This is a genomic window from Luteibacter sp. 329MFSha (assembly GCF_900111665.1).
In the GTDB taxonomy this organism is placed as follows: Bacteria; Pseudomonadota; Gammaproteobacteria; order Xanthomonadales; family Rhodanobacteraceae; genus Luteibacter.
Genome location: NZ_FOJE01000001.1, coordinates 2,174,791 through 2,287,901, shown reverse-complemented (window position 1 = coordinate 2,287,901; position 113,111 = coordinate 2,174,791). Strand labels below are relative to the sequence as shown.

The window sequence follows — 113,111 nt, the reverse complement described above, 5'->3', positions numbered from 1 at the left end:
CGTCGAGCGGCTTCACGAAACGCATGTTGATCAGCGTGGCGTCGACCTCCGCCGCGATGACGGCCGCCGGGGCGAGCATCGTGCCGAAGGAGAGGATCGCCAGGCCGTGGTGGCCGCGACGACGCACTTCCGCCTTACCGATGGGATACGTGTCGAGCGCGGTGGACAGCTTCGCGCCCGGGCCGGTACCGCGCGGGTAGCGCACGACGGCCGGGCCGTCGTAGTGGAAGCCCGTGCTGAGCATGGTGCGGCATTCGTTCTCGTCGGCCGGCGCCATGATCACCATGTTGGGCAGGCAACGCATGAACGAGAGATCGAAGCTACCGGCATGCGTGGCACCGTCCGGGCCGACGACGCCGGCGCGATCGACCGCGAAGACGACGTCGAGGTTCTGCAGGGCGACGTCGTGGATGGCCTGGTCGTACGCGCGTTGCAGGAACGACGAGTAGATCGCGACCACGGGCTTCGCGCCCTCGACCGCCATGCCCGCGGCGAGCGTCACGGCGTGCTGTTCCGCGATGGCGACGTCGAAATACCGCTGCGGGTATTCCTTCGAGAAGCGGACGAGGCCGGAGCCTTCGCGCATCGCCGGCGTGATGCCGAGCAGGCGTTCGTCGGCGGCCGCCATGTCGCAGAGCCAGTCGCTGAAGATGTCGGTGTACGTCGGCTTGGCCGGCGCGGTCTTCTTCACCAGACCGGCCACGGGGTCGAACGGACCGACGGCGTGGTATTCGATCTGCGCCTTTTCGGCAGGTTCGTAGCCCTTGCCCTTCGTGGTCATCACGTGGAGCAGCTGCGGGCCGGGAAGCGCCTTCACCGTCTCCAGCGCGTTCACCAGCTGGGCCATGTTGTGGCCGTCGATCGGGCCGGTGTAGTGGAAGCCCAGTTCCTCGAACAGCGTGGACGGCACGAACATGCCCTTGGCGTGTTCCTCCCAGCGCTTGAAGAAGCGGCCGAAGAAGGACTCGCGCGGCATCGCCTTCTTGGCGCGTTCGCGCCAGGCGTTGAGCGTGCGGCTGGACATCGCGCGCGCCATCATCTTGGTCATCGCGCCGACGTTTTCGCTGATCGACATCCCGTTGTCGTTGAGGATCACGAGCATGTTCGGCTCGACGTCGCCGCCGTGGTTCAGCGCCTCGAACGCCATGCCCGCGGTCATCGCGCCGTCGCCGATCACGGCCACGACCTTGCGCGGGTCGCCGCGACGCTGCAGCGCGATGGCCATGCCGAGCGCGGCGGAAATCGAGGTCGACGAGTGACCGACGCCGAAGGTGTCGTACTCGCTTTCCTCGCGACGCGGGAACGGCGCGAGGCCGTCCTTCTTCTTGATCGTGGTGATGCGGTCGCGGCGGCCCGTCAGGATCTTGTGCGGGTAGCACTGGTGACCGACGTCCCAGACCAGGCGATCGCGCGGCGTCTCGAAGACGTGGTGCAGGGCGACGGTCAGCTCGACGACGCCCAGGCCCGCGCCGAAATGCCCGCCCGACGACGCCACCGCCTCGATCAGGTACCGGCGCAGTTCATCGGCGATGGCCGGCAGTTCGTCCGTCGGGAAACGGCGGAGGTCCTCCGGCGAGTCGATCTGCGCCAGATAAGGGTAGCGGGAGAGGTCGTTCATCCGCCTATTGTTCGCCTAGCGGGGTGGCGGGGCAAGGGACGGGGCGTGAACGGGGGGGGATGCAATGGAGGAGGGGGATGGGAAGTGGGGGCGCAGTTCCGGCGGACGCTCGAGGGGGCCGGCTGCGTTAGGGAGGCCGTATCGCCCGCCGGGCGCCTCCGGCCCCCTCGAGCGCTCGTCGGATGGCGCCCCCATTTCCCATCCCCCAACTCCCGGAAGCCCTCAACCCGGCCGCCGGTCCCGCGGCAGGTGGCTGACCAGGAACTCCATCTGGTCCGCGAGGATGTTGCGGTTGGAGAGGATCAGGTGCTCGACCCAGCTGGGGCGGTAGGGCACGGCCAGCAGGGGCATGTTCGCTTGCTGCGGGGTGCGGTTGCTCTTGCGCAGGTTGCAGGCCAGGCAGGCGCTGACCACGTTTTCCCACTCGTCGGCGCCCCGCTTGGACAGGGGGACGACGTGGTCGCGGGTCAGTTCGTGGCGCGTGTACTGGTGCCCGCAGTAGAGGCAGATGTGCCGGTCGCGGGCGAAGAGCGCGGTGTTGGTCAGGGCGGGTGCGGGGTCGATCGCGTGCTCGCGGCAGTGCCCCGTGCTGGCGACGATCGGGTGGAGATCGAGGCTGCTGCGCAGGCCGTTGGCCCGGCTGATGCCGCCGCGCACCGTCACGCAGGGGTCGCCCAGGGTCCAGGCCACGACGCCGCGGACATACAGGCAAACGGCGTCCTGCCAGCTGATCCAGTCCAGGATCCGACCCGCCGCGTCCAGGGAAAGCACCCGCGTCGCGTGGAGCGCGGTCACCCTGGGCAGGTCTTCGTGGAGCACTTCCATCGTCATCGGGTCTCGTCCTTCACATATGCGAAAGAGCGTTCCAGCAAGCCGAACTCCGTGCGGACCGGTCGTCCGGTCCAGGCCACAAGGGCCCCTTTGGCCCGAGCATAGCCCATATCCATGACGGAAAAGAATCTCGCAGGTACGCTTCTTGCGGGGCTTTTCCTGTCACCGGCCGCTGCTATAGTGGGGATTCGCATTCGAAGCCCGGCGGGTTTGGAAGGGGGGCCGGGGTGGCTTCCCAGGTCCGGCGGGTCCATGAGGGTTACACAGTGGCAGAAGTGCTTTTCTACGAGCGTCCGGTTCCCCTGAACCGCACCGCCCACCGCGACCTGCGCCTTAAGGCCGTGAACAACATCCGTTTCGCCGCCGCCGCGCACTCCGTGCCGCTGACCGGCGTCGAATTCGCGCCGGCCGCGCGCGACTTCCCGATCCTCTTCGCGGGCAACTCGATCGAAGAGGCCGGCCCGATGGCCCTGCTCGGTCTTCGCCAGGGCGAGAACCTGCTCGTCGGCGACAACGGTTTCTGGGAGACGGGCGTCTACATCCCGGCCTTCGTGCGCCGCTATCCGTTCGTGCTGGCCGAGAAGCCGGCCGGCTCCGAGGGCGACGATTTCACCGTTTTCCTCGACGAGGCCTATGAAGGCTTCAGCAACGAGGAAGGCGAGCGCCTGTTCAACGAGGACGGCACCGATGCGCCGGCCCTGACCAACGCCGTGAACTTCCTCGGCGAGTTCCAGGACCACGTGTCCCGCACGCAGTGGTTCATGGGCAAGCTGCGCGAGCACGACCTGCTCGAGCCGCGCACGGTCACGCTGCAGAAGGAAGGCAAGGGCATCAACCTCAACGGCCTCTTCGTGATCAACGAAGAGAAGCTGCGCGCCCTCGACGAGAAGACCGCCCACGAGTTCCTGCGCGAAGGCGCGTTCGGCTGGATCTACGCGCACCTCGTGTCGCTGGCCAACATCGACCGCATGGCCGCCCGCCTCGACGAGCGCGAGCGCAAGGAAGAGACGACGGTCAAGTCGTAACTTCCGCCGATCCGCCGGAAACGAAAAGGCCGCGAGCGATCGCGGCCTTTTTCGTTGGAGCGACGCCGGTGCTCAGCGCACCGGCTTGGCCATGCGCATCAGGTCGGTGTCGAACCCGTAATTGCGGTACAGGCGCTGCGCGTTCTCGTTGCCCGGCAACACCGCGAGGGTGACGAACTGGCAGCGATGTTCCTTCGCCCAGCTGTACGCATGGTCGAGCAGCACCTTGCCGACGCCCGCGCCCTCGAAGGCCTCCGCCACCGCGATGTCGGAGATGTGGCAGTTGTCGCGATGGGTGAAGAAATCCTTGGTCTTCTGGATGTGCACGAAGCCGACGGCGTCGCCGTCTTCGTTCTCCGCCACGAAGATGTAGCTGTTCGAGGGTTGCTCGTCGAGGTGTTTGACCAGATCGGCCTCGATGCCCTTGAGGCAGTCGGTCCGCGTTCGTCCGTTCGGCAGCGGAAAGTTGATGAAACGAGGGACGAGGCCAAGGATGAAGTCGTCATCGTCGCTTTCGGCGAGACGGATCAGGAACGTCGAGTCGCTCATCGGGTCGGGCACCGTCTCGGTGGGAAGTCGGGGCGAAACCTTTTTCTACACCCTCGGGGTTTCCGGCGGAAGCCCCGAGGACGATTCTCTGCATCGATGCGACGTGCTCAGAGCACCTCGGGCAGGGTCGCGACGCCGGCATCGATCGCCGCCTTGTGCATATGGATGCGGGGCAGGATGCGGGTGAAGTAGAACGTGGCGGTGTCACGCTTGGCCTGGCGGCGCTCGGTGGCGAGGCTGCCACCCTCGGCGGCGAGGACGCTGCGGGCCCAGAAATAGGCCAGCGTCACGTAGCCGGAGAAGTGCAGGTAATCGACCGCGGCGGCGCCCAGTTCCTCCGGGTTGCCCTGCGCCGTCTGCGCGATCGCCTGCGTGAGGTCGCCCCACGTCTTCGCCGCGACGGCCAGCGGGCCGATGAAGGCGCGGACGCTGTCGTTGGCCTGGTTCGCCTGGCAGAACGCCGAGATCTCGCCGAGGAAATGCTTCAGGCCGGCGCCCTGCAGCTGCATGATCTTGCGGCCGAGCAGGTCGAGCGCCTGGATCTGCGTGGTGCCCTCGTAGAGGGTAATGATGCGGGCGTCGCGCACGTACTGCTCCATGCCGTGCTCGGCGATGTAGCCGTGGCCGCCAAAGATCTGCAGCGCTTCCTTGGTGCACTCCTGCGCGGCTTCGGTGAGCAGGCCCTTGGCGATCGGGATGAGGAACGAGAGCAGCTCGTCCGCCGTCCTGCGCGCGCCGGCGTCCGGGTGACGCGCCGCGATGTCGCTCTGCAGGCCGGCGTACACGGCGAGCACCCGGCCGCCCTCGACGAACGCGCGCTGCGTGAGCAGCATGCGGCGGACGTCCGGATGCACGGTGATCGGGTCGGCCGGCTTGTCCGGCGACTTCGCGCCCGAGAGCGCGCGCATCTGCAGGCGCTCGCGGGCGTAGGCGAGGCTGCGCTGGAACGCCCGCTCGGAAACGCCAAGGCCCTGCACGCCGACGCCGAGGCGCGCGGCGTTCATCATGGTGAACATGGCCATCAGGCCCTTGTGCGGCGGCCCGATCAGCCAGCCCTGCGCGTCGTCGAAGTTCATGACGCAGGTGGCCGAGCCCTTGATGCCCATCTTGTGCTCGATGGCGCCGGCGGCGAGCGAGTTGCGCTCGCCCGCGTTGCCGTCGCGGTCCACGCGGAACTTCGGCACCACCAGCATGGAGATGCCGCGGCTGCCGGCCGGTGCGTCGGGCAGGCGTGCGAGCACGAGATGCACGATGTTGTCGGCGAAGTCGTGCTCGCCGGCGGAGATGAAGATCTTGGTGCCGGTGACGCGGTAGCTGCCGTCGTCGTTGGGTTCCGCGCGCGTCTTCAGCAGGCCCAGATCGGAGCCGGCCTGCGGCTCGGTGAGGCACATGGTGCCCGTCCACTGGCCGTCCACGAGGCGCTTGAGGAAGACCTGCTTCTGCCAATCGTCGCCGTGGTGCTCGATCGCGTCGATGGCCCCATGCGACAGCAGCGGATAGATGCCCCAGGCGAGGTTGGCGGAGTCGATCATCTCCTTCGCGAGCACGCCGACCGTGGCCGGCAGGCCCTGGCCGCCCGATGCTTCGCTGGCCGTGAGTCCCGTCCAGCCGCCGTCGGCATACTGGCGATAGGCCTCCCGGAAGCCCTTCGGCGTGGTCACCGAGGCGGTCGCCTTGTCGTAGTGGCAGCCCTCGGCGTCACCGGACGCGTTGAGGGGGGACAGTACCTGCTCGGTGAAACGCGCGGCTTCCTCGATCACGGCATCGATCAACTCGCGGTTGTGCGCTTCGCCGCCATCGAGGCCGGTCAGCACGGCTTCGGCGCCGAGTACGTCGTAGAGCGCGAAGCGCATGTCGTCGAGCGGGGCTTTGTACGTCATGGAATGTCCTGGGCTGGCGCGGATGTGGCGGATCAGGGCGAGCGGTAGGTGTCGGGAATGCCGGGCACCGGCGAGAGCCAGTTCTTGCCCTGCACGGGGAAGGACCGCGATTCCTTCTCTTTCTCCGGCGTGGCGCTGATGCGGCCGTCGATGGCGTAGGGCAGGGCGCCGGAGCTGCCCTTGGCGGCGAGTTCCGCCAGCGCCTTCGACATCTCGGGCGTGGGCAGCAGGTCGATGGTCGCGACGTCAGCCGCGAACGACGGGATGTCCTGGTCGACCCGGGCGTCGAGCAGCACGCCGCCCAGATCGCCGACGCGCAGCGTGCCCTGGAAGGTTTCGAACGACATGCCGCCGTAGCTGTTGTTGCGGATGCGCAGGGTCACGTGCCAGACGCCGCCCGGCTTCGCGGTGACTTCCTGCAGCGAGACGGCTGGCGGGAACACGCTTTTCTTCGGCGGGCCGCACGCGGCCAGCAGGGCGACGCCGGCGATCAGCGCGGCGCGGACGAGGGGGTGTCGGATGATCGGAGTCATTCCCTTAGGCTTCCGGCGTGGTCGAACGGTCGTTCGATGGTAGCGCCGGGCGGACCGCCAGTGCGAGGGACACGTTTGAAACGCGGTTCCCAAGCGGCGGCCGAGCAGGCATCATCGAAGATTGTCCCCTTCGATCACCGGAAACCATGTCCCGACGCATCGCCGCACGACGTTCGCCCATCCACGGAAATGGCGTGTTCGCCACCGCACCGATCAAGGCCGGCGAGGAGATCGTCGAGTACAAGGGCGATCGCATCACCCACGCACAGGCCGACAAGCGCTACGGCGACGGCGGCGAGACGGGGCACACCTTCCTGTTCACGCTCAACGAGAAGTACATCGTCGACGGCAACAGCAACGGCAACACCGCGCGCTGGATCAACCACGGGTGCGAGCCGAACTGCCAGGCGCTGATCGAGGAAGCCGTCGAAGGCAAGCCGTCGAAGCACGATCGCGTGATCATCGAGGCGATCCGCGACATCGCCCCGGGCGAGGAACTCACCTACGACTACGGCATCACGCTGGACATGCCGCACACCGCGCGCCTGAAGAAGATCTGGGCCTGCCTGTGCGGTTCGCCCAATTGCATCGGCACGATGCTGAAGCCGAAGAAGAAGGGCGCGTAAGGTTCGTTCACGTTTGCCCATGGTGTGCCGACGGCGATGCGACGCGACGGTCATCCGTCGGGGTCGATCCTGTGGGGACCTTTCCTCCCCACGGAGATCCCCATGGCAGACAAACGACTCGACGGGCGCCGCATCGCGGTGCTGGCTACCGATGGCTTCGAACAGGTCGAGCTGACCGAACCGAAGCGCCTGCTGGAAGAAGCGGGCGCGACGGTCGACGTGATCGCTCCGGGCGACGCCCAGCGCATCAAGGGTTGGGACGTGAAGGACTGGGGCGAGGACGTTCCGGTGGACGTCCAGCTCGACAAGGCCGACGCCGGCCGCTATGACGCCCTCGTGTTGCCGGGTGGCGTCATCAATCCCGACAACCTTCGTACCGACGAGAAGGCGCTCGCCTTCGTGAAGACCTTCGCGCAGGCGAACAAGCCGGTGGCGGCGATCTGCCATGGGCCTTGGACCCTGATCAATGCCGGGCTCGTCAAGGGCAAGAAGGTCACGTCGTGGCCGTCGCTGAAGCAGGACCTCACCAACGCGGGCGCGAACTGGGAAGACAGCCAGGTGGTCAAGGACGGCAACTTCATCACGAGCCGCAAGCCGGACGACATTCCGGCGTTCACTAACGCGCTGATCGACACGCTGGCGGCGTGATCGCGGCAAGGCCGGGCGGCTTGCGCCGCCCGGATCGCCGATACGATCGGCTCCCACCGTCACCCCAGTTCTCCTCCGCCCGTTTCCAGCCTTGCCTCATGCCGGTGGGAGCCGATCGTATCGGCGATTCCCGCGGCAGCGGGCCCGATCGCCTCAGTCATCCTTCCTCCGTTTCCAGCACGATTGCCTCATGCCGGTGGGAGCCGATCGTATCGGCGATTCCCCGCGGCAGCGGGCCCGATCGCCTCAGTCATCCTTCCTCCGTTTCCAGCACGATTGCCTCATGCCGGTGGGAGCCGATCGTATCGGCGATTCCCGCGGCAGCGGGCCCGATCGCCTCAGTCATCCTTCCTCCGTTTCCAGCACGATTGCCTCATGCCGGTGGGAGCCGATCGTATCGGCGATTCCCGCGGCAGCGGGCCCGATCGCCTCAGTCCTCCTCCACCTTCGGCTTCCACGCCTCGGCCAGCTTCTTCTGCACGCCGGGCGGCACCGTGTCGTAGTGACTGAACGCCATCGCGTAGCGCCCCTGTCCACCCGTCATGGCCTTCAGCTGCGTCGGGTAGTCGACCAGTTCCGCGAGCGGCACGCGCGCCTTGATCAGCGTCTCCCCGCCACGTAGCGAATCGGTGCCCATGATCTGCGCGCGTTTCGACGCCAGGCCGCCGGTGACGTCGCCGACGTGCTGATCGGCGATCGATACCTCCAGGTCGACGATGGGTTCGAGCACCTGCGGCCTCGCGCGCGAAACCGCGTCGAGGAACGCCTTCCTCCCCGCGCTGATGAAGGCCACCTCCTTGGAATCGACCGGATGGTGCTTGCCGTCGTAGACGACCACGCGAACGTCCTGGATCGGGTAGCCGGCGATCGCACCCGCGTCGAGCGCCTGCCGCACGCCTTTCTCGATCGCCGGCATGAACTGCCCGGGAATGACGCCGCCCTTGGTCTCGTCGTCGAAGACGAAGCCCGCGCCGCGCTCCAGCGGCTCCACACGCAGGAACACTTCGCCGAACTGGCCTGCACCGCCGGTCTGCTTCTTGTGCCGGTGATGACCCTCGGCGCCCGCGCCCACCGTCTCGCGGTACGCGATGCGTGGCGTATGCGTGACCACGTCCACGTCGTAACGCGCCTTCATGCGTTCGAGCATCAGCTTCAGGTGCAGGTCGGACAGTCCGCGCACCACGGTCTCGTTCAATTCCTTGTGGTGCTCGACGCGGAAGCAGGGATCCTCTTCCGCGAGCTTGCCCAGTGCCTGCGAGAGTTTCTGTTCCTGCCCCTTGTGCGCCGGCTCCACGGCGAGGCCGTACATCGGCGCCGGATACGCGGCGGGCTCGAGGTGGATGCGTCCTTCGTCGGCGGCATCGTGCAGCACGGCGTCGAAATGGATGTCCTCGATCTTCGCCACGGCGGCGATGTCGCCCGGAAGGGCCTCGTCCACCTCGACGTGTTCTCGTCCCTTCAGCCGGAACAGGTGCGCGACCTTGAACGGCTTGCGGCCGTCGTCGACGAGCAGCTGGGCATCCTTGCGTACCGTGCCCTGCCAGACGCGGAAGACGCCCAGCTTGCCGACGAAAGGATCGTTGACGATCTTGAAGACGTCGGCGACGACGTGGCCGCTTTCGTCGGCGGCGATCGGGAACGGCGCACCCGCGGCGTCGCGGAACGGCGGCGGGTTGGTTTCCTTCGGACAGGGCAGGATGCGCTCGACGAGTTCCAGCAGTTCGTCGACGCCGATGCCGTCGCGCGCGCCGGTGAACACGATGGGCACGAGATGCCCGTCGCGCAGGCAGTGTTCGAGCGCGTCGCGCACTTCCGCCGCGGAGAGCGCCGATTCGCCCGCGTCGAGGTAGTGCTCCATCACCTCGTCGTCGATCTCCACCACCTGGTCGATGATGCGCTGGTGCGCCTCGCCGGGCGACGAGAAATCCGTGTCGCCCGCGGTCTGGAAGAAGGCGTCGCGTACCGCGTGCCCCTTCGACGCGGGCAGGTTGAGCGGAAGGCATTCGCTGCCGAATTCGTCGCGCAGCGCGTCGACGAGTCCGGGAAGATCGACGCCCTCGGCATCGATGCGGTTGACGATGAGGATGCGCGCGAGCCCGCGTTCCTTCGCGTGCGCCATCATGCTGCGCGTGCCGTGCTCGATGCCGTTGGCGGCGTTCACCACGATGGCGACGGTGTCGGCGGCGGCGAGCGCGGCGAGCGCCGGTCCTCGGAAGTCCGCGTAGCCGGGCGTGTCGAGGAGATGGATGCGGTAGCCGTTGCGTTCGATCGAGGCGATGGAGGCGTCGATCGAATGACCGCGCGCCTTTTCCATGGGATCGGTGTCGGAGACGGTGCTGCCGCGCTCGACGCTGCCGACGGCGGTGAGCGCGCCTCCGGCATGGAGCATGGCTTCGAACAGGGTGGTCTTTCCGGCGCCGGCATGGCCGGCGAGAGCGAGACTGCGGATGCGTTCCGTGGATGGCGACACGATGCGACCCTCCTTCAGTGAAGGGGACGCGTGGCGATTGCGGCGTCATGATCGGCGTCGCCCTCTCGCACACCTCCCCGGCGTCGCGATGGCGGGCCGTCACGGTCGTCCGGTGGCCTGGACGGTCATGGCGGTGGTTCGGGCGGGTGCCCGCTCCAAGCCTTCTCCTTCCCGGCGCCGGAATCAAGTGGCGAGGGAATCTTCCGGCACGGGCGGTGTCCGAGGACCCGGGCTTACGCTGTGTTTAGCGGACCGCCGCTATCCTGTCCGACTTCCTCTCGACCGCAACGGGACACACGCACGCGTGCAATACCCCGGCAAGGCGCCACCGCCGTTCGTCGAACCCCACCGGCTGGAGCCGGGGGCGTCGACGCGCGCGCGCGGGCTGGTACCGCTCGACGGCCCGACCGTCGCCGCCCTGCACGCCATCGGCCACCGGCCGCCGCCGCGTCATCACGTGCGCAACGTCCTCGCGATGGCCGCGGCGATCGTGCTGCACGTGCTCATCGTGATGCTGGTGCGCTACGAGATGCAGCCACGCCCGCTGGTGGGGTACGCGCCCCCCGACGACCGCGACGACGTGCTCGAGGTGCGCTTCATCGAGCCGGCGAAACCGCCGCCGGCCGTCGCCGCCGCACCGCCACCGCCCCCGGTCAGCGAGCCGCCCCCGAAGGTCCGTTCGCCGGAGGCCACGCGTCCCGAGCCGCCGCGCCCGAAGAAGGAAGCCGAGACGGCCGACGCCCCGCCGCCGGAAGCGACGCCCGCGCCCCAGGCGCCGGCGGCTCCCGCCCTGTTCGGTCCGGACGGCACGGTCAGGATGCCGACCCAGGGGCCGGGAAGCCCGACGCAGGCCGACTTCGTCGCGCGCAAGCCGACCGGCGACAGCCAGATCATGTCGCACAAAACCACGGTGACCTACAAGGAATCGCGCTTCGAGAAAGACTGGGCGCCGAGCAACGAGAACCTGCTCAACGCGGGGCTGCGCCACGCGGTCGAGGCCACCACGGTCAAGAAGACGATCGACCTGGGCCACGGCACGCGCGTGAACTGCAAGACCGTGTTCTTCGTGCTGCCCGTCGGGTGCGGTGGCGAAGCGCCTTCGAAAGCCGCGAAGAAGGACGGCGACGTCCGGCTCAACATGGCGCCCGCGAATCCCCCGGTGAAGGATCTGCCGGACCAGCCGCCACCGCCGACGGAAGCGCAATGCATCGCCGCGTTCCGCGCGGAGAAGCCGCTGCCCCAGGGCTGCGCGTCGGACATCCCGCTCAAGGCGATGGACGAGGAGAACGCCGAACGGGAGCGCCGCGCGGGCAAGTGAAGGCGCGGCGATTGTGTGGCGGCGCCGCAGCATGGACACTAGCGCCCGATGCCCACGAACCTTCCGGACAGCGACCGCTCGATCGCCGCCAGCTCGCTGCCCATCTCGCCGCGCGAGGCGGCCATGCGCGCGCTCGTCTACCGTCGGCGTCTGCGCCAAAAGCCGCGTGAGAGCCTGCTGCGCATCGCCGGCTGGGTCGGCACGATCCTCGTCCACCTGATGTTCCTGTTCGGGATGATCCTCGGGCCGGCGTACGACCTGTTGCCCCCGCCGCCGGAACCCGAAGACACGGACGCGTTGCAGGTGCGCCTCATCGATAAGCCCCCGCCGCCGGCCCCGCCGGTCCGTGGCACGCCGTCGAAGGCGCCGGTCGCGAAAGCCCGCGCGAACAAGGCGCGCGCGACGGCGAGTCGCGCGTCGCGCGGTTCGCGCGCGGCGGCGGTCGCGTCCGCCGCGAAGCCGCTTCCCGCGATCGCGGTGCCCGCCGCCGAGCCGCCGCAGGTGAAGCCTGACGTGAAGCTGAGCGCCCCGCCGCCGAGCGTGGTGGCCGCCGTCGAGCGCCCGTTGTCGCAGCCGAAGGCGCCTCCGCCGCAGCCCGAACTCGAGAAAGTGCCGGTGCCGGCGCAGGCGCCGCCGGATCTCGCCGTCGACACGCCGAAGCCGCAGGTCGTCCCGCCGCGGTTCCAGCCCGAGCCGGTGCGCAAGGCGGAGGTGGAAGGCACGGCGCCGATGCCACCGCCCGCGTCGCTGGCGCTGCCCGAAACGCCGGCGGCGCAGATGGCGGTGACGCCCGCGCCACCCACCATCACCTCCGAGCGGACCGCGCCGGTGCCGACGACCGCCATGACGCTCGCGACGGTGCCGCGCCCGGAGGTCGAGGAGTCGTCGGCGCCGCCGACGCCCCAGGACACCCCGGTGCCGGACGTCGCCCCGGTGCCCACGGCGCCGAAGCCTGACCTCGCCGCCGACCAACGCCCCGTGCCCGAAAAGATCGCGGTCGAACCGATCCGCGCGCCGGCCGTGGACGCCACGGCCGAGCTCGAGGCCGTGCCGCTGCCGGACGCCACGTCGCGTCCGGTGGTCGCCGCGCCCGAGGCGAGCACGGATCGTCCCGTCATGCAGGCGCCGGCGGTGACGCCGGCGGACGTGCAGCGGCCGCTGGCCGGCGTCGACACGGCGCCGGGCGAACCCGGCCAGGCGCCCGGCGACATCGCCGCCGGACAGACCAGCGACGCGCAGGCGCAGGCCGAGCAGGGCAAGGCCGCCGATGCCTCCTCGACCGCGGCCCGGCAGGGCGAACCGGCGCCGGCCTCCGCCGCGGGCGACGCGGCCGCGAAGGCGTCGGGCTCGAACGCGCCGGGCGCGGCGGCCGACACCGGCAAGCCCGGCGCCGCGAAGGGCGTCGACGAAGGCGAGCGGCTCACCGGCGCCAACGGCACGTCGCAGCGCGACGACGGCGTGCCGGGAGGGCAGGGCGACAAGGCGGGGCAGGTAGGCGCGTACGTCGAACTGAAGCCCCGCGGCAAGCTCGAGCCGCAGTCCGGCAGCCGCGTGAAGATCCACTACGAGAAGACGCGCTTCGACGATGCGTGGACGCCGAAGGGCGAATCGTCCGTCGACACGGCGATCCGGCGTGGCGCCGAAGCGGCGACCGTGCGGCCGACCATCTCGCTGCCTCGCGGCATCCGCATCAACTGCGTCGCCGGTCCGGGCAACGCGGGTGGCGCCATGAAAGCCGTCTCGCTGTTCACCCTCGGCTGCGGCGGCGACCCGCCGCCCAAGCCCGCCAATCCGGACGAACTGGCGAAGAACCAGACGATGGCACCGGCGAAGCCGCTGGCGGAAAACCTGCCGCCGGCGAACAGCGCGACGGTCGCCGCCGCGCCGGTCGTGCTCGACAACACGGCGTTGTGCACCACGGCGCGGATCACCGGCGGTCCGCTCCCCGCGGGCTGCGAGCCGTCGATCAAGATCAACGTGCCGGTGGCGAAGCCCGGCTCCGACTCGTGGGTGCCCGCGAGCGATCAGTTCAAGTAGCGGTGCGGCGGATCTCGGTGCGCGCGACCATGTCGTGCAGCGCGCGACGGCGCGTGTCGAAGAAAGACGGCAGCAGCCAGAGCGCCCATGCCACCAGCGGCGCCCACAGCGCGATGCGCACCGAGGTCAGCGGATAGATCGCCAGCAGCGCGAGCGGTGCCGCGGCGACGACGAGGCGAAGCAGGCCTCGCCGCCAGGTCACGGCGCGTCCGTCCGCGTCGCTCACGCGGATCCGCCACGGTCGCATGCCGAGCGTCTGTCCGCCGCGCACCCACGACCACAGGAAGTAGCCGCCGATGGCGAGACCTTGCAGCGGGCGGTACCACCAGGCGACGATCTGTCCGTGCGCGTCGACCAGCCGGCCGCCGGTCGCGAACTGCGCCACGAGTCCCACGACCATCACGATGGCGACCACGAGCAACAGGTCGTAGACGATGGCGGCAAGGCGGCGCCAGGCCGGCGCGGGCGAAGGAGAAGTGCTCACGAAAGTCCGGCGACGGCAGTGGGACGAACGCGCATTATGCCCGCCGGTCCTGGTGGGAGCGGTCCTGGCCGCGACATCTTTTCGCGAGGAGCGGCAGGACCCTCGGCTCACGGCCCCAACGGCGTCGCGGCCAGGGCCGCTCCCACAACGACGCTTCGCGCCCTAACATCGCAGCATGCCTACGTCATCGTCTTCCTCCGATAACGCGTCGAGCGACGCCCGCCTGATCGAGCGCTTCATCGAGCGCGTCTGGGCCGAGGACGGCCTGGCCGATCGCACGCTCGAGGCCTACCGGCGCGACCTGCAGCAGCTCTCGCGCTGGCTGGAAACGCGGCAGCGCACGCTGGCGACGGCGGGTCGCGACGATCTTTCCGCTTACCACGGCAGCCAGCCGGTATCGGTGCGCAGCATGGCGCGGCGGCAGTCGGCGTTCCGGCGGTTCTATGCGCAACTCGCGCGCGACGAGGGGCATCGTGAGGACCCGACGCTGCTGATGCAGCGCCCGCGGATGCCGCGCGGGCTGCCGAAGGCGCTCGCGGAGCGCGAGATCGAGGCGCTGATCGTCGCGCCGGACATTTCTACGCCGCTCGGCCTGCGCGATCGCGCGATGCTCGAATTGATGTACTCGTCGGGGCTACGGGTTTCGGAACTGGTCGATCTGCCCCTGGCCGGCCTGAACACGCGCCAGGGCGTGCTGCGCGTGACGGGCAAGGGCGGCAAGGATCGCCTGGTGCCCGTCGGCGAGGAGGCGCTGGCGCACGTCGAGGCCTATCTGCGCGACGCCCGCCCCGGGCTGGCGCAGGGCCACGGGCAACCGGTCGCGCTGTTCCTCTCCCGACGCGGCGACGCGATGACGCGGCAGATGTTCTGGACGCTGGTGAAGCGCTACGCGGCGCAGGTGGGCATTCCGGCGAAGCGCGTCAGTCCGCACGTGCTGCGACATTCCTTCGCCACCCACCTGCTCAACCACGGCGCCGACCTGCGCGCCCTGCAGATGCTGCTCGGCCACAGCGCGCTGAGCACGACGCAGATCTACACGCTGGTGGCCAAAGAGGGGCTGAAGCGCCTTCACGCCCAGCACCACCCTCGCGGGTAGGCGGATGCCGCGCTGTGCCACAATCGGGGAACCGAACGGGCCGCTGGCGATCCAAGGCAGTCCCGTGTTCCCCCGGTGTTCGATGGAGTCGTACCGATGATGTTCAAGAAAATCCTGCCCGCGCTCATGGCCGGCGCCTTCGCCATGACGGCTTGCGCGGCCGACGACGACAAGGCCGTGCGCGACGCGGTGGAAGCGCTCGGGCCCGGCATCAAGGTGGACAGCATCGCCCCCGCGCCGATGCCCGGTTTCTACCAGGTGGTGGCGTCCGGCCGCATGGTCTACGTGAGCGCCGACGGGCGCTACATGCTCAACGGCAACCTCATCGACCTGAAGAGCCGCACCGACCTCAGCGCCGCGAGCTGGGCGACGACGCGCAAGGCGGAGCTCGCCAAGGTCCCGGCGTCGCAGCGCCTCGTGTACGCCCCGGCGAATCCCAAGCACACGGTCACCGTGTTTACCGATGTCGACTGCGGGTTCTGCCGCCAGCTGCACGCCCACATCGACGAATTCAACAAGCAGGGCATCGCCGTCGAATACGTGTTCTGGCCGCGCGAAGGGCTGAAGACCACGGCCGGCAACGACACTCCCTCCTATACCAAGGCCGTCTCGGTCTGGTGCAGCGCCGACCGCAAGAACGCGTTCAACGAGGCCATGAAGGGCGCGACCCCGAAGGCCGCCACCTGCGCCAACCCGGTCAAGGACGAGTTCGAGCTCGGCGAGCGCCTGGGCGTGAACGGCACCCCGACCATCGTGACCGAGAACGGCGACGTGGTCGGCGGCTACGTCACCCCGGCCCAGCTCCTGCAGTCCCTGAACGCCCCGGCCGGCACGGCCAAGCGCGGCGGCTGACCGCCGAATGCGGGGGCGCGCCCTGTGGGAGCGGCCCTGGCCGCGACATCTTTCGAGGCGGTGAGCCACAGGGCCCGTTGCCCTTCGCGAAGAGCTGTCGCGCGCAGGGCGCGCTCCCACGGGCCGCCGGCCTTCGACCAGCCTGCCCGATGCTGCCGCGCAACATCATGTAGAATAGGCGTTTTCCCTTAGCGCCTTTTCCCCCCGCATGATCGCACTCGACGGGCAGAGCGCCCTCTCGCCTTTCCGCCTCGAACGACTTAACGCCCACCTGGATGCCCTGCATCACGGGACGCGGGTGCAGGCCGCCTGGTTCACTTACTTCGTCGACGCCGACGCGCAGCCGGAAGGCGACGCGCGCGCGCGTCTGCTCGCCGTGCTCGAAGCGAAGGGCGCCGCGCCGGAAGACGCGACCTTCTGGGTCGTCCCGCGACTCGGCACGATCTCGCCGTGGTCGAGCAAGGCCACCGACATCCTCCACGGCGCGGGCTTCGACGTCCGCCGCGTGGAGCGCGGCACGGCGTGGCGCGTCACCGGCATGCCGGACGCGAACGATCCGTCGTATGCCGCGGTGATGGGCGCCTTCTGCGACCCGATGGTGCAGTCGCCGCTCGCCTCGCTCGACGAGGCGGCCGGTCTGTTCCTCGCCGGCGAACCCGGTCCGCTGGGCCGCGTCGAACTGGGCACCGATCCGCGCGCGGCGCTGTCCGCCGCGAACGCCGAACTCGGGCTGGCGCTCGCGGACGACGAGATCGACTACCTCGCCGATCGCTACGCGGAGATGGGCCGCGCGCCCACCGACGCCGAACTGATGATGTTCGCGCAGGCGAACTCCGAGCATTGCCGCCACAAGGTGTTCAACGCCACGTGGACGCTCGATGGCGCGACGCAGGACGCCTCGCTGTTCGGCATGATCAAGAACACCCACCAGAAGTCGCCGGCGCATACGCTCTCCGCGTATCACGACAACGCCGCGGTGATCGAAGGCTACGACGGCAAGCGCCTGTTCGTGAGCCCGGAAGACGGCGTGTTCCGCACCGTCGCCGAAGCCGCGCCGTACGCGATCAAGGTCGAGACGCACAACCATCCGACGGCCATCGCGCCGTGGCCGGGCGCCGCCACCGGTGCCGGCGGCGAGATCCGCGACGAGGGTGCGACGGGCCGCGGCGGCAAGCCGAAGGCTGGCCTCACCGGCTTCTCCGTCTCGCACCTGCGCATCCCCGGCCTGCCGCGTCCGTGGGAAAAGGACCGCCCGCTGCCGCCGCGCATGGCGTCGGCGTTTGAGATCATGCGTGACGGCCCGCTCGGCGCCGCCGCGTTCAACAACGAATTCGGCCGGCCCGCGCTGGGCGGCTACTTCCGCACGTTCGAGCAGGAGACCGGCGACAAGGGCGTCCGCCGCGGCTACGACAAGCCGATCATGATCGCCGGCGGCCTCGCCGCGATCCGCCCCGACCACGTGCAGAAGCGCAAGGTCCGTCCCGGCGACAAGGTCATCGTGCTCGGCGGCCCGGCCATGCTCATCGGCCTCGGCGGCGGTGCCGCCTCGTCGGTGGCGTCCGGCACCTCCAGCGCGGAACTCGACTTCGCCTCGGTGCAGCGCGACAACGCGGAAATGGAACGCCGTTGCCAGCAGGTGATCGACGCGTGCTGGGCGCGCGGCGACCACAACCCGATCGTCAGCATCCACGACGTGGGTGCGGGTGGCGTGTCCAACGCGATTCCCGAAATCCTCAACGACGCGGGCGTCGGCGGCGTCATCGATCTCTCGAAGCTGCCCTGCGACGACCCGACGCTCTCGCCGATGCAGGTGTGGAGCAACGAGTCGCAGGAGCGCTACGTCCTCGCGATCGGTCCGGAAGACATCGAGCTCTTCGAATCGTTCTGCGCGCGCGAGCGTTGCCCGTTCGCCGTCGTCGGCGACGCCACGGAAGAGGCCCGCCTGATCGTCCGCGACACCCGTCGCGACATCACCGTGATCGACCTGCGCATGGATGTCCTGTTCGGCAAGCCGCCGCGCATGCATCGCGATGCGAAGCGCGTGAAGCCGCGCGTCGATCTGGTCGCCGACCTCACCGGCATCGGCATGGACGAGGCGCTGATGCGCGTGCTTCGCCTGCCCGCGGTCGGCAGCAAGAACTTCCTCATCACCATCGGCGACCGCACGGTCGGCGGCCTCAACGCGCGCGATCCGATGGTCGGCCCGTGGCAGGTGCCCGTCGCGGACGTCGCGGTGACGATGACCGACTTCGAGGGCTACACCGGCGAAGCGATGGCGATGGCCGAGCGTGCGCCCGTGGCGCTGCTGTCCAGTGCCGATGCCGCGCGCATGGCGGTGGGCGAGGCGATCACCAACCTCGCGGCGGCGTCGATCAAGCTCGACGAAGTGCGCCTGTCGGCGAACTGGATGGCCGCCGTGAACCACCCGGGCGAGGACGCCGCGCTCTTCGACGCCGTCAAGGCCGTCGGTCTCGAACTGTGCCCGTCGCTCGACATCGCGATCCCCGTCGGCAAGGACTCCTTGTCCATGCAGACCGTGTGGACCGACGAGAACGGCAAGGCGCAGAAGACCGTGTCGCCGGTGTCGCTCGTCATCACTGGATTCGCGCGCGTCGACGACGTGCGCCGCACACTCACGCCGCAGCTGAAGACCGACCGCGGCGACACCGACCTCTGGCTGATCGACCTCGGCGCGGGCCGCGACCGCCTCGGCGGCTCCGCGCTCACGCAGGTCTTCAACCGCGGCGGCGGCGTGCCGCCGGACCTCGACGACGCCAAGCGCTTGCGCGCGATGTTCGAGCTCATCCAGGAAGCGAACGCGTCGGGCCTGCTCCTCGCCTATCACGACCGCTCGGATGGCGGTGTCATCGTTACGCTCCTGGAGATGGCGTTCGCGGGCCACTGCGGCCTCGAACTGCGCCTGGACGGCTGGGCGGACGCGACGCTGCGCGCCCTGTTCAACGAAGAACTCGGCGCCGTCGTGCAGGTCGCCTCGGCGAATCGCGAAGCGTTCGAAGCGCTGCTGGTGAAGCACAACCTCGCCGGCATGACGCATCACGTCGGTCGTCCGAAGGAGAAGCTCGGCATCAAGCTCCATCTGAACGGCGAAACCGCGTTCAAGTGGAACTGGACCGAACTCTTCCGCGCGTGGAACGAAACGAGCTACGCCATGCAGCGCCTGCGCGACAACCCGCTGAGCGCCGACCAGGAAAACGAGTGGCGCCTCGACGACGCCGATCCGGGCATCACCCCGAAGCTCACGTTCGATCCCGCCGACGACATCGCCGCGCCGTTCATCGCGAGCGGCAAGCGTCCGCGCGTGGCGATCCTGCGCGAGCAGGGCGTCAACGGCCAGGTGGAAATGGCCGCCGCGTTCTCGCGCGCCGGCTTCGACGCGGTCGACATCCACATGACCGATCTCGCCACCGGCCGCCACCACCTGAAGGACTTCATCGGCCTCGCGGCCTGTGGCGGCTTCTCGTACGGCGACGTGCTCGGCGCCGGCCGCGGCTGGGCCACGTCGATCCTCTACAACGACGCGCTGCGCGAGCAGTTCGCGCGCTTCTTCGAGGACGGCAGCAAGTTCGCGCTCGGCGTGTGCAACGGCTGCCAGATGATGTCGGGCCTCAAGGACATCATCCCCGACGCGAAGCACTGGCCGCAGTTCCTGCGCAATCAGTCCGAGCAGTACGAAGCTCGCGTCGCCACGCTCGAGATCCTCGATTCGGGCAGCGTGTTCTTCCGCGGCATGGCGGGTTCGCGCATTCCGGTCGCCGTCGCGCACGGCGAGGGCCGGGTGCATTTCCCGAACGTTTGCAGCCCGTCGAAGAGCCACGCGGCGGCCCGCTTCGTCGACAACCGCGGCAAGCCGACCGAAAGCTACCCGCTGAACCCGAACGGTTCGCCGGGCGGCCTGGCGGCGTTCACGGCGGCCGACGGTCGTGTGACGATCATGATGCCGCATCCGGAACGCGTGTTCCGCAGCGCGCAGCTGAGCTGGCACCCGGAGCAGTGGGGCGAGGATTCGCCGTGGATGCGCATGTTCCGCAACGCCCGCGTCTGGGTGGGCTGATCGCGCCACGCCGATGAACGCCGTCCCCCTCACGAGCATCGTCATCGTCCTCGCCGACAGCGGGGCGCTGACGCGGGAGTGCGTGGAACACGCGCTCGCCAGCGATGTGCCGGTGGAGCTGCTCGTCGTCGACAACGGTTCGACCGACGGCATCCCGGAATCGCTCGACCGGGCCTACGCCGACGACGACCGCGTGCGCGTGATCTACAACCGGGCGAACCTCGGTTTCGGTCCCGCGGTGAATCGCGGTGCCGCGCAGGCGCGCGGTGCGCGGCTGCTCGTGCTCAATCCGGATTGCCTGATCGAACGCGACACGATCCGTCGCATGGCCGCGCACATGGACATCCACACGGGTATCGTCGGCGCGGTCGTGTGCGACAGCCACGGACGCCCCGATCCGGCGTCGCGCCGGCGCGACCCGCTGCTGCGCCGTTCGCTCTCGACCAAGTTCGGCGGTAAGGGCGACGGCGGCATCGACATCCGCGGTCCGATCCCCGATGGCGCGGAAGAGGTCGAGATCGTGTCCGGCGCCATCATGCTGATGCCGCGGCCCGCGTTCGATCGCCTGCATGGCTTCGACGAATCGTTCTTCCTGCACTGCGAGGACATGGACCTCTGCCGCCGCGCGCGCGATGCCGGCTACAAGGTGATCCTCGCCGGCGACGTTCGCGTGCTCCACGGCAAGGGCGGTTCCAGCCGGCATCGTCCGGTGTTCGTCAGCCGGCACAAGCATCGCAGCATGTACCTGTGGTTCCGCCGGCACGATCCGGCGGCGCGCAACGCCTTCGTTCGCGCGGTCGTGTGGCTCGGCATCTGGGCGCATTTCGTGCTGAAGGTGCCCGCGCAGCTGCTGCGGAAGCGCCGGTGAGCGAGGCGTCGCGCGGGAGCGGCGTCGCCACCCTGGGCCTGCTCGCGGTGACGGCCATCTGGGGTTCCACGTTCGTGCTCATCAAGGACGTCGTCGGGCGCATGTCCGTGGCGGATTTCCTGGCGGTGCGCTTCGTCATCGCCGCCGTGGTGATGCTGCTGTGCTTCGCGGTGCCAGTGATGCGCCTCGGCCGCGTCCAGCTCGCGCGGGGCCTCGCGCTCGGCGTGCTCTACGGCGTCGCGCAGTGGCTGCAGACCGAGGGCCTGGCGCGGACGTCGCCGAGCGTCAGCGGCTTCGTCACCGGCATGTATGTGGTGATCACGCCCATCCTGTCGTTGCTGCTTTTCCGCCAGCGCATGCCGTGGACGACCTGGCTCGCCGTGCTGCTGGCGACGGTCGGCCTCGGCGTCCTCGCGCTCAACGGCTTCGAGGTCGACGGCGGCGTGCTGCTGACGCTGGCGTCCGCCGCGCTCTACGCGTTGCACATCGTCGGCCTCGGTCACTGGTCGAAGCCCGGGGATGCGTTCGGGATGTCCGCGATCCAGATGGTCGGCATCGCCGCGGTCTGTTTTGCGATCACGCTGCCGCATGGCGGCCCGGCGCTGCCGCCGGACGCGAAGGCCTGGGTGGCCGTCCTCTACATGGCGCTGGTCGCGGGCGCGGTGGCCATGCTGGTGCAGACCTGGGCGCAGGCGCACATGCCGGCGACACGCGCGGCGATCGTCATGACCACCGAGCCGGTGTTCGCCGCGGGCTTCGCTGTGCTGCTGGGCGTGGACGCGCTCACCGGCCGCATGCTCGGCGGTGGCGCGCTGGTGCTCGCCGCGATGTACATGGTGGAACTCGCGCCGCGCTTCCGCCGGCGCAAACCGGCGGAAGCGTTGCATCACGAGGTGTGACGACGGAGTGGGAGCCGATCGTATCGGCGATCCCGCGGTAGCGGGCCGGTCGCGAGCACCTTTCGCCGATACGATCGGCTCCCACCCTCCGGTAGGCATCCGTTCGATAGTCAGTGCGCGGTGGCCTTGTCCACCGTGAACTTGTAGGTCATCGTGTTGCGATAGGTCTTGCCCGGGTCGAGGCGTGCCGAGCCGAAGTCCGGCTGGTTCGGCGTATCGGGGAACAGCTGCGGTTCGAGTGCGAACGCGTCGCCCTGGCGATAGATGCCGCCGGACTTGCCCGAGGTGGTGCCGTCGAGGAAGTTGCCCGAGTAGAACTGCAGGCCCGGCTGCGCCGACCACAGCGACAGCACGCGGCCGCTCTTCGGGTCGGTGACGCGTGCCACCTCGCGTGGCTGTGCCGCCTCCTTCCGGGAGATCACCCAGTTGTGGTCGTAACCACGGCCGAAGACGATCTGCTGTTCCTTCGCGTCGCGCACGTCGCGGCCGATCGGCTTCGCCTTGCGGAAGTCGAAATCGGTGCCCGCCACGGAGCGGACTTCGCCCGTGGGAATCGCGGTCGCGTCGGTCGGCAGGTAGGCATCCCCGGCGATCATGAGCTGCTGGTCCATCACGCTGCCGGTGCCCTCGCCGGCGAGGTTCCAGTACGCGTGGTTCGTGATGTTGACGATCGTCGGCGCGTCCGTGGTCGCCGTGTACTCGATCGTCAGTTCGTTGCCTTCGCCGATCGAATACGTGGCGTGCGTGGTGACCTTGCCGGGGTAACCCTGGTCGCCGTCCGGGCTCACGTAGCTGAGGGTGACGCTCGGCTTCGCGCCGGATTCGACCTTGTCGACGGTCCACACGACCTTGTCGAAGCCGACCTTGCCGCCGTGCAGCGAGTTCGGTCCGTCGTTGACCGGCACCGAATACGTCTTGCCGTCGAGCGTGAAGCGGCCCTTGGCGATGCGGTTCGCGTAACGGCCGACGGTGTCGCCGAAGTACTGCGGCTTGGCGAACGTGCCCTTCAGGTCGGGGTAGCCGAGCACGATGTCGCCGGGCTTGCCGTGGCGGTCCGGCACCTCCACGGCGTAGAGCGCCGCACCGAGGGAAAGCACCTTCACCGTCATGCCCTTGCCGTTCGTCAGCGTCACGAGCGTGACGTCCTTGCCGTCGGGCGTCTTGCCGAACGAGGCCTTCGATGCGTCGCCGGCCGCGGCGGCGCCGCTGCACGCCAGCGCGATCGCGGCGGCCAGGATCGTAGCTTTCTTCATCGCGGTTCCACTCCAGTCGGTGTGATCCCCGCGACCTGAACATATTTGTAAGACAAATGACAAGCTGCGCCGCGTCATCGGCCCAGGTCGGCCTGCGCTAGGATGCACACGACACGGGAACGGAGAGCCTCATGCCCCCGAAGGCGGCAAGCCCAAGGAACCTGCACGTCCAGGTCATCGAAGAGCTCGGCGGGCTGATCGTCGGCGGCGTCCTGCGTCCCGGCGATCCGTTGCCCGGCGAAGCGCGCCTGGCGGAGCAGCTTGCCGTCAGCCGCACCGTGCTGCGCGAGGCGCTGAAGGTACTGGCGGCGAAGGGGCTCATCGAAACGCGCCAGAAGACCGGCATGCGCGTGCGCGAGTCGCGCTTCTGGAACCACCTCGATGCCAACGTTCTCGCCTGGCGTTGCGCGGCGATGCCGACCGAGGACTTCGTCGACAAGCTCGTCGAGATGCGGGCCATCATCGAGCCCGCGGCGGTGGCTGCCGCCGCGCGGCGCAGGGACCCGGCGCAGCTGGCCGCCATCGGCGAGGCTCTCGAGGCGATGGAGGAGGCGCAGACGCTCGACGACTGGGCGGAGGCCGATCTGCGTTTCCACGAAGCGGTGCTGACGGCGACCAACAACGAGCTGCTCAGTTCGCTGTTCGGCGTGATCGAAACGGCGCTGGGCACCTTCTTCGTCATGTCGGCGCGCACGGCGAAGAACTTCCGGTATTCGCTACCGCATCATCGCGCGGTCTACGAAGCGATCCGTCGCCGTCGTCCGAACGAGGCCACCGCGGCCATGCAGGCGATGATCGCGGACTCGCGCGCGAACATGCGCAAGGGCAAGAAGTCGGCCTGAGTGCCTCGCCGGTCGGACCTCGAGCGCGGAAGCGAAGAGCCGATGCGACGTGTCCGCTCCGCGCCGGTATGACGATCCTTACTTCCCCGCCGAGCGGATACGCACGTCGCCGCTGAAGGATTCCACGTGGATGTTGGCGCTGCCGCCACCGATCGTGGTCTTGAGATCCTTGCCCGGGCCGTCACCGCGGGAGACGTCGCCCCAGTCGCTGCGTAGGTCGCCGCTGAACGTCGAGGCTTCGACGCGGGCGGACGTATCGGCGGGGAGCTGGAGCTGGACGTCGCCGCTCATGGAGTCGACATCGAGCTTGCCCTCGCGGGTCGGGCCGCCCGCGATCTGCGTGTCGCCGGAGACGGTGCTGAAGTTGGCGTCCTTCCATGGACCGCCGCCGATGGTCATGCGGCCGGACACGGTCTGGGCGTCGATCTTGTCGGCGACGTTCGGCGCCGTGATGTCGCCCGACACCGTCTGCAGATCGGCACGGCCGGCGCGGCCCGCCAGGTCGATGGTGCCGCTGACCGTCTGCATGCTCACTTCCGGCGAGCGGATGTTGGCGCGGATGCGGCCGCTGACCGAGTCGACGTCGACCTTGCCGCCGTCGAGGCCGTCGATGCTGACCGGGGCGCTGACGACGTTGATGCTGACCTCGACGGACTTCGGCACGCGGACGTTGAGGATCGTGGGCTGCATGCGCGAGTCGTTGCCCCAGCTGAACCAGTGGCCCTTCTTCTCGTCGCCGCCGACATGGACCTCGACCTCGCGGTCGTCGCCCTCGATCTGCAGCGGACGCGCGCCGTCGCCGAGCGTGCCGGAGACCTGGATCTGGTTCTTGTCCCAGGCGGTCACGGTGACTTCGCCCTTGACGTTCTCGATGCTGACCTTCGCGTTCGGGCGGATGTCTTTCGACAGGTTGATCGGCGTCGAGGCGAAGGCCTGACCGATCGAGAGCGCCAGCAGCAGGGGAGTGAGATGGATCGTTTTCATGGTCGTGGGTGTCCTGGCTGGTCGCGTTAGCCGGCTTGCTTGTCGAAATTGCGCAGGCGATCGCGCTGTCGTTCGGTCTTCAGGAGCAGCCGCTGCAACGCGGCCGAATCCGGGGAATCCTGCATGGCCTGGGTCAGCTCCATGCGCGCCGCGTCGAGCTCCACGGCGGCGCCGGCGAGGCGCGGATCCGTGGGCTTCCAGGCGTGTCCGCTGGCGGCGATCCCGCCGTCGGATGCCGGCGCGGCGAGGTGCAGCCCGATGCCGCCGCCGAGCACCGCGACGCCGGCGATGGCGGCGGCCATCAGCCAGGGACGCGCGCGGTGCCGGCGCGCGACGGTGGGGGCCGCCGCTTCGTCGAGGCGGCTTTCGATGCCGGCCCAGAGATCGCGGTGCGGAACCACCGGGCGGTTGAGCGAGCGCATCTGGCGCAAGTAGTCGAGTTCGTTCATGGCTTATCTCCCAGCACGCGGCGGAGCAGGCCGCGCGCACGGTGCAACTGCGCTTTCGAGGAACCGACCGCCATCGACAGCTCGGTGGCGATCTCCTCGTGTTTCCAGCCTTCCACGTCGTGCAGCACGAGGACGGCGCGGGCCCGCGGCGGCAACGCCGCGATGGCCTTTTCCAGTTCGTCGCGCTCGAAGGCGCGGACGGGATTGTCGATATCGGTGATGTCCGGCAGGTGTTCGTCGTCGAGGATCGTGACCGGGTCGGCGTTGCGGGCGCGTATGGACATCAGCGCGACGTTCACGGCGAGACGGTACACCCACGTGCCGAACGAGCTTTCGAAGCGGAACCCTTCGAGCTTCTGCCAGGCGCGGACGAAGGCTTCCTGCGTGAGGTCTTCCGCGCGCGCGTGGTCGAAGGCGGCCAGGCGCAGGACGGCGCCGTAGACCCGGTCCGCGTGGCGGCGGTAGAGAACCTCGAAAGCCTTGCGGTCACCCGCCACCGCGGCGCGCACGGTCTCGTCGTCCGACGAGGCGGCGGGCAGCTCAGGCTGCATGAAGGAGGTGGCGGTGAGGCATAGGGCGTTCATCTTGCCAGCTTGGATGCGGGCAAGGGGGAAACGGTTTAAGGGACGGCGCGGCGTTCCGCCCCATCCCTCCGGTAGCGAACTTTCTACCGAAGGGGTGGGAGCCGATCGTATCGGCGAACGGAGATGGCCTCAGGCCACCTGTGCCGGGCGCCGTTCCTGGGCCGCCTCGAGCGCCTTGCCCACGCGCAGCCTCTCGGCCTTCAGCCGCTCCGGCATGCGCTCGCCGAAGCCGTCGAGGTAGGTTCCGATGGCGTTGAGCTCCTCGATCCAGCCTTCCACGTCGACGCGCGTCAGCTCGTCGAGCGTCGCGGGGGAGACGTCGAGGCCCTCGGTGTTGAGCTCGCCCTTCGCCGGCACCGTGCCGATGGGCGTTTCATGCCCGGTGGCCAGCCCCGCGACGCGCTGGATCATCCAGTCGAGCACGCGGAGGTTCTCGCCGTAGCCCGGCCACATGAAGCGACCGTCGGCGTCCTTGCGGAACCAGTTGACGTGGAAGATGCGTGGCAGCTTCGCGCCCGGCTTGTCGAACGACAGCCAGTGGGCGAAGTAGTCCGCGAAGTTGTAACCGCAGAACGGCTTCATCGCCATCGAGTCGCGGCGCAGGACGCCCACCGCACCCGTGGCCGCGGCCGTGGTCTCCGAGCCCATGGCGGCCCCGACGAGCACGCCGTGGGCCCAGTCCTTCGCCTCGAACACGAGCGGCACCAGGGACGGACGCCGGCCGCCGAACACGATCGCCGAGATGGGCACGCCGGCGGCGTCTTCCGACTCGGGCGCCCAGCTCGGGCACTGCTTCGCGCTGACGGTGAAGCGGGAATTCGGATGGGCGGCCGGTCCGTTGGCGGCGTCGAACGGGCGCCCCTGCCAGTCCGTGACGGGCTCGCCCTCACCGAGGCCTTCCCACCACGGCTGGCCGTCGGCGGTGACGGCGACGTTGGTGAAGATCGCATCGTGGCCGAGCGTCGCGAGGGCGGTCGGGTTCGTGTTGGCTCCCGTGCCCGGGGCGACGCCGAAGTAGCCGGCCTCGGGGTTGATCGCCCACAGGCGTCCGTCGTCGCCGGGCGTCATCCAGCAGATGTCGTCGCCGACCGTCCAGACCTTCCAGCCGGCCTTGCGGTAGCCCTCGGTGGGAATCAGCATCGCGAGATTGGTCTTGCCGCAGGCCGACGGGAACGCGGCGGCGATGTAGTGCTTCTCGCCCTTCGGATTCTCGATGCCGACGATGAGCATGTGTTCCGCGAGCCAGCCTTCGCGGCGCGCCTGGTGGCTGGCGATGCGCAGCGCGTGGCACTTCTTGCCCAGCAGCGCGTTGCCGCCGTAGCCGGAGCCGATCGACTTGATCGAGAGCTCCTCGGGGAAATGCATGATGAAGCGGCGCTCGGGATCGAGGTCGCCCGTGGAGTGCAGGCCCTTCACGAAGCGGCCTTCGCGCTCGATGCGCGCGAGGGCGGCGGCGCCCATGCGCGTCATGATGCGCATGTTGGCGACGACGTACGGGCTGTCCGTGATCTCGACGCCGCAGCGGGCGAGCGGGGAGTCGATCGGTCCCATGCAGTACGGGATGACGTACATCGTCCGCCCGCGCATGGCACCGGCGAACAGGGCGTCGATCTTCGCGTGCGCCTCGGCCGGGGCCATCCAGTGGTTGTTCGGGCCGGCATCGGCTTCGTCCGGCGTGCAGACGAAGGTGAGGTGCTCGACGCGCGCCACGTCGGAAGGGTGCGACCGGTGCAGGTAGCTGCGCGGGTTCGTTTCCGCGTTGAGCGGAAGGAGGTCGCCGCTGGCAAGCATCGTCTCGACGAGTCCGGCGTACTCCGCATCCGAGCCGTCGCACCAGCGAATGGAGGCGGGCTCCGTCAGCCGGGCGACCTCGTCGACCCATCGGTTCAATGCATCCAGTGAACTGCCGTGCGCTCGCATCCTGTGTGGTCTCCAGTTAAACGTCAGTGGAGACAGTAGTTTGCGATTGTTGGTATGCGCAAGGCACGGCGCAGCAAAAGCGGCCGCGCCGTTCAGGATCCTTCGCTGGACCTCGCGGGCGTGAGCGTGGCGATCATGTGCTCGACGTACGCGTCGAACTCGTCGTGGCTCAATCGCGGCAGCCCGAGGGTGAAGTTCAGCTGGAGGAAACCGACATACGCGGCATAGGTCAGGCGCGCGCGATGCAGCGCGACTACCGGCTCCAGCCCGGCCTCCTGGTAGAGGCGGGTGAGGAAGTCCATGCGCCGTTGCGAGACGCGCGACATGACCGGCACGACCTGCGGGTGGTCAAGCGCCTTCAGCAGCGCCGCATAGACGCGGTGCGGCTGCATCTCGTGGGCGACCCGGCGGAACAGCTCGGGAAAGCGCTTCAGGGGATCGGGAATGCGCTCGATTTCGGCAAGAACCTCGCGCTCGCCGTACTCTTCCCACCGCTCGAGTGCCGCCTGGAGCAGGGCCTCGCGCGTGCGGAAATGCCAATAGAAACTGCCCTTCGTGACGCCGAGGCGTCGCGCGAGGGCCTCGACGGCGAGGGCGCCGACGCCCTGTTCGGCGATGAGGGCAAGCGCCCCGTCTTCCCAGTCTTCGGCGGAGAGGCGGACCCGTTCGGTCTTGGAACTGTCGTTCATCGACGCATGGTAGCGGAGACGCCGCCGTTTGCAATCGGGGCGGCCGTCGGCATGCTGCATAAGACCTTGACTTCGAACACGTTACATGACCGTACGCCGGCGTATTGACGTGCCTCCGGCGGGGCTACATACTCGGCCGTATGGTAGCCAATCCCGCCCACGTCGCATCTTCGGTCAACCGGCTCGTCGCCGACGACGGGATCGTGCTCGCGACCCAGCGCTGGCAGGGCGAACGCTCGCCCGGCCTCGTCTTCGCGCACGGTTTCGGCCAGACGCGTCACGCCTGGCAGGGCGCCGCCCGGTCGCTCAACGCGCGGGGCTTCGACGCCACGACGTTCGATGCGCGCGGGCATGGCGAGAGCGAGCACGTGCCGCGCGGCGATTACCACATGGAACAGTTCGTGGCCGATCTGCTGCTCGTGGCGCACGACGCCACGCCGGCCGGCGGACGCGCGCCGGTGCTGGTCGGCGCGTCGATGGGCGGCCTGCTCGGCCTCGTCGCCGCCGGTGAGTCCGATCCGGCGCGTCCGCCGTTCTCGGCGCTGATCCTGGTCGACATCACGCCCCGGTGGGAAACCGCCGGCGTCGAACGTATCCTCGGTTTCATGCGCGCCCATCCCGACGGTTTCGCCGACTACGAGGAGGCCGCCTCCGCGATCGAGGCTTACCTTCCGCATCGTCGTGAACGGAAAACCGAGGCGCAGCTGAAGCCGCTGCTGCGCCAGGCTTCCGATGGCCGGCTGCGCTGGCACTGGGATCCCGCACTCCTCGACGGGGTGGTGCAGGAAAGCGAGCGCTACCAGCCGCGGCTGTTCGCGGCCGCCGCGCGCGTGCGGGTGCCGGTGCTGCTGCTCTCGGGAACGCGCAGCGACGTCGTCTCCAGTCACACCGTCGACGAATTCCTCCGCCTCGTGCCGCACGCGCGTCACGTGGCACTGAACGACGCCACCCACATGGTGGCGGGCGACGCGAACGACGCGTTCACGCGCGAGATCGCCAGCTTCATGGAAACGCTCTGATCCACCGCTCCACCTTCAACGACCGCAATGAACCACAGTAAGAGGTGATACCCATGTCTGCGATCCTGGTTGTACTGGCGGCGCTCATCGCCTCCGGTGCCTGCGCCTACCACCGCACGTCCCTGAAGACGTGGGCCATCGCGACGGCGGCGACGATCCTCGTCGTGGGCCTCCTCGCCGGCGCGCCGGTGACCACCGTCGTCCTGCTGATCCTTCTGGCGATCGTCGCGGTGCCGCTCCTGATGGTCGACTTCCGCCGGAAGAAGATCAGCGCCCCGCTGCTGTCGATGTTCGCCAAGGTGACGCCGAAGCTGTCGGACACCGAGCAGACGGCGCTCGAGGCCGGCACGGTCGGTTTCGAGGGCGAGCTGTTCTCGGGCAAGCCGAACTGGTCGGTGCTGCTGCGCCAGCCGAAGCCGGAGCTCTCGGTCGAAGAGCAGGCCTTCCTCGACGGCCCCGTCGAAGAGCTCTGCGGCATGATCGACGACTGGCAGATCACGCATGAACTGGCGGACCTGCCGCCCAACGTCTGGGAGTTCATCAAGAAGAACAAGTTCTTCGGCATGATCATCCCGAAGAGCTACGGCGGTCTCGGCTTCTCGGCGCTGGCGCATTCCGCCGTGCTGCAGAAGCTCTCGAGCATGTCGCAGACGCTTGCATCCACGGTCGCCGTGCCGAACTCGCTCGGACCGGGCGAACTGCTCATGCACTACGGCTCCGACGAGCAGAAGAACCACTACCTGCCGCGCCTCGCCGACGGTCGCGAGATCCCGTGCTTCGCGCTCACCGGCCCCTACGCCGGCTCGGACGCCACGTCGATTCCCGATTTCGGCATCGTCACCAAGGGCATGTGGAACGGCGAGGAAACCGTCGGTATCCGCCTGACGTTCGACAAGCGCTACATCACGCTCGCGCCGGTCGCGACGATCGTCGGTCTCGCGTTCCGCATGTACGACCCGGACAAGCTGCTGGGCGACAAGGAAGACCTCGGCATCACGCTCGCGCTGCTCCCGCGCGAAACGCCGGGGATGCAGATCGGCCGTCGTCACTTCCCGCTCAACACGCCGTTCCAGAACGGCCCGGTGCATGCGAAGGACATGTTCGTTCCGTTGTCCGTGCTGATCGGCGGTCCGCACATGGCCGGCCAGGGCTGGCGCATGCTGGTCGAGTGCCTCTCGGTCGGCCGCGCGATCTCGCTGCCGTCCAATGCCACCGGCGCGTCGCGCATGGCGGTCGCCGCCACCGGTGCCTATGCGCGCATGCGCAAGCAGTTCGGCCTGGCCATCGGCCGCTTCGAAGGCGTGGAGGAAGCGCTCGCCCGCATCGGCGGCCTGACGTACGCCACGCAGGCGCTGTCGCGCGCCACCGCCGCGGCGGTGGACCGCGGCGAGAAGCCGGCGGTGCCGTCGGCGATCGCCAAGTACCACGCCACGGAATGGTGCCGCCAGATCGCGTCCGACGCGATGGACGTCCACGGCGGCAAGGGCGTGATCCTCGGTCCCAAGAACTACATGGGCCGCGGCTGGCAGAGCGTGCCGATCGCCATCACGGTGGAAGGCGCGAACATCATGACCCGCAGCCTGATGATCTTCGGCCAGGGTGCGATCCGCTGCCATCCTTACGTGCTGAAGGAAATGCAGGCGCTGAACATCGCCGACTACCGCGAGCGCCTCAAGACGTTCGACAAGGCGCTGTTCGGCCACATCGGCTTCGGCTTCTCCAACGCGGTGCGCAGCTTCGTGCTGGGCCTCACCGCCGCGAAGATCGGCGATACCGCCGGTGACGCCTACACGCGTCGCTATTACCGCAAGCTCAATCGTTACTCGGCCGCGCTCGCGCTGTGCGCCGACGTCTCGATGGGCGTGCTCGGCGGCAAGCTGAAGTTCAAGGAAAAGCTGTCGGCCCGCCTCGGCGACACGCTGTCGTACCTGTACATCGCCAGCGCGATGCTCAAGCGCTACGAGGACACCGGTCGTCCGGAAGCGGATCGTCCGCTGCTCGCCTGGGCGTTCCACGAGTGCGTGTGGAAGATGCAGATGGCGCTGGATGGCGTGATCCGTAACTTCCCGGTACGCCCGGTCGCCTGGCTGCTGCGCGCCCTGGTGTTCCCGTTCGGCCGTCGCGAAGTGCCGCCGTCGGATCGCCTGGGCCGCCGCGTCGCCGCGCTGATCACCGCGCCCAGCGAAGCCCGCGACCGCCTGACGAGCTGGACGTACATGACGCCCACGGCGAACAACACCGTCGGCCGCATGAACGCGATCCTGCCCGACGTGATCGCCGCCGAGCCGGTCGAGCGCAAGTTCCTCAAGGCGTTCAAGGGCGGCCAGCTGACCTCGCACACCTACAACGAGCAGCTCGCGGAAGCCGAGAAGCTCGGTGCGATCACTGCCGCGGAACGCGACCTGCTCCAGCGCGTCCGCGACGGCGTCGCCGAGTTCATCTCGGTCGACGACTTCGACAGCGAGGAGCTGCGGGCGAACGTGGTGAGCAACGCGGAGAAGATGGCCGCGGTACGCGCCGCCTGATCGAGGCAGCAAAGTAACAGAGAGGGCCGCGAGCGATCGCGGCCCTTTTTTTTCGTGAGATCACCGTCACCCCGGCGCACGCCGGGGTCCACCGACTCGGTTTCCGGTAGGAACGTTGAGACTGCGCGGCAAAACCGACCGCCTCGCCGTGGATCCCGGTTTGCACCGGGATGACGCTGAGGGGGGCCGAAGCTTCGCGAAAAGTCCTCACCGTCGCCCCGGCGCACGCCGGGGCCCACCGCCTCGGTTTGCGGACCGAGCGTGGGCGCCGCATCGATGTGCGTGGCAGGGTGCGACTCCGCGTGTTGGAACCGTACCGCGAAAACCGATCGCATCGCCGTGGATCCCGGTTTGCACCGGGACGACGGTGAGGGGGGCCGATCGTGTCGCGAGTGTGCCCGCTGCCGCGGGATCGCCGATACGATCGGCTCCCACCCCTGCTTCGAAGCGTCGGCGCTGCATCGATATGCGCGGCACGGCGCGGTCACTCGCCCTGGAACCGTACCGCGAAAACCGATCGCCTCGCCGTGGATCCCGGTTTGCACCGGGATGACGGTGAGGGGGGCCGAAGCTTCGCGAAAAGTCCTCACCGTCGCCCCGGCGCACGCCGGGGCCCACCGCCTCGGTTTGCGGACCGAGCGTGGGCGCCGCATCGATGTGCGTGGCAGGGTGCGACTCCGCGTGTTGGAACCGTACCGCCTAAACCGATCGCCTCGCCGTGGATCCCGGTTTGCACCGGGATGACGGTGAGGGGGGCCGAAGCTTCGTGAAAAGCCCTCACCGTCGCCCCGGCGCACGCCGGGGCCCACCGCCTCGGTTTCCGGTGCGGGCGTGGGGGGCCGCATCGATGTGCGCGGCACGGTGCGACTACGTGTGTTGGAACCGTATCGCGAAAACCGATCGCCTCGCCGTGGATCCCGGTTTGCACCGGGATGACGGTGAGGGGTGCCGATCATGTCGCGAGGTTGCCCGCTGCCGCGGGATCGCCGATACCATCGGCTCCCACCCAACTTCGAGGCTCCTGCGAGGGCGAAGCCCTGCCCGACGCGGCTACGGGCAGTCCGTCTGCTCGGCGACCACCTCGAGCAACCGTGCCTCGACTTCATCGCGCGTATGCGCACGGAACAGCCTGGGCGCCGCGCGGCGCAGCGCCGTGCAGTCGAGCTTGGTGAGGCGGTCGCGGACCTGCAGGAGTTGTCCGGGGTGCATGCTGAATTCCTCCAGGCCCATGGCGAGGAGGAGGGCGGTGAACTGCGTGTCGCCGGCGATCTCGCCGCAAAGGCTGACCGCCTTCTTCGCGCGTCGGGCGCTCGCGATCACGTGGGCGATGAGGCGCAGGAACGCGGGCTGCAGCGGATCGTAGATGCCGTCGAGCGCATCGTTGTTGCGGTCGGCGGCGAGCACATACTGGGCGAGGTCGTTCGTGCCGATGGCGAGGAAGTCGGCCTTGCTCAGGATGGAGGTGACGCCGATCGCCGCGGCGGGCACCTCGATCATGGCGCCGATCTCCAGACGTTCGGGCAGTTCCTGGCCACGCTGCGTGAGGTCTTCGCGCGCCTTCTTGATCAGCGAGCGCACCTGGATGAGTTCGCCGACGTGCGTGATCATCGGAACGAGGATCCGCACGGGTCCGTAACAGGCGGCGCGCAGGATCGCGCGCAACTGCACGCTGAAGATGTCCGGGTAGCGCATCGAGAGGCGGACGCCACGCACACCGAGCGCGGGGTTGTCCTCGCCACGGATCGCGAGACCCGCGGCGTCGGCCTTGTCGGCGCCGAGGTCGAGCGTGCGGATGGTCACCGGCAGGCCGCCCATGCCGAGCACGACGTCGCGGTAGGCGGCGAACTGCTCGTCTTCCGAAGGCAAGCCGCGCTGACGGAGGAACAGGAACTCCGAGCGATACAGACCCACGCCATCGGCGCCGCGTGCGCGAGCCAGCGTGACGTCGCCCGCCAGTTCGGCGTTGGCGTAAAGGCGGATATGCGCGCCGTCGCGCGTGAGCGTCGGCGCGGTGGCCAGCGCGGCGAGGCGCCGGCCCTCGGCGGCCGCCTGGCGCTGCCACTGCCGGTAGCGCGCGAGGTCCTGCGCGGTCGGGTGGACGATGACCTCGCCGTGCTCGGCGTCGATGAGGACCAGGTCGTCGTCGTTGATCGTGGCGAGCGCATCGCGCGTGCCGACGAGCATCGGCAGGTTGAAGCTGCGCGCGAGGATCGCGCTGTGCGAGTAGATGCTGCCGGCGCTGGCGATGACGCCGAGCATGCCCTGGCCGGCCATGCCGGCCATGTCGGCGGGCGCGACGGTGTCGCTGACGATGATTTCCCCGACGCGAGCCGCGAGCTTGCGTTCCTCGCGGCTCGACTGCTGGTTGAGCGCCGACATGACGCGGCCGATGACCTGGTCGATGTCCTCGCCGCGGCTCTTCAGGTACGGGTCGTTCATGGCGTCGAACACGGCCGCGAGGCGATCGCGCTGCATCTTCAGCGCCGCGCTGGCGGTGTAGTGGCCGATGGAGACCAGTTCGTCGAGGCCGCGGAGCAGTTCCTCGTCGTCTAGCAGGAGGCTGTGCGCGTCGATGAAGTCGCCGACCTCGCGGGCGAGGGCGCCGTGCAGCTTGCCGCGCAGCTCGTGGAGTTCGGTGCGCGCCGTGTCGATCGCCTTGTGCAGGCGCTCGATCTCGGGACCGATCTCGTCGTCCTCGAGCATCCGCGTGTCGACCGCCAGGAGGCTAGGCTGGACCAGTCGCGCCCGCCCGAGGGCCATGCCCCGGGAAGCCGGCGTGCCGGTCAGCACGATTCTCATGGATGCCTCATGCCGTGCGGATGCGTCATGCGTCAGGCGCCTTCGTCGAACTTGCGGTCGAACAGATCGGCCACGGCCGCGATCGCGGCTTCTTCGTCCGCGCCCTCGGCGCGGATCGTGAGCGACGTGCCCATGCCAGCGGCGAGCATCATGACGCCCATGATGCTCTGGGCGTTCACCTCGCGGCCCTTGCTGAGGAGCCACACCGTGGATTTGAAACTCGCGACCAGCTGGACGAGCTTGGCCGACGCGCGCGCGTGCAGGCCGAGCCGGTTGGATACCGTGATTTCCCGTTCAAGCATGGTCGATGAATATCCCTCCGCGCCCGCCGCTGGCCGCGATCTCGGCCAGTTCGGACAGCGATTTTTCCGAGTAGTTGAGAACGCGCAGCAGCATCGGCAGGTTCAGCCCCGAGACGCAGCGCAGGTGCACGCCGAGCTCGCTGAGCGAGAGGCCGATGTTGCAGGGCGTGGCACCGTAGAGGTCGGCGAGCACCAGCACGCCCTCGCCGTGATCGAGCTCGCGGGCGTGTTTCGCGGTAAGCATGCGCATGACGTCGGGGTCGGCGCTGGGCGGCACCTCGACGGCGTCGACGTCCAGCGGCAGCTTCGGCATCACGTGGCGCGCGGCCGAAATCAGCGCCTTGCCGACGGCTTCGTGGGTCATGAGGAGAACACCGACGGTCATCGCCCGGATACTCGTTGTGGCTTGGGGATGATCATCGGTCACTCGAGCTCGCGATGGAAGGTCAGGACGTTGCCGCGCTGCGAGCGGTAGTGCTGGGCGAGCTTCTCCACCAGGTAGACCGACCGGTGCCGGCCTCCGGTGCAGCCGATCGAGACGGTGACGTAGCTGCGGTCCTCGCCTTCGAAGCGGGGCAGCCAGGTGTCCAGCCAGCGGGCGACATCGGCGTAGTACTCGCCCACCAGCGGGTTCGCGTCGAGGAACTCGCGCACCGGCAGATCCTTGCCCGAGAAGGGCCGGAGCCGCGGCTCCCAGTGCGGATTGGGCAGGCAGCGGGCGTCGAAGACGAAGTCGGCGTCGGAGGGCAGGCCGCGACGGTAGGCGAACGATTCGAACAGCAGCGTGGTGCCGTCCGACGCGGCCGCGTAGCCCGTGGCGAACAGGCGGCGCAGCTGGTGGACGTTGAGGTCGGAGGAGTCGATGACCTTCTCGGCGATCGAGACCAGCGGCCGCAGCAGCTTGCGTTCCTGGGCGATGGAGTCGGCCAGCGAGAGCTTCTCCGCCGCGAGCGGGTGCCGCCGGCGGGTTTCGGAGTAGCGCTTGATCAGGACGTCGTCGCGGCTGTCGAGGAAGATCAGGTGCACGTGCACGCCGGCCGACGACAGCTCGGACAGCACGTGCGGCATGCGCGAGAGGTCGACCCGGCGGTTGCGCACGTCGACGCCGACCGCGATGCGGCGGCGGGGGCCGTGCTCGCCCTGGCTCACCGCGGCGACGAGCTGCGGGATGAGTTCCGCCGGCATGTTGTCGACGCAGTAGAACTCGAGGTCTTCCAGTGCGCGCAGCGCCACGGTCTTGCCGCCGCCGGACATGCCGGTGAGCACGACGAGGTGGATGCCGTCGGGGTCGACGATGGGGCTGATGAGTTCGTCGGTCACTCGGGTCACCACGGGGAGAACCGGCGCATCTGGTGCGCCTGGCGGTCGATGAAGGTCTGGGCGGGATCGATGCCCTTGCTCTTCAGCACATGGTTGCGCACGGCGGCCTCGACGAGGACGGCGAGGTTGCGTCCGGGCGCGACCGGAATCGTGATCATCGGCACGTCGACATCGAGCACGTTACGGCGGCTGACGTCGCCGGTGAGGCGCGTCATGGCGTCGTTCTCCTCGCCTTCGCGCATGGGCTTCAGGTGGACGACGAGCCGAAGGTACTTGGAGGGCTTGACCGCGGTGTGACCGAACATCTCGCGGATGTTCAGCACGCCGAGGCCACGCACTTCGAGCAGGTCCTGCAGCAGTTCCGGGCACGCGCCGTCGATGACGTCAGGCGCGATCAGCGTGAACTCGGTGGCGTCGTCCGCGACGAGTCGATGGCCTCGGCTGATCAGTTCCAGCGCGAGCTCGCTCTTGCCGGACCCCGGATCGCCGGTGATCAGCACGCCGATGGAGAACACCTCGAGGAACACGCCGTGCAGCGTCGTGCGCGGCGCGAGCGTGCGGGCCAGGTGGTACTGCAGGTAGGTGAGCAGTTCATGCCCGCGCTTGGTGCTCTGCCACAGCGGCGTATCGGTTTCCTCGGCGACCTCGCGCAGGTCGGGGGGAATCGACTGGTCTTTCGTGACGATCAGCGCGGCCGGCTGGTAGGCGGCGATCTTGTGGATGGCTTCCCAGCGCTGCCGGGAGTCCAGGCCGTCGAGGTAGTTCAGCTCCTCGGTGCCGATGATCTGGACCTTGTTCGGGTAGATCACGTTGAGGTAGCCGACCAGGGAGGGTCGCCGGCTCTGCTTGGCGTTGGGTTCGAGCACGCGCGCTTCGCCGCGCATGCCCGCCGCCCAGCGCAGGGCCATGCGCTCGTGTACGCCGTCGAAGAGTTGTCTGGCGGTCAGCCGGTCCACGGAATGGGTCCCTAGAAGGAAAAAAGCCGGCACGCGGGGCGTGCCGGCTTGCGCCTATTGTGCCATCAAGGGGCGGTCCGGAGGGCGGCGGGCGCCGCCATGGGACCGCGTCAGGTGGCCGCGCGGGCCTCGCGGACCTCGGCGTTGTGGTGATCCTTCAGCTTTTCCTTGTGCTTCTTCAGCTGGTCGGCGAGCTTGGCGATCATGGCGTCGATCGCGTTGTAGAGGGTGTCGCCTTTCTTGTCGTCGTCGAGCCGGGCAAGGCCGTCGGCGTGAAGCCGCGTGCCGGCGCAATGGAGCGTGCCGCTCGCCTTGTGCTCGTTCTTGTCGACGGAAAGCACCACGTCGAGGGCCTTGATGTTGTCGAAAAGGCGTTCGAAGCGACCGATCTGCTGTTCCACGCGCTCACGCAGGGCGGGGGTGATCTGGATGTGCTGGCCGCTGATCTGGATTTGCATTGACGCCTCCTACTTGCTGAGGGTGCCGCCGTTCGGCGACGAGATCGGAACGACACGGTGCCGTTCCTCGAGCCTTGAAACGTTGGGACCGTTCTCCTGTGCCGAGGTTCCCGGTCACCGTCAATGGGCGCGGACACGTTCGCTGGAACTGGGTATACGCATCGCTTCCCGGTACTTGGCTACCGTACGTCGGGCGACCTGAATGCCGCGTCGATGGAGTTCCTCCGCGAGCGCCTGGTCCGAAAGGGGTCGGCGCGCGTCTTCCGCCGTGATCAGTTTGCGCAGCATGGCCTGGATGGCGGTGGCGGACGCGCTGCCGCCGTCTTCCGTCGCCACGCCGCTGGAAAAGAAATGCTTGAGTTCGAACGTGCCGCGCGGCGTATGCATGTACTTGCGCGTGGTCACGCGGGATATGGTCGATTCGTGCATCCCGACTTCCTCGGCCACTTCGCGCAGCACCAGCGGATGCATCGCTTCGGGGCCGTAGTCGAGGAAGGCGCTCTGCCGGCGCACGATCACGTCGGCCACCTTCTGCAGCGTCTCGGCGCGCGACTGCAGGCTCTTCAGCAGCCAGCGGGCTTCCTGAAGCTGGCCCTTCATCCACGTGGCGTCGTCGCCGCGCGCGCGGGCGATGAGGTTGCAGTAGTGCTGGTTGAGGCCGAGCCGCGGCTGGGCGTCGGGATTCAGGCTGACCTGCCAGCGGCCGTTCTCGCGGCGCGCGTAGACGTCGGGCGCGACGTACTCGACGGGCGTGGCGTCGAGCGCCGCGCCGGGCCTGGGATCGAGGCTGCGGATGAGGTTCGCCGCCGCGGCGACGTCGGCCTCGGGCGCCTTGAGCTTGCGGGCGATCTTCGTGCGGTCGTTGCGCGCGAGCAGTTCCAGTTCTTCGTTGACGATGCGGATCGCGAGCTCGCGATGCGGCGTGTCGAGGGAGAACTGCGAAAGCTGGCAGTCGAGGCAGTCGCGCAGGTCGAGGCTGGCGATGCCCGTGGGATCGAAACGTTGCACGCGCTGGCGCACGGTTTCGATCTCGGCGGCACGTGCGCCGAGCTCCGCGGGCAGGGCGGCTTCCACCGCTTCCACGCCGTCGCGCAGGTAGCCGTCTTCGTCGAGCGCATGGATGATCGCGGTCGCGATGGCGTGGTCGCGTGGCGAGAACTGCGAGAGGTTGAGCTGCCACTCCAGGTGTTGCTGCAGGCTCTCCGGGGCGGCGTTCTGCGGTTCGAAGCCGTCTTCGTCGAGACCGCCGGCGCGCGACGGGGCGCCGGCATAGTCACCGGCCTCGCCGTGGAAACGGTCGTCGTCCCAGTCCGGCGCGAGCTCTTCGGAAGGCGCCGCGGTGGATTCGTCGTCGTCCTTGGAGGCCTTCTTCGGGACCTCGTCGCGGGGCGGCGTGTAATCGGCGGCCTCGAAGCCCTCGTCGTCGGCCGCGTCCGCCTCGGATTCGGCATCTTCGGCGAACTCCAGCAACGGGTTGCTTTCCGCGATCTGGCGGAGTTCGGCCTCGAGCTCCAGCTGCGACAGCTGGAGCAGGCGGATGGCCTGCTGCAGCTGAGGTGTCAGCGTGAGCTGCTGGTTGAGGCGAAACTGAAGTCCGGGTTTCATGCCTGCGACGCGTGGGGTTCCCGATCCATCCTAACCCCTGTTGGCCCCCGCAAACCAGCGCCTCGGCGAGCTATTCCCAAGGTGGGGTAGGGCGGGGCGTCAGATCCGGAACTCACGTCCCAGATACACTTCCCGGACCTTTTCGTCCGCGAGGATGTGCTGGGGCGTACCGCGGGAGAGCACTTCGCCGTCGTTGAGGATGTACGCGCGGTCGCAGATGCCGAGTGTTTCGCGGACGTTATGGTCCGTGATGAGCACGCCGATGCCGCGCTCCTTGAGATGGCGCACGATGCGCTGGATCTCGCCCACCGAGATCGGGTCGACGCCCGCGAAGGGTTCGTCGAGCAGCATGTAGCGCGGGCGGGCGGCCAGCGCGCGGGCGATTTCGACGCGACGCCGCTCGCCGCCGGAGAGACTGATGCCCTTCTGCTCGGCGATATGCGAGATCTTCAGTTCGTCGAGCAGGCTTTCCAGCTCGTCTTCCCGCTGCTTCTGCGTCATGCCGTCGCGCAGCTCGAGCACGGCCAGGATGTTGTCGGCGACGCTGAGTCGACGGAACACCGAGGCCTCCTGCGGCAGGTAGCCGATGCCGAGCTTCGCGCGGGCGTGCATGGGCAGGCCGGTGATGTCCTGCTGGTCGAGCTTGATCTGGCCGGCGTCGGCCTGGATCAGGCCCACCACCATGTAGAAGCAGGTCGTCTTGCCGGCGCCGTTCGGGCCGAGCAGGCCGACCACCTCGCCTTCGCGGATGGAGAAGGCGAAATCGCGGACTACCTGGCGTGCGCGGAAGCGCTTCTGCAGGCCTTGGGCTGAAAGCATGGGTCAGGGCTTCTTCGTGTCGGACGCCGCGGGCTTCGCGGGTGCGGCCGCGGGCGTGGTGTTCTTGGGCTGGAAGGTCATGTGCACGGGGGCGCCGCTATTGCTTTCGCCCGTCATCGTGCTGTCCTTCGTGTTGTACGTGAGCTTGTCGCCATCGGCGGTGCCCTTGACCGGCTGGTCGATGTGCGCGTTGCCGGTAAGCACCGCGTAGTCCTCTTCGACCTTGTAATCGACGTTGTTGGCGCGGCCGTGCATCCAGTTGCCGTCGTCGTCCTGCTGCTGCATGGTCGCGGGGCCGCCGTCGACGATGACGCGCTTCACGGAGTTGTCGTCGTTGAGGTACACGGTGGCCTTGGCGCCCGTCACCTTGAGCGTGCCCTGCGTGATGATCACGTTGCCCGTGTAGATGACGATGCCCTGCGGCTGCTGCTTGCCGTCGAAGGACTTGGCGTTGATGTCGACCACGGCGTTGCGGTCGGACTGCTTCGCCGCGACGGGCAGGGCGGCCAGCATCCCGGCGCCCAGCACGACGAGAAGGGCCTTAGCGCTTGCGCGGCTGATACGTGCTGTGGACTGCATCGAGGAGCTCCAGGTGCTTGCTGTCGAGATTGGCGCGCATGCCAACGCCATCCATTGTAGAGGTTCCCTGAACGATACGGGCCGCCTCGGCCGTCTCCAGGCGATTCTCCTTCGGCCAGGCGCTGACCTCGGAGGTGTCGATGCTGGCGGGGGGCGTCGTGCCGAAGGCGACGCGGTCCATGTGCACCTTGCCCTGCAGCTTGAGCATGCTGCCGTCCTTGTTGACCCAGCCGTACTGCGAGTGGCCGGTCCAGGGCGGTGCGTTGGTCTCGTTGGTCGAGGGCAGCACGAAATCCGGCGCGTTGATGTACAGCGACTCGTCGCCTTCGCGGCGCTCGAGATGCGGGGCGGTCAGCGTGAAGGCCGCCTTGCCCTCCTCGTTGAACGAGTCGAGGTTGAAGTTGGTGAGCACGTAGCCCGATCGCGGCGGCCCCACGAAATCCTGCACCTTCTTCTCGGGCGCCGTGGCGTAGTAGAGGAGCACGCTCGCGCCCAGCGCCACGGCGAGCATGCCCGCCACGCCCGTCGCGCTGCGGTCGCGGAAGAAATTCAGCACGCTCACAGCCAGCGGTCCCGCTCGGCTTCCGCCTTGCCCTGCGCCGCGAGGATCAGGTCGGATACCTCGCGCGCCGCGCCGTAGCCGCCCGTCAGCCGCGTGCGCCAGTGGGCGCGTTCGGCCACCCAGGGATGGGCGTTGGCGGTGGCCACGGCCAGGCCGGCGATGCCCATGGCGGGCAGGTCGGGGAGGTCGTCGCCCACGAACGCGGCCTGCTCGGGCGCGAGCTGCAGGGCGTCCAGCAGGCCGGTCAGGCAGGCGCGCTTGTCTTTCTGGCCCTGGTAGACGTGGGCGATGCCGAGTTCCTCGGCGCGCAGGGAGACGGGGTGGCTGATGCGTGCCGTGATGATCGCGACCTTCACGCCGTTGCGCTCCAGCGCCTTCAGGCCAAGGCCGTCGTGGACGTGGAAGACCTTGGTCTCGCGGCCGTCTTCGCCGTACCAGAGGCGCCCGTCGGTCAGCGTGCCGTCGACGTCGAAGACGACCACGCGCACGCGCGCCGCGCGCTCGGCGACGTCGGCGGGAATCTCGGTGTAGTGGGTGTAGGCCATGGTTCGCTATGTGGGGACGAGGAGGCGCGTGGGGAACGCCTGGATGCCCGTCGTCAGACGACGCGGGCCCGGAGCAGGTCGTGGATGTTCAGGGCGCCGACGGCGCGGCCCTCCGCATCGACGACCAGCAGCGCGTTGATCTGGTGCTTCTCCATCAGCTGCGCGGCCTCGACGGCCAGCTTGTCCGAGCCGATGGTCTTCGGGCCGCGGGTCATCAGCTGGGCCACCGAGGCGCTGCGCAGGTCGACGCCATCGTCGTCGAGCGCGCGGCGAAGGTCGCCGTCGGTGAACACGCCAAGGAGGCGGTCGTCCTCGTCCACCACGGCGGTCATGCCCAGGCGCTTGCGCGACATCTCGACCAGGGCCTCGCTCAGCGTGGCGCCGAGGCGCACGCGGGGAACGTCGTCCCCCGAATGCATGACGTCGGAAATGTGCAGCAGGAGGCGGCGGCCCAGGCTGCCGGCCGGATGCGAGCGCGCGAAGTCGTCGGAGGTGAAACCGCGCGCTTCCAGCAGCGCCACCGCCAGGGCGTCGCCCATCACCAGGGCGGCCGTCGTGCTCGCGGTGGGTGCGAGACCGTGCGGGCAGGCCTCGGAGGCCACGTTGGCGTCGAGGTTGAGATCGGCCTGCGTGGCCAGCGACGACTTCGGATTGCCCGTGATCGAGATCAGGGCGATGCCCTGGCGCTTGATCGCCGGCAGGATGTAAAGGAGTTCGTCCGTCTCGCCGGAATAGGAGATTCCGAGCAGGAGGTCGTCCGGCTGGATCATGCCGAGGTCGCCGTGGCTGGCTTCCCCCGGATGGACGAAGAACGACGGCGTGCCCGTCGACGCCAGCGTGGCGGCGATCTTCCGCGCGATGTGGCCCGACTTGCCCATGCCGGACACCACCACGCGGCCCTTGCAGGCCAGGATCATCTGGCAGGCCTGGACGAAGGCGGCGTCGACCCGCGCTTCGAGTGCCCGGATGGCCGCGGCCTCCGTCTTGATGACGGTGCGCGCGCTGCGGATGACGGTATCGGCATTCACGAGGCTGGCGGGCGGGGCTGTGCGTGCGTTCATGCGAGCTCGGTTCCGGGCGGGGGCTGTCCCTGGTCACCCGGGATGTCCATTTCTGCGACACCGGATTTCCATTACCATTACATATTCTCATTTTATCGTCGCTGGCATCGACGGGTGATTCAGGGACCGTTTCGGAACCCCGCCCCCGCCGCGACCCCCTTACCGGAGACTCCATGGACGCTGCGCGCATCCAGGCATTGATCGAAGCCGGCCTTCCCGGCGCGCAGGCGGACGTTCGCGGCGACGACGGCGTCCACTTCGAAGCGGAAGTGATCTCGGAACAGTTCGCCGGCAAGCTGCCGCTCGCCCGCCACCGCCTCGTCTACGCGACGCTCGGCGACCTCATGGGCGGCGCCATCCACGCCCTTGGCCTCAAGACCCTCACTCCCGAAGAAGCCGCCGGTCGCCGCTGAACACGCGCGCCGGGGACTCCTCGCTCCGTCATTCCTTCCAAGGCACCCCTTCCATGGCCAAGATCCTTATCAGCGGCGGCCAGCCGCTCCACGGTGAGGTGAGCATTTCCGGCGCCAAGAACGCCGTGCTCCCGATCCTCGCGTCCTGCCTGCTCGCCGACGAACCGGTCAGCATCGGCAACGTGCCGCACCTGCACGACGTCACCACCTTCATCGAACTCCTCGGTCGCATGGGCGTCCGCGTCGTCCTCGACGACCGCATGAAGATGCACATCGACCCGCGCCCGGAGAATTCCTGCGTCGCGCCGTACGACCTGGTGCGCACCATGCGCGCCTCGATCCTCGTGCTCGGCCCGCTGGTCGCGCGCCACGGCAAGGCCGAAGTGTCGCTGCCCGGCGGCTGCGCCATCGGCTCGCGTCCCGTCGATCAGCACATCCGCGGCCTGCAGGCGCTCGGCGCCGAGATCACCGTGGAGAACGGCTTCATCAAGGCGCGCTCCGGCCGGCTGAAGGGTGCGCGGATCGTGATGGACATGGTCACCGTCACCGGTACCGAGAACATCCTGATGGCCGCCACGCTGGCGGAAGGCACCACGATCATCGAGAACGCCGCGCAGGAGCCCGAGGTCGTCGACCTCGCGCATTGCCTGATCGCGATGGGCGCGAAGATCGACGGCATCGGCACGTCCACGCTGATCGTCGAGGGCGTCGAGCGCCTGCACGGCGCGCATTACGAAGTGCTGCCCGACCGCATCGAGACCGGCACGTTCCTCGTCGGCGCCGCGATGACGGGCGGCAAGGTCCGCGCCCGCGGCGCCCGCGCGAACACCATGGACGCCGTGCTGCAGAAGCTCGAGGAATCCGGCGCGCACATCAGCACCGGTCCGGACTGGATCGAGCTGGACATGCAGGGTCGCCGTCCGAAGGCGGTGAATCTCGTCACCGCGCCGTACCCGGCGTTCCCGACCGACATGCAGGCGCAGTTCACGGCGCTCAACTGCGTCGCCGAAGGCGTCGGCGTGATCACCGAGACGGTCTTCGAGAACCGCTTCATGCACGCGCTGGAACTGCAGCGCCTGGGTGCCGACATCCGCCTCGAGGGCAATACCGCCATCATCACCGGCGTGCCGAAGATGAGCGGCGCACCGATCATGGCGACCGACCTGCGCGCGTCCGCGTGCCTGGTGCTCGCGGGCCTCGTCGCCGAAGGCGATACCACCGTCGATCGCGTGTACCACATCGATCGCGGCTACGAGAACATCGAGGAAAAACTCGGCGTCCTCGGCGCGATCATCCGGCGCCTGCCGAGCTGAGACGAAAAAAAGCCCGCTCGCGCGGGCTTTTTTTTGGGGCCTGTCGCAGAACCGCGCCGCTTACTTCCCGCTGTAGCTCACGAGTTCCAGCGTCAGGTCGCCGCCGTCGGTCTGGGCCAGCTTCACGGGCACCGGGTACTTCTTCGGAACATACCAGGCGGTGAAGCCGCGCTTCTCGTCCACGCGGTCGACGCGGACCGCGTTGAAGGTGCCGGCTTCGACCTTGACCTGCTCGTTCGCCGCCGCCCTGAACTGCTGGTTCTCCACCGCCTGCTTCACCGCGACAGGCAGCGTGACGTCCTTCTGTCCGGCTCCGAGCGCCACGCCCAGCGCGAGCGGAAGCGTGTTGCGATCGACCATGCCCGGCACCGACGCGTAGCTGTAGCTCTTCTTGTTGTCCTGGACCTGCACCGTGGCGCCCTGGACGGTGACCTCGCGCGTCTTCGGCTTGATCGCCTGCATGTCGTACCTATAGCTGACCAGCTGCGGCACGTTGCCGGCCCAGCTGAAGCGCGAGGTCTCCGACACGCTGGCGCCGAGCATCGCCGCGATGCCCGCCGTGCCCTTGCTCTGGTTCGTGTATTCGAACTGGCCGTTGCCGGTGGGCTTGAGCTGGATCGTCGCGGTGCCGAGCGGGCTGCCGCCCTGGAGCACGTTGTAGGTGGCCGTGAAGGCCTGCGGCACGCTCGCGGCGAAGGCGGCGGCGGGCAGGGCGAGGGCCAGCGCGAAGCCGGCGCGAAGCAGGGTAGTGGTCTTCATGCCGTCGAGTTTAGCGACGGCGGCTGAACGGAACGTAGGGCGCGACCCTCAGGCCGTCACAGGTCGGCGAGACGCAGGGGAGACGTCAACGCCTGCCCGTCGAACACCGGGCCACCGTGCCAGCGCAGGCGTCCCGACGCGATGGCCGCGACGACGGCGGGCAGGAGCCGGTGTTCCTCGACCAGCAGGCGTTCCGCGAGATCGGCCTCGGTGTCGCCCGGGTGGACCGGGATGCGCGCCTGGGCCACCACCGGTCCGCCGTCCAGTTCGGCGGTGACGAAATGCACGCTGGCGCCGTGTTCGGTGTCGCCGGCCTCGAGGCAGCGACGATGCGTGTGCAGCCCGCGGTACTTGGGCAGCAGCGACGGATGCACGTTGATCGCACGGCCTTCCCACGCGGCGACGACGGCCGCGTCGACGATGCGCATGTAGCCGGCCAGCACGAGGAGATCGGCGCCGCTGTCGGCGACCCGGCCGAACAGCGCCGCGTCGAAGTCGGCGCGGGTGGCGTAATCCTTTGGCGAGAGCGCGACGGTGGGGATGCCCGCGTCACGGGCGACCGCGAGCGCGCCGGCCTGCGCCTTGTCGCCGCCGACCAGGGTGAATTCCACCGGCAGCCGGCCGGCGTCGCGCGCGGCGATGAGCGCGGCGAGGTTGCTGCCTCGCCCGGAGGCGAGCGCGGCGACGCGCAACGGACGATCCATGGCCGCGATCAGGCGATGTGCACGCGCTCGCCGCCCGTGGCGGCGACGACGGAACCGATCGTCCAGCTGGCGAGGCCGTGCGCGGCGAGCGCGGCCTTCGCGGCCTCGACCTGGTCCTGCGCCAGCAGCACCGTGAAGCCGATGCCGCAGTTGAACGTACGCCACATCTCCTCGCGGGCGACGTTGCCTTCGCGCTGCAGCCACTGGAACACGGGCGGCAGTTCCCAGCTCGACGCGTCGATCGCCAGGCCGAGGCCCTCGGGCACGACGCGGATGATGTTCTCGGTGAGGCCACCACCGGTGATGTGGGCCATGCCGTGGACGTCGACCTTGCCGATCAGTTCGAGCATCGGCTGCACGTAGATCGTCGTCGGAGCCATCAGCGCGTCGACCAGCTTCACGCCACCGACCTCGGTCTCCAGCGGCGAACCGGCGCGCTCGAGGATGCGACGGATCAGCGAGTAGCCGTTCGAATGCGGACCCGAGGACGCGACGCCGAGGATGACGTCGCCGGCGACGATCGACGAGCCGTCGTTCATCGCGGACTTCTCGACCGCGCCGACGGTGAAGCCGGCCAGGTCGTACTCGCCCGGCGGATACATGTCCGGCATCTCGGCGGTCTCGCCGCCGATCAGGGCGCAGCCCGCCAGCTCGCAGCCGCGCGCGATGCCGCCGACGACCGCCGCGGCGGTGTCGACGTCGAGCTTGCCGGTCGCGAAGTAATCGAGGAAGAAGAGCGGTTCGGCGCCCTGCACGAGCACGTCGTTGACGCACATGCCGACCAGGTCGATGCCGATCGTGTCGTGCCGGCCCAGCTGCTGGGCGAGCTTGAGCTTGGTGCCCACGCCGTCCGTGCCGGAGACCAGCACCGGCTCCCTGTAACGGCCGGAAAGGTCGAACAGGCCGCCGAAGCCGCCCAGTCCACCCATCACCTCGGGCCGGAACGTCCGCTTGACCAGCGGCTTGATGCGCTCGACGAGGGCATTGCCGGCATCGATGTCGACGCCAGCGTCGCGGTAGGTGAGGGAGCCCTGGTCGGAGGACATAAGCGGTACCGGCGCGTATTGGAAACCGCGCATGATAGCAGCAAGCGGCCCGCGGGCCCGTCCTGCACGCGGTCTGGATGGACGCCATGGCAAGGTTTGGGCAGACTGCCCCTCTTGACGAAAGCGACGCCGAACCCATGCGCCCATTCCGCCTCATCGCCTCCCTGATGCTCCTCGTGATGGCCAGCCTCGGCACCGCCATCGCGCAGACATCCATCTATACGGTGACGGTACCGGTCGCGGACACCAGCGCCGCCGTGCGCGATCAGGCGTTCGCCACGGGCCTGACCCAGGTGCTGGCCCGGGCCTCGAACGGCGCGGACCCGCGCGGCAAGCCCGGTTACGCGGATGCGATGAAGCAGCCCGGCGGCCTCGTCCAGCAATACCAGTACGCGCGCACCAACGGTGCCAACGGCGCGCCGCTCAGCCTCGACATCGTGTTCGACCCGGGTGCCATCCGCCGGGTGCTGGCCGTCGGCGACGCCGCGGCCGCCGCGCCCAAGGCGCCGGTGCTGGTCGTCGCCCGCGACGCGGCGGGCAAGCTGCTCGGGCAGCAGGATCTCTCGCCGCTCGCCCAGATGGCCGATTCGCGCGGTTACACGATCGTCGTGCCGAAGGACGGCCATGCGCCGGACGCGAACGCGCTCGCCAGCGGCGACCCCGGCGCGGTGGCCACCGTCGCCCGTCAGTACAACACCGGTGTCATCCTCGTCGGCCGCATCGGCGACGACCAGACCGACTGGACGCTCGTCTCGGCCGGCAAGACCACCAGCTGGAAGGACAGCGGCGAGGCCCGCGCGGCCCTGCTGACCAATGGCGCCAACGCCATGGCCGACAAGCTCGACCGCCAGTTCGCGGCGACCCAGGGCGGCAGTTCCAGTGGCAAGGTCTGGGTGTCCGGCCTGCGCTCGGCGGCCGACTACGCGGGTCTCCTCTCGACCTTCGGCAACGACCCGGCCGTGAAGACCGTGGCTCCGGTCGGCGCCACGGCCGACGGCGTCCTGCTCGCGGTCAGCGCCAACGCGCCGCTGGCGCGACTGGTCGCAGGCTATGCGTCCGGCGGCCATATCCTTGCCGCCGACGGCCACGACGGCGCCGACCTGGCGGTCCGCTGGGTGCCCTGATCCCGCTCGATTCGCCCAAACGGGGGGCGATCCGCGACAATCGCATCACCCGCGCACAGGGACCATGGGCGCGGGCCTTCACGCCGAAACTGGACTCGCATGACTCACGACACCTCGCGCCGCTGGCAGATGCTCGCGATCGCCGCCGTCATCATCTTCGTGATCTGGCTGCTTGCGCCGGTCCTGATGCCGTTCGCGCTCGCCGCGATGCTGGCCTACCTGGGCGATCCGCTGGCCGACCGCCTGCAGCGCCTGGGCATGGGCCGGACCTGGGCGGTGAGCATCGTGTTCACCGTGATCACGCTGGTCTTCATCGGCGTGGTCCTGCTGCTTATCCCGCTGATCCAGCACCAGTTCGAAAGCCTTTCGGAAAACCTGCCGCGCTACGTCGACTGGGTGCGCAACACCGCGCTGCCCTGGATCCAGACGCGCCTGCGCCTCGATCCGAACGTGTTCGACACGGACCGCCTGCTCGCCACCGTCAAGGAACACATCGGCTCGGTCGGCAGCATCGCCGCGAAGACGGTCGCCAAGGTCACGCAGTCGGGCATGGGCATCGTCACCTGGCTGACGAACGCCGTCCTGATCCCCGTGGTCGCGTTCTACCTTCTGCGCGACTGGGACACGATGATCGCGCACATCCAGCGCCTGCTGCCGCGTTCCATCGAACCGACGGTGGTGCGCCTGTCGCGCGAGTCGGACCAGGTGCTCGGCGCCTTCGTCCGCGGCCAGCTGCTGGTCATGCTGGCGCTGGGCGTCTTCTACGGCCTCGGCCTCACGCTGGTCGGCATCTCGATCGGTCCGCTGATCGGCATGGTGGCCGGCCTGCTCAGCTTCGTCCCGTACCTCGGCTTCATGATCGGCTTCGTCGCCGCGCTGATCGCCGCGCTCGTGCAGTACGGCGACTGGATGCACGTGATCCTCGTCGCGGTCGTCTTCACCGTCGGGCAGCTGCTGGAAGGCTACGTGCTGGTGCCGCGCCTCGTCGGCGGCAAGATCGGCCTGCATCCGGTGGCCGTGATCTTCGCCGTCCTGGCGGGCGGTCACCTGTTCGGTTTCCTCGGCGTGCTGCTGGCGCTGCCGGCCGCCTCGGTCGTGGTCGTGCTGCTGCGCTACGTCTTCACCCGGTATCGCGAGAGCGACCTCTACACCGGCACGCCGACGGGCGTCGTCGACGACGATGCGATACCCGTGGAGGTCGACATCGAGGTGCACGTCGGCACGGGCGGTACGCGTCCGGTGCTGCCCGACGACCGCGTCCCATGACGACACAGCTTCCCCTCGCGCTGCGCTGGCCCCGCCGCCAGCGGTTCGAGCATTTCCATCCGGGCGAGAACGCCGCGGCCGTCGACGCGCTGCGCGCGGCCGCCGAGGATGCCGCGGCGCCATGGGTGTTCGTGGCCGGCCCGGTCGGCAGTGGACGCACGCATCTTCTCATCGCCGCATGCCAGGCGGCGATCGACGCCGGCCGGACGGCCCAGTACCTGCCGCTGGCGGGATTGCGCGGCTCGCGCGCGGCGGCGGTCCGCGGCATGGCCGGAAGCGACGTGCTGGCGATCGACGACATCGACTCGATCGCCGGCGAAGCCGACGCCGAGCACGCGCTGTTCGACACCTTCAATCGCTACCGCGCTGAAGGCTGCACGCTGCTGTTCTCGGCTTCCGGTGCACCCGTGTCGCTGGACATCGCGTTGCCCGATCTCCGCTCGCGGCTCGGTTCGCTGACGCAGGCGGTGCTCAAGCCGCTGGGCGATGCCGAGCGGCGTGACGTGCTGCGCGAACAGGCCGGCGCGCGTGGCATCGAACTCGACGACGTCGTGCTCGACTGGCTCTTCGCCCACCACGCGCGCGACCTCGGCACGCTGCTCGATCTGCTCGACACGCTGGACCGCGCCTCGCTCGCCGCGCAGCGGCGCGTCACCGTGCCGTTCCTGCGCAACCTGCTTCGCGATGGCCACGGCTGACTCGCATCAGCCGTGGTGTCGTGACCTGACGCTTACGCCTGCAGCAGGCGTGCGGTCGCGTTCGCGCCGATGACCTGCGTCATGGCGGCCGCGACCTTGTGGTTCGCGGCGATGATGTTGCCGTTCTCGGGCAGGCCTTCGCGGCCGGCGAAATCGCCGTAGACGCCACCGGCCTCGCGGACGAGGAGGGCGCCCGCGGCGATGTCCCACACGTTGAGGCCCGGCTCGAAGAACCCGTCGACGCGGCCCGCGGCGACATAGGCGAGGTCGAGCGCGGCCGAACCCATGCGACGGATGTCCTCGGCTTCCTTCAGCAGCTCGGCCGTCATGGCCAGCTGGGCCTCGAGGTGGTTGCGCGCGCGGTACGGATAACCGGTGGCGATCAGCGCGCCGGAAAGGCCCTCGCGCTTGCTCACGCGGATGCGGCGATCGTTGAGGTACGCGCCGTCGCCCTTGCTGGCGGTGAAGAGTTCGTCGCGCAGGGGATCGAACACCACGCCATAGACCGGCTCGCCCTTCTCGACCAGCGCGATGGACACGCAGAAGTGCGGAATGCCGCGCAGGTAGTTGTGGGTTCCGTCGAGCGGATCGATCACCCAGGTGAGCGGACCCTTGCCGATCTGGCCGGATTCCTCACCGACGATGGCATGGGTGGGATAGGCGCGGCGGAGTTCCTTGACGATCTCGGCTTCGGCGAGGCGATCGACCTCGGAGGCGAAGTCCATCCGCTGCTTCTCGACGACCGTGAGGCCTTCGATGCGATTCATGTAACGCAGGATGATGTTTCCTGCGGAGCGCGCGGCGCGCGCCGCGACGTTGACGGCGGGTCTTGGCATGGGGATCGGCTTGGCAAAAGAACGGGGGAGGCGGTCGTGCCGCATCGGCCGGGAAGTTTAACACCGCGCCGCCTCTCGCCCAAGTCATTGCCGTTGTAGACTTTCCGGTCCCGTCGCCAGTCCCGTCCGCCCATGGCCCTTTCCGAGCTCCACGACCGCCTCCGCTTCGTCCTCGTCCGCACCTCGCACTCGGGGAACATCGGTTCGGCGGCGCGCGCCATCCGCACGATGGGCTTCGACCGGATGACCCTGGTCGCCCCGCATCGCTTCCCCGATCCCGAGGCGACGGCACTCGCGGCGGGCGCGGACGACGTGCTGGCCGGCGCGGCGATCCACGACGACCTCGTGGCCGGCCTCGCCGGGACCACGTTCGCGCTCGGCCTCTCCGCCCGCCGCCGCGGGGTGAACCTGCCGGAGCTCGACCCGCGCGAGGGCGCGGCGCAGGCCATCGCCGCCGCGCGCCGCGGTGAGCAGGTGGCTCTGGTCTTCGGCAACGAGCGGACCGGACTGGAGAACGACGAGCTGTCGCGCTGCCATGCCATGGTCCGGATCCCGAGCGTCGACGACTTCAGCTCGCTGAACCTTTCGCAGGCCGTGCAGGTGGTGGCGTACGAGCTGCGCACCGCGCTGCTGGCGGAGGAACAGGTGCCCGTCGTCGCCGAGGCGGACCCGGACGAGGTCCCGGCGGACGCCGAGCAACTCGAACGTTTCTTCGAACACCTCGGCAGGACGCTCGACGACATCGAGTTCCACAAGGGCCGCTCGCCGACCACGATCATGCTCAAGCTGCGCAAGCTCTTCCTTCGCGCGCGGCCGGAACTGCGTGAGCTGCGCATCCTCCACGGCATCCTCGCCGACGCCCAGCGCATGGCGGACGTCGCGCACAAGCGCGACTAGAACAGAACATTCGTGGGAGCGGACCTGGCCGCGACAGCTTTTCGCGAGGAGCGGCAGGTCCTGTGGCTCACCGCTTCGAAGGCATCGCGGCCAGGTCCGCTCCAACGGCCCCCTGCTCAGAACATGTCGCGGAAGAGCTGCACCAGCGCGCGGCTGAAGGTGGCCGAGGCGACGACCATCGCGACGGTCGTGATCCACACCGCGAGCAGCAGCACACCGTCGCGCTCGACCAGCGCGAAGGCGAACGCGATGAGCATGGCGCCGAAGACGTAGTTCGTGAAGGGAATCGGCAGCGCCAGCAGGATGCCGACGAGGATCATGATCGCGCCCGACACGAAGGTGAACGGGCGCCGCGTGAGCCGCTGCACGCGCGGCTTGCAGATGCGCTCGAGCCGGCGCGTGACGGGCGCGATGCGGTCGAGGAAGCGCAGCAGCCCCTCGCGCGACATCGTCCGCCGGCGCAGGAAGCCCGGGATCCAGGGATGTTCGAGGCCGATCAGCATCTCGACGCCGAGGGCGATCACCAGCACGCCCATGACGCCGCCGATGCCCAGCGGCACGGGGATGAAGTTGGGGATGGCCAGCAGCAGGAGGAGGAATCCGAACGCGCGGCGGCGCAACGGCTCCAGCAGCTGTTCGACGGTGATGCGCTCGCCCGGCGTGGACAGCAGTGCCGCCCTGAGCAGGGCGGCGGTCTTGTCTTCCCGGGGTTCCTTGGGCGTCATGGTCCGACTGTCGCCGCACGGGCTTGAACCGGCATTGAATCGATCCGGTTCATTCCGTGGCGGCGGCGACCTCGTCGGTGCCGACGCTGCTCACCAGCACCTTGTCGATGCGCGCCCCGTCCATGTCGACCACTTCGAAGCGGTTGCCCTGCCAGACGAACGACTCCCCGGCGCGCGGGATATGCCCGAAGTGCGTGGTGATCATGCCGGCCACCGTGCGGAAATCGTGCTCCTCCTCGTTCGGCAGCCGGTCGAGCTGGAGGAGTTCGCGCAGGTCGTCGGCGGGCAGGCCGCCGTCGATCAGCCAGCTGCCGTCGTCGCGGCGGACGATGGGGCCTTCGTGGGCGACATCGTCGGCCGCGGGCGCGGTGGCGCCGACGACGGCCGTCAGCAGGTCGTTCAGCGTGACCAGTCCCTCGATGTCGCCGTACTCGTCGACGGCGAGCGCCAACTGCGTGTCCGCGTCCCGGAACGCCTCGAGCAGGTCGAGGGCGCGCGCCGTCGCCGGCACGAACAGGGGGCGGGCGACGTGGGCGAAGAGGTCCACCGGTCCGCGTTCGAGCGAGCCGATCAGCGACTTGACCTCCACCGTGCCGATCACCTCGCTCTCGTCGCGGCGATACACGGGGTAGCGCGAGAACTGCGTCTGCCGGAGCACCTCGAGGTTGTCCTCGCGCGTCGCGGCCTGGTCGAGCCAGGCGATCTTCATGCGCGGGGTCATCACGGAGCCGACGGTCCGGTCGCCGAGGCGCAGCACGCGGTTGACCATGTTGCGCTCGTCGCTGTCGAGGATCCCCTGCTCGGCGCTCTCGGCCACGAGGAGGCGGATCTCCTCTTCCGTGGCGGCGGCCGCGGCCGCGCGGTTCAGGCGAAACACGCGCAGGATGCCGGTCGACAGGTGGTTGAGCAGCCATACCATCGGCAGCGTGATCCGCGACACGACCAGCATCGGCATCGCGATCTGGCAGGCGATCTTCTCGGGGGCGGACAGGGCCGCGCGCTTGGGCACGAGCTCGCCGATCACGATCTGCACCAGCGACATGAGCAGGAAGCCCACCAGCCAGCCGAGCGCGCGCGACCAGGGTTCGAACCAGGCGGGGGCGTCGCCGTGCACGATCTCCGCGAAATGCTCGCCCAGCCGGTCGCCCGCCACGGCGCCCGTGACGAGGATGATCAGGGTCATGCCTACCTGCACCGTGGACAGGAAGTGCTCGGGGGCTTCGGCCAGCTGCAGGGCGACGCGCGCGCGGCGGCTGTCGCGGGCCAGCTGCTTCAGGCGGCTCTTGCGCGAGGCGACCACGGACATCTCGGACAGGGCGAAGAACGCGTTGCCGAGGGACAGGACGAAAAGAAGGAGGAGTTCGCTGAGCATCGGGCGCTTATATAGCAGATGGCCTCGCGCGGTCGTGGACGTTCCCCGTCGGCAGGCGGATTCGGCCGGAACGCGTGGGCCGAAACCCATGCGCCCGGCCAGTCCGGTAACATTGGCGTCACAAATCCCCCAAGTTCCCCCAGGCGACCCCATGTTTTCACTCCAGACGATCTTCGGTAAGGGCGACAAGTTCTATGGCCTGCTCGAGGCGAGCGCCGAGGCCGCCCGCGAAAGCGCCCGGGCCATGCACGAACTGGTGACCAAGACCGACCGCACGCCGGTGATGGCGGCCTTCAGCACGGCCCGCGCCCGCGAGAAGGCCCTGCACGGGCAGATCGGCGAGGAACTGGTGAACACGTTCGTGACCGCGCTGGACCGCGAGGACATCGAGGCGCTGAACTCCGCGCTGTACAAGATCCCGAAGACCATCGAGAAGTTCGCCGAGCGCTACGTGATCGTCGCCGAGCGCCTGCAGGGCATCGACTTCAGCCAGCGCGCCGCGCTGCTGGAGCGCTCGGCCGACGTCGTCGTCGACATGATCGGGCAGCTCCGCCACGGCCTGAAGATCGACCCGGTCAAGAAGCTCCGCGACCAGCTGCAGGCCCTGGAATCGGAGGCCGATCGCCTCCTGCTCGATCCGTACCGCACGCTCTACGCCGAGAACTCCGATCCGCTGAAGGCGATCCTCGCGAAGGATCTCTTCGAGCTGGTCGAGAAGGCCGTCGACAAGTGCCGCGACGTGGGCAACGTCGTCTATTCCATCGTGCTCAAGAACTCCTGACGGCGGGCGTCCCATGAGCATGGTCCTCGCGGTCGTCCTGATCGCACTCGCGTTCACGTACATCAATGGTTTCCACGACACGGCGAACTCGATCGCCACCGTGGTCGCCACCAAGGTACTCACGCCCGGCCAGGCGGTCCTCCTGGCGGCCGTCACCAACCTCGCCGGCGCCCTCTGGGGCACGGCGGTCGCGGCCACCATCGCCTCGGGCCTGATCGACACCGGCGTCGTGGAGGTCGGTTCGCACCTGCTGATCAGCGCGTTGCTCGGCGCAACCATCTGGAACCTCATCACGTGGTGGATGGGCCTGCCGTCCAGCTCCAGCCACGCGCTGGTCGGTGGCCTTTGCGGCGCCGCGCTGGCGGCCGCCGACGGCAATTTCCACTCCATCATCTGGTGGCAGGGCGGCGAGCACTGGTGGCTTGGCAAGGGCGTCGTGCCCAAGGTCATCGTGCCGATGATCGTCTCGCCCTTCCTCGGCTTCGTCATCGGCTTCGTCATCATGGGCGGGCTCTACGCGTTGCTGGGCTTCTTCTCCAGCCAGAAGGGGCCGCTGCGCCGCTTCGGGCGCACGCCGTTCGTCAACAGCTTCTTCGGCAAGGCGCAGATCCTGTCGGCCAGCGCGATGGGCCTGTCCCACGGCATGAACGATGCGCAGAAGAGCATGGGCATCATCGCCCTGGCGCTGGCGGGCGCGACCGCCGCAGGCCAGTTCGACCACCTTCCCGCGTTCCTGCACTTCCTGCGCATCCCGCACGACCCGGCGGCGGCCGGCGGCTTCCCGATCCCGGTCTGGGTGAAGGTCGTCTGCGCGCTGACCATGGCAGGCGGCACGGCGGGCGGCGGCTGGCGCATCATCAAGACGCTCGGCCACAAGATGGTCAAGCTGCATCCGATCAACGGCTTCGCCGCGGAGGGCAGCTCGGCCGCCGTGATCCTCACCGCCTCGATGCTCGGCGTGCCGGTGTCGACGACCCACAACGTCTCGGCCTCGATCATGGGTGTCGGCGCGGCCAAGCGCTTCAACGCCATCCGCTGGTCGGTGGTGGAGCGCATGGTCTGGGCCTGGATCCTGACGCTGCCGATCACCGCAGGCATCGGCTACGGCCTGGTCAAGCTGGGCCGCCTGCTCTTCTGACGGGGCAGGCGTTCACGCGCCTAGAGCGCGTCGGCTTCGCCGTTGACCACTTGCTCGAGTTGGTCGCCCGTGGCGCCCAGTTCTTCGATGAGGCGGGCCAGCTCGTTCTCGTCGAGGTAGTCGTAGGGGCGGTTCTCGCACAGGTGCAGGTAGGGCGATCCGTCCAGATCGGCCTCCGCGAGATAGCCGGTGCGCTGTTCCCAGTTGAAGCGCAGGCAGCGGCGCGCGTCCACGCCGGCGAGAGGGCCGATGGGCGTCGACAGCCGCAGGAAGCGCTGCCCGTCGCCGTCCTCGAGTTCGGCCAGATAGATGCCCTGGTGCCGCCCGTCGGGCAGTTCAAGGTCGAAGCTGATGAGGTAGGGCTCGTTCTGGCGCAGCCGGTGAATGGCGCCTACGTGGGAGCGAATCGCCTCGAAATGTCGCATGACCGTCCACGGGTCCGTCGTCGGGACCACGATGGTACGCTCCCAGCTTCCAGCCGACATGCACGAAACCGCCATGGTTGACGACATCGACGACGACGAGGCCCGCGCGCTCCGGGCGAAACGGATCATCGAGGCGGTCGCCGCGATCCCGCGCGGTCGGGTGGCGAGCTACGGTGCGATAGCGGCGCGCGCGGGCTATCCGGGACGCGCACGGCTGATCGGGCGGGTGCTGGGTGACGCGCCGAACCGGCTGGACCTGCCGTGGCACCGGGTGCTTCGTGCCGACGGGAAGATCGGCATCCCGCCCGGCACGGCGGGATACCGCGAGCAGTGCCGCCGGCTCAAGGCCGAAGGCGTCGTGGTGAAGGACGGCCGGGTGCCCATGAGCGCGTTCGGCCTCGACCACGACCTCGACCGCGCGATCTGGGGTTTCCCGACCTGATGTTCAGCGCCAGGTGACTTCGAGTAGCCGCCACGCGCGGTCCGGATCGCGGGCCCGCGCGTAGTCGAACAGTTCCGCTTGAAGTCGCCCGTTTGCAGCGTCGCCGTCGAAGGCGACGACCTGCGCGGCGGCCTCGCGCGACCGTGGGCAGTCCAGCCGCATGTCGCGGACGGCGCAGGCGGGCTCGACGATCGCGCCATGGAAGGCGATGCGACCGCTGTCGGCCTCCGCGGCCGGCGCGATCGCGACGATGCCGCCCAGCAGGGCGACGATGGCAAGCGCTCTGTTCATGAGATCCCCCCCTCTTGAAGGATGTCAAACGCGTTGTGTGCGGGCGACGTGCCCGGCTCCATTAGCTGCCGATGGCGCCCAGAAGAAAACAACCTTCGTCGCAAATCGGTGTAGGCCTACACCCCGTTCAGCTGTCGTCTCGCTGCCGGGGCAGGGCGTCGGTTTGTTAGCATGCGTGGATGCAGTCCCAGGCTCTCGACCTCCTCCACTCCGTTTTCGGCTATCCCGGTTTTCGCGGCCAGCAGCAGGCCATCGTCGAGGCGGTCGCCGCGGGCGAGGATGCCCTCGTCCTGATGCCCACCGGCGGCGGCAAGTCGCTGTGCTTCCAGATCCCCGCGCTGATGCGTCATGGCACCGGCATCGTCGTGTCGCCGCTGATCGCGCTGATGCAGGATCAGGTGGACGCCCTCACCGAGGCCGGCGTGCGGGCGAGGTACCTCAACTCCAGCCTCGACGCGGTCACGCAGCGCGAGGTCGAGGACCTCCTGCTGGCCGGCGACCTCGACCTGCTCTACGTGGCGCCCGAGCGATTGCTCACCGGCCGGTTCCTCGCGCTGCTCGACCGCATTCCCATCGCGCTGTTCGCCATCGACGAGGCGCACTGCGTGTCGCAGTGGGGCCACGATTTCCGTCCGGAGTACCGTGGGCTCGCCTTGCTCCACGAGAGGTTTCCCGAGGTCCCGCGCATCGCGCTCACCGCGACGGCCGACGACCGCACGCGCGAGGAGATCGTCGAGCGGCTCGGCCTGCACGACGCACGCCGGTTCGTCTCCAGCTTCGATCGCCCCAACATCCGCTACCGCGTGGCGCCGCGCCAGAACGCGCGGCGTCAGCTCGTCGATTTCCTCGACGCGCACCGCGGCGAAGCCGGCATCGTCTATTGCCTGAGCCGGCGGAAGGTCGACGAGACCGCGGCCTGGCTCGCGGAAGCGGGTGTCGAGGCGCTGCCGTACCACGCGGGGCTCGACGCCGAGGTGCGCACGCGGCACCAGCAGCGTTTCCTGCGCGAGGACGGCGTCGTGATGGTCGCGACGGTCGCGTTCGGCATGGGCATCGACAAGCCCGACGTCCGCTTCGTGGCGCACCTCGATCTGCCGCGCAGCATGGAGGGCTACTATCAGGAAACCGGTCGCGCGGGCCGCGACGGTCTGCCCGCCGAAGCCTGGATGATCTACGGCCTCGGCGACGTGGTCACGATGAGCCAGATGATCGCGCAGTCGGAGGCCGGCGACGACCGCAAGCGCATCGAGCGACTGAAGCTCGATTCGTTGCTCGGCTACGCCGAAGCCACGCGTTGCCGGCGCCAGCTCCTGCTCGAAGCGTTCGCCGAGACCTATCCGGAGCCGTGCGGCAACTGCGACAACTGCCTGGTGCCGCCGAAGACGTGGGATGCCACCGTCGCCGCGCAGAAGGCGATGTCGTGCATCTATCGCAGCGGGCAGCGTTACGGCGCGGGCCACCTGATCGACATCCTGCGCGGCGACGCCAGCGAGCGCGTCCGTGAGCTGGGCCACGACAAGCTCAGCGTGTTCGGCATCGGCGCGGACTCGGACGCGACGCAATGGCGTTCCGTTTTCCGCCAGCTGCTCGCGGCGGGGCTGATCGAGGCCGATCCCGAAGGCTACGGCACGCTGCGCCTGTCCGCGGCGAGCGGACCCGTGCTCAAGGGCGAGCGCCGCGTGTCGCTGCGCGAGGACGCGAGGCCGGCCAAGGGTCGGCGCACGCCGGGCCGCGCGGGCCCCGCCACCGCCGGCGCGTCGCTGGGCATCGAGGAAATCGAGCAGCCGCTCTGGAACGAACTGCGCCGCGTCCGCGCCGAACTCGCACGGCAGCATGGCGTGCCGGCGTACGTGATCTTCCACGACGCGACCCTGCTCGCGATGCTCCGCGCGCTGCCGGCCAACGAAGACGAACTGGCATCGATCAGCGGTGTGGGCGAGAACAAGCTCAAGCGTTACGGAAAGGACTTCCTCGCGGTGCTCACGGCGGCGGGCTGACGTGCCTGTGGTTTGAGGCTATTCTGAAAATGCCGGAAAACATTGAGAATTTAGCTCGCTGAAGGTTGCATGCGGGCCGGGTCGTCCCCAATGCTTCATGGACGACCCCATTCGATACGTTCGCACTTTCGACGTGACGAGACGAGGGTGCATGCCGCGGTCCTCCCGCGGCCAACGACGACTCGGGGAGCCGCCCATGCACGACGCCACGCCACTCATCGCCACCATCGTCGGTGGTCTCGTCCTCGCCTTCTTCTTCGGCGCCATCGCGCACCGGCTGCGGCTTCCGGTGCTGGCGGGCTACCTCGTCGCCGGCGTGGTCGCCGGTCCGTTCACGCCCGGCTACGTGGCGGACGCGGGCATCGCGCAGGAGCTCGCCGACCTCGGCGTGATCCTGCTGATGTTCGGCGTGGGTCTGCACTTCTCGCTTAAGGACCTCCTCGCCGTCAAGGCGATCTCCATCCCGGGCGCCGCCGTGCAGATGGCCGTCGCGACGGGCCTCGGCATGCTGCTCGCCTGGGGCCTCGGCTGGCCGGTGGCGGAGGGCTTCGTGTTCGGCCTCGCGCTGTCGGTGGCCAGCACCGTCGTGCTGCTCCGCGCGATGGAAGAGCGCCGCCTGCTCGACAGCGATCGGGGCCGCATCGCGGTCGGCTGGCTCATCGTCGAGGATCTCGCGATGGTGCTCGCGCTCGTCCTGCTGCCGGCGATCGGCGGCTTCCTCGGCGCGGGCGACGGCGCCGCCGCCCCCGACATGGGCGAGCTGTTCCGCACGGTCGCGCTCACGGTCGGCAAGGTCGTCGGCTTCGTCGCGCTGATGCTCATCGTCGGCAAGCGGCTCATCCCGTGGATGCTGCAGGCCGTGTCGGCCAGCGGCTCGCGCGAGTTGTTCCGGCTCGCCGTGCTCGCCATCGCGCTCGGTGTCGCCTTCGGTGCCGCGCACCTGTTCGACGTCTCGTTCGAACTGGGCGCCTTCTTCGCCGGCATGATGATGGGCGAATCGAAGCTCTCGCAGCGCGCGGCCGAGGAAACGCTGCCCCTGCGCGACGCGTTCGCGGTGCTGTTCTTCGTCTCCATCGGCATGCTGTTCAACCCGCACATCCTGGTCGATCGTCCGTGGGTGGTGCTCGCCGCGTGCCTGATCATCGTCGTCGGCAAGTCGGTCGCCGCGTTCGCCATCGTGCGACTCTTCGGCCGCCCGACGAAGACCGCCCTCACCATCGCCACGAGTCTCGCGCAGATCGGCGAATTCTCGTTCATCCTCGCCGGTCTCGGCGTATCGCTCGGCCTGCTCAGCGAGCAGGGCCGCGACATCCTGCTCGCCGCCGCCATCGTGTCGATCCTCATCAATCCGCTGCTGTTCGCCGCGCTCGATCGCTGGATCGCGAAGCACGACGCCGACGCGCCGGACGATCACCCCGATGCCATCGCGGGTCATACCGTGCTGGTCGGGCATGGCCGGGTCGGCCGTCGCGTGCTCGCCGAGCTGCAGGCGACGGGGGCGCGCACGCTGGTCATCGAGACCGACGAGGACGCCGTGCGCGATCTGCGCGAGCGCGGCGACGTCGAGCTCGTCATCGGCAACGCGGCGTCCGCGCCCGTGCTGGCGGAAGCGAACATCGCCGGCGCCCGCGCCCTGATCGTCGCCGTGCCCGATCCCTTCGAGGGCGGGCAGGTGGTGCGCGCGGCGCGCGCGTTGCGTCCGGACCTTCCCATCGTCGCCCGCGCGCATTCGCCCGATTGCGTCGGGCACCTCTCCGGCCTTGGCGCCAGCGAGGTGATCTACGGCGAACAGGAACTGGCGCGCAGCATGTTCGAAGCCGTGCAGCCGAAGCGGGAGCAGGCGTCCGCGCACTGACGTCCGGTCTGTGCCTCGAACGAGCCGCAGACCCGTCCAAGCGGGAGCAAGAAGCGCCATCCGTCGATACGTCCCTGTAACACGGCCGAGGCTACCGTTCGCAGGATGGCAATCGGCACAGTGAGGACGGCATGGCATCCCGGATCGAAGACTACGCGATGCTTGGTAACTGCCGCAGCGCGGCACTCGTGGCGCGGAACGGTTCGATCGACTGGGCGTGTCTGCCTCGTTTCGATTCGGCCTCCTGCTTCTCCGCCCTGATCGGCGAGGACGCGAACGGTCGCTGGCGCATCGCGCCGGCCGACGCAGGGGCGACGAACACGCGGCGATACATCGACGGCAGCCTCGTCCTGGAGACGGTGTGGACCACGACGACGGGCCGTGCGCGCGTCGTCGACTTCATGCCGTTCGAGGGCGAGCAGGTGGGCATCATCCGCATCGTCGAGGGTATCGAGGGATGCGTGGACTTCGACGCCGTCCTCACCATCCGGTTCGACTACGGCAACGCGGTGCCCTGGGTGAAGCGTCTCGACGAGGAGACGATGACCGCGGTCGCCGGCCCCGATCTGCTGGTGGTGCGCAGCCCGGTCGCGCTGGAAGGGGAGGGCATGCAGAGTGTCGCGCGGTTCGCCGTCCGCGAAGGCGAGACCGTTCCGTTCGCGCTCGCCTGGGGGCCGTCGCACCTGCCGCCGCCTCCCGCGACCGACGCGCATGTCGCGCTACGGGATTCGCTCGCGTTCTGGGAGCGCTGGTCCGGCCGCTGCAACGACTCGGGCGAGTGGAGCGACATCGTGCGCCGCTCGCTGGTGGTGCTCAAGGGCCTGAGCTATCTCCCGACGGGCGGCATCGTCGCCGCACCGACCACGTCGCTGCCCGAGCAGCTGGGCGGACAGCGCAACTGGGACTATCGCTATTGCTGGGCGCGCGACGCCACGTTCGTGCTGTCCGCGCTGGTGAACGCCGGTTACCACGACGAGGCCAGCGCATGGCGCGACTGGGTCCGGCGCGCGGTCGCCGGCTCGCCCGACCAGTTGCAGGTGCTCTACGGCCTGGCCGGCGAGCGTCGCCTCGAGGAGTTCGAGGTGCCCTGGCTGGCGGGCTACGAGGGCGCGAAGCCGGTGCGCATCGGCAACGCCGCGTCCATGCAGTTCCAGCTCGACATCTATGGCGAACTGGTGGGCGCCTTCGCGCACGCGATCCGCCACGGCGTCACCCTGCAGCCCGAGGCCGACGAGGTACAGGCCGTGTTCCTCGAACACCTGGAGCGGATCTGGCGCGAGCCGGATGAAGGCATCTGGGAGATTCGCGGCGAGCCGCGTCACTTCGTCCATTCCAAGGTCATGGCCTGGCTCGCCTTCCAGCGTGCCGCCGAACAGGACAGGCACGGTCGCGATCCGGCGTTCACCTATCGGTGGCGGGCCGTCGCGGACGAGATCCGCGCGGACATCCTGGCCAGGGGCGTCGACCCCGAGCGTGGCTGCTTCACGCAGTCGTACGGATCGAAGGAGCTGGACGCGAGCCTCCTGCTGGTCACGCTCACCGATTTCCTTCCCCCCGACGATCCCCGCATCGCCGCCACCGTCCGCGCGATCGAGGAGGACCTTCTCGTGCAGGGTTTCGTGCGTCGCTACGACACCCGCAGCGGCGTCGACGGGCTGCCTCCGGGCGAGGGCGAATTCCTCCCGTGCAGTTTCTGGCTCGTGGAAAATTACGTGCTGCTCGGCCGGCTCGACGAAGCGCGCGAACTGTTCGTCCGCCTGATCGGCTTGTCGAACGACCTCGGACTGCTCGCGGAGGAGTACGATCCCCGTTCGAAGCGGCTGCTGGGCAATTTCCCCCAAGCCTTTTCGCATGTGGCGTTGGTTAATGCCGCTTTCTCCCTCGCGCACGGTTACAGCGCGACGGCGGATAGCCACGCCACCCCCGAAGCCATCGATCCCCAAGGAGTCCGTGCATGAGCCAAGCCCAACCGAAGCGCGCCACGTCCCGCGCTCATCCGGCCGACCCGTGTACCGTCGTGATTTTCGGCGCCGCCGGCGACCTGACCAGTCGCCTCGTCGTTCCCGCGCTCTACAACATGCGCCGCACCGGACTGCTGTCCGACAACTTCAACGTCATCGGCTTCAACCACGGCAAGATGACCGACAACGCCTGGCGCAGCAGCCTGCGCACGTCGCTCGAGCGCTTCGTCGGCAATTCCGGCGGCAAGCTCGACGAGGAGGCCTGGGGCTGGCTGAGCGGCCAGATGACGTATCACGCCGGCGACTTCGACGACCTGTCCGCGTTCCAGAGCCTCGGCGTCAAACTGCGCGAGGCCGAACGCAAGCGCGGCACGAAGGGCAACGTCCTGTTCTACCTCGCCACGCCGGAGCGCTTCTTCGGCGACGTCATCGAGAAGCTGCGCGATGCCGGCCTCGTCGACGACGGCGGTCACGATGGCGACTTCTGGCGCCGCGTGATCATCGAGAAGCCGTTCGGCCACGACCTCGCCTCGGCCCACGCGCTGAACGAGCGCATCCTGAAGGTCCTGCGCGAAGACCAGATCTATCGCATCGACCATTTCCTGGGCAAGGAAACGGTGCAGAACATCATGGCGTTCCGGTTCGCCAACGGCCTGTTCGAGCCGATCTGGAACCGCGACCGCATCGACCACGTGCAGATCACCGTGGCGGAAACCGTGGGCGTCGAGCGCCGCGGTTCGTTCTACGAGCAGACCGGCGCGCTGCGCGACATGGTGCCCAACCATCTGTTCCAGCTGCTGGCGATGGTCGCCATGGAGCCGCCGACCTCGTTCGACGCCGAAGCCGTCCGCACGCGCAAGGCCGAGACCATCGAGGCGATCCGGCCGATCCAGCCCGAGGATGCCGTCCGCGGCCAGTACGGTCCCGGCGCGGTCAACGGCGAGCTCGCCATCTCGTACCGCGACGAGCCCAACGTGGCGGCGGACTCGGTCACCGAGACCTTCGTGGCGATGAAGCTCTCGATCGATACGTGGCGCTGGTCGGGCGTGCCGTTCTACCTGCGCACCGGCAAGCACATGGGGCGCCGCACGACGGAGATCGCGATCCGCTTCAAGTCCGCGCCGTTCGCCCCGTTCCGCGGCACCGGCATGGACGCGTTCGGTCCCGACTGGCTGGTGCTGCAGATCCAGCCGGACGAAGGCATCTCGCTGCAGTTCGACGTGAAGCGCCCCGGCCCGCGCGTGGAGCTCGCGCCGGTGCGCATGGACTTCAAGTACGCCGACTGGTTCCGCGCCGAGCCGAACGTCGGCTATGAAACGCTGCTCTACGATTGCATGACCGGCGACGCCACGCTGTTCCAGCGTGCCGACATGGTCGAGGCGTGCTGGCGCGCCGTGCAGCCGATCCTCGACGACTGGGCGCAGCGTACGCCGGCCGACTTCCCGAACTATGCCTCGGGCAGCGCCGGTCCGGCGTCCGCCGATACGCTGCTGGCGCTGGGCGGACGTTCGTGGCGTCCGCTGAACTCCGCCGCGGAACTGAATACGCGACGGACGGCCAAACCGAAGGCGGAAGCGTCGTCGGCCGAGAAGACGTCCGAGGGCGCCCCGTCCAGGCGCGCCGCGGCGAAGAAGAGCGGTGGTCGTGCGACGGCGAAGAAGGCGGCGGCGCCGAAGAAGGCCGCCGCTCGGAAGCCGGCGACCAGGAAGGTCTCCGCGAAGAAGACGGCCGCGAAGAAGGCGCCAGCGAAGAAGATGGTCGCCAGTAAGACCGCCACCGCCCGCAAGACGGCCCCCAGGCGCGCGAAGTAAGGCCTCAGGATGCTCCCGCCAGCAAGGCGGGAGCATCCGTCCCTCCGGCCGGATGCCCCTGTGGGAAGCGCGCTCGCGCGCGAACACGCGACAGCTGGCCGTGCGCGATACAAAAAAGTCATCGCGCGAAAGGTCTTATTTTTCGTTGCGGTGCAGCAAAGTGGCCGCGGCGAGCCTGCCGCGTGGAGCCACTTCCGACGGTCCCGGAAATAACGCTTTCCACTGAATGGGTTAGGGGAAAGCGAAGCGATCCGTCCGCGGGCATGGATCGATCCAAAGTACGGCGACGCTATGGCGCACCGCAGTATTTTCTGGAAATAGAAAAGACGATTCTTTACATACACTTGCGTCGAAACTCGCATTTTTAGATCGAGTTAAAAAAGTCGTTGACAACGTTGTCAGCGGCCTCTGAGAATCGACGCTGTCATACCGCTGCAAAGGCAGTTGCCGACGCGATCGATCCGCCCGAGGGGGCACGGCGTCGCGGCAGCGGGAAACGAATCAACGAAACGAACGACGGCCAACGCGGATTCCGATCCGCGCGTCGGCGTTCGCTTCCGGATTGTCCCCACACGGAAGGGGGCGAGCGCGTGAGCGGTCGTCTCCTTCGTCGCATCCCTCCCTCCCCAGGAGCTTCACGTGAATCACCGTATCAGCGCGCTTTCGATGGCCATCATGGCCGGCCTGTTCGCCACGGGCAGCGCGATGGCGCAGGACGCGGGCACCACGCCCCCGCCGGCCAAGACCGACAAGACCGCCGCCGCCCCGCAGACCGACGCCGCCAATCTCGAAGGCGTGACCGTCACCGGCATCCGCGCGAGCCTGCAGAAGTCGCTCGACCTCAAGCGCAACTCCGACTCGATCGTCGACGCCATCTCGGCCGAGGACGTGGGCAAGTTCCCGGACACGAACGTGGCCGAGTCGCTCTCGCACCTCCCGGGCCTCAGCGTCGACCGCAACTTCGGCGAAGGCGACAAGGTCAGCATCCTGGGCACCGATCCGGCGCTGAACCGCCTGCTGCTCAACGGCCAGACCGTCGCGTCGACCAACTGGACGTCGGATCCGAACAATCCGGACAGCCGCTCGTTCAACTACAGCCTGCTCGCCTCGGAAATCATCGGTAACGCCCAGGTCTACAAGACCCCGCAGGCGAACATCGACGAAGGCAGCATCGGCGGTACCGTCATCGTCAACACGCGCCGTCCGCTCGACCTGCCGGCGAACACGCTGACGGGCAGTGTCAGCTACGGTTACAACGACCGCGCCGACAAGGGCAAGCCGAACGCTTCGGTGCTCTACAGCTGGAAGAACAAGGACAACACCTTCGGCGTCCTCGGTTCGCTGATGCACTCCGATCGCATCATCGATCGCCAGGGCACGGAAATCTTCGGCTACCAGCGCGCGAACGATCCCACCGACACGAACCCGGACCACCAGTTCAATCCGGCCGTCGTTCCGCCCGACCAGCACGGCGTGTACCCGACCGCGATCAACACCGCGTGGTTCCAGCAGCGCCGCACGCGCGACGGCGTGTCGACCGGCCTGCAGTGGAAGCCGAACGACGCGTTCGAGCTGAACTTCACCGGCCTGTACGTCACCGAGAAGTTCAACAACTTCAACCAGAGCCATTACGGCGAGTGGTCCGGCTCGGCCGCCAACGCCACGGCGCTGGGCTTCAACAACGGCGTCGCCACCAGCGGCAGCTACAACGCCAACACCTCGACCTACCTCGACGGCTACGAGCGCGATTCCACCGTGAACACGGGCGTTGCCAACCTGCGCGCCGACTGGTTCGGTGACGGCTGGACCGCGTCGAGCCAGATCGGCTACACCGGCTCCACCGGCGGTTCGGACGGTATCTGGAACACGCAGTTCCAGGGCTTCGGCGGCTTCGACTGGAACCTCAAGGGCCAGCACCCGCAGATCAACTACAACAACGCCGACAACCCGACGGCGATGCTGCTGCACGGCGCCGGCTACAGCTACGCGCCGAGCTACGACCGCGAGCGTTACTTCCAGGCCGACTTCGCGCATGACGTCAGCTGGGGTCCGCTGAACCAGATCGAGGTCGGCATCAAGGCCACGAACCACCTCGACGGCCAGGATGCCTACGCGGCGCGCCTGCCGTCGCAGGACGGCAACGGCCTCTCGCTCGCGGACTTCGCGCACGGCGGCACGCCCGGCGGTTACCTCGACGGCCTCAGCAAGGCCGGCAACATGGGTGACTGGACGACGATCGATCCGGGCCTGATGAAGGCGTACATCCAGCAGCTGAAGAACGGCACGGTATCGCTCGATCCGAAGGCCACCTACAGCGTCGCGGAGCAGAACCGCGCGTTCTACATCCAGGGCGACTTCGCTGGCGACGATTACCGCGGCAACCTCGGCGTGCGCTACTTCCGCACCCGCGACACGGTGAACGGTTACAACGCGCTCGGCGGCGACACGTACGGCCCGGTCAACAAGCGCAGCTCGTACCATGACTGGCTGCCGTCGTTCAACATCGCCTACGACGCAACCGACAGCCTGACGCTGCGCTTCGCCGCCGCGAAGGCCGTGGCCCGCCCGCGCTACCAGCAGATGACCCCGTACGTGGCGCTCGACGACCGCACCCTGACCGGTTCGCGTGGCAACACCGACCTGGGTCCGTACAAGTCGACCAACTACGACGCGTCCGCCGAGTGGTACTTCTCGGAGAACAGCGTGCTGGCAGCGGAAGTGTTCTTCCGTCGCATCTCCGGCTACATCCTCAACACGAACGTCGCCGAGACGCATTACAACCTGACCAACCTGCGCGACGACGTGTACCAGATGCAGGTGCCGATCAACGCCGGCGTGGCCAAGGTCAAGGGCGCGTCGATCAGCTACCAGCAGAACTTCCGCTACGGTTTCGGCCTGCTGGCGAACTACACGTACTCCGACGCGGACACCAGCAACGACTTCCCGCTGCCGTACAACTCGAAGAACTCGTTCAACCTGTCGCCGTTCTACGAGCAGGGTCCGTGGAGCGCGCGCCTGACCTACAGCTGGCGCTCCTCGTACTTCACGTCGATCGCCCAGCTGCAGTCGCAGCAGATCACGGGCATCTTCCGCCAGCTCGACGCATCGGTCGGCTACCAGATCAACGACCACATCCGTGTGTCGCTGGATGCGACGAACCTGCTCGACGAGACGTACTTCGTCTACAACAACACCCCGGCGCAGCCGCTCAACGCCTATAAGAACGGTCGCACCTACACCGTCACGATGGGCTTCAAGCTGTGATGCGCCGCGCGTCGCTGGCGCTGGTGGCCTGGCTTCTCGCCGGCGTCGCCGGCGCGGCCACGCCGGCGGAGAAAGACCTCTCCGCCGGCTGGCGGTTCCGGCTCGCTTCCGGTGGCGCCGCGGACTCGTTCCGCGGCGCGTCGGGAGGCCTGACGAAGCCGGTGGCATGCGACGCGCGATGCAAGCCGTTCACGGACTGGCAGCCGGCCCACGTGCCGGGTGCCGTCCAGACGGACCTGCTCGAGCTGGGACGGATCGCCGATCCGTTCTGGCGCGACAACGAGGCCGGCCTGCAATGGATCGGCCTCTCCGACTGGGACTACCAGCTGGACTTCGACGTCGACGCGGACACGCTCCGGCGTGGCCACGTCGATCTCGTATTCGACGGCCTCGACACCTATGCCGAGGTCAGCCTCAACGGGAAGAAGCTGCTGTCGGCGGACAACATGTTCCGCCAGTGGCGCCTTCCGGTGAAGAACACCCTGCGTGCCGGCCGCAACACGCTCACCGTGCACCTGCAATCCCCGATCGCACGGCTTCAGCCGTGGCTGATGAAGCAGCCCTATTCGCTGCCGGGTGAATTCGATTCCGCCTTCGGCGACGAGCCCAAGGGCAAGCAGACCTCAAATTACGTCCGCAAGGCCAACTACCAGTACGGCTGGGACTGGGGTCCGCGCTACGTCACGCTCGGCATCTGGCGCCCGGTGCGCCTCGAAAGCTGGGACGACCTGCGCCTCGCCGACCTGCACATCGCGCAGCGGCACGTCGATGCGGACACGGCCAAGCTCGCCGCGCAGTTCGACGTGCGCGCCGACAAGGCCGGCACGGTGACGCTCGACGTCGCCTGGACAGCGCCGGACGGCAAGACCGGCAGCGAAAAGCGCGACGTCGCGCTGAAGGCCGGCGAGAACCACGTCGAGGTGCCCATCGCCATCGACCACCCGCAGCGCTGGTGGCCGGTCGGCTACGGCAAGCCCGATCTCTACCGTTTCCACGGCAGCGTCAGCGCCGGCGGCACGTCGCTGGCGGAGGCGGATCGCGAGACGGGCCTGCGCAGCGTCGAGCTGCGTCGCGAGAAGGACCAGTGGGGCAGGGGCTTCGCGTTCGTCGTCAACGGCGTGCCGATCTTCGCCAAGGGCGCGAACCTGATTCCCTACGACGCCTTCCCCTCGCGCGTGTCGACGGAGCGCCTCGAGGCGATCCTTCGCTCGGCGAAGGACGCGAACATGAACATGCTGCGCATGTGGGGCGGCGGTACGTACCAGGACGACGCGTTCTACGCGGCGGCCGACCGCATGGGCATGATGATCTGGCAGGACTTCATGTTCGGCGGCGCCATCACGCCGTACGACGACGCGTTCCGCGAGACCACGCGTATCGAGGCGACCGAGCAGGTCACCCGCCTGCGCGACCATCCGTCGATCGTCATCTGGGCGGGCAACAACGAAGTGCAGACCGGCTGGGAGTCGTGGCCGGACCGCGAGGACTTCCGCAAGTTCGTCAACGCCGACGAAGTGCGTCGCATCGAGGACGGCATGCGCGCGCTCTTCGGCGATACGCTGCGCAAGGTCGTCACGAGCCTCTCGCCGGAGGTTCCGTATTGGGCTAGCTCGCCGGGCACGGATTTCGAGCGCGAGGCCAACGTGCTCGACGACGGCGACTACCACTACTGGAAGGTGTGGTCGGGCTCCGAGCCCATCTCGCACTACCTCGATGTCACTCCGCGTTTCCAGTCCGAGTACGGCCTGCAGTCGTTCCCGGTGATGGCCACCATCAAGGCCTTCGCGAAGCCGGAGGACATGGAGCCGGAATCGAAGGTGATGCGCGCGCACCAGAAGTTCGCCAACGGCGACGGCAACCAGCGCCTGCTGCTCTACATCCGACAGGAATACGGCGAGCCGAAGGACTTCGCGTCGTTCGTCTACCTGAGCCAGGTGATGCAGGCCGAAGGCATCGAGCTGGCGGCGGAACACCTGCGCAGCGCGCGTCCGCGCAACATGGGTTCGCTGTACTGGCAGTTGAACGACGTCTGGCCGGGCGCGTCCTGGGCGAGCGTCGATTACTTCAACCGCTGGAAGGCCCTGCAGTTCCACGCGAAGCGCTTCTACGCGCCCGTCGACGTCGTCCCGATGCGTCGGGACGGACGCACCGAGGTCTTCGCGGTCTCGGATCGCACGACGGACTTCGACGCCACGCTGCGCACCCGCGTCTACGACATGGGCGGCAAGCTGCTGCGCGAAACGAGCCAGCCGGTCCGCGCCGCGGCGCTGGCGAGCACGAAGGCCGTCACCGTCGACGACGCCACGTTGCTCAAGGGTGCCGACCCGCGCAGGACGGTCGTGTCGTTCGACCTGCTCGAAGCGGGCAAGCCGGCCGCCCACCACCTGCTTTACTTCGGTGCCGCGCGCACGCTCGCGCTGCCTGCGCCGGAGCTGTCTACGAAACTTCGCAGCGAGGGTGGGCGCACCCTGCTCACGGTGACCGCGAAGCGGCTCGCGCGCGCGGTATGGATCGACACCGGCGATCTCGACGTACGTCTCGACGAGAACGCTTTCGACCTCTTGCCGGGCGAAAGTGTCGACATCGTCGTGAAAGGCGACGTTGATATCGATACGCTCCGCCGCACATTGTCTGTACGCTCCCTTGTCGATGCCCTGAAGGAAGCCACGCCTTGAATCCCAGCCGCCGCAATCTCGTCAAATGGCTTTCGCTCGTGCCCGGTGTCGCGATGACCGCGACCGTGAGCATGGGTGCCTCCGCCGCCTCGCGCTTTCCCACGCAGCGCCCGCCGCTCGCCAAGCGCAAGTTCACCAGCGAGGCGGTCGAAGCGCTGATCGCGTCGACGAAGAAGAAGATCGGCGATCCGGAACTGGCGTGGCTGTTCGAGAACTGCTTCCCGAACACGCTCGACACGACGGTCGAGCTGGGCCGCCTCGACGGTCTCGAAGACACCTTCGTGGTCACCGGCGACATCGACGCGATGTGGCTGCGCGATTCGTCGGCACAGGTGTGGCCGTACCTGCCGCTGACGCCCAAGGACGAAAAGCTGCGCAAGCTGTTCCGCGGGCTGATCCGTCGCCAGGCGCGCTGCATCATGCTGGATCCGTACGCCAACGCCTTCCTGCCCGATCCGCGCGGCAAGAGCGAACTCGACTGGGCCCAGGCCGATCACACCGACATGCGCCCCGGCGTGGCCGAGCGCAAGTGGGAGATCGACTCGCTGTGCTATCCCGTCCGCCTCGCGCACGGCTACTGGCAGACCACCGGCGACCGCGAGCCGTTCGATGAATCCTGGCGCGCGGCGACGAAGCTGATCGTCAAGACCTTCCGCGAGCAGCAGCGCAAGGACGACCGCGGCCCGTATCACTTCCAGCGGACGTCGCCCAAGCCGACCGAGAGCCAGTTCCTCGACGGCTACGGCCAGCCGACGCGCCCGGTGGGTCTGATCCACGCGATGTTCCGTCCGTCGGACGACGCGACCGTCTATCCGTTCAACATTCCGGGCAACCTGTTCGCCGTCGTCACGTTGCGCCGCCTGGCGCAGATGCACGGCACGCTCTTCGGCGACCAGGTCTTCGCGAACGAATGCAACGCGATGGCCGACGAGATTTCCGCCGCGCTCGAGCAGTACGGCACGATCAAGGGTGCGCAGGGCGACTACTGGGCCTACGAAGTGGACGGCTTCGGCAATACGCTGTTCATGGACGACGCCAACGTGCCGAGCCTGCTGGCGTTGCCGTACCTCGAGTGCACGCCGCGCGACGCGCGCTACGCGCGCACCCGTGCCGCTGTGTGGAGCGCGGAGAATCCGTACTTCTTCAAGGGCAGCGCGGGCGAGGGCATCGGTGGCCCGCACGAAGGCCTGCGCATGATCTGGCCGATGTCGATCATGATGAAGGCCTTCACGACCGACGATACGGCCGAGATCCGCCAGTGCCTGCACTGGCTGAAGACGACCCATGCCGGCACGGGCTTCATGCACGAAGCCTTCGACCAGGACGACCCGAAGCAGTTCACGCGCTCGTGGTTCGCCTGGGCGAACACCCTCTTCGGCGAGCTGATCGTTCACCTCGCCGACAAGCATCCCGATACCCTGCGGCGCGTCTGACGCGTCGCCCACGCTGGAGGTTTCATGGTTACCCGTCGACGTTTTCTGCAGGGAATGGCCGCCGTCACGGCCGTCGGTCAGCTCGGCTCCCTCACCGCGCTGGCCCATGGTGTGCAGGATGGCCTGAACGCGCCATCGACCGGCGGCGGCACCGCCGGCGATGGCGTGCTGCGTCACGTCGACGTCTTCGTCGGCACGGGCGGCCACGGTCACACCTTCCCGGGTGCGACGCGGCCGTTCGGCATGGTGCAGCTGAGCCCCGATACCTATAACGCGCAGTGGGACGGCTCGTCCGGTTACCACCAGGGCGACGGGTCGATCATGGGCTTCTCGCACACCCATCTTTCCGGCACCGGCGCGAGCGACATGCTCGACTTCCTCGTGATGCCGTCGATGGGTCCCGTGCTGCTGCAGCCGGGCGATCGCGACTTCGACGGCGTGAACTACGTGTCGCGCTTCGATGCGAGGAAGCAGAGCGGCGAGAAGGCCGAGAAGGGCTACAAGACGGGCATCAAGGGTTACCGCTCGCACTACACCGGCGAGCAGGCGCATCCCGGTTACTACCGCGCGAAGCTGACGCGCTTCGACATCCTCGCGGAGATGACCGCGACCCTGCGCGCGGGCATGCACCGCTACACGTTCGGCAAGAGCGGCGAGGCGCACCTCCTCGTCGACCTCACGCACGGCTTCGCCGACGCGATGGACAAGCCGGCCAACGTCACGGACGCCGAGCTCACGCTGGTCAACGGCGACACGCTGGTGGGCGGTCGTCGCGTATGGCAGTGGGCCGCCGGCCGCGTGATCTATTTCGCGATGAAGCTCTCTCGCCCGGTGAGCAGCGTCACGCTGTACTCCGAGGACAAGGCGCTGCCGAAGGGCACGTCCACCGCGAAGGGCGACCACCTCAAGGCCGCGCTGCACTTCGACGACGCGTCGAAGGAGCCGCTGCTGGTGAAGGTCGGCATCTCCGGCGTGGACATCGACGGCGCCATGCGCAACGTCGACGGCGAAATGCCGGGCTGGGATTTCGACGGCATCCGCGCATCCGCCGAAGCCGAGTGGGAGCAGGAGCTGTCGAAGATCCGCATCCAGTCCTCGTCGGACAAGGTCATGCGCACGTTCTACAGCTCGATGTACCACACGATGCTCGCGCCGACCGTCTTCAGCGACATCGACGGCCGTTACCGCGGCATGGACAAGGCGATCCACACGCTGCCGGAAGGCCGCCACAACTACAGCACCTACTCGCTGTGGGACACCTATCGCGCCGAGCACCCGCTGTTCACGCTGTACCAGTCCGAACGCGTGCCCGACCTCGTCGACGGCCTCGTCCGTCTCGCCGTGGAGAGCCCGAGCGGCGCGCCCGTGTGGCCGCTGCAGGGCATCGAGACGGTCTGCATGATCGGCTACCACTCCGCGGTGGTGGTGGCCGAGGCGCAGGCGAAGGGCTTCACCGGCATCGATTACGCGAAGGGCTGGCCGGTGTTCCGTCGCCGGGCCATGCAGGACGACTATTTCGGCCTGCCGTACTACCGGAAGATGGGCTTCATCCCCAGCGACAAGGAAGGCGAGGCGGTCAGCAAGACGCTCGAGTACGCCTATGACGACTGGGCGGTGGCGCACATGGCCGAGGCGCTCGGTCATGCCGACGACGCGGCGCTGCTGCGCAAGCGTTCGCAGAACTATCGCAACGTGTTCGACAAGGACATGCAGTTCGTCCGGCCGCGCGCGGAGGACGGCAGCTGGATCCAGCCGTTCGATCCGATCGCGATCGGCCACTCGAAGCGCTGGCGCGACTTCACCGAATCCAACGCGTGGCAGGCGACGTTCCTCAACCAGCACGACGTCTACAACTACATGGACCTGTTCGGTGGCGCCGAGGGCTTCGAGAAGAAGCTCGACGGACTGTTCAACGCCGACCCGGTGCTGCCGGACAACGCGCCGCCGGACATCGCCGGCATGGTGGGCCAGTACGCGTTCGGCAACGAGCCGGCGCACCACATGCCCTACCTCTACGCGTACACCGGTGCGCATCACAAGACGCAGGCCCGCGTGCGGATGCTGCTCGACACGATGTTCCTGCCCGAGCCCGACGGCCTGCCCGGGAACGAGGACTGCGGCCAGATGAGCGCGTGGTACATCATGAGCGCGATGGGCCTGTATGCCGTGGACCCGGTCAGCACCAACTACGTGTTCGGCAGCCCGCTGCTCGATCGTGCCGAGGTGAAGGTCGGTGGCGGTCGCACGCTGGTGATCGAGACGAAGGAGAACGGCCCCGACCGGCCGTACATCCAGTCGGTCACCTGGAACGGGAAGCCCTGGACGAAGAGCTGGATCTCCCACAAGGACCTGACCGCCGGCGGCACGCTGTCGTTCGTGATGGGCGACAAGCCCAACGAGGCGTTCGGCAAGGCGCCGGAAGACCGTCCGCCGTCGTTCGGCGCGCCCGCGAAGGCGTGAGTGCCCGAGGCGGGTGGGGCTTTGGCCTCATCCGCCATCGGCTCGCTGCCGCGAGATCGCCGATACGATCGGCTCCCACCAAGGCCGAGCTACCGAAGGGCGCAAACGATTTCGTCCGCGCCGTTCACGATCGGTAGACCGCCCAACCGACAATCTCACCACCGCCGGGAGGACCCGGTAGGGAGAGGGGCTGTCATGTCGTACGCCGGGCGTATGGTCTTTCGGATGTACCTGCCGGGCGTTCTCGTCCTGGCAGCGGGCGGCGTCGCCGCCGCAGGCCTGAAGGCCGCGCAGCAGCTGCCGGGCGACCTCGGCACGCTTTCCCTCTACTCGAACCTTCCCGCCTGGACCTTCGGCGTCGCGCTCGTCGTCGCGCTGACGATCGGCGCGGTGCAGACGCTGCGCCTTCGCCTCTGGGACCGCGGCGCGATCGCCGGTTGCTATGTGTGCGGTTGCCTGCTCGGTTCGCCGCGCGCGGCGCGGCGGGGCCTCGGCCTCATCCGGCATTGCCTGGGCTGCGGCAAGGTCCACGGCGTGAACCACCACCGCCTGTCGCCCCACGTGGTTCCCCTGGCGGTGGCCGTGAAGGACACCGCGGCCGCTCCGGTCAGGAGCGTACGTTCGTTACCGTGATGCGGTGACCGATGCGGGCCAGCAGGGCGCGCAGGCTCTCGGCGTCCTCTTCCGACGTGCCGTCTTCCAGGGACAGCCACAGCGAGTCCCCGGCGAGGTTGTGCACCTTTTCGTTGAACTCGATCTCGAGCGCGGGTTTGCCGCCGGGATGGACGACGGATACGGCGAAGTTACGTTGCACGCCCTGTGTTCCTGCTTGGGTGACTGGACCGGCATTTTACCGGGGCGGGGGAGAAAAGGGCGGTCGCGACGGGTGAGGCGTGAACCACGGCACGTTCACTCGCTCGCCACGAACGTTCGCTGCAAATGAGGGCACCGAGGAGGAACCCATGCTGCAGCTGAATCCGCCACTTCCGATGAACACGCCCAAGGGCGAAGGCTTCGCCCATTTCCTGATCGACTACGGTCCGGAATCCGACCTGTACTGGACGGTGTTCATCACCGCCACGGGCGAGATCTGGACCTTCGCCAACCGCGAGGTCCGCGCGTCGAAGAACATCACGCTCGGACGCACCGCCCCGTCGTCGCCCCGCCCGGCGCAGCCGCGACGCCCCGCCGCCGAAGGCCACGCCACGGGCGTGCTGCCCTTCAACGTGGCCGACTCGCAGGGCTGACCTCGGGGGCTGCTCCGCGTCAGCGGGGCACCCGATAGCCGCCGGGGACGCCCTGCGGCGAGAGCGTCAGCTGCCAGAGCTGGTCGCGCCGGCTGCGGAACACGCCGGCCGAACAGCCGAGGTAGAAATGCCACATGCGCCGGAACCGTTCGTCATAATGGCCCGCGAGCCGGGGCCAGGCCGCGTCGAAATTCGCCTGCCAGGCCATCAGCGTGCGGTCGTAGTCGGGTCCGAAGTTGTGCCAGTCCTCGACGACGAAGAGGCCTTCGAGGGCGGTCGCGACCTGGCTCATGGACGGAATGACCGAGTTCGGGAAGATGTATTTCTCGATCCACGGGTCGGGACGGCCCGGCGTCCCGTTGCTGCCGATGGTGTGGAGCAGGGCGAGTCCCTCGGGGTGCAGGCAACGCCGCGCGACTTCGAACCACGATCGGTAGTTCTTTCCCCCGACGTGTTCGAACATGCCCACCGAGAGGATCGCATCGAAGCGTTCGTCGAGCTCGTGGTAGTCCTGCAGGCGAATCTCGATCGGCAGGCCCTTGCACAGCTCCCGCGCGAACTCCGCCTGTTCCTTCGAGATGGTCACGCCCACGCCGCTGACGCCATAGCGCTCCGCGGCGTATTTCAGCGCCTCGCCCCAGCCGCAGCCGATGTCGAGGATGCGCTGGCCGGGCCGTAGCTGGAGCTTGCGGCAGATCAGGTCGAGCTTGGCTTCCTGCGCGTCGTCGAGGTTGTCGGCGTTGGCCCAGTAGCCGCACGAATACACCAGGCGCTTGCCGAGCATCGCTTCGAACAGATCGTTGCCGAGGTCGTAATGCTGCCTGCCGACATCCCATGCGTGGTCGCCGCGTTGCAGGTTGAGGAATCGCGCCTTGAGGTGCGCGATCAGCGTGTCGAGGGTGCGCAGCGAGTCGTCGAGGTGCGACGAGAGCACGCGGGAGAAGAAGCCCGGCAGGTCGGGGACATCCCACCAGCCGTCCATGTACGCCTCGCCGAAGCCCAGCGACCCGTGGGCGAAGACCCGGGCGTAGGTGCGGTCGTCGTGCACGACGATGTCCGTCGGACGGTTGCCGCCGAGGGTGATCCCGGCGTGCTGGAGCAGGTCCTGCGCACGTGCTTTGAGAGAAGAAGAATCGTGGCTCATGGATGGATTCCTTGTGACCCTCGTGCGCCGCCCCGCGCGGCGTCGGCGCCTTGCTAGAAGTGCTTGAGTACTCCACGTGTCGCGGTGAGGCCGATGACCGTCAGCGTGATCGAACCCAGCAGGTTGACCGCGATGTGTCCGGCGAACCACGCGTACTGCCCCCGCAGGAGCAGCATCGACGCCTCGGCCGAGAACGTCGAGAAGGTGGTCAGGCCGCCGAGGAAGCCGGTGGCGACGAGGAGCCGCATCTCTACGGGCAAGGCCTGGAAGTGGTCGAACAACGCCAGCGCGATGCCCATCACGAGTCCGCCGGCGAGATTCGCCGCGAGCGTCCCGAGCGGAACGGAAGGGAACAACGGGTTGAGCGCGACGGCGAGCCACCAGCGCAACCAGCAGCCGAGGGTGCCGCCGATGCCGACGGCCAGGAATCCGGTGTAGCTCACGCGACCCTCTCGTGGACATGGGTTGGACGGAGTATGGGCCGATGGCCGCCTGACCGCGAGCCGGACCCCGCAGGTATACTCACCGATCTCTCCCCGCACGGCCTTGCAGGACCATGTCCTCCGCGACCCGCGACCCGCGTCGCTATCTGCCCCTGCTGCTCGCGGCCCTGACCATGATCGGGCCGTTCTCGATCGACGCCATCTTTCCGGGCTTTCCGGACATCGGTCGCGACTTCCAGGTGAGCGCGGTCGGGCTCCAGCAGCTGCTGAGCGTGTACCTGATGGCGTATGCGGTGATGAGCCTGTTCCACGGCGCGCTGTCCGACGCCTACGGCCGCAAGCCGGTGATCGTCGTCGCGATGGCGATCTACACGGCCGCGTCCATCGGCGCGGCCCTGGCACCGAGCTTCGCCTTCCTGCTCGGCTGCCGCGTGCTGCAGGGCCTTTCCGGCGGCGCGGGCATCGTCGTGGGTCGCGCCGTCGTGCGCGACACCATGCAGGGCGAGGAAGCGCAACGCATGATGTCGAAGGTCATGATGATCTTCGGCATCGCGCCCGCGATCGCGCCGATCGTCGGCGCCTGGCTGCTCGGGATCGACGGCTGGCGCGGCATATTCTGGGCCTTGTCGGCGTTCACGGTGGCGCTGACGCTGGCCGTCGGGTACTTCCTCGTCGAGTCGCATCCCGAGGAGCGGCGAACGGTCTTCCGGCCGAAGCCGCTGCTCGCCGGCTACGGCCGCATCGTTCGCGACCGGCCGTTCTGGCCGCTGGCGATCGCGGGTTCGATCAACTTCTCCGGCCTGTTCCTTTACGTGGCATCGGCACCGCATCTGATCCGCGATCTGCTGCACCTCGGGGCGGATGGCTTCCCCTGGCTGTTCGTGCCCGTCGTGACGGGCATGGTCACGGGCGCCTTCGTCTCGGGCCGCGTCGCGGGCCGCGTCAGCGCGATGCGCACCGTGGGCTGGGGCTACATGGCGATGCTTTCGTCGTGCGCCCTCAACCTGCTGCTCGCCGTGGTGCTCGACGCGCCGCGCGTGCCGTGGTCGACGCTGCCGCTGGCGCTGTACGGCCTGGGCGTGCAGCTCGCGTTCCCCACGCTCACCCTGCTGCTGCTCGATCGCTTCCCGGATCAGCGCGGCGGCGTTTCCTCGGTGCAGGCCTTCGGCAGCCTCGCCTTCACGGCGCTGGTCGCCGGCGTCCTCTCGCCGGCCCTGTCGGGGAACATGCTCAACCTCGCCCTCGGTTCCACCGCGATGTGCCTCATCGGCCTTGGTGCCTGGACCTGGTACACGCGCATCGAGCGCCGTCGCGTGGCGCGCGCCACCGCCGTGGCGGCGACGAGCGTGCCGTCGCAGGTCGAGCGCAACGAGCCGGGTTGAGTCACGAGGCAGGCACTACCGACCTTCCGAAGGGTGGGAGCCGATCGCATCGGCGATCCCGCGATAGCGGGCCCGTCGCGGAGCCATTCGCCGATACGATCGGCTCCCACCCTCCGGTAGGCGGCACGTCGTTCAGGCGTTCGTAGGCAACCCGCGCTCACGCAGGAACGCCTGCGCCTCGGGCGCATCCTGCTCGAACCACGCGCGCGTGGAACCGAGCCGATAGGTGTAACCCCAACGGTCCATGTCCTCCATAAGGCGCTCGGAGCCCACCGACGGCAGCTGCCCGGCGAGGACGATCTGCAGGTAGCAGGTGGCGTCTTCTTCTTCGATGGAATCGGTGGCGTCGGTGTGCACGAGCGCGCGCTTCGCCTCGGGCAGCACGATCAGGTGGCATGCCTCGTGGAGCAGCGAGTGCACCGGCGTGTCCGCGCGGGCGTAGACCGTGGTGCCGATGATGCCGGCCTCGGTGTCGCCCCAGAAACTGCCCGGGATCGGCTCGCCGTCGGCGACCGCGACGAGGCGCAGGCCGTAGCGGGCGAGGAGGGCGCGTGGTTCGTCGAATCCGATCTCGCCGACGCGGAGCACCGCGTCGGCGGGGTCGCTGCCGGGGACCGTGGCGGCCCCGGCGGAGGTGTCGTCCATGGCGAGGCTCAGACGACCGGCTTGCCGTCGGGCAGCGCGACCGAAAGTTCGAGCACCTCATGGCCGCTGTCGCGTTCGAGGTTGATGTTCACGGCCTCGACGTCGACGTTGACGTACTTGCGGATGACTTCGAGCAGCTCGTTGCGCAGCAGCGGCAGGTAGTCGGGGCCGCCGCGCGTCGAGCGCTCCTGGGCGACGATGATGCGCAGGCGTTCCTTGGCGACGCCTGCGCTCGGCTCGGGCTTGCGCTTCAGGAAATCGAGGATACCCATGCTCAACCTCCGAAGACGCGCTTGAGGAAGCCCTTCTTGACCGGCTCGAGGAAGCGAAGCGGACGCTCTTCGCCGAGGATCCGGGCGACGGTGTCCTTGTAGGCCGCGCCGGCGTTCGAGTTGTCGTCGAGGATCACCGGCACGCCGGCGTTGGACGCGGCGAGCACGTTCTCGGACTCCGGGATCACGCCGACGACCGAGATGCCGAGGATTTCCTCGACGTCCTTGACGCTCAGCATCTCGCCGGCTTCGACGCGGTTCGGGTTGTAGCGCGTCAGCAGCAGGTGCTGCTTGATCGGCGCCTCGCCCTTCTCGGCGCGGCGGGTCTTGCTCGCGAGCAGGCCGAGGATGCGGTCGGAGTCGCGGACCGAGGAGACTTCCGGATTGACGACGACGACGGCGTGGTCGGCGAAGTACATCGCGAGGTGCGCGCCCTTCTCGATGCCGGCGGGCGAGTCGCAGACGACGAAGTCGAAGTTTTCCTTGGTCAGTTCGTCGAGCACCTTCTCGACGCCTTCCTGCGTGAGGGCGTCCTTGTCGCGCGTCTGCGACGCGGCGAGCACGAAAAGATTCTCGTGGCGCTTGTCCTTGATCAGGGCCTGCTTGAGCGTGGCCTCGCCGTGCACGACGTTGACGAAGTCGTAAACCACACGGCGCTCGCAGCCCATGATGAGGTCGAGGTTGCGCAGGCCGACGTCGAAGTCGATGACGGCGACTTTCTTGCCCTGCATGGCGAGGCCGGTGGCGAGGGAGGCGCTGGTGGTGGTCTTGCCGACTCCGCCTTTGCCGGAGGTGACGACGATGATTTCAGTCAAGGGATGTCTCCGAGTATTGCGAGGCGGCTGTGGTCACAGCCGCGCGATCATGAGTTTTCCATTCTCGAGCCAGCATTGCACGGCCTGGCCTTCGAATTCCTTGGGCATGTCTTCGAACACGCGGTAATGCCCGGCGATCGCGACGAGTTCGGCGCGGAAGTCGGAGCAGAAGATGCGTGCCGATTCGTCACCCTGCGCGCCGGCCATGGCGCGGCCACGCAGGGTGCCGTAGATATGGATGGAGCCGTCGGCGATCACTTCGGCGCCGTTGGCGACGGTGGCGCTGACGACGAGGTCGCGTTCGCGCGCGTAGACCTGCTGCCCTGAGCGGACCGTGCCTTCGCCATGGTGTTGCGCGGTGACGGTACCGCCGGTGTCGGCGTCGTGCGTGGCGGCGGGCGACGCGTGCACCGGCTCGCTGCGCGACGGCGCGGCGACCGCCGCCGCGTCGCCCTGCGCCGGCTCGTACTGCGCGCGGAACTTGGCGATGAGCGGCAGGCCCATGCGCTCGGCGAGCGCTTCGGTCTCGCTGGTGCCGTAGGCCAGGCCGACGGGCAGCATGCCGGCGCTGCGGATGGCTTCGAGCAGCGCGTCGACCATGCCGTCGTCGGGCAGCTTCGGCAGGTGCGACAGATCGAGCACCACCGCGGCGCGCGCGAACATCTGCGGGGCGGACCGCACGCGGCGTTCCAGTTCCTCCACCAGCGCGGCGGCGTCGACGCGGCGAAGGCGCACGCAGGCGATGCCCACCTGGCCGAAGCGCAGGTCGCAGGCGGCTTCGAGGGATTCGGCGCGGGCGTTCATGCGGCCACCCCCGCGGCGTCGGCCGGGCGCCGGCGCTCGGCCAGCCAGTCGACGGCCGGCAGGCCGTCCTGCTCGAGGTAGCGCTCGCGCACGAACGGGAAGCTGGGCAGCTCGCGGGCGAGCAGGCTCACCATCGGGCCGTCGGCGCCCATCTTCTGCTGGCCGACTTCCTGGAAGCCCATGGTGCCGTGGAAGAGCACGGTCTGGTCGTTGCGGGGTTCGAGGAACACCTCGCAGGTCAAAAGTGGCACGCGTACCTCTGCATAGCTCTGCACATCGCAATAGAAGATCCGGCCCAGGCCGTGGCCACGCGATTCGGACGCGATCACGATGCGGTCGATATACACGAAGCTTTCGTAATGGGCCTGGAACCAGCGGAAGTTCGGGCTGGCGTACCCTGCGTCCTGGCGCATGGCGATGAGGAAACCGAGGATGCGGCCGTCCTGCTCGGCCACGCGGAAGTAGTGCGCGATCTGGTACAGGTGACGCAGGCGGTCGAGGTCCGTGGCGAGGATGCCTGTGCCCGCCTCGTTGTTGAGGCTCAGCACGGCACCCAGGTCGTGCTCGCGCACGTCGCGGATGGCAAGGGCCATTCGTTGCTCCGCTGGAGTGATCTGGAAAAGCGACCCCCGGGCCGCCGAATGCGCGGCATTATGGCACGCCCGGGTCTCGCCGGGGAGCGCGCCGGGCTTGTAAAACCGTTGTAAAGCCGACGCTTGCCGGCCGCCGGCACGTGACTTCAGTCAGGTGGTGCCGGCCGCGCGAAGCCCTATGATGCGGGCATGTCCAAGGTCCAGTTCAACCACGTCCGCCTGCTTCGCTACGCGACGTACTTCGTGTTCCTGTGCGCCGGCCTGCCGCTGTCGATGCAGCGGGCCGGATCGGGTCCGGGGGCGATCGGCGACATGGCGCTGCTGGCCTGGACCGCGTGTTACCTCGTCTTCGGTCTGGTGCACTGGCTGCTGACGAACCAGCTGGGCGCGCGCCTCAACGGCGCCACGCGTGTCGCGGTGCTCGTGATCCTCACCGGTACCGCGCTGGCGATCGGCGCGCTCAGCAAGAGCGGCGTCGGCGCCTTGCTGCTCATCATCGTCGCCACCGTGGTGCCGTGGCTGGTCAGCCTGCCGCTGGGCATCGCGTGGATGGTGGTGGCGCACGTGGCGCTGGTGCCCGTGTTCGCCGAGGTGCCGGGATGGGGCGTGATCAGCGCGCTGATGCAGGCGTGCCTGTACTTCGGTTTCTCGGCCCTGGTCTTCATCGCCTCGATGGTCGCGAGCCAGCAGGCGGAGGAGCGCGAGGAACTGCGCCGCCTGAATTCCGAACTCCGCGCCACCCGCGCGCTGCTGGCGGAGTCCACGCGCATCGCCGAGCGGATGCGCATCGCCCGCGACCTGCACGATCTGGTCGGCCACCACCTCACCGCGCTGAGCCTCAACCTCGAGGTCGCCAGCCACCTCACCAACGACGTCGCCCGCGAGCACGTGCTGAAAGCGCAGAGCACGGCGAAGCAACTGCTCGCCGACGTGCGCGAGGTGGTGAGCGAACTGCGCCAGGACGATGCGATCGACCTCACGCAGGCCCTGCGCAGCCTGACCGAGGGAGTGCCCGGTCTGGACGTCCGCCTCTCGGTGCCGCCGCGCTTCGGCGTGGAAGATCCCCGCCGCGCGCAGATGCTGCTGCGCTGCGTGCAGGAGATCCTGACGAACACCGTCCGCCACGCGAACGCCCGCCACCTCTGGCTGACGTTCCGCCACACCGGCCCCGACGAGCTCTGCCTCGACGCGCGCGACGACGGGCGCGGAAGCGGCGAGTTCCGTCCCGGCAACGGCCTGAACGGCATGCGCGAGCGCCTCGCCGAGTTCGGTGGCACGCTCACGTTCCGGACCGACCCGGCCGGCGGGTTCGCGCTGACCGCGCGCCTGCCGCTGGGCGAAGAATCCACGCTGGCCCATACGCCCGCGCGACAGCTCCTCGAGCCCGCCCCGGACGACGCGTCCGGGCAGGCGCCGCGTGCCACACTCTCCGTTCCTCCCGAGGACCTCCCATGATTTCCGTCTGCCTCGTCGACGATCAGAACCTGGTTCGCCAGGGCATACGTTCCCTGCTCGACCTCGCGGGCGACATCCGCGTGGTGGCCGAATGCGCCGATGGCGCGCAGGCGGTGCAGCAGATTCCCGTCGTGCGCCCGGACGTCGTGCTGCTCGACCTGCGCATGCCGAACATGAGCGGCCTCGAGGTCCTGCAGGCACTGGGGGCCCGTAACGAACTGCCGCCGACGATCATCCTGACCACCTTCGACGACGACCAGCTCGTGTTGTCCGGCCTGAAGGCGGGCGCCCGCGGCTACCTGCTCAAGGACGTCTCGCTCGACCAGCTCGTCGAGGCCGTCCGGACCGTCGCCGCCGGCGGGTCGCTGGTCGCCCCCATGGTCACGCAGCGGCTGCTGGCGGGGGTCGGCCGGATCCAGAACCAGTTCTCCAGCCTGGAGCAGCCGGACCCTCTCACGGAGCGTGAGACCGAGATCCTGCGGCTGCTCTCCGGCGGCTACAGCAACAAGGAGATCGCCAATTCCCTGCGCGTGGCGGAGGGAACGGTGAAGAACCACGTGTCCAACATCCTCTCCAAGCTCGGCGTACGCGACCGTACGCGCGCGGTCCTGAAGGCCCTCGAACTGGGGATCGTCTGACCGATCGCGGCAGGATCGGCCGGAAGCCCCGTCACACCGGCCGAAAACCCGCTTGTGCCGGGTTGCGAAAAAGGGCAGGCAACCCAATGGCGTTCCCCGCCGCGAGCAAGTACCATCGGCTCTTTCGGCGCGGGCGAACCCCTGCCACGGGCCGATTCTTCAGGGGTGACCACCCGGCGTCCATGCCGTGCGTGGAGCCCGTTCGTGAGACGTTCGGAGAACCGTGGAATGACGCGTCTGTTAGAATTTATTGTCGCCCTCGTCATCGTCGCCGTACTCGGTGTCGTGGTCGGCGTGGCCATGCCCTCGACCGGACATGTCGAGCGCGAAATGCTGATCAGCAAGGACTTGCGCCAGGTTTACGACGTTTTCAGCAACTTCCGTCGTTTCCCCGACTACACCGTCCTGCGCTCCTTCGATCCGAAGGTGCAGTTCGAGCTGTCGGGCAAGGCCTATGGCGTCGGCTCCAAGATCTCCTGGAAGGCCGCTGACGAGAAGGTCGGCGACGGCTCGCTCGAGATCGCCTCGATCGACCCGAACTTCGCCCAGGTCACCGATGCCGGCAAGGGCACGATCGTCTGGAACGTCGACAACGCCTGGCGCGGTGACGACAAGAAGTTCACGATCAAGCTCGAGCGCACCGGCCGCAGCCAGAAGCTCGTGAAGGTGAACTGGGCCTACGACGTCTCGTACGGCTTCAACCTGATCAACCGCTTCTCGAACCTCTACATCCACGGCGATCCCGACGCGCTGATCCAGTTCAGCCTGTCGAACCTGCAGAACCTGATGGCGTCGATCCCCAACATCGACTACAGCAAGATGGTTCCGTCGATCGTCGAAACCCCGGCCAAGCCGGTCCTGCTGGTCTCCACCACCGCGCCGCGCACGCTCGACGACGTCGACACCGCGTCGGACAAGGCGATGGCCGAGATCCAGGCCGCCGCGAAGAAGCTCGGCGTGAACGTGGTCGGTCCGCGCATCACCTTCACCACGAACTGGGGTGACCAGAACTACACGTTCGACGTCGCCGCCGAGATCGACGCGACCACGCTGAAGATCAACGGCCAGGACGTCGAGCTCACCGCCGCCCAGCGTCCGGCGCTCGACGCCGCCGCTCCGGCCGAGGCTTCGACCGCCGCCGCGCCGGCCGCCGCCGATGCCGGTGCCGCTCCGGGCAGCAAGGACAAGTTCGGCCGCGTCATCGTCGACGGCAACGTCAAGGCCGTCCTGGCCTTCGGTGGCAAGGCGCTGAAGGCCGAGTGGAACGGCACGGGCGCCGGTCTCCCGCAGACCCGCCAGATGCTGACCGCTTACTCGCAGACCCACGGCTACAAGTACGACGACGTGACCTACCGCGCCTACGACATCCAGGTGAAGGCGCCGGTGAACAACAAGGGCACGATCGAGGGCTACGACGAGCAGAAGTTCGAGATCTACCTCCCGCTGCAGGGCGACAACATTCCGGACCAGACCCCGGAGCAGGAAGCCGGCATGAAGCAGCCGGGTCTTGAAGAGTCGGCTCCGGCCGGTTCCTCGACGGCCCCGGCCGCCGCGGGCACGGCACCGGCCCCGGCCGGTACCGCGCCGGCACCGGCGGGCACCGCCGCACAGTAAGCGCCGGACCTCGCGAGACACAGAAACCCCGCCGGAGACGGCGGGGTTTTTTTTTGCGATCTCGGCGGCCCGACCCGGGTGGAACGCAGCACACCTCGTACCCGTTACACTCGCGGCAATGATCGAAGCCGACCGACTGACCCGCTGCTATGGCCCGCTCACCGCGGTCGATTCGCTGAGCCTGCGCGCCGAGCCGGGGCAGGTGCTGGGGCTGCTGGGTCCCAACGGCGCGGGGAAGTCCACGGCGATGCGCATGATCGCGGGATTCCTCACGCCGACGTCCGGCACGGCGCGCGTCTGCGGCCACGACATCCGCAAGGAGCCGCTCGCCGCCAAGCGCGCACTGGGCTACCTGCCGGAAGGCGCGCCCAGCTACGGCGAGATGACCATCCGCGAGTTCCTCGTCTTCATGATCCGCGTGCGCGGACTCGAGCGCGACGTGGCCTTCCGCCGCTTCGACGAGGTGGTCTCGCGACTCGAGCTCGAAGAGGTGCTCGAGCAGACGATCGGCACGCTGTCCAAGGGCCTGCGCCGCCGCGTGGGCCTGGCGCAGGCGATCCTGCACGACCCGCCGGTGCTCATGCTCGACGAGCCGACCGACGGCCTCGATCCGAACCAGAAGCATTCGGTCCGCATGCTGATCGACGCCATGGCGCGTGAGCGCACGATCCTGATCTCCACCCATCTGCTCGAAGAGGTGCACGCCTTGTGCAATCGCGTGGCGATCATCGCCAACGGCAAGCTGCTCGCCGATGCGACCCCGGCGGAGCTCGAGGCGCGTTCGCGCTACCACGGCGCGGTTTCGTTCAGCGCGCAGGGCAGCGGCGTGTCGCGCGAGATGCTGGCGCGCATTCCGAATGTCGCGATGGTGGAGGTCGATCCGCTCGACGGTCGCGTGACCGTCTTCCCGCGGCCCGGTCAGCCGATCCTCGAGGACGTCCAGGCGCTGCTGCGCACGCAGAACCTCCAGGTATCGGAGATCCAGCTGGAGCAGGGACGCCTCGACGAGGTGTTCCGGCAGATCACGACGCAGCCGCGCGGGGCACAGGCATGACGGCGGTCTCGGCGATCGCCCGGCGCGAACTGTGGAGCTACTTCGTCACACCGGTGGCGTACGTCTTCATGGTGATCTTCCTCGTGCTCGCGGGCCTGCTCACGTTCTACGCGGGCGATTTCTACGACCGCGGCCTTGCCGACCTGCAGCCCTTCTTCGACATGCACCCCTGGCTGTACCTCGTGCTGGTGCCGGCGGTGACGATGCCGATGTGGGCGGAGGAGCGCGCGTCCGGCACGCTCGAACTGCTGTTCTCCCTGCCGGCCTCGATCGCGCAGGCGGTGCTCGGCAAGTTCCTCGCCGCCTGGGCGTTCATCGGCATCTGCCTCGTGCTGACGTTTCCCATCTGGATCACGGTCAATTACCTCGGCGATCCGGACAACGGCGTCATCCTCGCGGGCTACGTCGGCAGCTGGCTGATGGCCGGCGCGTTCATCGCGATCGGTGCCTGCATGTCGGCGTCCACGCGTAGCCAGATCGTCGCGTTCATCCTGACCGCGGCGGTGTGCTTCCTGCTCCTGCTCGTGGGCCAGCCGCAGGTCGTCGACTTCTTCCAGGACTCGCTCCCGCCGCGGCTGATCGGCGCGCTGGGCCAGCTGAGCATTTCGCGTCACGCCAACGCGATCGCGCGCGGCGTGCTCGACCTGCGCGACCTGGTCTATTTCTTCGCCACGATCGTCGCCTGGCTTGGCGCCAGCGTCATCGTGCTCGACCTGAAGCGGACGCGCTGACGATGCGACACCTGCACGTGACGCGCTCCTTCCGGCTCCGGCTCGCGCTGCTCGGCATCGCGGTGCTGTTCCTCGTGACGATCGCCTTCAGTTCGATGTCGCTGCGCACCGCGCGCGTCGACCTCACCGAGGACCGCATCTACACCCTGACGCCGGGCACCCAGCAGATCGTGGACAGCCTGCGGAAGCCGCTGACGCTGACCCTTTATTTCTCGGACCATGCGACGCGCGACCTGCCGCAGATCCGCAGCTACGAGCAGCGCGTGCACGAGATGCTGCGCGAGATCGCCGTGCGCGCCCATGGCCGCGTGCGCTTCAGGGTCATCGATCCCGTGCCGTATTCCGACGACGAGGACGCCGCCGAGAGCTATGGTCTTTCGCCGGCCAGCGGCGGCAGCAACGGCGAGCGCGTGTTCTTCGGGCTGGTCGGCATGGATGGCTCGGGCGACGTGCCTCCCCAGTCGATCCCGTTCTTCGACCCGGCCCGCGAGCCCTTCGTCGAATACGACATCGCGAAGCTGCTCTACGAGCTCGGCATGCCGACCAAGCCGCGCCTCGGCGTCATCAGCACGCTGCCGGTGGAAGGCAACCTCGTGATCGGCGAGCCGGCCTGGGGCGTGGTGCGCCAGCTCGACCAGCTCGCCGACGTGACCACGCTGGACCCCGCCAGCCTCAAGCACATCGACGACGCGCTGAAGGTCGTGCTGCTGATCCACCCGAAGCACCTGACGGAAGACGCCCAGTACGCGATCGACCAGTACGTGCTGCGCGGCGGGCACCTCGTCGTGTTCGTCGATCCCGACGCGGAGATGGACAACGCGCCGCTGATCGACTCGCGGGGCATCGTGGACGACCACGACTCCGACCTGCGCCGCCTGTTCGAAACGTGGGGCGTGCTGTACGACCCCACCAAGGTGGTTCTCGACCGCTCGCAGGCGCTGACGATCGAGCTCAACGGCAACACCGTGGCCCACCCGGCGATGCTCGGCCTCGGCGCGCAGGATCTCAACCACGACGACGTGGTCACGGCAAGCCTGCAGCGCGTGAACTTCTCGACCGCGGGCTTCTTCGAACTCGCCCAGGACACGAAGGCGCGCTTCACGCCGCTGGTGCAGACCTCCGACGACGCGGCCGTCGTCCCGGCGCAGCGCGTGCGCGACGCGACGGGCGATCCGTCGACGCTTCTGGAGAACTACGAACCCACGCACGAGCGTTACGTCATCGCGGGCCGCCTGCGCGACACGTTCCGCACGGCGTTCCCCGAGCGCCGCGAAAAGGGCCATCTCGACCAGGCCGCGGCCCCCGGCGAGGTCGTGCTGATCGCGGATACCGATCTGCTCTCCGATCGCCTCTGGATCGACGTGCAGCCGTTGCTCGGCCAGCAGCAGATGACGCCGTTCGCGAACAATGGCGACTTCGTGGCCAACATCGTCGACAACCTCGGTGGATCCACCGCGCTGCTTTCGATCCGCGGTCGCGTGAACTCGCAGCGGCCATTCACGCGCGTGCGCTCGTTGCAGGCGGCGGCGGACCGCAAGTTCCTGGTCAAGAAGCGCGAGCTGGAGAACGAGCTCTACGACACGCAGCGCCGCCTCGCGGAACTGCAGCCCACGAAGAACGGCACGGGCCCGTCGACCGCCACGGCGGAACAGCGTCGCGAGGTCGAGCAGTACCTGCAGCGCAAGCTCGCCATCGGCAAGGAGCTGCGCGACGTGCAGCACCAGCTCAACGCGGAGATCGACGCGCTGGGCCTGCGACTGAAGTTCATCAACATCGTGCTGGTGCCGGGCCTGGTGGCGATCATCGGCCTGATCTACGGCTGGCGGCGCACGCGCCGAAGCCGGCGCGTGCTCTGACCGTGCTGTCCGTCGCGATGAAGTGGATCGTGCCCTGGGAGTTCTCCTGGGTGTTCCTGGTCCTCTTCGTCGGCGCGGCCTGGCTCTACGTGCGCGGCGCGCGGCGCCTTCGCGTGCCGCCAGCCAGGCAGGCGGCGTTCTGGACCGGCATGACGATCGTGTACGTCGCGCTGCATACGTACTTCGACTATTACGCGGAGCATGAATTCTTCATGCATCGCATCCAGCAGGTGCTGCTGCACCACCTCGCGCCGTTGCTCATCATCGCGGCCTATCCGGGCAGCGTGCTGCGCGCTGGCCTTCCCCTGGCGTGGCGCGTCCGCCTGCGACGCGCGGGACGCTCGCTCGCCTGGCGGGCCTTCTCGGCCGTCGCGCTCAACCCCGCGTTCGTTACCGCGTCGTTCGTCGCATTGATCCTCGTCTGGCTCATCCCCGACATGCAGACGCTGGCGATGCTCGACTGGCGTCTGTATCGACTCATGAACTGGTCGATGATGATCTCGGGCCTGGCCTACTGGTGGATCGTCCTCGATCACCGGCCGAAGCCACCGGGACGCATGGCCCCGGGCTGGCGCGTCCTGTCGCCCGCGATCACGATGACGCCGCAGATCGTCGCCGGCGCCATCGTCACCTTCTCGAAGACCGATCTCTACCCGATCTTCGAAATCTGCGGCCGCGCCTTCACGATGAACGTGCTCACCGGGCAGCTGATCGGCGGCGTCATCATGTGGGTCCCCGCCGCGATGATCGAATCGGCCGGCGGCCTGCTCGCCCTCCAGCAATGGCTGCGCCTCTCGCGCAACGGACGCCTGCCTCGACGCCCCGTGCATCCGCGTCGCCACACGGTCACCCATTCGTAAGCCCCCCTCCGGTCGCCTCGACGGGCTCGGCTTCGCCATCGCGTTGGTGTCGCACACCGTGTCGCCGGGCGCGGAGGCGCCGGGCCGTGCCCCTCGGCGCTCAGACATGCGGTCGCAGGCGACCGAACTCGCTCCGAGGGGCACAGCCCGGCACCTCTCCGATCACCGAGGCAGCACGTCGGACAGACGCTTGCGCCGCAAGGCGCCTGGTAGGAGCGGACCTGGCCGCGATGGGTGCTCGCACGACGGCCCATCACAGAGTTGGCATCGTTCGCCTGCGCCGTACCGCGCATCTGATGGGTCTGAAGGGAGCGGACACGACGTAGGCTCGGCGTTCCCTATCGCGCTTGCGTCGCACACCATGTCGCCCGGCGTGGAGGCGCCGGGCTGTGCCCCTCAGCGCTCGGACATGCGGTCGCAGGCGACCGAACTCGCTCTGAGGGGCACCGCCCGGCACCTCTCCGATCACCGAGGCAGCACGTCGGACAGACGCTTGCGCCGCAAGGCGCCTGGTAGGAGCGGACCTGGCCGCGACGGGTGCTCGCGTATCCATCCGTCACAAAGCGCGCCGCCGCTTCATGCGTGTCACTTTTCAGAATCTTCCCGATTCGCGAACGCTCGCCATTGCCTAAGATGCAGAGGCTCGCTGCGACAAGTCTCAACGGCTGAGCATCTATCCGGATAGCCACACTAAGATGTCATGCGATGCAACTCATTGTTGCGCATGGATCGGAGTGGCGCACCGACCTTTCAGGCTCTTGCACCGGTCAGGCATCTGACATGATTCGACTCAGTTTCTAGCCTGATGACTGGCACAGCTCGGTGTCAGAAGCCGCTCGGCCGGATTCGAAGGCACAACCCGCGAACAAGGAGCATCGCCATGGGTAAGTACAGCGATACATTTGACTGGATCGATCTTCCGCAAGGGCGGGTTCGCTACGCGGGAGGAAAGCGTGGTCGCGATGAGCCGCCCATCGAGACCTTCGCAGCTGAGATTTTTGGCTCGATCTACTACGGCGAAGTGAGGGCGGTGTTCCTCGCTGACGGAAATAATTTCAACGTTGAAATTGTCTCGTTCGGATGGTTGAAGCACGATTGGTTCGGGACTGACCCCGATCCTAGGTACTGCGCCGCCTTTACGCTCCGAGAGCTGGGCGAGGTCCAGTCGCTGCTTGGTCAGATGATATCGGCTTGGTGCTTGTTAGACGAAAGGCCCTTCGTCATAGACGAGTCAGCGCAGTCCCGGTTCATGGGCGACATTCTTTTTCGGAATGGATGGGTACTGGTCAGGGATGACGAGGACAGGGACTGATGGGTCTGGACGCGACCTTGGGCGTATTCGCGCGGCCAGGACGCTGGATGACATTCGGGCAATTGTGCGTGAGTATTCGGCGAAGGCTTCTGGACCCACAGCGACACTTTACAGTGGCGCTGTGGGTGAGGTGCCAACGAATGACATCGCTGTCGCGCATGCGGCGAAGACACGGGCGTCGATCATCAACGATACGCCGCGCGGCAAGTTCTTGGCCGACGAAGCAATCGACATCGCGATAAAGAAGTCCGCCAGACGGATTTTTGAAGCTCAGGGTGCTCGGAATGATGTTTCAAGAAAGCTCGTTCTCGACTTTCTTTACGGCGACGCCAACGCGCCCGCGAACAGCCTCACCAGCATTCAGAACTGCCTCTGGTGCGAAGCGTCCCGTGACTTCGCCAACTCGTTGCGGGGCGATGTCAGAGTCATCGCCGTCAACGCCAATCCGTATCGTGTTTTCGGTCAGGTCGAGATACCTACGGCGCTGCAGAACCCGAACGTTCGCAGCCTCGGTGGCGTGCCGGTGGAGTTTCTGCGTGGCGTGTATGCGCAGCACGGCGTGGAAGGCGTTCTCCCGCATGTGCAGGCCGCCTATATAAGGGAGGCGACGCTCGCTGGCCTGTTGCCGACACCGGTCGCCGAACCGCTGGTGGGGGTGCGCCGCGCACCTGGCGCGACCATGTCGATCAAGGGATTGGGCCTGGCCGGTGTGGCCGCCACCGTCCATGACAGCGTGGTATCGGCAAGGGAGGCTGCAGCGCTACACGAGCAAGGCAACGACACCGGCGCGCAGTCGCATATCGTCGGCGCGGTGTCGCGTAACGTCGGTGGATTCGGCGGGGTCGCGTTGGGGGCTTCCGCTGGCGCGGCACTTACGTCGGAGACCGGGCCCGGCGCGTTCATCGGCGGTGCCGTGGGTGGTATCGCGGGCGCCGTGGCCGGTGACAGGCTGGCCGCATGGCTCGACGAGCAGCGCATTCATCGGCAAACCGATGGGGAAGGGCACCGCTGGCAGTTCGATCCCCGCCATCCTGCGCATGGCTGGACGCGCACCGTCGATGCCGGACTCGATACGCAGGCCACCGTGGACCGCGGCATGCCGGTGTACAACCGGCAGACGGTCACGGCCTCCGCCGAGTTGGCCGACCGGCTCAACTATCAGGCGTCGAGCCGCGCGGTGGAACTGGCGCTGGCCGCGCCGCCGAAGACGCAGAATCCTTATCGACTGCCGTCGACCCCGGAGGATCATCGGCCGGGCAACCTCTACGAGGGCGACTGGCAACGCGATGCCTCTTCGGGGCGATGGTCGCGTCATGTCAGCGACAGCCATGTCGGATTGAGCATGCAGCGCTTCGACGTCGAATCCGCGAGCCCGGCAAGGGCCGCGATGCTCGATCGGCAAGCCCAGGAGATCGTGGCGACGAACCGACAAGTGACGCCGGCCGCGATGGCAACCAACTACCAGGCCGCTTACGACCGGTTCGGCTGGTCGCGGCACGGCGAGATGCCTCCTGCCGTGCGGGATGCGATCCGGCATCCCGAGCGTCAGGTCGCGTTCGACGGTCTGACGTATACGCGCGGAGACGACGCGCAGTGGACCACCCCGGGTGCGCTCTATGGCCGCAACCCGGCGGAGGACAACGTGCAGGAGGCGTTGGAGGCGGTCTATCGGATGGACTCGCCGATACCGGCTTCGAAGCTTTCCGCAGCCCCTCCGTCGCTGGTGACCACGGCGGCGGACACCGGCCCGCGTTCGGCGACGCGGATAGAAGGCGACGACTTGATCGGCCGGTACTTCGCGGCGCTTCATGCCGGTGACGACAAGGGCGCGCTGGCGATCGCTCACGCCTACAGCACCACCGATGCCGCCGAGCAGCTGCTGGCGGAGACGATGCAAGGTATCGCGGACAAGCAGAAGGCCCTTCCGGGCCGCGACCAGCCTCTGTTTGCCCAGGCGATGTCGCATCTCGAACGACTGGGGCCGGACGAAGTGCGGTGCGAGGATCGCGCGGACATGGAGCGCACGGCAGGTGTGCTCGCCTTCGAAGCGCGCCGCAACGGCCTGGATCGTATCGACAGTGTCGCCATCGACTGGAACGGCCAGTTGATGGCTACGAAGGACGTGGGTAGTCCGTGGTTCGGCCAATCGGCGACGATCGATCCGATCCATGCGTCCATGCAGCCGCTTGACCGGAGTCTCGAGCGACTGGCCGAGGAAACGGAACGCCAGGCCCAGCAAGCGTTGCAACAACAACTGGAACAGAGTCAGCGCCAGAGCATGAGCCGCGGCATGTCGCGGTAAAAAGGAGAGACAGAGTGAACGAGGATGCGAAGAACGCCGCCGGCCTGCTCTTGATGAGTGTGTCCCGGGTGGACAAGACCGTGGCGAACATGACGAAGCAGACGATGGAAACGCAGCGAGCCCTTCGGGCGTTTCGGGAGCAGGAGGTCAAGCAGTTCCGCGAGGACATGACCGCCGCCTTACACGAGCAGCAGCAACGCTTCGATGCGCTCATGCGCCCGAAGCTCATTCGGGCCTGGCAATTCGTGGGCGCGATGGGAACCCTCGTCCTGGTTCTCGTCGGCGGCGCGGTAGGCCTGAACTATCACTACCTCGGGGTGATCCAGGACAACAAGCAGTCGGCCGAGTGGCTCAAGGCCGTCAATCGCGCCGATGTGACGCTTTGCGATGGCGTCCTGTGCGCGCGCATCGACACCAAAGCCAGGCGCTGGGGTGCCAAGGGCGAATACCAGCTGGTGAAGCCGCGTTGAACACAGTGGCCTAGCGAAAAGAGTCCGGCGTGACGTGGACTCTTTTCAATGCCCGGGGCTGGGCGGGAAGAATCGCTCACCACGCTGTGCTGACACCTACATCGTTTTCGTCGATCGCCGTCAAAACCTTGCCGTCGACGTGCCGATGCCCTTCCCACGGCGAATCGATCAGAGACGAACCGCGTCGCGGCTCGTTGCCGCGGCATTCGCGCAAGGAGGGCACATGGAACTTGTTCGTGCAGATTGCCTGTCGATCGACAGGGAGATGCGGGCGGGAGATACGGTGCGCATCGTCAATGGCGCACCTTACACCGACATGCTCGCGAAGCAAGAGGCGGCAGGGCGCGCGGACCCCGCGGGTGGCGGTCTTTCGCTGTCCCGCGTCGGTATGGCGCTTGCGTCGGTGGGGCGGGGGCGAACCGTCGATCCCGAGGCGGCCGCAGCGACGTTCAGTGACTTCGTCGCGTCGATCGGTAGCCAGATCCGTGCGGAGGGCATCCGCGCGGATGTCTTCGAGGAGGTCCCTCGCGACGGGTCCAGCGACAGGCTGACGCTCGCCAGGCAAGCGAGCAACTGCGTATCGGTGATCTATTACGGTGGCGCGAAGATCCACGCCGATGTGTCGGCGGCCAATCCGTTCGAGTCGCTCGACAGAATGACCCTCTCGCAGATCGCATTCGACGACTCGGGAGCGTTCACTTCGGTCGAGCGGCACCTGGCCTCCATGACGATGAGCGAGCGCGACACATCCTTCAGAACCAGCGTTTACGAACTTGCCTCTTCGATGGACGAAAAGCGCCGTGGACCCTGGCACGAGGCGCTGAGTTATCTGGGCGATGCCCGGATTTCGGCGGGCATGAGTGACGCGGAGCGCGCCTGGAGGGGGTGGGGGTCGACGGCATCGTTGGCCGCGTACGGTGCCTCGGTGGCAGCGGAAAACGCGCTCGAACTCCCCGTGCTTCCATCCTACGGGCCCTTCCGCGACGAAAGCCCTTTGGCTCTCGTCGCCCGACCGAACGCGCAAGGTTTCGCGCAATGGTCGGAGATCTCCATCCGGCAGCTCGCCGACGCACCGCGCGACGAGCTGCTGACCCTGGTGAAGATCCTCGACGCAGCGGGTAAGGACGATCAATAAACCTCGGGCACCCGTTGCGCCTTCGCGGTGACCTTGTCCTTCTTCGGCTTGCCAGCGAGCGGCGGCAGGTCGAAGGGTTTATCCGGCGTCAGCTTGTCGGGAATGCGGTCGAGCAGGTGGCGGATGAGGTTCAGCCGACCGGTCTTCTGGTCGTTGAAGTCGGCGACGAACCACGGGGCGTCCTCGGTGTCCGTGTGCTGGATCATGGCGTCGCGCAGGTCGCCGATCTCGGCGTACTTGTCGCGCGCCTTGATGTCGACGGGCGAGAGCTTCCAGCGCTTGAGCGGATCCGCCGCGCGTTCGGCGAAGCGCTCTTCCTGTTCCTTCTGATCGACCGAGAGCCAGTACTTCAGCAGGATGATGCCGTCGTCGACGAGCATCTTCTCGAAGACGGGGCAGGCCTTCATGAAGCGGTCGTACTGCTCGTCGGTGCAGAAGCCCATGGCGGGTTCGACGACCGCGCGGTTGTACCAGCTGCGGTCGAACAGCACGAGTTCGCCCGCCGCCGGCAGCTCCGCGACGTAACGCTGGAAATACCACTGCGTGTCTTCGGTCGGCGTGGGCTTGGAGAGCGCCACGACGCGCGCGGCGCGGGTGTCGAGCTTGTCCGTGATCGCCTTGATGGTGCCGCCCTTGCCGGCCGCGTCGCGGCCTTCGAAGACGACGACCATGCGCTTGCCGGTGTGCCTGAGCCAGCGCGTCAGGCCGACGAGTTCGACCTGGAGTTCCTCGAGCGCTTTTTCGTACTTCTTTTTCTTGCCCATGCCGGATGCCTCCCGTGTGGTCCGCGAACTGTGCCTCAGTGAGCGTCACGATGTCGTCAGCCTCGATGCGCCACCGGACCGCCGACACCACCCTCGGGTAGCAGCATGACTACCGCAGGGTGGGAGCCGATCGTATCGGCGATGGGTGCTCGCAGGACGGTCAACCGCCCGCGGTGAGTGTCTGCAGCTCGTCGGCCTGGTTCTCGCGGGTGAGGGTATCGATCAGCTCGTCGAGGTCGCCCTGCATGACTTCGGTCAGGCGGTACAGGGTGAGGTTGACGCGGTGGTCGGTGATGCGGCCCTGCGGGAAGTTGTACGTGCGGATGCGCTGGCTGCGGTCGCCGGAGCCGACCTGCAGGCGGCGCGATTCGGCCTGGGCCGCGCTCTGCTTGCTGCGCTCGGCGTCGAGCAGTCGCGCCTTGAGCAGGCTCATGGCCCGGGCGCGGTTCTTGTGCTGGCTACGTTCGTCCTGGCATTCCACCACCGTGCCGGTGGGCAGGTGCGTGATGCGGATCGCGGAGTCGGTCTTGTTGACGTGCTGGCCGCCGGCGCCCGAGGCGCGGAAGGTGTCGACCTTCAGGTCGGCGTCGCGCAGTTCGATGTCGCCGACTTCGTCCTGCTCGGGCAGGATGGCCACGGTGGCGGCGGACGTGTGGATGCGCCCCTGCGATTCGGTCTCCGGCACGCGCTGCACGCGGTGCGTGCCCGATTCGAATTTCAGCTTCGAATACGCGCCGCGGCCCTCGATGCGGGCGACGATTTCCTTGTAGCCGCCGTGCTCGCCGTCGCTCGCGCTGAGGATTTCCACGTGCCAGCGCTGGCGTTCGGCGTAGCGCGCGTACATGCGGAACAGATCGCCCGCGAAGATGGCGGCTTCGTCGCCGCCGGTGCCCGCGCGCACTTCCAGGAACAGGTTGCCCTCGTCGCGCGGATCCTTCGGCAGGAGCAGCACCTGTAGCTCGCCGTCCAGTCGCGCGAGGTGCGCCTCGATCCGCGCGATGTCGTCGGCGGCCATGTCGCGCATCTCGGGATCGTCGAGCATCGCCCGCGTTTCGGCCAGTTCGCGCTCGGCCTCGTCGTGATCCTTCAGCGACAGGGCGACGGGTTCGAGCTGCGCGTATTCGCGCGACAGGTCGCGGAAGCGCTGGCCGTCGGCGAGCACGTCCGGCTGCGCGAGCAGCAGGCCGATCTCCTCGTGACGTTCGGCGAGGGCTTCGAGTTTGCGGCGGATCGAGGGGGTCATGCGGTGCGTGAGGTCCGGCTCTGGGCGAGTCCCAAGCCGTACATCATGCGGAAACGTCGTCGTCCGGGTCCAGTCCGTACAGGCGGCCGGCCGCGTGGAGGAGGTCGAGGTCGCCCGCCATGGCGGCGTCGCGCAGCCGCGCGCTGGGGGTGTGCAGGAGCTTGTTGGTCAGCGTGTTGGCGAGGAATGCGAGGGCTTCCTCGGCCGGACGGCCCTTGCCCAGCATGGCCTGGGCCCGGGCGAGGACCTCGTCGCGCTGCGCCTCGGCCGCCGCGCGCATGTCCACCGCCGGATTCCGGAGGGTGAGGGCGCGGCGCCAGGCCATGTAGCGTTCGACCTGGAGATCGATGATCGCGTCGGCCTCGCGGGCGGCCAGCTCCCGCGAGCGGCGGTTCTCGTCGATCACCTGGCGCAGGTCGTCGATGCCGTAGAGGTAGACGTCGTCCAGCGTCGCCACCTCGGGCTCGATGTCGCGCGGCACGGCGATGTCCACCATGAACATGGGGCGACGCCGGCGCGCGGCGATGGCGTCGGCGACCATCGCGCGCGTCACCACCGGCAGGCGCGACGCCGTCGACGTGATGACGATGTCGGCCTCCGCGAGGTGGCGGGGCAGGTCGGCCAGCGAGATCGCGTAGCCGGCGTAGCGGCCGGCCAGCTCCTGGGCGTTCTCGAGGGTGCGGTTGGCGACGATGAGCCGGCGCACGTTCTTGTCGGCGAGGTGGCGCGCGGCCAGTTCGATGGTCTCGCCGGCGCCGATCAGCAGCACGCAGGCCTGGCGCAGGTCGGTGAACACCTGCTCGGCCAGGCGCACGGCGGTGTAGGCGACGGACACCGTGTGGGCGCCGATGCGGGTATCGGTCCGCACGCGCTTGGCCACCGCGAAGGTGTGCTGCAGGAGCCGCTCCATGGGGGCGCGCAGGCTCTGCGCCGAGCGCGCGTGCTGGTAGGCGTCCTTCACCTGGCCCAGGATCTGCGGCTCGCCCAGCACCATCGAGTCCAGCCCCGTCGCGACGCGGAACATGTGCCTGACGGCGTCGTGTTCGTCGTGACGGTAGAGGAACTCGTCGAGGCGTTGCGGGGTCAATCGGTGCTGGCGCGACAGCCACTGGCCGGGCGTGCCCTCGAATCCTTCCGCCACGCTGCAGTACAGCTCGGTGCGGTTGCACGTGGAAAGGATCATCGCCTCCTCGACCCCGGGCTGCCGGGTGAGGTCGCCGAGCGCCTCGGGTGTCACCGCGGCGTCGAAGGCCACCTGCTCGCGCAGGCTGACCGGCGCCGTGAGGTGATTGAGCCCGAGGGCGATGAGTGGCATGACTCTGAGGTCGGCTTGAGTGGCGTCGGCTAAGCTAAGGGCGCATTGTGCGCTGACAGGAGGGCCGGGGATTGTCCGGATGTGTCCTCCAGATGACGGAGAGTAGTGTGCTGACCGGTCGGTCCAAGTTCAAGCGAGTGCGGCATCTTGTGATTTCCGGCGCCCTCGGCGTCGTCCTGGCCGGCTGCGCCACCACGGGCCATGGCCCCTCGCCGGGCGAGGCCCCGCAGGCCGTTCGGACCGGCGTCCAGCCGCTCGACCGGCTGCACGTGGCCATCGTCCCGCCCGAGCGCGACCTGCAGGCGCAGCTGATGGCCGGCGACTTCGCGCTGGCGTCCAACGATCTCAAGACCGCCTCGGACGCCTACGGCAAGGCCGCGGCGATCGGCGACGACCCGAAAGTCGCCTCGCGCGCGGTCGAGCTGGCCCTCGCCGTCCACGATCAGGCGGCCGCCGGCAAGGCGCTCGACCGCTGGGCCGCGCTGGGCGCCACGCCCGCCGACCTGGCGAGCGGCCGCGCCCGGATGGCGCTGGACCGTGGCGACACCAACGAAGCCCAGCGGCAGCTGGAGATCCTCGTCGCCTCCGGTAGCCCGGATGCCTGGCGCGAGTTCGGCCGGATCGTCGTCGGCGCCCGCGACGCGGCGCAGGCCGGCGTGCTGCTCGAGCGCATCGCCACCCCGCAGCGCCTGCCCGACGACGCCACGGCCTGGCTCGCCATGAGCGAACTGGGCGAGAACCTCGGCCGGCACGACTATGCGAAGCGCATCGGCGAGGCCGCGCTGGCGAAGTTCCATGACGGCACGACCTACGCGTGGGCTGGCCAGCAGGCCTATCGCGCCGGCGACAAGGCCGGCGCCCGCAAGCTCTTCGCGAAGGCGGTCGCGAAGGACCCGAAGGACCCGCGCCTGCGCCTCGCCTACGCCACGCTGCTGATTCAGGACGGCGATCTCAAGACTGCCGGCACCCTCCTCGCCACGGGGACGCAGAACCCGGATACCTACGCCCTGCGCATGAGCCTCGCCGCGCGCGCCGGCGACAAGGCCGCGGTCGGCCGCCTGTATCAGGAGATCCGCCGCCGCCCCGACGCGGTGCAGGAAGAGAACGCCTTCGTGCTGGGGCAGCTCGCCGAGCTGCTGGGCAAGCAGGAGGACGCGCTGGACTGGTACGCCGCCGTGGGCGACGACGACCCGCATATCTTCGATGCCTCCGTCCGCAGTGCCGTGGTGCTGCATCAACAGGGCAAGGACGACGACGCGCAGGAGATCGTGGCGGAACTGCAGACCACCTACGCCGACCGGCCGGAGCAGCTGCGCCAGGCCTACGCCCTCGAAGGCGAACTGAACATGGACGGGCGCCACTTCGACGCGGCCGCCGCGGCCTACGACAAGGCGCTGCGTGTGAAGCCGGACGACACCGACATGCTCTACGGCCGCGGTCTCGCCTACGCCGAGGCGGGTCAGGTGGACCGCGCCGTGAGCGACTTCCGCAAGGTGCTCGAGCTGAAGCCCGGCGACATCGAGGCGAGCAACGCGCTCGGCTACACGCTGGCCGACAACGACCGCGACCTCGGCGAGGCCCAGGCGCTGATCCAGGCGGCGCGCGCCGCGCGTCCCGACGATCCGTCCGTGGCCGACTCCTGGGGCTGGCTGCAATTCCGCCAGGGCCGGCTCGATCAGGCGGAAGCCACCCTGCGCGGCGCCTGGGCGCAGCGCAAGGATGGCGACATCGGCGTGCATCTCGCCGAAGTGCTGTGGAGCCGCGGCCGTCACGACGAGGCGCGCAAGCTGCTCAACGAGGTCCGCCGCATCGACCCCAGGAACGCGTCGCTCGAAAAGACCGAGCGGAAACTGAAACCCTGATGGCGCCCCTTTCGCGAATGCCGCATCCGATCCGTGTTCTCGCCGCGCTGTCGATCCTCTTCCTCGCCGCCTGCGCCACCACGCGCCCGCCGGTGCGCCAGCCCGGCGACGCGGTGACGCTTGGGCTGCAGGAAGAACGCGAGCGCTCGCTCGCCGATACCGATCACTGGACGCTCGAAGGCCGCCTTTCGGTGGCGAGCGACAAGGATTCCGGGTCGGGCAGCCTGAGCTGGCGCCAGGACGGCGATCGCTACGAGTTCGTCGTGCGCGGTCCCGTCACCGGCCGCACGTTCCGCCTGACGGGCGGGCCCGCGGGCGCCGAACTGGAAGGCCTCGATGGCGGGACGCGCCGCGGCCCCGACGCCGAGACGCTCATGGCGCAGACCGTGGGCTGGCAGATTCCGCTCGCCGAACTGAAACGCTGGGTGCTCGGCCTGCGCGCGGATACCGGCCCCGCCGACATCGCCTTCGGCGCGGATCGCCTGCCGTCGCGGCTCGTGCAGGACGGCTGGACCGTCGACTACCGGCAATGGGACACCGACAGGCAGCCGGCGATGCCCTCGCGCGTCTTCGCCGAACGGCCGCCGTACAAGGTCCGCCTGTCGATCGAGAGCTGGTCGTTCGGCCGCTGATCCCCACCTTTATTGCCCCGTAGGAGCGGACCCGGCCGCGATGGGTGCTTGCGGCAAGCACCCATCGCGGCCAGGTCCGCTCCTACGCGGGGGCCTATCCGTCATCGATCGCGGAGGGCCGCCGCTATACTGCGCGGCTTCCGTAACGCGGCTCCGCCATGCATTTCACCATCTCCCGCGCCCACGACGACGACGCCGAACGCCTCTGCGCGATCGAGCGCGCGGCCGTCGAGCTTTTCCGGGGGCACGAGGCATGGCCTTCCTACTCGGGCATGTCGCTGCCCGTCGACACGGTGCGCGATCTGATCGCCCGCGGCATGGTCTGGGTGGCGGTGGTCGACGGCGACGTGGTCGGCTTCGTGTGCCTCGACACCGACGGGGCCGAGCACGCCATCGGGATCGCCGAGATCGACGTGCTGCCTGCCTTCGGCGGCAAGGGGATCGGCGCGGCGCTGCTCGAGCACGCCTGCGCGTGGGCCCGCGAGGCGGGGTATCGCCGGGTGGACCTGGGCACGCTGGCCGACGTTCCCTGGAACGCGCCGTTCTACGCGAAGCATGGCTTCGCGGTGGTCGACAAGCATGCGCCGGACTTCGCGCGAGCGCTGCGGCGCGATCGCGAGAACGGCTTCCCCGACCACCTCCGCGTGTTCATGAGCCGGCCGCTCGAACCGCTGGCGGAAGGCGACTGGACCGTCTGGCCGGCACCGGCCAAGCTCAACCTGTTCCTGCGCATCGTCGGCCGCCGCGAGGACGGCTACCACGAACTGCAGACGGTCTTCCGCCTGCTCGACTGGGGCGACGAGGTCCGCCTGCGGGTGCGGACGGATGGCGCGATCACGCGTCCGAAGGCCGTTCCCGGCGTGCCCGAGGAGGCCGATCTGACCGTGCGGGCCGCCCGGCTCCTGGCGGCGCATACCGGCACCGCGATGGGCGCCGAGATCGAGGTGTCGAAGCGGATCCCGATGGGCGGCGGCCTGGGGGGCGGCAGTTCCGACGCCGCGTCGGTGCTCGTCGGTCTCAACACGCTATGGGACACGGGCCTCGACGAGGACGCGCTGGCCGCGCTCGGCCTCTCGCTCGGCGCCGACGTGCCGGTCTTCGTCCGCGGGCGTTCCGCCTGGGCCGAGGGGGTGGGCGAGGCGCTGACCCCGATGCACCTGCCGCGCCGCTGGTACGTGGTGGTGGACCCCCGGGAGCACGTCCCCACGGCGGCGCTTTTCGCGGCGCCCGAATTGACACGCCAGGCCCCGCGGGCGACAATTTCATCCTTTGTTTCCGGGGCTTCGGCGGAAAACGCCTTCGAGCCGGTCGTGCGCGCGAGGCACCCGCGGGTGGCAGCGGCGCTGGACTGGCTGGGTGGCTTCGGTCATGCGCGGTTGTCCGGCAGCGGCGGCTGCGTCTTCCTGGAAACGAGAACCCACGAGGCGGCGCTCGGCGTCGCTTCGCGCTGTCCCGGGGGCTTCACGGCCCACGTGGCCGCGGGCATCGATCCGTCACCGCTGCTCGTCGCGCGGAACCGGATCGGGGCGAAGGGAATCGTGTCGTAACGTCGGGTAGGGCCGCGGGCTGCGGCAAAGCGAGGGCGCGCCGCACGGCTCGCCGGAACGAATTGTTGGGGCGTCGCCAAGCTGGTTAAGGCACGGGATTTTGATTCCCGCATGCGCAGGTTCGAATCCTGCCGCCCCAGCCACCGTCCGCGGTGGCAGAGCCGAACACCAACCCACCAAACGCCAGGAGTTCCTCCGTGGATACGTCCACCCCGATGCTGTTCAGCGGCAACGCGCACCGCGCGCTCGCCGACGATGTCGCCGCCCGTCTGGGCATCCCGCTCGGCAAGGCCCTCATCGGCCGGTTCAGCGACGGCGAAGCCCAGATCGAGATCGAGGAGAACGTCCGCAAGCAGGAAGTCTTCGTGATCCAGCCGACGGGCGCTCCCAGCGCGGAGAACCTGTTCGACCTGCTGGTGCTGGTGGACGCGCTCAAGCGCGCCTCGGCCGGCACGGTCACGGCGGTCATGCCGTACTTCGGCTACGCCCGCCAGGATCGTCGCCCGCGCTCGGCGCGCGTGCCGATCACGGCGAAGCTGGCGGCGAAGATGATCGCCACGGCCGGCGCGGACCGCGTGCTCACGATCGACCTGCACGCGGACCAGATCCAGGGCTTCTTCGACATCCCGGTCGACAACGTTTACGCCTCGCCGGTGCTGCTGGCCGACATCTGGCGTCACCACAGCATGGACGACCTGATCGTCGTCAGCCCGGACGTCGGCGGCGTGGTGCGTGCGCGTGCGCTCGCCAAGCGCCTCGACGACGCCGACCTCGCGATCATCGACAAGCGCCGCCCGAAGGCGAACGTGGCCACGGTCATGAACATCATCGGCGACGTGGACGGAAAGACCTGCGTCCTGGTCGACGACATCGTGGATACCGCCGGCACGCTCTGCGCCGCGGCCGCCGCCCTGAAGGAAAAGGGCGCCCGCAAGGTCGTCGCCTACTGCGTCCACCCGGTGCTCTCGGGGGCCGCGATCGACAACATCGAGCACTCCCAGCTCGACCAGCTGGTGGTGACCAATACGCTGCCGTTGCGCGACAACGCCCGTAACTGTGCGAAAATCCGTCAGTTGTCGGTCGCGGAACTGCTCGCGGAGACGATCCGCCGCATCGCCTACGGCGAATCGGTGAGCTCGCTCTACATCGACTGATCTTCGTTTTTTCGGGCTCCCCTGGTCGCGGGGGAGTCCTTTACCCACCGCCGCGAGGCGGTTTACTTGAGGCAACACCATGGCTACCAATCATCAGCTCACCGCCACGAGCCGCAAGATCGAAGGGAAGGGTGCGAGCCGCCGCCTTCGCATTGCGGGCTACGTGCCGGCTATCGTGTACGGCGCGGGCGAAGCCCCGCAGGCGATCCAGGTCCTTCACAACGACATCCTGCTCGGTTCGCGTTTCGAGTCGTTCTACTCGTCGGTCATCGAACTGACGGTCGACGGCAAGAAGCAGAGCGTCCTGATCAAGGACTGGCAGAAGCACCCGTTCAAGCAGCTCATGCTGCACATGGACTTCCAGCGCGTTAACGAGAACGAGGCCGTCCGCGTCGCCGTTCCGGTGCACTTCCTGAACCAGGAGAAGTCCCCGGCCGGCAAGACCGCCGGTCTGGTGATCTCGCACAACCTGACGGAAGTGACCGTCTCGTGCCTGCCGAAGAACCTGCCGGAGTTCATCGAACTCGACCTGGCCGACCTGAAGGCCGGCGACATCGTCCACCTGTCCGACCTCAAGCTGCCGGCCGGCGTGGAAATCCCGGAACTGGGCCTCGGCAAGGAGCACGACGTCGCCGTCGTCACCGTGGCCGCGATCCAGGAAGAAGTCGATCCGACGGCCGCCGAAGGTGGCGACGCCGCCGCGACCGAAGAGAAGAAGTAATCGGCACCGGCCCGCGCGCCTCCGCGCCGCGGGCCGGCTCCGCTTCTCGCAATGGCGACACTTCGTCTTATCGTCGGCCTCGGTAACCCCGGGGCCGAATACGTCAGGACCCGGCACAACGCCGGGTTCTGGTGCGTCGACGCCCTGGCGATGGATCAGGGAGAGCGCTGGACCTTCGACGGCAAGCTGCACGGCGAGACCTGCAAGCTGCGCATCGGGGGCGAGACGGTCTGGCTGCTCAAGCCCGCGACGTTCATGAACAAGAGCGGGATCGCCGTCGCCTCGGCGCTGCGCTACTACAAGATCGCGCCGGAAGAGTGTCTTGTCGCCCACGACGAACTGGACCTCTCGCCCGGCACCGTCCGCATGAAGTTCGACGGCGGCCACGGCGGCCAGAACGGACTGCGCGACATCATGGCCCACCTGGGCCACGGCAAGTTCCACCGCCTGCGGGTCGGCATCGGCCACCCGGGGCACAAGGACAAGGTCACCCCCTGGGTGCTCGGACGTCCCAGCGCGGCCGACGAGGACGCCATCATGCACGGCATCGGGCGCGCGTTCGACGTGCTGCCGCTGGCGCTCGATGGCAAGTTCGAAGAAGCCATGAAGCGCCTGCACACGGTCGCCTGACCACTCCCACATCTCATCGGACACAGATTCGCCATGGGCATCAAATGCGGCATCGTCGGCCTGCCTAACGTCGGCAAGTCCACCCTCTTCAACGCGCTGACCAAGGCCGGCATCGCCGCCGCCAACTTCCCGTTCTGCACGATCGAGCCGAACACGGGCATCGTGCCGGTGCCGGATCCGCGCCTCGACGCGCTCTCGGCCATCGTGAAGCCGCAGCGCGTGATCCCGACGACGATGGAATTCGTCGACATCGCGGGCCTCGTGGCCGGCGCCTCGAAGGGCGAGGGCCTGGGCAACAAGTTCCTCGCGCACATCCGCGAGACCGACGCCATCGCGCACGTCGTGCGCTGCTTCGAAGACGGCAACGTCATCCACGTCGCCAACAAGGTCGATCCGATCGCCGACATCGAGACGATCGACACCGAACTGGCGCTCGCGGATCTCGAATCCGTGCTGAAGGCGCTCGACCGCGCGACGCGCTCGGCGAAGGCCAACGACAAGGACGCGCTGGCGAAGAAGCCGGTGCTCGAGAAGCTGCGCGACGCCCTCGACCAGGGCAAGTCCGCGCGCGCCGCCGGCCTCGACGCCGACGAGAAGGCGCTGGTGAAGGACATGTTCCTCATCACCATGAAGCCGCTTATGTACATCGCGAACGTCGCGGAAGACGGCTTCGAGAACAATCCGCACCTCGACGCCGTGCGCGCCCGCGCGGTGGAGGAAGGCGCGGAAGTGGTGCCCGTCTGCGCGGCGATCGAAGAAGAGCTCTCGCAGCTCGACGACGCCGACCGCGACGAATTCCTGAAGGACCTCGGCCTCGACGAGCCGGGCCTCAACCGCGTGATCCGCGCCGGCTACAAGCTGCTCGGCCTGCAGACCTACTTCACGGCCGGCGAGAAGGAAGTCCGTGCGTGGCAGGTCCGCGCCGGTTCCACCGCGCCGCAGGCCGCCGGCGTCATCCACACGGATTTCGAGCGCGGCTTCATCCGCGCCGAAACGGTGGGCTACGACGACTACATCAAGTTCAACGGCGAGCAGGGCGCCAAGGAAGCCGGTCGCCTCCGCCTCGAAGGCAAGGACTACATCGTCAAGGAAGGCGACGTCCTGCACTTCCGCTTCAACGTGTAACGACGAACCCCGGCCCCGCCGGGGTTTTTTTCCAGGGGCAGCGTGGAGTGCCCCTGTGGGAGCGGACCCGGCCGCGACAGCTTTTCGCGAGGGCGTGTCGTTCCTGCCAGCTCGAGGTTCCATCGGCGTCCCGGCCAGTCCCGCTCCAGCCCACTGGCGGGCAATTCAATCGCTTGCAATCGAACTGCCTCGCCCCTAGATTCCGGGGCATGAGCAAGCCCTCCATTCCCGCCGGTACCCAGGTGCCCCGCACGGTCGACGGGCAGCTGTGCTTCGCCCTGTATTCGGCGAACCTGGCGATGGGCAAGCTCTATCGCCAGCTGCTGGCGAACCTGGACATCACCTACCCGCAGTACCTGGTGATGATGGTGCTGTGGGAGCGCGACGGCATCACGGTGTCGGAACTGGGCGAGCGCCTGTTCCTCGATTCCGCGACGCTCACCCCGCTGCTGAAGCGCCTGCAGGCCGCCGGCTTCGTGGAGCGGACGCGCGGCACCGAGGATGAGCGGCAGGTCATCGTGACGCTGACCGACGCGGGCAGGGCGATGCGCGAGAAGGCGGCCGACGTGCCGGTGGACGTGTTCTGCGCCACCGGTTGCGATGTCGACACGCTCGTCAGCCTGAAGGACCAGCTCGAGACCCTGCGCTCGGGCCTCGTCGAGAACAACCGCCGCTGATCGTTCAGCCGGTGCCGCTGACCTGGCGCTGCATGTGGTCGAGGTACTGGTCGAGTTCGGCCACGGTGGCGAATACCTCGGCGATCGGCACGGCCTTCACGATCTCGAAGACCTTCTTCACCTGGGGCTGGGGGTTCAGCAGCAGCGTGCGGGCGTCGCGGTCGTGCATGCTCTTGCGCAACTGCGCCAGGCTGCGCAGGCCGGCGCTGCTGATGTATTCGAGCGCGGAGAGGTCGACGACCAGCGTGCCGCCGTTGTCCACCAGCGGCGTGATGTCACGCAGCGCCTCGTCGAGCGCCGCGTAGTTCGCCGCGTCGAGGCGGCCCTCCAGCCAGACGACGGTGCGGTGGGTCGAAGGGGTTTCGCTGCGGACGATGAGGGTCATGTGGCGGGCTCGTCGGAAGGGTCGAAGCGGATGACGACACGGTTGCCGTCGGCATCGCGCGCATAGTGGAAGTCGCTGGCGATGCTGCGCGCGAGGTGGAGGCCGAGGCCGCCGATCTCGCGGCGCGCGATGTCGCCGGGCAGTTCGGGTGTTTCGTATTGCAGCGGATCGAAGGGCACCGCGTCGTCGCGGAGCTCGAGGTGCACCACGTCCGTCTCGACCCGGAGCAGGATCTCGATGCTTCCCTCGCGCCCGTCGGGGTAGCCGTGGCGGACGGTGTTGACCAGCAGCTCTTCCAGCACGAGGCGCACGTCCGCGCGGCAGGACGGATCGACCTCGGCGCGGTCGAGCGTTCCCTCGGCCCTGTCCAGCGCGAGGAAGACGTCCTCGAGCCGGTTAGGAATGCGCAACCGCATCGAGCGGCACCTCCGTCGCGCGACTGTCGTGCCAGGTGAGGGCGAGCAAGGCGATGTCGTCGTATGCCGGCGCGCCGGCGACGTACGCGTCGACGTCGCCGAGCACCTGCTCCACGTAGGCCTCGGGCGTCGCGCCATCCTGCAGGCGCGCGACGCTGTCGAGGATCGCGTGCGACCCGAAGAGCTTCTGGTTGGCCGCGTGCGCCTCGCTGACGCCGTCGGTGTACATGAGCACGGTGTCGCCCCCAAGCAACGTGAGTACGCGCACAGGGTAACGCGCATCGCGGTCGAGGCCGAGCGCGGGGCCCGTTTCGACGTCCACGAACAGCGCGCTGCCGCCCGCGTGCAGCACCGGTTGCTCGTGGCCGGCACTGGCCAGCGTGAGGAGGCCGGTCTCGGTTTCCAGCACGCCGCACAGCAGCGTGACGAACATGCACGTGTCGTTGCCCTTGCACAGCTCGCGGTTCAGCGCGCCGAGGATGTCGCTGGGCGAACGCGCGTGCGTGGCGATCGTGCGCGCCAGCGTGATCGTGCGCGCCATGAACAGGGCGGCCGGGATGCCCTTGTCGGAGACGTCGCCCACCATCACGCAGATGTGCTTCGCGCCGAGCGCGAAGTAGGTGTAGAGATCGCCGCCCACCGCGCTCGCCGGGCGCAGGGCGGCGTGCAGTTCGACGCGCCCGTCGTCCGCCAGCCAGTGCGCCTCGGGAATCAGCGCGAGCTGGATCTGCCGGGCGATGTCCAGTTCGCTGGCCATGCGCTCCTGCTCGCGGGCGAGCTGCTTGGCGCTGTCGATGTGGCCCGCGAGCTGGCGGCGCATCTGGTCGAAGGCGCGCGTCAGGCGCCCGACCTCGTCCTTGCGGCGCACGTCGGGCAGCGCGAAGTCGAGTTCGCCCCGGGCCACGTCCTCCGCGCGATCGGAAAGGATGCCGAGCGGGGCCATCATCCGGCGCGTGATGACCAGCGCGATCAGCGAGACGCCGGCGAGGGCGACCAGGCCCAGGAGGATGTCGACGTAGTAGGTGCGGCGGAGGTCGGCGAGCACCTCGCGCTCCGGCATGGTCAGACCGGCGGTCCAGGTGGTGCCGGCGATCGGCACCAGGTAGACCCACACGGGCTCGCTCACCCGGCCGCCCATCTCCGGCGTGATGCGGACCGGGTTGCGGTGCTCCTTCAGGGCGGTGACGAAGGGCTTGCTGCCACGCGTGCCGACGTAGGACGTCCAGTCGTGGGCGAGGAACATGCCGTCGGCATCCACCACGAACGCCGCGGCGTGATCGGGCTTGTTCAGTTCGCCCAGCAGCTGCTGCAGCCAGCCGAGGCTGATCGTGACGTCCGCCACGCCGGCGACCGACGTCGTGGCGCCCGGGATGGCGACCGAGTAGCCGACCAGCGTGTCGTTGCGTCCCGCCATGTGGAAGGGCGACTGCCAGCAGCCGTGCTCGCAGTTGAGGCCGCGAACGAACCACGGGGCTGTCCAGTAGGTTTCGGGATCGGCGAGGCGACTGCCCATGCTCAGCGCGCCGTCGGGCGCGCGGCGCGCCATGGCCGCGTCGGCCTCCCGGGCGGCGCCGTTGTGGGGAATGAAGGCGGCCGTGATGTCCACGATCTCGGGATTCACGGCCAGGGTGTCGCGGATCAGGGCGGGGGCCTCGTCGCGGCGCGTCTTCAGGACGCCGGCCAGGACGCGCGCCACGCGGGCGACGGCGTCGAGACGGCCCTGGATGCGCGTCGCGGCCCAGCCTGAGACAGCGGAGGCCTCCTGCTCGGTCTGCGCGAGCATCTGCTCGCGGGTGTGGGAGAGCATGAGGCCACCGGTCACGATCAGCACGATCGCCGAGCCCAGCAGGACGCCCAGGGCGAGCCGCGTTGCGACGCTGCGAAGGACCATGGGTGGCTCCGGTGGGCTATGACCCGAATCTATGCCCGCCGGAGCAGCCCGGCAAGCCGCCGGAACGTCATAATGAGACTTTCCCCCAGCAAGGTAAGGGCATGCCCGGCACCCAGCGTGAAGTCGAGTTTCGTTTCCTGGCCCAGCCGACCGATGTGAATTTCGGCGGCAAGGTGCATGGCGGCATGGCGATGAAGTGGATCGACCAGGCCGGCTACGCCTGTGCGGTGGGCTGGAGCGGCGCCTATTGCGTCACCGCGTCGGTCAGCGGCATCCAGTTCCTGGCGCCCATCCTCATCGGCGACCTGGTCACCGTGAGGGCACGGCTGATCCATACGGGCACCTCCAGCATGCACCTGTCCGTGGACGTGCTCGCCCGCGACCTGCGCAGCGGCGAGCAGCGTCTGGCGACCAGCTGCGTCATGGTGTTCGTGGCGCTGGACAAGCCGGACGGCGGCAAGCCGACGCCGGTACCGCCATGGAAGCCCGTGGAGGAACGCGACGTCCGGCTGCAGGAATACGCGCTGAAGCTCATGGAGATGTCGCGCGCCATGGAGCCGCTCGTGCTGGCGACGCGCGAGGCCTGAGCCATCAGCCGGAAAGGCCATCCTGTGGGACGCGGCAAACACCCGTTCGCGCGTGAGCGCGCTTCCCACAGCGTTACCTGCGACGGAGGCCTTTCATTCGTCGGGCGTCGTCGCTACACTTCGCGGCCCCCGACCGGAACCCGTCCCGGCGGGTCGTCGACACCGTTGTGAAACGGTCGCCACGCGTGATTTCCACGTGCGGAAGTTGTTGACAGGTTCCAGGACGCTCGCGACAATAGGCGTTCTTTGTTGGAGGAATACCCAAGCGGCCAACGGGGGCAGACTGTAAATCTGCTGGCTTACGCCTTCGGTGGTTCGAATCCACCTTCCTCCACCATACGAGTTCCGCGCGGTGCGGGAGTAGTTCAATGGTAGAACTTCAGCCTTCCAAGCTGATTGTGCGGGTTCGATTCCCGTCTCCCGCTCCATTGTTTCTACGCGCACTGCGTCACGTGCTCATGTAGCTCAGTCGGTAGAGCACTTCCTTGGTAAGGAAGAGGTCGCTGGTTCGATTCCAGTCATGAGCACCATCTTCGTCGTCCGCGGCGGTTCCTTTTTTACTATCTCATTGGCTCCAGCGGAGTTTAGCGCTCATGGCAAAGGGTAAGTTCGAACGTAAGAAGCCGCACGTCAACGTCGGCACCATCGGTCACGTCGATCACGGCAAGACCACGCTCACGGCTGCCCTGACGAAGATCGGCGCCGAGCGTTTCGGCGGTGAATTCAAGGACTACGGTTCGATCGACGCGGCGCCGGAAGAGAAGGCGCGCGGCATCACGATCTCGACCGCGCACGTGGAATACGAATCGCCGACCCGTCACTACGGTCACGTCGATTGCCCGGGCCACGCCGACTACGTCAAGAACATGATCACGGGTGCGGCGCAGATGGACGGCGCGATCCTGGTCTGCTCGGCCGCTGACGGCCCGATGCCGCAGACGCGCGAGCACATCCTGCTGTCGCGTCAGGTCGGCGTGCCGTACATCGTCGTGTTCCTGAACAAGGCCGACATGGTGGACGACGCCGAGCTGCTCGAGCTGGTCGAGATGGAAGTGCGCGAGCTGCTGTCGAAGTACGAGTTCCCGGGCGACGACACCCCGATCATCGCGGGTTCGGCGCGTCTGGCGCTGGACGGCGACCAGTCGGACATCGGCGTGCCGGCGATCATCAAGCTGGTCGACGCGCTCGACAGCTGGATCCCGGAGCCGGAGCGCGACATCGACAAGCCGTTCCTGCTGCCGGTCGAAGACGTGTTCTCGATCTCGGGTCGCGGCACGGTGCTGACCGGTCGCGTCGAGCGCGGCATCGTCAAGGTGGGTGACGCGGCCGAAGTGGTCGGTCTGAAGGACACCCAGAGCACGACGGTGACGGGCGTGGAAATGTTCCGCAAGCTGCTGGACCAGGGTCAGGCCGGTGACAACGTCGGTGTGCTGGTCCGCGGTCTGAAGCGCGAAGACGTCGAGCGTGGCCAGGTGCTGGCCAAGCCGGGTTCGGTGACGCCGCACACGCAGTTCGAGGGTGAGGTGTACATCCTGTCGAAGGACGAGGGTGGCCGTCACACGCCGTTCTTCAGCAACTACCGTCCGCAGTTCTACTTCCGCACGACGGACGTGACCGGTTCGATCAAGCTGCCGGAAGGCACCGAGATGGTGATGCCGGGCGACAACGTGAAGATCACGGTCGAGCTCGGTTTCCCGATCGCGATGGACGAAGGTCTGCGCTTCGCGATCCGCGAAGGCGGCCGCACCGTCGGCGCCGGCGTGGTGTCGAAGATCATCAAGTAAGTCGGGTTCCCGCTATGGGAAGACGAGAGGCGAGGACGCGAGTCCTCGCCTTTTTTTGTATTGGGGACTGGGGATAGGGGGTGGGGCGGCATGGCCGGCGTGCGACCTGGGTTGCGGGATAGTCTGCGCTGGCGCGTCGCGTTGAATTGCGTGGCAGCGTTCGATCGCGCGCCCCCATTTCCCACCTCCCATCTCCCGCTCCAACCACCCCCTTCCATTCCTGCAAAGGCCCTGCTACAATTCGCGGGCTAAGATTCCCGGGTGCCTCCACGGCCCCGGACCACGCGAAATGAGGTGCACGGAAGGCGCTTCGAGTTCGCAGGCAGGGAAGCCGGGTAGGGTGCCAATCGCCGACGGGGCTCACGCTCTGTTGACGTTATTTTTTGCGCATTCTATACTCTTTCGTCTAGGCGGGCTGTTTATTCGGCCTGCCTGACTTTTTCGGGTCGTTCGGGTGGCTTCCAGCCGCTGCGGAGCGGCCCGTTGCGGTACCCGTAGTTTGTAGTTTTGGGTTGTGCGGGGGTGGCGAGAAGCCCCTCCGAATCACAAGAACGTTCTTTCGATAACAGGACACGGTTTTATGGCGAACCAAAAGATTCGCATCCGGCTCAAGGCGTTCGATCATCGTCTGATCGACCGTTCGGCCAGCGAAATCGTCGAGACGGCCAAGCGCACTGGCGCCACGGTCCTCGGCCCGATTCCGCTGCCGACCAAGATCGAGCGCTACACCATTCTGGTGTCGCCGCACGTCGACAAAGATGCCCGCGACCAGTACGAGACCCGTACTCACAAGCGCGTTCTGGACATCGTCGACCCCAACGACAAAACCGTGGACGCGCTCAT

General features: G+C 68.2%; 102 protein-coding genes and 4 tRNA genes (2 of these 106 only partly in view). 59 read left to right on the top strand and 47 right to left on the bottom strand.

Going from position 1 to position 113,111, the window contains the following annotated elements:
• Together dxs and BMW54_RS10335 are read right to left on the bottom strand one after the other, a co-directional pair.
• On the bottom strand, positions 1–1,618 hold the 5' portion of the coding sequence (gene dxs / locus BMW54_RS10340; RefSeq protein WP_090055148.1) for a 1-deoxy-D-xylulose-5-phosphate synthase. Its footprint begins 278 nt before the window's first position; 1,618 of the gene's 1,896 nt are visible here — the first part of the coding sequence; its start codon is at positions 1,616–1,618; its stop codon lies beyond the left edge, outside the window.
• A 222-nt stretch (positions 1,619–1,840) separates the two neighbouring features.
• Complete coding sequence (locus BMW54_RS10335; RefSeq protein WP_254779197.1) at positions 1,841–2,449, bottom strand: HNH endonuclease; 609 nt, start codon at positions 2,447–2,449, stop codon at positions 1,841–1,843.
• 266 nt (positions 2,450–2,715) lie between these two features.
• Between BMW54_RS10335 and BMW54_RS10330 the strand changes: the two genes are divergently transcribed.
• Positions 2,716–3,474, top strand: coding sequence for a SapC family protein (locus BMW54_RS10330; protein ID WP_090055147.1), 759 nt, complete (start codon positions 2,716–2,718; stop codon positions 3,472–3,474).
• Positions 3,475–3,546: 72 nt separating this feature from the next.
• Here BMW54_RS10330 and BMW54_RS10325 read toward each other — a convergent pair whose 3' ends face one another.
• The 3 genes from BMW54_RS10325 to BMW54_RS10315 form a co-directional block, all read right to left on the bottom strand.
• Positions 3,547–4,023 (bottom strand): GNAT family N-acetyltransferase, encoded by a 477-nt coding sequence (locus tag BMW54_RS10325; RefSeq protein WP_090055145.1) that lies wholly within the window; start codon positions 4,021–4,023, stop codon positions 3,547–3,549.
• 107 nt (positions 4,024–4,130) lie between these two features.
• Positions 4,131–5,903, bottom strand: a complete 1,773-nt coding sequence (locus tag BMW54_RS10320) for an acyl-CoA dehydrogenase C-terminal domain-containing protein (RefSeq protein WP_090055144.1) — start codon at positions 5,901–5,903, stop codon at positions 4,131–4,133.
• Positions 5,904–5,935: 32 nt separating this feature from the next.
• Complete coding sequence (locus BMW54_RS10315) at positions 5,936–6,436, bottom strand: hypothetical protein (protein ID WP_090055142.1); 501 nt, start codon at positions 6,434–6,436, stop codon at positions 5,936–5,938.
• A gap of 146 nt (positions 6,437–6,582) precedes the next feature.
• On the opposite strand from BMW54_RS10315, the gene BMW54_RS10310 reads away from it, so the two are divergent.
• Complete coding sequence (locus tag BMW54_RS10310) at positions 6,583–7,062, top strand: SET domain-containing protein (protein WP_090055141.1); 480 nt, start codon at positions 6,583–6,585, stop codon at positions 7,060–7,062.
• A 102-nt stretch (positions 7,063–7,164) separates the two neighbouring features.
• Positions 7,165–7,710: a type 1 glutamine amidotransferase domain-containing protein gene (locus BMW54_RS10305; protein ID WP_090055139.1), complete on the top strand. Its 546-nt coding sequence runs from the start codon at positions 7,165–7,167 to the stop codon at positions 7,708–7,710.
• A 430-nt stretch (positions 7,711–8,140) separates the two neighbouring features.
• Here the strand turns inward: BMW54_RS10305 and fusA are convergent, their stop codons facing one another.
• On the bottom strand, positions 8,141–10,180 hold the full coding sequence (gene fusA, locus BMW54_RS10300; protein WP_090055138.1) for an elongation factor G: 2,040 nt from the start codon (positions 10,178–10,180) through the stop codon (positions 8,141–8,143).
• A 304-nt stretch (positions 10,181–10,484) separates the two neighbouring features.
• On the opposite strand from fusA, the gene BMW54_RS10295 reads away from it, so the two are divergent.
• Both BMW54_RS10295 and BMW54_RS10290 read left to right on the top strand, forming a co-directional pair.
• Positions 10,485–11,498: a hypothetical protein gene (locus BMW54_RS10295; RefSeq protein ID WP_090055136.1), complete on the top strand. Its 1,014-nt coding sequence runs from the start codon at positions 10,485–10,487 to the stop codon at positions 11,496–11,498.
• Between the two features lie 48 nt (positions 11,499–11,546).
• Entirely contained in the window at positions 11,547–13,535 is a 1,989-nt protein-coding gene (locus BMW54_RS10290; protein WP_090055135.1) for a hypothetical protein, read from the top strand.
• On the opposite strand, the gene BMW54_RS10285 is transcribed toward BMW54_RS10290, so the two are convergent.
• Complete coding sequence (locus BMW54_RS10285; RefSeq protein ID WP_090055133.1) at positions 13,528–14,019, bottom strand: RDD family protein; 492 nt, start codon at positions 14,017–14,019, stop codon at positions 13,528–13,530. The two genes, BMW54_RS10290 and BMW54_RS10285, sit on opposite strands and share 8 nt — an antisense overlap.
• A 175-nt stretch (positions 14,020–14,194) precedes the next feature.
• On the opposite strand from BMW54_RS10285, the gene xerD reads away from it, so the two are divergent.
• The 5 genes from xerD (at position 14,195) to BMW54_RS10260 (ending at position 21,806) form a co-directional block, all read left to right on the top strand.
• Positions 14,195–15,115, top strand: coding sequence for a site-specific tyrosine recombinase XerD (xerD, locus tag BMW54_RS10280; RefSeq protein WP_090055131.1), 921 nt, complete (start codon positions 14,195–14,197; stop codon positions 15,113–15,115).
• A 96-nt stretch (positions 15,116–15,211) separates the two neighbouring features.
• The gene (locus BMW54_RS10275; RefSeq protein ID WP_343124113.1) at positions 15,212–15,967 is read left to right on the top strand and encodes a DsbC family protein; all 756 of its coding nucleotides are present in this window, start codon (positions 15,212–15,214) and stop codon (positions 15,965–15,967) included.
• 208 nt (positions 15,968–16,175) lie between these two features.
• Complete coding sequence (gene purL / locus BMW54_RS10270; protein WP_090055130.1) at positions 16,176–20,039, top strand: phosphoribosylformylglycinamidine synthase; 3,864 nt, start codon at positions 16,176–16,178, stop codon at positions 20,037–20,039.
• A gap of 13 nt (positions 20,040–20,052) precedes the next feature.
• Positions 20,053–20,907: a glycosyltransferase family 2 protein gene (locus BMW54_RS10265; protein WP_090055128.1), complete on the top strand. Its 855-nt coding sequence runs from the start codon at positions 20,053–20,055 to the stop codon at positions 20,905–20,907.
• Positions 20,904–21,806, top strand: a complete 903-nt coding sequence (locus tag BMW54_RS10260; RefSeq protein WP_090055127.1) for a DMT family transporter — start codon at positions 20,904–20,906, stop codon at positions 21,804–21,806. The genes BMW54_RS10265 and BMW54_RS10260 overlap by 4 nt, the downstream gene beginning before the upstream one ends.
• 110 nt (positions 21,807–21,916) lie before the next feature.
• On the opposite strand, the gene BMW54_RS10255 is transcribed toward BMW54_RS10260, so the two are convergent.
• Entirely contained in the window at positions 21,917–23,059 is a 1,143-nt protein-coding gene (locus tag BMW54_RS10255; RefSeq protein WP_090055125.1) for an aldose epimerase family protein, read from the bottom strand.
• 131 nt (positions 23,060–23,190) lie between these two features.
• Between BMW54_RS10255 and BMW54_RS10250 the strand changes: the two genes are divergently transcribed.
• On the top strand, positions 23,191–23,901 hold the full coding sequence (locus BMW54_RS10250; RefSeq protein WP_090055124.1) for a FadR/GntR family transcriptional regulator: 711 nt from the start codon (positions 23,191–23,193) through the stop codon (positions 23,899–23,901).
• Positions 23,902–23,979: 78 nt separating this feature from the next.
• On the opposite strand, the gene BMW54_RS10245 is transcribed toward BMW54_RS10250, so the two are convergent.
• The 5 genes from BMW54_RS10245 to BMW54_RS10225 form a co-directional block, all read right to left on the bottom strand.
• Complete coding sequence (locus BMW54_RS10245) at positions 23,980–24,885, bottom strand: DUF4097 family beta strand repeat-containing protein (RefSeq protein WP_090055123.1); 906 nt, start codon at positions 24,883–24,885, stop codon at positions 23,980–23,982.
• 26 nt (positions 24,886–24,911) lie between these two features.
• Positions 24,912–25,334: a hypothetical protein gene (locus tag BMW54_RS10240; protein ID WP_090055121.1), complete on the bottom strand. Its 423-nt coding sequence runs from the start codon at positions 25,332–25,334 to the stop codon at positions 24,912–24,914.
• Positions 25,331–25,885, bottom strand: coding sequence for an RNA polymerase sigma factor (locus BMW54_RS10235; protein ID WP_090055908.1), 555 nt, complete (start codon positions 25,883–25,885; stop codon positions 25,331–25,333). The genes BMW54_RS10240 and BMW54_RS10235 overlap by 4 nt, the downstream gene beginning before the upstream one ends.
• 162 nt (positions 25,886–26,047) lie before the next feature.
• Positions 26,048–27,838 carry a phosphoenolpyruvate carboxykinase (GTP) gene (locus BMW54_RS10230; RefSeq protein ID WP_090055120.1) on the bottom strand — a complete coding sequence of 597 codons (1,791 nt, stop codon included), beginning with the start codon at positions 27,836–27,838 and terminating at the stop codon, positions 26,048–26,050.
• 92 nt (positions 27,839–27,930) lie between these two features.
• Positions 27,931–28,527: a TetR/AcrR family transcriptional regulator gene (locus BMW54_RS10225; protein ID WP_090055905.1), complete on the bottom strand. Its 597-nt coding sequence runs from the start codon at positions 28,525–28,527 to the stop codon at positions 27,931–27,933.
• Between the two features lie 140 nt (positions 28,528–28,667).
• On the opposite strand from BMW54_RS10225, the gene BMW54_RS10220 reads away from it, so the two are divergent.
• Together BMW54_RS10220 and BMW54_RS10215 are read left to right on the top strand one after the other, a co-directional pair.
• A complete protein-coding gene (locus tag BMW54_RS10220; RefSeq protein WP_090055118.1) occupies positions 28,668–29,546 on the top strand; it encodes an alpha/beta hydrolase in 879 nt (292 codons plus the stop codon).
• A 53-nt stretch (positions 29,547–29,599) separates the two neighbouring features.
• On the top strand, positions 29,600–32,071 hold the full coding sequence (locus BMW54_RS10215; protein ID WP_090055116.1) for an acyl-CoA dehydrogenase: 2,472 nt from the start codon (positions 29,600–29,602) through the stop codon (positions 32,069–32,071).
• Between the two features lie 1,050 nt (positions 32,072–33,121).
• Here BMW54_RS10215 and ptsP read toward each other — a convergent pair.
• From ptsP to BMW54_RS10155, 12 genes are all read right to left on the bottom strand, one after another.
• Positions 33,122–34,870: a phosphoenolpyruvate--protein phosphotransferase gene (gene ptsP, locus BMW54_RS10210; RefSeq protein ID WP_090055114.1), complete on the bottom strand. Its 1,749-nt coding sequence runs from the start codon at positions 34,868–34,870 to the stop codon at positions 33,122–33,124.
• A 32-nt stretch (positions 34,871–34,902) separates the two neighbouring features.
• The gene (locus BMW54_RS10205) at positions 34,903–35,172 is read right to left on the bottom strand and encodes an HPr family phosphocarrier protein (protein WP_090055112.1); all 270 of its coding nucleotides are present in this window, start codon (positions 35,170–35,172) and stop codon (positions 34,903–34,905) included.
• Positions 35,165–35,557, bottom strand: coding sequence for a PTS sugar transporter subunit IIA (locus BMW54_RS10200; RefSeq protein WP_090055111.1), 393 nt, complete (start codon positions 35,555–35,557; stop codon positions 35,165–35,167). Before BMW54_RS10200 ends, BMW54_RS10205 begins: the two co-directional genes overlap by 8 nt.
• A gap of 38 nt (positions 35,558–35,595) precedes the next feature.
• Positions 35,596–36,492, bottom strand: coding sequence for an RNase adapter RapZ (gene rapZ, locus BMW54_RS10195; protein WP_255364612.1), 897 nt, complete (start codon positions 36,490–36,492; stop codon positions 35,596–35,598).
• 5 nt (positions 36,493–36,497) lie between these two features.
• Entirely contained in the window at positions 36,498–37,448 is a 951-nt protein-coding gene (gene hprK / locus BMW54_RS10190) for an HPr(Ser) kinase/phosphatase (RefSeq protein WP_090055109.1), read from the bottom strand.
• A gap of 110 nt (positions 37,449–37,558) precedes the next feature.
• Positions 37,559–37,906 carry a ribosome hibernation-promoting factor, HPF/YfiA family gene (gene raiA / locus BMW54_RS10185; protein ID WP_090055108.1) on the bottom strand — a complete coding sequence of 116 codons (348 nt, stop codon included), beginning with the start codon at positions 37,904–37,906 and terminating at the stop codon, positions 37,559–37,561.
• A gap of 120 nt (positions 37,907–38,026) precedes the next feature.
• Complete coding sequence (locus tag BMW54_RS10180; RefSeq protein ID WP_090055105.1) at positions 38,027–39,511, bottom strand: RNA polymerase factor sigma-54; 1,485 nt, start codon at positions 39,509–39,511, stop codon at positions 38,027–38,029.
• Positions 39,512–39,610: 99 nt separating this feature from the next.
• Complete coding sequence (lptB, locus tag BMW54_RS10175) at positions 39,611–40,330, bottom strand: LPS export ABC transporter ATP-binding protein (protein WP_090055103.1); 720 nt, start codon at positions 40,328–40,330, stop codon at positions 39,611–39,613.
• A 3-nt stretch (positions 40,331–40,333) separates the two neighbouring features.
• Entirely contained in the window at positions 40,334–40,909 is a 576-nt protein-coding gene (gene lptA, locus BMW54_RS10170; protein WP_090055102.1) for a lipopolysaccharide transport periplasmic protein LptA, read from the bottom strand.
• Positions 40,872–41,471, bottom strand: coding sequence for an LPS export ABC transporter periplasmic protein LptC (gene lptC, locus BMW54_RS10165; RefSeq protein ID WP_254779192.1), 600 nt, complete (start codon positions 41,469–41,471; stop codon positions 40,872–40,874). The genes lptA and lptC overlap by 38 nt, the downstream gene beginning before the upstream one ends.
• The gene (locus BMW54_RS10160) at positions 41,468–42,016 is read right to left on the bottom strand and encodes a KdsC family phosphatase (protein WP_090055100.1); all 549 of its coding nucleotides are present in this window, start codon (positions 42,014–42,016) and stop codon (positions 41,468–41,470) included. The genes lptC and BMW54_RS10160 overlap by 4 nt, the downstream gene beginning before the upstream one ends.
• Positions 42,017–42,069: 53 nt before the next feature.
• The gene (locus tag BMW54_RS10155) at positions 42,070–43,077 is read right to left on the bottom strand and encodes a KpsF/GutQ family sugar-phosphate isomerase (protein WP_090055099.1); all 1,008 of its coding nucleotides are present in this window, start codon (positions 43,075–43,077) and stop codon (positions 42,070–42,072) included.
• A 173-nt stretch (positions 43,078–43,250) separates the two neighbouring features.
• Here BMW54_RS10155 and BMW54_RS10150 point away from each other — a divergent pair, with 173 nt between their 5' ends.
• Both BMW54_RS10150 and murA read left to right on the top strand, forming a co-directional pair.
• Positions 43,251–43,490: a BolA family protein gene (locus BMW54_RS10150; protein WP_090055097.1), complete on the top strand. Its 240-nt coding sequence runs from the start codon at positions 43,251–43,253 to the stop codon at positions 43,488–43,490.
• 53 nt (positions 43,491–43,543) lie between these two features.
• A complete protein-coding gene (gene murA, locus BMW54_RS10145) occupies positions 43,544–44,803 on the top strand; it encodes a UDP-N-acetylglucosamine 1-carboxyvinyltransferase (protein ID WP_090055095.1) in 1,260 nt (419 codons plus the stop codon).
• A 60-nt stretch (positions 44,804–44,863) separates the two neighbouring features.
• On the opposite strand, the gene BMW54_RS10140 is transcribed toward murA, so the two are convergent.
• The 3 genes from BMW54_RS10140 to purM are packed head-to-tail and all read right to left on the bottom strand — an operon-like array spanning position 44,864 to position 47,312.
• The gene (locus tag BMW54_RS10140; RefSeq protein WP_090055094.1) at positions 44,864–45,562 is read right to left on the bottom strand and encodes a DUF3108 domain-containing protein; all 699 of its coding nucleotides are present in this window, start codon (positions 45,560–45,562) and stop codon (positions 44,864–44,866) included.
• 56 nt (positions 45,563–45,618) lie between these two features.
• Positions 45,619–46,266 carry a phosphoribosylglycinamide formyltransferase gene (purN, locus tag BMW54_RS10135; protein ID WP_090055092.1) on the bottom strand — a complete coding sequence of 216 codons (648 nt, stop codon included), beginning with the start codon at positions 46,264–46,266 and terminating at the stop codon, positions 45,619–45,621.
• An 8-nt stretch (positions 46,267–46,274) separates the two neighbouring features.
• A complete protein-coding gene (gene purM / locus BMW54_RS10130) occupies positions 46,275–47,312 on the bottom strand; it encodes a phosphoribosylformylglycinamidine cyclo-ligase (RefSeq protein WP_090055090.1) in 1,038 nt (345 codons plus the stop codon).
• 137 nt (positions 47,313–47,449) lie between these two features.
• On the opposite strand from purM, the gene BMW54_RS10125 reads away from it, so the two are divergent.
• The 3 genes from BMW54_RS10125 (at position 47,450) to hda (ending at position 50,400) form a co-directional block, all read left to right on the top strand.
• Positions 47,450–48,436, top strand: coding sequence for a DUF2066 domain-containing protein (locus tag BMW54_RS10125; RefSeq protein ID WP_175472822.1), 987 nt, complete (start codon positions 47,450–47,452; stop codon positions 48,434–48,436).
• 99 nt (positions 48,437–48,535) lie between these two features.
• Positions 48,536–49,702 (top strand): AI-2E family transporter, encoded by a 1,167-nt coding sequence (locus BMW54_RS10120; protein ID WP_090055087.1) that lies wholly within the window; start codon positions 48,536–48,538, stop codon positions 49,700–49,702.
• Positions 49,699–50,400: a DnaA regulatory inactivator Hda gene (gene hda, locus BMW54_RS10115; protein WP_090055086.1), complete on the top strand. Its 702-nt coding sequence runs from the start codon at positions 49,699–49,701 to the stop codon at positions 50,398–50,400. The genes BMW54_RS10120 and hda overlap by 4 nt, the downstream gene beginning before the upstream one ends.
• A 32-nt stretch (positions 50,401–50,432) precedes the next feature.
• Here hda and BMW54_RS10110 read toward each other — a convergent pair whose 3' ends face one another.
• Positions 50,433–51,236, bottom strand: coding sequence for an inositol monophosphatase family protein (locus tag BMW54_RS10110; protein WP_090055084.1), 804 nt, complete (start codon positions 51,234–51,236; stop codon positions 50,433–50,435).
• A gap of 132 nt (positions 51,237–51,368) precedes the next feature.
• Between BMW54_RS10110 and BMW54_RS10105 the strand changes: the two genes are divergently transcribed.
• Positions 51,369–52,133: an RNA methyltransferase gene (locus BMW54_RS10105; protein ID WP_090055083.1), complete on the top strand. Its 765-nt coding sequence runs from the start codon at positions 51,369–51,371 to the stop codon at positions 52,131–52,133.
• A 116-nt stretch (positions 52,134–52,249) separates the two neighbouring features.
• On the opposite strand, the gene BMW54_RS10100 is transcribed toward BMW54_RS10105, so the two are convergent.
• The gene (locus BMW54_RS10100) at positions 52,250–52,858 is read right to left on the bottom strand and encodes an exopolysaccharide biosynthesis protein (protein ID WP_090055081.1); all 609 of its coding nucleotides are present in this window, start codon (positions 52,856–52,858) and stop codon (positions 52,250–52,252) included.
• Between the two features lie 49 nt (positions 52,859–52,907).
• Positions 52,908–54,230 carry a hemolysin family protein gene (locus tag BMW54_RS10095; protein WP_090055080.1) on the bottom strand — a complete coding sequence of 441 codons (1,323 nt, stop codon included), beginning with the start codon at positions 54,228–54,230 and terminating at the stop codon, positions 52,908–52,910.
• Positions 54,231–54,381: 151 nt separating this feature from the next.
• Between BMW54_RS10095 and BMW54_RS10090 the strand changes: the two genes are divergently transcribed.
• Together BMW54_RS10090 and BMW54_RS10085 are read left to right on the top strand one after the other, a co-directional pair.
• Complete coding sequence (locus BMW54_RS10090) at positions 54,382–55,011, top strand: DUF47 domain-containing protein (protein WP_090055078.1); 630 nt, start codon at positions 54,382–54,384, stop codon at positions 55,009–55,011.
• 13 nt (positions 55,012–55,024) lie between these two features.
• Complete coding sequence (locus BMW54_RS10085) at positions 55,025–56,149, top strand: inorganic phosphate transporter (protein WP_090055076.1); 1,125 nt, start codon at positions 55,025–55,027, stop codon at positions 56,147–56,149.
• Positions 56,150–56,169: 20 nt separating this feature from the next.
• On the opposite strand, the gene BMW54_RS10080 is transcribed toward BMW54_RS10085, so the two are convergent.
• A complete protein-coding gene (locus BMW54_RS10080; protein ID WP_090055074.1) occupies positions 56,170–56,574 on the bottom strand; it encodes a hypothetical protein in 405 nt (134 codons plus the stop codon).
• A 73-nt stretch (positions 56,575–56,647) separates the two neighbouring features.
• On the opposite strand from BMW54_RS10080, the gene BMW54_RS10075 reads away from it, so the two are divergent.
• Positions 56,648–57,016, top strand: a complete 369-nt coding sequence (locus tag BMW54_RS10075; RefSeq protein WP_090055900.1) for an MGMT family protein — start codon at positions 56,648–56,650, stop codon at positions 57,014–57,016.
• A gap of 3 nt (positions 57,017–57,019) precedes the next feature.
• Here BMW54_RS10075 and BMW54_RS10070 read toward each other — a convergent pair whose 3' ends face one another.
• A complete protein-coding gene (locus tag BMW54_RS10070; RefSeq protein ID WP_090055072.1) occupies positions 57,020–57,307 on the bottom strand; it encodes a type 1 fimbrial protein in 288 nt (95 codons plus the stop codon).
• 179 nt (positions 57,308–57,486) lie between these two features.
• Here BMW54_RS10070 and recQ point away from each other — a divergent pair, with 179 nt between their 5' ends.
• The 9 genes from recQ (at position 57,487) to BMW54_RS10025 (ending at position 75,396) form a co-directional block, all read left to right on the top strand.
• Positions 57,487–59,304, top strand: a complete 1,818-nt coding sequence (gene recQ, locus BMW54_RS10065) for a DNA helicase RecQ (RefSeq protein ID WP_090055070.1) — start codon at positions 57,487–57,489, stop codon at positions 59,302–59,304.
• A gap of 196 nt (positions 59,305–59,500) precedes the next feature.
• Entirely contained in the window at positions 59,501–61,159 is a 1,659-nt protein-coding gene (gene ybaL / locus BMW54_RS10060; protein WP_090055068.1) for a YbaL family putative K(+) efflux transporter, read from the top strand.
• 131 nt (positions 61,160–61,290) lie between these two features.
• Positions 61,291–63,117, top strand: a complete 1,827-nt coding sequence (locus BMW54_RS10055; protein ID WP_090055066.1) for a glycoside hydrolase family 15 protein — start codon at positions 61,291–61,293, stop codon at positions 63,115–63,117.
• Positions 63,114–64,931 (top strand): glucose-6-phosphate dehydrogenase, encoded by a 1,818-nt coding sequence (gene zwf, locus BMW54_RS10050; protein ID WP_090055064.1) that lies wholly within the window; start codon positions 63,114–63,116, stop codon positions 64,929–64,931. The genes BMW54_RS10055 and zwf overlap by 4 nt, the downstream gene beginning before the upstream one ends.
• A gap of 639 nt (positions 64,932–65,570) precedes the next feature.
• Entirely contained in the window at positions 65,571–68,195 is a 2,625-nt protein-coding gene (locus BMW54_RS10045; protein ID WP_254779190.1) for a TonB-dependent receptor, read from the top strand.
• On the top strand, positions 68,195–70,870 hold the full coding sequence (locus BMW54_RS10040; protein WP_090055060.1) for a beta-mannosidase: 2,676 nt from the start codon (positions 68,195–68,197) through the stop codon (positions 70,868–70,870). Before BMW54_RS10045 ends, BMW54_RS10040 begins: the two co-directional genes overlap by 1 nt.
• A gap of 53 nt (positions 70,871–70,923) precedes the next feature.
• Positions 70,924–72,303 carry a glycoside hydrolase family 125 protein gene (locus BMW54_RS10035; RefSeq protein WP_090055897.1) on the top strand — a complete coding sequence of 460 codons (1,380 nt, stop codon included), beginning with the start codon at positions 70,924–70,926 and terminating at the stop codon, positions 72,301–72,303.
• 24 nt (positions 72,304–72,327) lie between these two features.
• Positions 72,328–74,763, top strand: coding sequence for a GH92 family glycosyl hydrolase (locus BMW54_RS10030; protein WP_090055059.1), 2,436 nt, complete (start codon positions 72,328–72,330; stop codon positions 74,761–74,763).
• 195 nt (positions 74,764–74,958) lie between these two features.
• Positions 74,959–75,396 (top strand): hypothetical protein, encoded by a 438-nt coding sequence (locus BMW54_RS10025; RefSeq protein ID WP_090055057.1) that lies wholly within the window; start codon positions 74,959–74,961, stop codon positions 75,394–75,396.
• On the opposite strand, the gene BMW54_RS10020 is transcribed toward BMW54_RS10025, so the two are convergent.
• Complete coding sequence (locus BMW54_RS10020; protein ID WP_090055055.1) at positions 75,371–75,577, bottom strand: hypothetical protein; 207 nt, start codon at positions 75,575–75,577, stop codon at positions 75,371–75,373. The genes BMW54_RS10025 and BMW54_RS10020 overlap by 26 nt on opposite strands.
• Positions 75,578–75,725: 148 nt before the next feature.
• Here BMW54_RS10020 and BMW54_RS10015 point away from each other — a divergent pair, with 148 nt between their 5' ends.
• Entirely contained in the window at positions 75,726–76,010 is a 285-nt protein-coding gene (locus BMW54_RS10015; protein ID WP_090055054.1) for a hypothetical protein, read from the top strand.
• Positions 76,011–76,029: 19 nt separating this feature from the next.
• Here BMW54_RS10015 and cfa read toward each other — a convergent pair whose 3' ends face one another.
• Both cfa and crcB read right to left on the bottom strand, forming a co-directional pair.
• Positions 76,030–77,154: a cyclopropane fatty acyl phospholipid synthase gene (gene cfa / locus BMW54_RS10010; protein WP_090055052.1), complete on the bottom strand. Its 1,125-nt coding sequence runs from the start codon at positions 77,152–77,154 to the stop codon at positions 76,030–76,032.
• A 53-nt stretch (positions 77,155–77,207) separates the two neighbouring features.
• On the bottom strand, positions 77,208–77,597 hold the full coding sequence (crcB, locus tag BMW54_RS10005) for a fluoride efflux transporter CrcB (protein WP_090055051.1): 390 nt from the start codon (positions 77,595–77,597) through the stop codon (positions 77,208–77,210).
• Between the two features lie 113 nt (positions 77,598–77,710).
• Between crcB and BMW54_RS10000 the strand changes: the two genes are divergently transcribed.
• Positions 77,711–78,979 (top strand): multidrug effflux MFS transporter, encoded by a 1,269-nt coding sequence (locus BMW54_RS10000; RefSeq protein WP_090055049.1) that lies wholly within the window; start codon positions 77,711–77,713, stop codon positions 78,977–78,979.
• 132 nt (positions 78,980–79,111) lie between these two features.
• Here BMW54_RS10000 and BMW54_RS09995 read toward each other — a convergent pair whose 3' ends face one another.
• Genes BMW54_RS09995 through BMW54_RS09975 form a run of 5 tightly spaced genes read right to left on the bottom strand, consistent with a single transcriptional unit; the run spans position 79,112 to position 82,108 of the window.
• Positions 79,112–79,624, bottom strand: a complete 513-nt coding sequence (locus BMW54_RS09995) for a hypothetical protein (protein WP_090055047.1) — start codon at positions 79,622–79,624, stop codon at positions 79,112–79,114.
• Between the two features lie 8 nt (positions 79,625–79,632).
• Positions 79,633–79,896, bottom strand: a complete 264-nt coding sequence (minE, locus tag BMW54_RS09990) for a cell division topological specificity factor MinE (RefSeq protein ID WP_090055045.1) — start codon at positions 79,894–79,896, stop codon at positions 79,633–79,635.
• Positions 79,897–79,898: 2 nt separating this feature from the next.
• Positions 79,899–80,711: a septum site-determining protein MinD gene (gene minD, locus BMW54_RS09985; protein WP_090055043.1), complete on the bottom strand. Its 813-nt coding sequence runs from the start codon at positions 80,709–80,711 to the stop codon at positions 79,899–79,901.
• Positions 80,712–80,744: 33 nt separating this feature from the next.
• Positions 80,745–81,515, bottom strand: a complete 771-nt coding sequence (gene minC / locus BMW54_RS09980) for a septum site-determining protein MinC (RefSeq protein WP_090055041.1) — start codon at positions 81,513–81,515, stop codon at positions 80,745–80,747.
• Positions 81,512–82,108 (bottom strand): GNAT family N-acetyltransferase, encoded by a 597-nt coding sequence (locus tag BMW54_RS09975; protein WP_090055039.1) that lies wholly within the window; start codon positions 82,106–82,108, stop codon positions 81,512–81,514. Before BMW54_RS09975 ends, minC begins: the two co-directional genes overlap by 4 nt.
• A 189-nt stretch (positions 82,109–82,297) precedes the next feature.
• On the opposite strand from BMW54_RS09975, the gene BMW54_RS09970 reads away from it, so the two are divergent.
• From BMW54_RS09970 to BMW54_RS09920, 11 genes are all read left to right on the top strand, one after another.
• The gene (locus tag BMW54_RS09970; protein ID WP_090055037.1) at positions 82,298–83,563 is read left to right on the top strand and encodes a sensor histidine kinase; all 1,266 of its coding nucleotides are present in this window, start codon (positions 82,298–82,300) and stop codon (positions 83,561–83,563) included.
• Entirely contained in the window at positions 83,560–84,201 is a 642-nt protein-coding gene (locus tag BMW54_RS09965; protein ID WP_090055035.1) for a response regulator, read from the top strand. Before BMW54_RS09970 ends, BMW54_RS09965 begins: the two co-directional genes overlap by 4 nt.
• Before the next feature lie 228 nt (positions 84,202–84,429).
• Positions 84,430–85,815, top strand: coding sequence for an SRPBCC family protein (locus BMW54_RS09960; RefSeq protein WP_090055034.1), 1,386 nt, complete (start codon positions 84,430–84,432; stop codon positions 85,813–85,815).
• 118 nt (positions 85,816–85,933) lie between these two features.
• A complete protein-coding gene (locus tag BMW54_RS09955; protein WP_090055032.1) occupies positions 85,934–86,869 on the top strand; it encodes an ABC transporter ATP-binding protein in 936 nt (311 codons plus the stop codon).
• The gene (locus BMW54_RS09950) at positions 86,866–87,600 is read left to right on the top strand and encodes an ABC transporter permease subunit (RefSeq protein ID WP_090055030.1); all 735 of its coding nucleotides are present in this window, start codon (positions 86,866–86,868) and stop codon (positions 87,598–87,600) included. Before BMW54_RS09955 ends, BMW54_RS09950 begins: the two co-directional genes overlap by 4 nt.
• A 2-nt stretch (positions 87,601–87,602) precedes the next feature.
• On the top strand, positions 87,603–89,456 hold the full coding sequence (locus BMW54_RS09945) for a GldG family protein (RefSeq protein ID WP_090055028.1): 1,854 nt from the start codon (positions 87,603–87,605) through the stop codon (positions 89,454–89,456).
• Positions 89,457–89,458: 2 nt separating this feature from the next.
• A complete protein-coding gene (locus tag BMW54_RS09940) occupies positions 89,459–90,316 on the top strand; it encodes a cytochrome c oxidase assembly protein (RefSeq protein ID WP_090055027.1) in 858 nt (285 codons plus the stop codon).
• A gap of 880 nt (positions 90,317–91,196) precedes the next feature.
• Positions 91,197–91,628, top strand: a complete 432-nt coding sequence (locus BMW54_RS09935; RefSeq protein WP_090055025.1) for a hypothetical protein — start codon at positions 91,197–91,199, stop codon at positions 91,626–91,628.
• 130 nt (positions 91,629–91,758) lie between these two features.
• Complete coding sequence (locus BMW54_RS09930; protein ID WP_139206078.1) at positions 91,759–93,930, top strand: XVIPCD domain-containing protein; 2,172 nt, start codon at positions 91,759–91,761, stop codon at positions 93,928–93,930.
• Between the two features lie 14 nt (positions 93,931–93,944).
• Positions 93,945–94,400, top strand: coding sequence for a hypothetical protein (locus tag BMW54_RS09925; RefSeq protein WP_090055022.1), 456 nt, complete (start codon positions 93,945–93,947; stop codon positions 94,398–94,400).
• 223 nt (positions 94,401–94,623) lie between these two features.
• On the top strand, positions 94,624–95,535 hold the full coding sequence (locus BMW54_RS09920) for a hypothetical protein (protein WP_090055021.1): 912 nt from the start codon (positions 94,624–94,626) through the stop codon (positions 95,533–95,535).
• On the opposite strand, the gene ppk2 is transcribed toward BMW54_RS09920, so the two are convergent.
• From ppk2 to hemA, 3 genes are all read right to left on the bottom strand, one after another.
• Complete coding sequence (ppk2, locus tag BMW54_RS09915) at positions 95,529–96,299, bottom strand: polyphosphate kinase 2 (protein WP_090055019.1); 771 nt, start codon at positions 96,297–96,299, stop codon at positions 95,529–95,531. The two genes, BMW54_RS09920 and ppk2, sit on opposite strands and share 7 nt — an antisense overlap.
• A 160-nt stretch (positions 96,300–96,459) precedes the next feature.
• Positions 96,460–97,542 (bottom strand): peptide chain release factor 1, encoded by a 1,083-nt coding sequence (gene prfA / locus BMW54_RS09910; protein WP_090055017.1) that lies wholly within the window; start codon positions 97,540–97,542, stop codon positions 96,460–96,462.
• Between the two features lie 43 nt (positions 97,543–97,585).
• The gene (gene hemA, locus BMW54_RS09905; RefSeq protein ID WP_090055016.1) at positions 97,586–98,857 is read right to left on the bottom strand and encodes a glutamyl-tRNA reductase; all 1,272 of its coding nucleotides are present in this window, start codon (positions 98,855–98,857) and stop codon (positions 97,586–97,588) included.
• 92 nt (positions 98,858–98,949) lie between these two features.
• Between hemA and BMW54_RS09900 the strand changes: the two genes are divergently transcribed.
• From BMW54_RS09900 to BMW54_RS09860, 9 genes are all read left to right on the top strand, one after another.
• Positions 98,950–100,719 carry a tetratricopeptide repeat protein gene (locus tag BMW54_RS09900; protein ID WP_090055014.1) on the top strand — a complete coding sequence of 590 codons (1,770 nt, stop codon included), beginning with the start codon at positions 98,950–98,952 and terminating at the stop codon, positions 100,717–100,719.
• Positions 100,719–101,351 (top strand): lipoprotein insertase outer membrane protein LolB, encoded by a 633-nt coding sequence (gene lolB, locus BMW54_RS09895; RefSeq protein WP_254779188.1) that lies wholly within the window; start codon positions 100,719–100,721, stop codon positions 101,349–101,351. The genes BMW54_RS09900 and lolB overlap by 1 nt, the downstream gene beginning before the upstream one ends.
• A gap of 158 nt (positions 101,352–101,509) precedes the next feature.
• Positions 101,510–102,898 (top strand): 4-(cytidine 5'-diphospho)-2-C-methyl-D-erythritol kinase, encoded by a 1,389-nt coding sequence (gene ispE, locus BMW54_RS09890; protein WP_090055011.1) that lies wholly within the window; start codon positions 101,510–101,512, stop codon positions 102,896–102,898.
• 66 nt (positions 102,899–102,964) lie between these two features.
• Positions 102,965–103,041: transfer RNA gene (locus BMW54_RS09885), tRNA-Gln, on the top strand.
• Positions 103,042–103,113: 72 nt separating this feature from the next.
• On the top strand, positions 103,114–104,052 hold the full coding sequence (locus tag BMW54_RS09880; protein WP_090055010.1) for a ribose-phosphate diphosphokinase: 939 nt from the start codon (positions 103,114–103,116) through the stop codon (positions 104,050–104,052).
• A 79-nt stretch (positions 104,053–104,131) separates the two neighbouring features.
• Complete coding sequence (locus BMW54_RS09875; RefSeq protein ID WP_090055008.1) at positions 104,132–104,773, top strand: 50S ribosomal protein L25/general stress protein Ctc; 642 nt, start codon at positions 104,132–104,134, stop codon at positions 104,771–104,773.
• Between the two features lie 51 nt (positions 104,774–104,824).
• A complete protein-coding gene (pth, locus tag BMW54_RS09870; protein WP_090055007.1) occupies positions 104,825–105,403 on the top strand; it encodes an aminoacyl-tRNA hydrolase in 579 nt (192 codons plus the stop codon).
• Positions 105,404–105,436: 33 nt separating this feature from the next.
• Positions 105,437–106,528 carry a redox-regulated ATPase YchF gene (gene ychF / locus BMW54_RS09865; protein WP_090055005.1) on the top strand — a complete coding sequence of 364 codons (1,092 nt, stop codon included), beginning with the start codon at positions 105,437–105,439 and terminating at the stop codon, positions 106,526–106,528.
• 209 nt (positions 106,529–106,737) lie between these two features.
• Positions 106,738–107,205: a MarR family winged helix-turn-helix transcriptional regulator gene (locus tag BMW54_RS09860; protein WP_090055004.1), complete on the top strand. Its 468-nt coding sequence runs from the start codon at positions 106,738–106,740 to the stop codon at positions 107,203–107,205.
• 4 nt (positions 107,206–107,209) lie between these two features.
• On the opposite strand, the gene BMW54_RS09855 is transcribed toward BMW54_RS09860, so the two are convergent.
• The 3 genes from BMW54_RS09855 to BMW54_RS09850 are packed head-to-tail and all read right to left on the bottom strand — an operon-like array spanning position 107,210 to position 109,897.
• Positions 107,210–107,590, bottom strand: a complete 381-nt coding sequence (locus BMW54_RS09855; RefSeq protein ID WP_090055002.1) for an STAS domain-containing protein — start codon at positions 107,588–107,590, stop codon at positions 107,210–107,212.
• Positions 107,587–108,006, bottom strand: a complete 420-nt coding sequence (locus tag BMW54_RS19015) for an ATP-binding protein (protein WP_254779186.1) — start codon at positions 108,004–108,006, stop codon at positions 107,587–107,589. The genes BMW54_RS09855 and BMW54_RS19015 overlap by 4 nt, the downstream gene beginning before the upstream one ends.
• A complete protein-coding gene (locus BMW54_RS09850; protein WP_254779184.1) occupies positions 107,987–109,897 on the bottom strand; it encodes a SpoIIE family protein phosphatase in 1,911 nt (636 codons plus the stop codon). Before BMW54_RS09850 ends, BMW54_RS19015 begins: the two co-directional genes overlap by 20 nt.
• Before the next feature lie 101 nt (positions 109,898–109,998).
• Here BMW54_RS09850 and BMW54_RS09845 point away from each other — a divergent pair, with 101 nt between their 5' ends.
• From BMW54_RS09845 to rpsJ, 6 genes are all read left to right on the top strand, one after another.
• On the top strand, positions 109,999–110,484 hold the full coding sequence (locus tag BMW54_RS09845; RefSeq protein ID WP_090055000.1) for an acyl-CoA thioesterase: 486 nt from the start codon (positions 109,999–110,001) through the stop codon (positions 110,482–110,484).
• Between the two features lie 251 nt (positions 110,485–110,735).
• Positions 110,736–110,821, top strand: a tRNA-Tyr gene (locus tag BMW54_RS09840).
• 17 nt (positions 110,822–110,838) lie between these two features.
• Positions 110,839–110,912: transfer RNA gene (locus BMW54_RS09835), tRNA-Gly, on the top strand.
• 26 nt (positions 110,913–110,938) lie between these two features.
• A tRNA-Thr gene (locus BMW54_RS09830) sits at positions 110,939–111,014 on the top strand.
• 63 nt (positions 111,015–111,077) lie between these two features.
• Entirely contained in the window at positions 111,078–112,268 is a 1,191-nt protein-coding gene (gene tuf, locus BMW54_RS09825) for an elongation factor Tu (protein WP_090054999.1), read from the top strand.
• 580 nt (positions 112,269–112,848) lie between these two features.
• Positions 112,849–113,111: the 5' portion of a 30S ribosomal protein S10 gene (rpsJ, locus tag BMW54_RS09820; protein ID WP_014402136.1), read on the top strand. 49 nt of this gene lie beyond the right edge of the window; the window shows 263 of its 312 coding nt (coding positions 1–263); it begins with the start codon at positions 112,849–112,851; its stop codon lies beyond the right edge, outside the window.

Excerpts from the sequence above, each read along its gene's own strand:
- BMW54_RS09935 (WP_090055025.1), top strand. The coding sequence starts at position 91,197 with ATGGGTAAGTACAGCGATACATTTGACTGGATCGATCTTCCGCAAGGG.
- BMW54_RS10160 (WP_090055100.1), bottom strand. The coding sequence starts at position 42,016 with ATGGCCTACACCCACTACACCGAGATTCCCGCCGACGTCGCCGAGCGC.
- pth (WP_090055007.1), top strand. The coding sequence starts at position 104,825 with ATGGCGACACTTCGTCTTATCGTCGGCCTCGGTAACCCCGGGGCCGAA.
- BMW54_RS10250 (WP_090055124.1), top strand. The coding sequence starts at position 23,191 with ATGCCCCCGAAGGCGGCAAGCCCAAGGAACCTGCACGTCCAGGTCATC.
- BMW54_RS10100 (WP_090055081.1), bottom strand. The coding sequence starts at position 52,858 with ATGACGCCCAAGGAACCCCGGGAAGACAAGACCGCCGCCCTGCTCAGG.
- BMW54_RS10265 (WP_090055128.1), top strand. The coding sequence starts at position 20,053 with ATGAACGCCGTCCCCCTCACGAGCATCGTCATCGTCCTCGCCGACAGC.
- BMW54_RS09950 (WP_090055030.1), top strand. The coding sequence starts at position 86,866 with ATGACGGCGGTCTCGGCGATCGCCCGGCGCGAACTGTGGAGCTACTTC.
- BMW54_RS09975 (WP_090055039.1), bottom strand. The coding sequence starts at position 82,108 with ATGGCCCTTGCCATCCGCGACGTGCGCGAGCACGACCTGGGTGCCGTG.
- BMW54_RS10305 (WP_090055139.1), top strand. The coding sequence starts at position 7,165 with ATGGCAGACAAACGACTCGACGGGCGCCGCATCGCGGTGCTGGCTACC.
- BMW54_RS10215 (WP_090055116.1), top strand. The coding sequence starts at position 29,600 with ATGTCTGCGATCCTGGTTGTACTGGCGGCGCTCATCGCCTCCGGTGCC.
- BMW54_RS10075 (WP_090055900.1), top strand. The coding sequence starts at position 56,648 with ATGGTTGACGACATCGACGACGACGAGGCCCGCGCGCTCCGGGCGAAA.
- xerD (WP_090055131.1), top strand. The coding sequence starts at position 14,195 with ATGCCTACGTCATCGTCTTCCTCCGATAACGCGTCGAGCGACGCCCGC.
- ybaL (WP_090055068.1), top strand. The coding sequence starts at position 59,501 with ATGCACGACGCCACGCCACTCATCGCCACCATCGTCGGTGGTCTCGTC.
- lptB (WP_090055103.1), bottom strand. The coding sequence starts at position 40,330 with ATGCTTTCAGCCCAAGGCCTGCAGAAGCGCTTCCGCGCACGCCAGGTA.
- prfA (WP_090055017.1), bottom strand. The coding sequence starts at position 97,542 with ATGACCCCCTCGATCCGCCGCAAACTCGAAGCCCTCGCCGAACGTCAC.
- hemA (WP_090055016.1), bottom strand. The coding sequence starts at position 98,857 with ATGCCACTCATCGCCCTCGGGCTCAATCACCTCACGGCGCCGGTCAGC.
- BMW54_RS09955 (WP_090055032.1), top strand. The coding sequence starts at position 85,934 with ATGATCGAAGCCGACCGACTGACCCGCTGCTATGGCCCGCTCACCGCG.
- BMW54_RS09845 (WP_090055000.1), top strand. The coding sequence starts at position 109,999 with ATGCCCGGCACCCAGCGTGAAGTCGAGTTTCGTTTCCTGGCCCAGCCG.
- BMW54_RS10205 (WP_090055112.1), bottom strand. The coding sequence starts at position 35,172 with ATGCTTGAACGGGAAATCACGGTATCCAACCGGCTCGGCCTGCACGCG.
- purN (WP_090055092.1), bottom strand. The coding sequence starts at position 46,266 with ATGGATCGTCCGTTGCGCGTCGCCGCGCTCGCCTCCGGGCGAGGCAGC.
- BMW54_RS10040 (WP_090055060.1), top strand. The coding sequence starts at position 68,195 with ATGCGCCGCGCGTCGCTGGCGCTGGTGGCCTGGCTTCTCGCCGGCGTC.
- hda (WP_090055086.1), top strand. The coding sequence starts at position 49,699 with ATGACGACACAGCTTCCCCTCGCGCTGCGCTGGCCCCGCCGCCAGCGG.
- BMW54_RS09900 (WP_090055014.1), top strand. The coding sequence starts at position 98,950 with ATGACGGAGAGTAGTGTGCTGACCGGTCGGTCCAAGTTCAAGCGAGTG.
- zwf (WP_090055064.1), top strand. The coding sequence starts at position 63,114 with ATGAGCCAAGCCCAACCGAAGCGCGCCACGTCCCGCGCTCATCCGGCC.
- BMW54_RS10335 (WP_254779197.1), bottom strand. The coding sequence starts at position 2,449 with ATGACGATGGAAGTGCTCCACGAAGACCTGCCCAGGGTGACCGCGCTC.
- BMW54_RS09855 (WP_090055002.1), bottom strand. The coding sequence starts at position 107,590 with ATGACCCTCATCGTCCGCAGCGAAACCCCTTCGACCCACCGCACCGTC.
- BMW54_RS10320 (WP_090055144.1), bottom strand. The coding sequence starts at position 5,903 with ATGACGTACAAAGCCCCGCTCGACGACATGCGCTTCGCGCTCTACGAC.
- BMW54_RS10325 (WP_090055145.1), bottom strand. The coding sequence starts at position 4,023 with ATGAGCGACTCGACGTTCCTGATCCGTCTCGCCGAAAGCGACGATGAC.
- BMW54_RS19015 (WP_254779186.1), bottom strand. The coding sequence starts at position 108,006 with ATGCGGTTGCGCATTCCTAACCGGCTCGAGGACGTCTTCCTCGCGCTG.
- BMW54_RS10155 (WP_090055099.1), bottom strand. The coding sequence starts at position 43,077 with ATGAACGCACGCACAGCCCCGCCCGCCAGCCTCGTGAATGCCGATACC.
- purL (WP_090055130.1), top strand. The coding sequence starts at position 16,176 with ATGATCGCACTCGACGGGCAGAGCGCCCTCTCGCCTTTCCGCCTCGAA.
- BMW54_RS09970 (WP_090055037.1), top strand. The coding sequence starts at position 82,298 with ATGTCCAAGGTCCAGTTCAACCACGTCCGCCTGCTTCGCTACGCGACG.
- BMW54_RS10015 (WP_090055054.1), top strand. The coding sequence starts at position 75,726 with ATGCTGCAGCTGAATCCGCCACTTCCGATGAACACGCCCAAGGGCGAA.
- BMW54_RS10235 (WP_090055908.1), bottom strand. The coding sequence starts at position 25,885 with ATGCAGCCTGAGCTGCCCGCCGCCTCGTCGGACGACGAGACCGTGCGC.
- purM (WP_090055090.1), bottom strand. The coding sequence starts at position 47,312 with ATGTCCTCCGACCAGGGCTCCCTCACCTACCGCGACGCTGGCGTCGAC.
- BMW54_RS10120 (WP_090055087.1), top strand. The coding sequence starts at position 48,536 with ATGACTCACGACACCTCGCGCCGCTGGCAGATGCTCGCGATCGCCGCC.
- BMW54_RS10035 (WP_090055897.1), top strand. The coding sequence starts at position 70,924 with ATGACCGCGACCGTGAGCATGGGTGCCTCCGCCGCCTCGCGCTTTCCC.
- lptA (WP_090055102.1), bottom strand. The coding sequence starts at position 40,909 with ATGCAGTCCACAGCACGTATCAGCCGCGCAAGCGCTAAGGCCCTTCTC.
- BMW54_RS09920 (WP_090055021.1), top strand. The coding sequence starts at position 94,624 with ATGGAACTTGTTCGTGCAGATTGCCTGTCGATCGACAGGGAGATGCGG.
- BMW54_RS10275 (WP_343124113.1), top strand. The coding sequence starts at position 15,212 with ATGATGTTCAAGAAAATCCTGCCCGCGCTCATGGCCGGCGCCTTCGCC.
- BMW54_RS10140 (WP_090055094.1), bottom strand. The coding sequence starts at position 45,562 with ATGAAGACCACTACCCTGCTTCGCGCCGGCTTCGCGCTGGCCCTCGCC.
- BMW54_RS10125 (WP_175472822.1), top strand. The coding sequence starts at position 47,450 with ATGCGCCCATTCCGCCTCATCGCCTCCCTGATGCTCCTCGTGATGGCC.
- BMW54_RS10080 (WP_090055074.1), bottom strand. The coding sequence starts at position 56,574 with ATGCGACATTTCGAGGCGATTCGCTCCCACGTAGGCGCCATTCACCGG.
- BMW54_RS10090 (WP_090055078.1), top strand. The coding sequence starts at position 54,382 with ATGTTTTCACTCCAGACGATCTTCGGTAAGGGCGACAAGTTCTATGGC.
- BMW54_RS10030 (WP_090055059.1), top strand. The coding sequence starts at position 72,328 with ATGGTTACCCGTCGACGTTTTCTGCAGGGAATGGCCGCCGTCACGGCC.
- BMW54_RS10085 (WP_090055076.1), top strand. The coding sequence starts at position 55,025 with ATGAGCATGGTCCTCGCGGTCGTCCTGATCGCACTCGCGTTCACGTAC.
- ispE (WP_090055011.1), top strand. The coding sequence starts at position 101,510 with ATGCATTTCACCATCTCCCGCGCCCACGACGACGACGCCGAACGCCTC.
- ppk2 (WP_090055019.1), bottom strand. The coding sequence starts at position 96,299 with ATGGGCAAGAAAAAGAAGTACGAAAAAGCGCTCGAGGAACTCCAGGTC.
- BMW54_RS10225 (WP_090055905.1), bottom strand. The coding sequence starts at position 28,527 with ATGAACGACAGTTCCAAGACCGAACGGGTCCGCCTCTCCGCCGAAGAC.
- BMW54_RS09880 (WP_090055010.1), top strand. The coding sequence starts at position 103,114 with ATGCTGTTCAGCGGCAACGCGCACCGCGCGCTCGCCGACGATGTCGCC.
- BMW54_RS10220 (WP_090055118.1), top strand. The coding sequence starts at position 28,668 with ATGGTAGCCAATCCCGCCCACGTCGCATCTTCGGTCAACCGGCTCGTC.
- BMW54_RS10245 (WP_090055123.1), bottom strand. The coding sequence starts at position 24,885 with ATGAAAACGATCCATCTCACTCCCCTGCTGCTGGCGCTCTCGATCGGT.
- BMW54_RS10200 (WP_090055111.1), bottom strand. The coding sequence starts at position 35,557 with ATGACCGTCGGTGTTCTCCTCATGACCCACGAAGCCGTCGGCAAGGCG.
- BMW54_RS10070 (WP_090055072.1), bottom strand. The coding sequence starts at position 57,307 with ATGAACAGAGCGCTTGCCATCGTCGCCCTGCTGGGCGGCATCGTCGCG.
- ptsP (WP_090055114.1), bottom strand. The coding sequence starts at position 34,870 with ATGAGAATCGTGCTGACCGGCACGCCGGCTTCCCGGGGCATGGCCCTC.
- BMW54_RS09965 (WP_090055035.1), top strand. The coding sequence starts at position 83,560 with ATGATTTCCGTCTGCCTCGTCGACGATCAGAACCTGGTTCGCCAGGGC.
- BMW54_RS10000 (WP_090055049.1), top strand. The coding sequence starts at position 77,711 with ATGTCCTCCGCGACCCGCGACCCGCGTCGCTATCTGCCCCTGCTGCTC.
- BMW54_RS10150 (WP_090055097.1), top strand. The coding sequence starts at position 43,251 with ATGGACGCTGCGCGCATCCAGGCATTGATCGAAGCCGGCCTTCCCGGC.
- ychF (WP_090055005.1), top strand. The coding sequence starts at position 105,437 with ATGGGCATCAAATGCGGCATCGTCGGCCTGCCTAACGTCGGCAAGTCC.
- BMW54_RS10055 (WP_090055066.1), top strand. The coding sequence starts at position 61,291 with ATGGCATCCCGGATCGAAGACTACGCGATGCTTGGTAACTGCCGCAGC.
- BMW54_RS10240 (WP_090055121.1), bottom strand. The coding sequence starts at position 25,334 with ATGAACGAACTCGACTACTTGCGCCAGATGCGCTCGCTCAACCGCCCG.
- lolB (WP_254779188.1), top strand. The coding sequence starts at position 100,719 with ATGGCGCCCCTTTCGCGAATGCCGCATCCGATCCGTGTTCTCGCCGCG.
- murA (WP_090055095.1), top strand. The coding sequence starts at position 43,544 with ATGGCCAAGATCCTTATCAGCGGCGGCCAGCCGCTCCACGGTGAGGTG.
- BMW54_RS10230 (WP_090055120.1), bottom strand. The coding sequence starts at position 27,838 with ATGCGAGCGCACGGCAGTTCACTGGATGCATTGAACCGATGGGTCGAC.
- raiA (WP_090055108.1), bottom strand. The coding sequence starts at position 37,906 with ATGCAAATCCAGATCAGCGGCCAGCACATCCAGATCACCCCCGCCCTG.
- BMW54_RS09850 (WP_254779184.1), bottom strand. The coding sequence starts at position 109,897 with ATGGTCCTTCGCAGCGTCGCAACGCGGCTCGCCCTGGGCGTCCTGCTG.
- BMW54_RS10095 (WP_090055080.1), bottom strand. The coding sequence starts at position 54,230 with ATGCTCAGCGAACTCCTCCTTCTTTTCGTCCTGTCCCTCGGCAACGCG.
- BMW54_RS10310 (WP_090055141.1), top strand. The coding sequence starts at position 6,583 with ATGTCCCGACGCATCGCCGCACGACGTTCGCCCATCCACGGAAATGGC.
- BMW54_RS09995 (WP_090055047.1), bottom strand. The coding sequence starts at position 79,624 with ATGGACGACACCTCCGCCGGGGCCGCCACGGTCCCCGGCAGCGACCCC.
- BMW54_RS09875 (WP_090055008.1), top strand. The coding sequence starts at position 104,132 with ATGGCTACCAATCATCAGCTCACCGCCACGAGCCGCAAGATCGAAGGG.
- BMW54_RS09945 (WP_090055028.1), top strand. The coding sequence starts at position 87,603 with ATGCGACACCTGCACGTGACGCGCTCCTTCCGGCTCCGGCTCGCGCTG.
- BMW54_RS10290 (WP_090055135.1), top strand. The coding sequence starts at position 11,547 with ATGCCCACGAACCTTCCGGACAGCGACCGCTCGATCGCCGCCAGCTCG.
- minC (WP_090055041.1), bottom strand. The coding sequence starts at position 81,515 with ATGAACGCCCGCGCCGAATCCCTCGAAGCCGCCTGCGACCTGCGCTTC.
- BMW54_RS10110 (WP_090055084.1), bottom strand. The coding sequence starts at position 51,236 with ATGCCAAGACCCGCCGTCAACGTCGCGGCGCGCGCCGCGCGCTCCGCA.
- BMW54_RS10025 (WP_090055057.1), top strand. The coding sequence starts at position 74,959 with ATGTCGTACGCCGGGCGTATGGTCTTTCGGATGTACCTGCCGGGCGTT.
- BMW54_RS10180 (WP_090055105.1), bottom strand. The coding sequence starts at position 39,511 with ATGAAACCCGGACTTCAGTTTCGCCTCAACCAGCAGCTCACGCTGACA.
- BMW54_RS09960 (WP_090055034.1), top strand. The coding sequence starts at position 84,430 with ATGACGCGTCTGTTAGAATTTATTGTCGCCCTCGTCATCGTCGCCGTA.
- BMW54_RS09860 (WP_090055004.1), top strand. The coding sequence starts at position 106,738 with ATGAGCAAGCCCTCCATTCCCGCCGGTACCCAGGTGCCCCGCACGGTC.
- recQ (WP_090055070.1), top strand. The coding sequence starts at position 57,487 with ATGCAGTCCCAGGCTCTCGACCTCCTCCACTCCGTTTTCGGCTATCCC.
- minE (WP_090055045.1), bottom strand. The coding sequence starts at position 79,896 with ATGGGTATCCTCGATTTCCTGAAGCGCAAGCCCGAGCCGAGCGCAGGC.
- cfa (WP_090055052.1), bottom strand. The coding sequence starts at position 77,154 with ATGAGCCACGATTCTTCTTCTCTCAAAGCACGTGCGCAGGACCTGCTC.
- tuf (WP_090054999.1), top strand. The coding sequence starts at position 111,078 with ATGGCAAAGGGTAAGTTCGAACGTAAGAAGCCGCACGTCAACGTCGGC.
- BMW54_RS10315 (WP_090055142.1), bottom strand. The coding sequence starts at position 6,436 with ATGACTCCGATCATCCGACACCCCCTCGTCCGCGCCGCGCTGATCGCC.
- BMW54_RS10255 (WP_090055125.1), bottom strand. The coding sequence starts at position 23,059 with ATGAAGAAAGCTACGATCCTGGCCGCCGCGATCGCGCTGGCGTGCAGC.
- BMW54_RS10105 (WP_090055083.1), top strand. The coding sequence starts at position 51,369 with ATGGCCCTTTCCGAGCTCCACGACCGCCTCCGCTTCGTCCTCGTCCGC.